At 35.2% G+C, this 115,343-nt stretch carries 94 protein-coding genes (1 of these 94 running past the window's edge); 43 read left to right on the top strand and 51 right to left on the bottom strand.

From position 1 onward, the window contains the following. The first annotated feature begins 156 nt into the window (after positions 1 to 156). The 5 genes from ACQ65V_RS13100 to ACQ65V_RS13080 all read left to right on the top strand — a co-directional run bounded on the left by ACQ65V_RS13100 (position 157) and on the right by ACQ65V_RS13080 (position 5,055). Positions 157 to 588, top strand: coding sequence for a hypothetical protein (locus ACQ65V_RS13100; protein WP_430468248.1), 432 nt, complete (start codon positions 157 to 159; stop codon positions 586 to 588). Positions 589 to 871: 283 nt separating this feature from the next. Continuing rightward, the gene (locus ACQ65V_RS13095; protein WP_430468247.1) at positions 872 to 1,528 is read left to right on the top strand and encodes a DinB family protein; all 657 of its coding nucleotides are present in this window, start codon (positions 872 to 874) and stop codon (positions 1,526 to 1,528) included. Positions 1,529 to 1,561: 33 nt separating this feature from the next. Next, positions 1,562 to 2,464 (top strand): nuclear transport factor 2 family protein, encoded by a 903-nt coding sequence (locus tag ACQ65V_RS13090; RefSeq protein WP_430468246.1) that lies wholly within the window; start codon positions 1,562 to 1,564, stop codon positions 2,462 to 2,464. Positions 2,465 to 2,742: 278 nt separating this feature from the next. Further along, positions 2,743 to 3,789: a proline iminopeptidase-family hydrolase gene (locus ACQ65V_RS13085; protein WP_430468245.1), complete on the top strand. Its 1,047-nt coding sequence runs from the start codon at positions 2,743 to 2,745 to the stop codon at positions 3,787 to 3,789. A gap of 294 nt (positions 3,790 to 4,083) precedes the next feature. Further along, positions 4,084 to 5,055 carry a hypothetical protein gene (locus tag ACQ65V_RS13080; protein ID WP_430468244.1) on the top strand — a complete coding sequence of 324 codons (972 nt, stop codon included), beginning with the start codon at positions 4,084 to 4,086 and terminating at the stop codon, positions 5,053 to 5,055. Positions 5,056 to 5,201: 146 nt separating this feature from the next. On the opposite strand, the gene ACQ65V_RS13075 is transcribed toward ACQ65V_RS13080, so the two are convergent. After that, positions 5,202 to 5,582 carry a RidA family protein gene (locus ACQ65V_RS13075; protein WP_155087603.1) on the bottom strand — a complete coding sequence of 127 codons (381 nt, stop codon included), beginning with the start codon at positions 5,580 to 5,582 and terminating at the stop codon, positions 5,202 to 5,204. A 225-nt stretch (positions 5,583 to 5,807) separates the two neighbouring features. Next, entirely contained in the window at positions 5,808 to 8,609 is a 2,802-nt protein-coding gene (locus ACQ65V_RS13070) for a putative LPS assembly protein LptD (protein ID WP_430468243.1), read from the bottom strand. A gap of 110 nt (positions 8,610 to 8,719) precedes the next feature. Here ACQ65V_RS13070 and ACQ65V_RS13065 point away from each other — a divergent pair, with 110 nt between their 5' ends. The 11 genes from ACQ65V_RS13065 to bshA all read left to right on the top strand — a co-directional run bounded on the left by ACQ65V_RS13065 (position 8,720) and on the right by bshA (position 21,402). Next, positions 8,720 to 9,838: an N-acetylmuramoyl-L-alanine amidase family protein gene (locus ACQ65V_RS13065; protein WP_430468242.1), complete on the top strand. Its 1,119-nt coding sequence runs from the start codon at positions 8,720 to 8,722 to the stop codon at positions 9,836 to 9,838. Between the two features lie 54 nt (positions 9,839 to 9,892). After that, the gene (locus ACQ65V_RS13060; protein WP_430468241.1) at positions 9,893 to 10,840 is read left to right on the top strand and encodes an MlaD family protein; all 948 of its coding nucleotides are present in this window, start codon (positions 9,893 to 9,895) and stop codon (positions 10,838 to 10,840) included. Positions 10,841 to 10,853: 13 nt separating this feature from the next. Continuing rightward, entirely contained in the window at positions 10,854 to 12,167 is a 1,314-nt protein-coding gene (locus ACQ65V_RS13055) for a 4Fe-4S dicluster domain-containing protein (protein WP_430468240.1), read from the top strand. After that, on the top strand, positions 12,160 to 12,330 hold the full coding sequence (locus ACQ65V_RS13050; RefSeq protein WP_430468239.1) for a hypothetical protein: 171 nt from the start codon (positions 12,160 to 12,162) through the stop codon (positions 12,328 to 12,330). The genes ACQ65V_RS13055 and ACQ65V_RS13050 overlap by 8 nt, the downstream gene beginning before the upstream one ends. A 5-nt stretch (positions 12,331 to 12,335) precedes the next feature. Then, positions 12,336 to 13,118, top strand: a complete 783-nt coding sequence (locus tag ACQ65V_RS13045) for a (Fe-S)-binding protein (RefSeq protein WP_155087597.1) — start codon at positions 12,336 to 12,338, stop codon at positions 13,116 to 13,118. A 9-nt stretch (positions 13,119 to 13,127) separates the two neighbouring features. Then, entirely contained in the window at positions 13,128 to 13,640 is a 513-nt protein-coding gene (locus ACQ65V_RS13040; RefSeq protein WP_430468238.1) for a PH domain-containing protein, read from the top strand. Then, a complete protein-coding gene (locus ACQ65V_RS13035; RefSeq protein WP_430468237.1) occupies positions 13,633 to 15,132 on the top strand; it encodes a PH domain-containing protein in 1,500 nt (499 codons plus the stop codon). The genes ACQ65V_RS13040 and ACQ65V_RS13035 overlap by 8 nt, the downstream gene beginning before the upstream one ends. A 35-nt stretch (positions 15,133 to 15,167) precedes the next feature. Next, complete coding sequence (locus tag ACQ65V_RS13030; RefSeq protein ID WP_430468236.1) at positions 15,168 to 15,653, top strand: ABC transporter ATPase; 486 nt, start codon at positions 15,168 to 15,170, stop codon at positions 15,651 to 15,653. A 124-nt stretch (positions 15,654 to 15,777) separates the two neighbouring features. Continuing rightward, complete coding sequence (gene serB / locus ACQ65V_RS13025) at positions 15,778 to 17,004, top strand: phosphoserine phosphatase SerB (RefSeq protein WP_273291697.1); 1,227 nt, start codon at positions 15,778 to 15,780, stop codon at positions 17,002 to 17,004. 117 nt (positions 17,005 to 17,121) lie between these two features. Next, complete coding sequence (locus ACQ65V_RS13020; RefSeq protein ID WP_430468235.1) at positions 17,122 to 20,079, top strand: glycoside hydrolase family 3 N-terminal domain-containing protein; 2,958 nt, start codon at positions 17,122 to 17,124, stop codon at positions 20,077 to 20,079. 183 nt (positions 20,080 to 20,262) lie between these two features. Next, on the top strand, positions 20,263 to 21,402 hold the full coding sequence (gene bshA / locus ACQ65V_RS13015; RefSeq protein WP_155087590.1) for an N-acetyl-alpha-D-glucosaminyl L-malate synthase BshA: 1,140 nt from the start codon (positions 20,263 to 20,265) through the stop codon (positions 21,400 to 21,402). Here bshA and ACQ65V_RS13010 read toward each other — a convergent pair. From ACQ65V_RS13010 to ACQ65V_RS12985, 6 genes are all read right to left on the bottom strand, one after another. After that, positions 21,395 to 21,745 (bottom strand): ribose-5-phosphate isomerase, encoded by a 351-nt coding sequence (locus ACQ65V_RS13010; protein WP_430468234.1) that lies wholly within the window; start codon positions 21,743 to 21,745, stop codon positions 21,395 to 21,397. The genes bshA and ACQ65V_RS13010 overlap by 8 nt on opposite strands. A 1-nt stretch (position 21,746) precedes the next feature. Then, entirely contained in the window at positions 21,747 to 22,526 is a 780-nt protein-coding gene (locus ACQ65V_RS13005; protein WP_430468233.1) for an alpha/beta hydrolase, read from the bottom strand. Between the two features lie 369 nt (positions 22,527 to 22,895). Then, positions 22,896 to 23,678 (bottom strand): DUF6090 family protein, encoded by a 783-nt coding sequence (locus ACQ65V_RS13000; protein WP_430468232.1) that lies wholly within the window; start codon positions 23,676 to 23,678, stop codon positions 22,896 to 22,898. A gap of 339 nt (positions 23,679 to 24,017) precedes the next feature. Next, entirely contained in the window at positions 24,018 to 24,509 is a 492-nt protein-coding gene (locus ACQ65V_RS12995) for a hypothetical protein (protein ID WP_430468231.1), read from the bottom strand. Between the two features lie 136 nt (positions 24,510 to 24,645). Then, positions 24,646 to 25,221, bottom strand: coding sequence for a hypothetical protein (locus tag ACQ65V_RS12990; protein ID WP_430468230.1), 576 nt, complete (start codon positions 25,219 to 25,221; stop codon positions 24,646 to 24,648). A 174-nt stretch (positions 25,222 to 25,395) separates the two neighbouring features. Next, entirely contained in the window at positions 25,396 to 26,019 is a 624-nt protein-coding gene (locus tag ACQ65V_RS12985) for a GIY-YIG nuclease family protein (protein ID WP_430468229.1), read from the bottom strand. Between the two features lie 359 nt (positions 26,020 to 26,378). Between ACQ65V_RS12985 and ACQ65V_RS12980 the strand changes: the two genes are divergently transcribed. Continuing rightward, positions 26,379 to 27,344, top strand: coding sequence for an IS110 family transposase (locus ACQ65V_RS12980; protein WP_430468228.1), 966 nt, complete (start codon positions 26,379 to 26,381; stop codon positions 27,342 to 27,344). Between the two features lie 44 nt (positions 27,345 to 27,388). Here the strand turns inward: ACQ65V_RS12980 and ACQ65V_RS12975 are convergent, their stop codons facing one another. The 5 genes from ACQ65V_RS12975 to ACQ65V_RS12955 form a co-directional block, all read right to left on the bottom strand. After that, positions 27,389 to 28,321 carry a hypothetical protein gene (locus ACQ65V_RS12975; protein ID WP_430468227.1) on the bottom strand — a complete coding sequence of 311 codons (933 nt, stop codon included), beginning with the start codon at positions 28,319 to 28,321 and terminating at the stop codon, positions 27,389 to 27,391. A gap of 233 nt (positions 28,322 to 28,554) precedes the next feature. Beyond that, positions 28,555 to 29,664: a hypothetical protein gene (locus tag ACQ65V_RS12970; RefSeq protein WP_430468226.1), complete on the bottom strand. Its 1,110-nt coding sequence runs from the start codon at positions 29,662 to 29,664 to the stop codon at positions 28,555 to 28,557. Positions 29,665 to 29,900: 236 nt separating this feature from the next. Further along, the gene (locus ACQ65V_RS12965; RefSeq protein WP_430468225.1) at positions 29,901 to 30,695 is read right to left on the bottom strand and encodes a cation transporter; all 795 of its coding nucleotides are present in this window, start codon (positions 30,693 to 30,695) and stop codon (positions 29,901 to 29,903) included. 165 nt (positions 30,696 to 30,860) lie between these two features. Then, positions 30,861 to 31,289, bottom strand: coding sequence for a hypothetical protein (locus tag ACQ65V_RS12960; RefSeq protein WP_430468224.1), 429 nt, complete (start codon positions 31,287 to 31,289; stop codon positions 30,861 to 30,863). Positions 31,290 to 31,292: 3 nt separating this feature from the next. Next, a complete protein-coding gene (locus tag ACQ65V_RS12955; RefSeq protein ID WP_430468223.1) occupies positions 31,293 to 32,078 on the bottom strand; it encodes an endonuclease/exonuclease/phosphatase family protein in 786 nt (261 codons plus the stop codon). A 183-nt stretch (positions 32,079 to 32,261) separates the two neighbouring features. On the opposite strand from ACQ65V_RS12955, the gene ACQ65V_RS12950 reads away from it, so the two are divergent. After that, on the top strand, positions 32,262 to 33,329 hold the full coding sequence (locus ACQ65V_RS12950; protein WP_430468222.1) for a tyrosine-type recombinase/integrase: 1,068 nt from the start codon (positions 32,262 to 32,264) through the stop codon (positions 33,327 to 33,329). A gap of 15 nt (positions 33,330 to 33,344) precedes the next feature. Here the strand turns inward: ACQ65V_RS12950 and ACQ65V_RS12945 are convergent, their stop codons facing one another. The 7 genes from ACQ65V_RS12945 to ACQ65V_RS12915 form a co-directional block, all read right to left on the bottom strand. Then, positions 33,345 to 33,734, bottom strand: coding sequence for a VOC family protein (locus ACQ65V_RS12945; protein ID WP_430468221.1), 390 nt, complete (start codon positions 33,732 to 33,734; stop codon positions 33,345 to 33,347). Between the two features lie 20 nt (positions 33,735 to 33,754). Continuing rightward, positions 33,755 to 34,498: a YebC/PmpR family DNA-binding transcriptional regulator gene (locus ACQ65V_RS12940; RefSeq protein WP_430468220.1), complete on the bottom strand. Its 744-nt coding sequence runs from the start codon at positions 34,496 to 34,498 to the stop codon at positions 33,755 to 33,757. 225 nt (positions 34,499 to 34,723) lie between these two features. Beyond that, complete coding sequence (locus ACQ65V_RS12935) at positions 34,724 to 35,011, bottom strand: 4a-hydroxytetrahydrobiopterin dehydratase (protein WP_155087571.1); 288 nt, start codon at positions 35,009 to 35,011, stop codon at positions 34,724 to 34,726. A 189-nt stretch (positions 35,012 to 35,200) separates the two neighbouring features. After that, a complete protein-coding gene (locus tag ACQ65V_RS12930; RefSeq protein ID WP_430468219.1) occupies positions 35,201 to 36,034 on the bottom strand; it encodes a sugar nucleotide-binding protein in 834 nt (277 codons plus the stop codon). A 27-nt stretch (positions 36,035 to 36,061) separates the two neighbouring features. Next, a complete protein-coding gene (gene gcvT / locus ACQ65V_RS12925) occupies positions 36,062 to 37,147 on the bottom strand; it encodes a glycine cleavage system aminomethyltransferase GcvT (RefSeq protein WP_430468218.1) in 1,086 nt (361 codons plus the stop codon). Between the two features lie 110 nt (positions 37,148 to 37,257). Continuing rightward, entirely contained in the window at positions 37,258 to 37,767 is a 510-nt protein-coding gene (locus tag ACQ65V_RS12920; protein ID WP_430468217.1) for a DUF421 domain-containing protein, read from the bottom strand. After that, the gene (locus tag ACQ65V_RS12915; RefSeq protein WP_430468216.1) at positions 37,764 to 38,825 is read right to left on the bottom strand and encodes an endonuclease/exonuclease/phosphatase family protein; all 1,062 of its coding nucleotides are present in this window, start codon (positions 38,823 to 38,825) and stop codon (positions 37,764 to 37,766) included. Before ACQ65V_RS12915 ends, ACQ65V_RS12920 begins: the two co-directional genes overlap by 4 nt. A 575-nt stretch (positions 38,826 to 39,400) precedes the next feature. Between ACQ65V_RS12915 and ACQ65V_RS12910 the strand changes: the two genes are divergently transcribed. Then, on the top strand, positions 39,401 to 40,927 hold the full coding sequence (locus ACQ65V_RS12910) for a GH3 family domain-containing protein (RefSeq protein WP_430468215.1): 1,527 nt from the start codon (positions 39,401 to 39,403) through the stop codon (positions 40,925 to 40,927). Here ACQ65V_RS12910 and ACQ65V_RS12905 read toward each other — a convergent pair. Continuing rightward, positions 40,924 to 41,487, bottom strand: a complete 564-nt coding sequence (locus ACQ65V_RS12905) for a hypothetical protein (protein ID WP_430468214.1) — start codon at positions 41,485 to 41,487, stop codon at positions 40,924 to 40,926. The genes ACQ65V_RS12910 and ACQ65V_RS12905 overlap by 4 nt on opposite strands. A gap of 189 nt (positions 41,488 to 41,676) precedes the next feature. On the opposite strand from ACQ65V_RS12905, the gene ACQ65V_RS12900 reads away from it, so the two are divergent. Both ACQ65V_RS12900 and ACQ65V_RS12895 read left to right on the top strand, forming a co-directional pair. Next, positions 41,677 to 42,939 carry a putative DNA modification/repair radical SAM protein gene (locus tag ACQ65V_RS12900; RefSeq protein WP_430468213.1) on the top strand — a complete coding sequence of 421 codons (1,263 nt, stop codon included), beginning with the start codon at positions 41,677 to 41,679 and terminating at the stop codon, positions 42,937 to 42,939. Beyond that, positions 42,940 to 43,713 (top strand): TIGR03915 family putative DNA repair protein, encoded by a 774-nt coding sequence (locus ACQ65V_RS12895; RefSeq protein ID WP_430468212.1) that lies wholly within the window; start codon positions 42,940 to 42,942, stop codon positions 43,711 to 43,713. 1 nt (position 43,714) lies between these two features. Here ACQ65V_RS12895 and ACQ65V_RS12890 read toward each other — a convergent pair whose 3' ends face one another. Both ACQ65V_RS12890 and ACQ65V_RS12885 read right to left on the bottom strand, forming a co-directional pair. Then, on the bottom strand, positions 43,715 to 45,427 hold the full coding sequence (locus ACQ65V_RS12890; RefSeq protein WP_430468211.1) for an FAD/NAD(P)-binding protein: 1,713 nt from the start codon (positions 45,425 to 45,427) through the stop codon (positions 43,715 to 43,717). A gap of 71 nt (positions 45,428 to 45,498) precedes the next feature. Then, on the bottom strand, positions 45,499 to 45,981 hold the full coding sequence (locus ACQ65V_RS12885; RefSeq protein WP_155087561.1) for a hypothetical protein: 483 nt from the start codon (positions 45,979 to 45,981) through the stop codon (positions 45,499 to 45,501). Positions 45,982 to 46,125: 144 nt separating this feature from the next. On the opposite strand from ACQ65V_RS12885, the gene ACQ65V_RS12880 reads away from it, so the two are divergent. After that, a complete protein-coding gene (locus tag ACQ65V_RS12880) occupies positions 46,126 to 49,047 on the top strand; it encodes an FAD-binding and (Fe-S)-binding domain-containing protein (RefSeq protein ID WP_430468637.1) in 2,922 nt (973 codons plus the stop codon). On the opposite strand, the gene ACQ65V_RS12875 is transcribed toward ACQ65V_RS12880, so the two are convergent. Beyond that, complete coding sequence (locus ACQ65V_RS12875; RefSeq protein WP_430468210.1) at positions 49,039 to 49,893, bottom strand: UDP-2,3-diacylglucosamine diphosphatase; 855 nt, start codon at positions 49,891 to 49,893, stop codon at positions 49,039 to 49,041. The genes ACQ65V_RS12880 and ACQ65V_RS12875 overlap by 9 nt on opposite strands. Positions 49,894 to 50,098: 205 nt before the next feature. Between ACQ65V_RS12875 and aroC the strand changes: the two genes are divergently transcribed. The 7 genes from aroC to ACQ65V_RS12840 all read left to right on the top strand — a co-directional run bounded on the left by aroC (position 50,099) and on the right by ACQ65V_RS12840 (position 57,915). After that, positions 50,099 to 51,169 carry a chorismate synthase gene (gene aroC / locus ACQ65V_RS12870; RefSeq protein WP_430468209.1) on the top strand — a complete coding sequence of 357 codons (1,071 nt, stop codon included), beginning with the start codon at positions 50,099 to 50,101 and terminating at the stop codon, positions 51,167 to 51,169. An 82-nt stretch (positions 51,170 to 51,251) separates the two neighbouring features. Then, positions 51,252 to 52,694: a dicarboxylate/amino acid:cation symporter gene (locus ACQ65V_RS12865; RefSeq protein WP_430468208.1), complete on the top strand. Its 1,443-nt coding sequence runs from the start codon at positions 51,252 to 51,254 to the stop codon at positions 52,692 to 52,694. A 66-nt stretch (positions 52,695 to 52,760) separates the two neighbouring features. Next, complete coding sequence (gshB, locus tag ACQ65V_RS12860; protein WP_155087557.1) at positions 52,761 to 53,798, top strand: glutathione synthase; 1,038 nt, start codon at positions 52,761 to 52,763, stop codon at positions 53,796 to 53,798. A 52-nt stretch (positions 53,799 to 53,850) separates the two neighbouring features. Next, positions 53,851 to 54,186: a hypothetical protein gene (locus tag ACQ65V_RS12855; RefSeq protein ID WP_155087556.1), complete on the top strand. Its 336-nt coding sequence runs from the start codon at positions 53,851 to 53,853 to the stop codon at positions 54,184 to 54,186. Continuing rightward, a complete protein-coding gene (locus ACQ65V_RS12850; protein ID WP_430468207.1) occupies positions 54,186 to 55,013 on the top strand; it encodes an N-formylglutamate amidohydrolase in 828 nt (275 codons plus the stop codon). The genes ACQ65V_RS12855 and ACQ65V_RS12850 overlap by 1 nt, the downstream gene beginning before the upstream one ends. 3 nt (positions 55,014 to 55,016) lie before the next feature. Further along, the gene (locus ACQ65V_RS12845) at positions 55,017 to 56,861 is read left to right on the top strand and encodes a flavohemoglobin expression-modulating QEGLA motif protein (protein ID WP_430468206.1); all 1,845 of its coding nucleotides are present in this window, start codon (positions 55,017 to 55,019) and stop codon (positions 56,859 to 56,861) included. A 13-nt stretch (positions 56,862 to 56,874) separates the two neighbouring features. Next, entirely contained in the window at positions 56,875 to 57,915 is a 1,041-nt protein-coding gene (locus ACQ65V_RS12840; RefSeq protein WP_430468205.1) for a glutathione synthetase, read from the top strand. A 267-nt stretch (positions 57,916 to 58,182) separates the two neighbouring features. Here ACQ65V_RS12840 and ACQ65V_RS12835 read toward each other — a convergent pair whose 3' ends face one another. The 3 genes from ACQ65V_RS12835 to ACQ65V_RS12825 form a co-directional block, all read right to left on the bottom strand. Then, complete coding sequence (locus ACQ65V_RS12835) at positions 58,183 to 60,297, bottom strand: mucoidy inhibitor MuiA family protein (protein ID WP_430468204.1); 2,115 nt, start codon at positions 60,295 to 60,297, stop codon at positions 58,183 to 58,185. Positions 60,298 to 60,671: 374 nt separating this feature from the next. Then, positions 60,672 to 61,094, bottom strand: a complete 423-nt coding sequence (locus ACQ65V_RS12830) for a thiol-disulfide oxidoreductase DCC family protein (protein ID WP_430468203.1) — start codon at positions 61,092 to 61,094, stop codon at positions 60,672 to 60,674. 21 nt (positions 61,095 to 61,115) lie between these two features. Then, the gene (locus tag ACQ65V_RS12825; protein WP_430468202.1) at positions 61,116 to 63,008 is read right to left on the bottom strand and encodes a tetratricopeptide repeat protein; all 1,893 of its coding nucleotides are present in this window, start codon (positions 63,006 to 63,008) and stop codon (positions 61,116 to 61,118) included. A 569-nt stretch (positions 63,009 to 63,577) separates the two neighbouring features. Between ACQ65V_RS12825 and ACQ65V_RS12820 the strand changes: the two genes are divergently transcribed. Continuing rightward, on the top strand, positions 63,578 to 64,111 hold the full coding sequence (locus tag ACQ65V_RS12820) for a hypothetical protein (protein ID WP_430468201.1): 534 nt from the start codon (positions 63,578 to 63,580) through the stop codon (positions 64,109 to 64,111). Positions 64,112 to 64,163: 52 nt separating this feature from the next. On the opposite strand, the gene ACQ65V_RS12815 is transcribed toward ACQ65V_RS12820, so the two are convergent. Beyond that, entirely contained in the window at positions 64,164 to 66,329 is a 2,166-nt protein-coding gene (locus ACQ65V_RS12815) for an endonuclease MutS2 (protein ID WP_430468200.1), read from the bottom strand. Positions 66,330 to 66,437: 108 nt separating this feature from the next. Here ACQ65V_RS12815 and ACQ65V_RS12810 point away from each other — a divergent pair, with 108 nt between their 5' ends. Then, positions 66,438 to 67,112: a uracil-DNA glycosylase gene (locus tag ACQ65V_RS12810; RefSeq protein WP_430468199.1), complete on the top strand. Its 675-nt coding sequence runs from the start codon at positions 66,438 to 66,440 to the stop codon at positions 67,110 to 67,112. Positions 67,113 to 67,485: 373 nt separating this feature from the next. Here the strand turns inward: ACQ65V_RS12810 and ACQ65V_RS12805 are convergent, their stop codons facing one another. From ACQ65V_RS12805 to ACQ65V_RS12780, 6 genes are all read right to left on the bottom strand, one after another. Next, a complete protein-coding gene (locus ACQ65V_RS12805; protein ID WP_430468198.1) occupies positions 67,486 to 68,340 on the bottom strand; it encodes a substrate-binding domain-containing protein in 855 nt (284 codons plus the stop codon). 86 nt (positions 68,341 to 68,426) lie between these two features. Then, entirely contained in the window at positions 68,427 to 68,948 is a 522-nt protein-coding gene (locus tag ACQ65V_RS12800; protein ID WP_430468197.1) for a hypothetical protein, read from the bottom strand. A 34-nt stretch (positions 68,949 to 68,982) separates the two neighbouring features. Next, positions 68,983 to 69,855, bottom strand: a complete 873-nt coding sequence (locus ACQ65V_RS12795) for a nucleoside phosphorylase (protein WP_430468196.1) — start codon at positions 69,853 to 69,855, stop codon at positions 68,983 to 68,985. After that, positions 69,845 to 70,786 (bottom strand): DUF1835 domain-containing protein, encoded by a 942-nt coding sequence (locus tag ACQ65V_RS12790; RefSeq protein ID WP_430468195.1) that lies wholly within the window; start codon positions 70,784 to 70,786, stop codon positions 69,845 to 69,847. Before ACQ65V_RS12790 ends, ACQ65V_RS12795 begins: the two co-directional genes overlap by 11 nt. Before the next feature lie 3 nt (positions 70,787 to 70,789). Next, complete coding sequence (locus tag ACQ65V_RS12785) at positions 70,790 to 71,116, bottom strand: translation initiation factor (RefSeq protein WP_430468194.1); 327 nt, start codon at positions 71,114 to 71,116, stop codon at positions 70,790 to 70,792. Between the two features lie 83 nt (positions 71,117 to 71,199). After that, the gene (locus ACQ65V_RS12780) at positions 71,200 to 72,150 is read right to left on the bottom strand and encodes an isopenicillin N synthase family dioxygenase (RefSeq protein WP_155087544.1); all 951 of its coding nucleotides are present in this window, start codon (positions 72,148 to 72,150) and stop codon (positions 71,200 to 71,202) included. Positions 72,151 to 72,297: 147 nt separating this feature from the next. Between ACQ65V_RS12780 and ACQ65V_RS12775 the strand changes: the two genes are divergently transcribed. After that, complete coding sequence (locus ACQ65V_RS12775; RefSeq protein ID WP_430468193.1) at positions 72,298 to 74,298, top strand: alpha-ketoacid dehydrogenase subunit alpha/beta; 2,001 nt, start codon at positions 72,298 to 72,300, stop codon at positions 74,296 to 74,298. Between the two features lie 141 nt (positions 74,299 to 74,439). Next, positions 74,440 to 74,919, top strand: a complete 480-nt coding sequence (locus tag ACQ65V_RS12770) for an Hsp20/alpha crystallin family protein (protein ID WP_430468192.1) — start codon at positions 74,440 to 74,442, stop codon at positions 74,917 to 74,919. A gap of 66 nt (positions 74,920 to 74,985) precedes the next feature. Here ACQ65V_RS12770 and ACQ65V_RS12765 read toward each other — a convergent pair whose 3' ends face one another. Beyond that, positions 74,986 to 76,284, bottom strand: coding sequence for a dipeptidase (locus tag ACQ65V_RS12765; protein ID WP_430468191.1), 1,299 nt, complete (start codon positions 76,282 to 76,284; stop codon positions 74,986 to 74,988). Between the two features lie 448 nt (positions 76,285 to 76,732). On the opposite strand from ACQ65V_RS12765, the gene ACQ65V_RS12760 reads away from it, so the two are divergent. Beyond that, positions 76,733 to 77,143, top strand: a complete 411-nt coding sequence (locus ACQ65V_RS12760; RefSeq protein WP_155087540.1) for a 3D domain-containing protein — start codon at positions 76,733 to 76,735, stop codon at positions 77,141 to 77,143. Here the strand turns inward: ACQ65V_RS12760 and ACQ65V_RS12755 are convergent. Further along, positions 77,140 to 77,706 (bottom strand): ExbD/TolR family protein, encoded by a 567-nt coding sequence (locus tag ACQ65V_RS12755; RefSeq protein ID WP_430468190.1) that lies wholly within the window; start codon positions 77,704 to 77,706, stop codon positions 77,140 to 77,142. The two genes, ACQ65V_RS12760 and ACQ65V_RS12755, sit on opposite strands and share 4 nt — an antisense overlap. A 139-nt stretch (positions 77,707 to 77,845) precedes the next feature. Between ACQ65V_RS12755 and ACQ65V_RS12750 the strand changes: the two genes are divergently transcribed. Continuing rightward, positions 77,846 to 79,354: a DEAD/DEAH box helicase gene (locus ACQ65V_RS12750; RefSeq protein WP_155087699.1), complete on the top strand. Its 1,509-nt coding sequence runs from the start codon at positions 77,846 to 77,848 to the stop codon at positions 79,352 to 79,354. Between the two features lie 149 nt (positions 79,355 to 79,503). Continuing rightward, positions 79,504 to 80,211, top strand: a complete 708-nt coding sequence (locus ACQ65V_RS12745; RefSeq protein WP_430468189.1) for a hypothetical protein — start codon at positions 79,504 to 79,506, stop codon at positions 80,209 to 80,211. Here ACQ65V_RS12745 and ACQ65V_RS12740 read toward each other — a convergent pair. The 5 genes from ACQ65V_RS12740 to ACQ65V_RS12720 form a co-directional block, all read right to left on the bottom strand. After that, complete coding sequence (locus ACQ65V_RS12740) at positions 80,201 to 80,761, bottom strand: pseudouridine synthase (RefSeq protein WP_430468188.1); 561 nt, start codon at positions 80,759 to 80,761, stop codon at positions 80,201 to 80,203. The genes ACQ65V_RS12745 and ACQ65V_RS12740 overlap by 11 nt on opposite strands. Then, positions 80,761 to 81,570: a DUF1853 family protein gene (locus ACQ65V_RS12735; protein WP_430468187.1), complete on the bottom strand. Its 810-nt coding sequence runs from the start codon at positions 81,568 to 81,570 to the stop codon at positions 80,761 to 80,763. The genes ACQ65V_RS12740 and ACQ65V_RS12735 overlap by 1 nt, the downstream gene beginning before the upstream one ends. A 23-nt stretch (positions 81,571 to 81,593) precedes the next feature. Beyond that, positions 81,594 to 82,040 carry a hypothetical protein gene (locus ACQ65V_RS12730; RefSeq protein WP_155087535.1) on the bottom strand — a complete coding sequence of 149 codons (447 nt, stop codon included), beginning with the start codon at positions 82,038 to 82,040 and terminating at the stop codon, positions 81,594 to 81,596. A gap of 3 nt (positions 82,041 to 82,043) precedes the next feature. Further along, entirely contained in the window at positions 82,044 to 82,346 is a 303-nt protein-coding gene (hpf, locus tag ACQ65V_RS12725) for a ribosome hibernation-promoting factor, HPF/YfiA family (protein WP_155087534.1), read from the bottom strand. Positions 82,347 to 82,501: 155 nt separating this feature from the next. Further along, positions 82,502 to 87,436, bottom strand: a complete 4,935-nt coding sequence (locus tag ACQ65V_RS12720) for a PQQ-dependent sugar dehydrogenase (RefSeq protein WP_430468186.1) — start codon at positions 87,434 to 87,436, stop codon at positions 82,502 to 82,504. 228 nt (positions 87,437 to 87,664) lie between these two features. On the opposite strand from ACQ65V_RS12720, the gene ACQ65V_RS12715 reads away from it, so the two are divergent. Together ACQ65V_RS12715 and ACQ65V_RS12710 are read left to right on the top strand one after the other, a co-directional pair. Further along, complete coding sequence (locus ACQ65V_RS12715; protein ID WP_430468185.1) at positions 87,665 to 88,267, top strand: M23 family metallopeptidase; 603 nt, start codon at positions 87,665 to 87,667, stop codon at positions 88,265 to 88,267. Positions 88,268 to 88,335: 68 nt separating this feature from the next. Continuing rightward, positions 88,336 to 88,785 carry a lipocalin-like domain-containing protein gene (locus ACQ65V_RS12710; protein ID WP_430468636.1) on the top strand — a complete coding sequence of 150 codons (450 nt, stop codon included), beginning with the start codon at positions 88,336 to 88,338 and terminating at the stop codon, positions 88,783 to 88,785. Between the two features lie 72 nt (positions 88,786 to 88,857). On the opposite strand, the gene ACQ65V_RS12705 is transcribed toward ACQ65V_RS12710, so the two are convergent. Then, the gene (locus ACQ65V_RS12705; RefSeq protein WP_430468184.1) at positions 88,858 to 93,240 is read right to left on the bottom strand and encodes a fibronectin type III domain-containing protein; all 4,383 of its coding nucleotides are present in this window, start codon (positions 93,238 to 93,240) and stop codon (positions 88,858 to 88,860) included. Continuing rightward, positions 93,230 to 94,102, bottom strand: a complete 873-nt coding sequence (locus ACQ65V_RS12700) for a hypothetical protein (protein ID WP_430468183.1) — start codon at positions 94,100 to 94,102, stop codon at positions 93,230 to 93,232. Before ACQ65V_RS12700 ends, ACQ65V_RS12705 begins: the two co-directional genes overlap by 11 nt. Before the next feature lie 244 nt (positions 94,103 to 94,346). On the opposite strand from ACQ65V_RS12700, the gene ACQ65V_RS12695 reads away from it, so the two are divergent. After that, complete coding sequence (locus ACQ65V_RS12695) at positions 94,347 to 94,898, top strand: DUF4251 domain-containing protein (protein ID WP_430468182.1); 552 nt, start codon at positions 94,347 to 94,349, stop codon at positions 94,896 to 94,898. An 83-nt stretch (positions 94,899 to 94,981) separates the two neighbouring features. Here ACQ65V_RS12695 and ACQ65V_RS12690 read toward each other — a convergent pair whose 3' ends face one another. The 8 genes from ACQ65V_RS12690 to ACQ65V_RS12655 form a co-directional block, all read right to left on the bottom strand. Next, a complete protein-coding gene (locus tag ACQ65V_RS12690; RefSeq protein ID WP_430468181.1) occupies positions 94,982 to 95,812 on the bottom strand; it encodes an alpha/beta fold hydrolase in 831 nt (276 codons plus the stop codon). A gap of 6 nt (positions 95,813 to 95,818) precedes the next feature. Further along, the gene (locus tag ACQ65V_RS12685; RefSeq protein WP_155087526.1) at positions 95,819 to 96,133 is read right to left on the bottom strand and encodes a hypothetical protein; all 315 of its coding nucleotides are present in this window, start codon (positions 96,131 to 96,133) and stop codon (positions 95,819 to 95,821) included. 178 nt (positions 96,134 to 96,311) lie between these two features. After that, entirely contained in the window at positions 96,312 to 97,301 is a 990-nt protein-coding gene (locus ACQ65V_RS12680) for a PorP/SprF family type IX secretion system membrane protein (RefSeq protein WP_155087525.1), read from the bottom strand. 22 nt (positions 97,302 to 97,323) lie between these two features. Next, a complete protein-coding gene (locus ACQ65V_RS12675) occupies positions 97,324 to 105,549 on the bottom strand; it encodes a T9SS type B sorting domain-containing protein (protein ID WP_430468180.1) in 8,226 nt (2,741 codons plus the stop codon). 66 nt (positions 105,550 to 105,615) lie between these two features. Further along, a complete protein-coding gene (locus ACQ65V_RS12670; RefSeq protein ID WP_430468179.1) occupies positions 105,616 to 108,234 on the bottom strand; it encodes a PorP/SprF family type IX secretion system membrane protein in 2,619 nt (872 codons plus the stop codon). A 1-nt stretch (position 108,235) separates the two neighbouring features. Then, the gene (locus tag ACQ65V_RS12665; RefSeq protein WP_430468178.1) at positions 108,236 to 109,702 is read right to left on the bottom strand and encodes a gliding motility-associated C-terminal domain-containing protein; all 1,467 of its coding nucleotides are present in this window, start codon (positions 109,700 to 109,702) and stop codon (positions 108,236 to 108,238) included. A gap of 123 nt (positions 109,703 to 109,825) precedes the next feature. Beyond that, positions 109,826 to 111,145 (bottom strand): hypothetical protein, encoded by a 1,320-nt coding sequence (locus ACQ65V_RS12660; RefSeq protein ID WP_273292285.1) that lies wholly within the window; start codon positions 111,143 to 111,145, stop codon positions 109,826 to 109,828. 264 nt (positions 111,146 to 111,409) lie between these two features. Next, positions 111,410 to 111,883: a hypothetical protein gene (locus ACQ65V_RS12655; RefSeq protein ID WP_155087520.1), complete on the bottom strand. Its 474-nt coding sequence runs from the start codon at positions 111,881 to 111,883 to the stop codon at positions 111,410 to 111,412. A gap of 438 nt (positions 111,884 to 112,321) precedes the next feature. Between ACQ65V_RS12655 and ACQ65V_RS12650 the strand changes: the two genes are divergently transcribed. The 4 genes from ACQ65V_RS12650 to ACQ65V_RS12635 all read left to right on the top strand — a co-directional run. Beyond that, on the top strand, positions 112,322 to 112,906 hold the full coding sequence (locus ACQ65V_RS12650; RefSeq protein WP_430468177.1) for a hypothetical protein: 585 nt from the start codon (positions 112,322 to 112,324) through the stop codon (positions 112,904 to 112,906). Between the two features lie 208 nt (positions 112,907 to 113,114). After that, the gene (locus ACQ65V_RS12645; protein ID WP_430468176.1) at positions 113,115 to 114,848 is read left to right on the top strand and encodes a patatin-like phospholipase family protein; all 1,734 of its coding nucleotides are present in this window, start codon (positions 113,115 to 113,117) and stop codon (positions 114,846 to 114,848) included. A gap of 120 nt (positions 114,849 to 114,968) precedes the next feature. Continuing rightward, a complete protein-coding gene (locus tag ACQ65V_RS12640) occupies positions 114,969 to 115,169 on the top strand; it encodes a CsbD family protein (RefSeq protein WP_155087517.1) in 201 nt (66 codons plus the stop codon). A gap of 142 nt (positions 115,170 to 115,311) precedes the next feature. After that, positions 115,312 to 115,343, top strand: partial view of a peroxiredoxin-like family protein gene (locus ACQ65V_RS12635; protein WP_273292291.1) — the 5' end (the start) only. 478 nt of this gene lie beyond the right edge of the window; 32 of the gene's 510 nt are visible here — the first part of the coding sequence; it begins with the start codon at positions 115,312 to 115,314; its stop codon lies beyond the right edge, outside the window.

Raw genomic sequence — 115,343 nt, 5'->3', positions numbered from 1 at the left:
AAGCTCAGTGCCCGTGTTCAGGGCAGGTTGAATGCACTCGGAATTGCTAAGGCTGGTGTTAACCCGAAAATAATCGCTAATTTGGCATTAACTGATGGTTATACGAGACCGTTGGCAGTACTTAGAACAGCATACTAACCTTTAAAAAAAATTACCATGACAAAAAACCGACAATTAAAAGCACCAATTAAATTATTACTGATTTTGGCTATTGCTATTCTTCCGATCTTTTCTTTTTCGCAAAATGATAAAGAATCCGATAAGAAAGAGCCGTTAAATATAGGTTTTGTACTATATACAGAAAGTGATACTCCTGGAACATTATTCGCAAGATGGAATTACGGCAACGCTTATAGTGGTCCTGGAATTGCAACTGGTGGACCAAAAGAAGACGGGTATGTTGGAAAGTATCATGTTCGCTATTTTTTTGAGAATGGAGATTTTTCAGATGAATATGACCTTGTTATAGAAAAAAAAGGAGATTTCTACGATGTTTCTTGGCTGATTGAAGGAAAGGTCGCTGCGAAAGGTGTTGGAATGGAAGTGGAAAACGGATTGGCAGTCGGATGGCGCAGAGTTACTGATTAGATTTTAGGCCATATACATGCTCGAGTTGAAAATGAGAAACTGATTGTAATAAAAGCTAATGGCAACAATGTATCACCATTTACTCACTACTGTTTAATTTTTAAGGAGTTTGTCAGTCGCTTTGCTCTAGTCGGCGGTTTCGACTACCCAAGTACTGCTTATATGGCATCACTACTGAAAAGGGTATATGTATTTTTAATCTGGGTTATATTCCTTATTTTAGTAACTAACCTTGCAACTACCAATAAATTAAACTGTTAGATGCAATTTAAATACATACCAAATGGAATTAAAGAAAACCTCTAGAAGGAAATTTATTGGCTCATCGGCTCTGCTTACTGCTGGAGCTTTATTACTTCCAAATGTTGGAGTGGCATCAAATGAATATCAATCCAATCCAGATGATTTATATCTCATTGGTCCCAAAGAAGGATTTACAACGCATATAGGAACCATGCTTTCTATGATGACAATGATGAGAGCTTGGGTAGTGCGGCAAGTGAAAAACCTCACTGTAGAAGAGTTAGATTTTCAAATAGACGCTACATCTAATTCCATTGGAGCCATGCTCTTTCATTTGGCAGCTACTGAAAAGTACTATCAATTAAATACTTTTGAAAATATTCCGTGGGGCGAATGGGATCAAGCCATTAAGGATGAATGGGATGTTGCATCCTCTCTTGGAGAACGTGCACGTGATATTATTAAAGGCAATGATATTTCTTTTTATTTAGAAAAACTCGAGTCTGTAAGAAGTTATACCATCGAAAAATTCAAGGAACTTGACGATAGTTGGCTAATGCAATCAGAGCCTTTTTTTCCTATAAAAAGAGGAACCTTGGGTGAAACTAACAATTATGCGAAGTGGTTTCATGTCTGCGAACATGAGTCCAATCATAACGGACAGATAAAATTTATTAAAAGTCGAATTTCTGACTAGAAACGATTAGCAAAACATATAAACCAACCCAATATGCACAAAATCATACTAATATCCATAAGCCTAATGTTTGCTTTCAACTCAGTTTTCGGGCAGACGAACGACGAAAAATATGGAGACGACGTAAAATCAATAGATGCCATAATACATGCCTATTACGATGTTGTTTCAGGTTCTAGTAGTGATCCTTGGGAATTTGAACGCGATAAGTACATACATTCAGAACATGCAGTAATCACAAGGTTGGACGACAATGGAAAAGCCGAATCCCATACTCTTGAATCGGAATATATACCAATGGGCTTATCACCAAAAACGGATTTTTACGAAAAGGAACTTAAAAGAGAAGTCAGCAAATTTGGGAATGTTGCACAAGTTTGGAGTGCCTTTGAAATACGAACGGACCCAAAAATTGAATCCGATATTAGAGGACTAAATAGTATTCAACTTCATTATGAAAATGGACGATGGTGGATAGATAGTTGGACTTGCGAAATGGCATCTGATAAAAATTCTGTAGTGACTGAGTTCATGGCTACTGACGACTTAAGTACTTCATCTGCAATAGACGACATAAAAGAAATGGAACAGCTACAAGTACAGGGAATTCTTGAAAAAGATTCAACCCTAATTAAAAAAATACTACACAAGGAATTAATTGTAAATGCACCGAGTAATACTGTGGTTGACTTAAATATGGCTATGGAAGCTCTTAAGCTAGGATATATTGATTATACCTCCTATGAGCAAAGCATTGACAACATAAAAATTGTTGAAAACATAGGCATAGTTATGGGTTTAGAAACTGTAATGCCTACAGGTTTAACTGGTAAAGCTGGGACTACGGAAAAAAGACGGTTTACAGATATTTGGATGTATAAAGATGGACAATGGATAATGATTGCGAGACAGGCCACAAATATCTCTAATGAATGATTAAGAAAAATCCAATAGTCCAATGCTGTACTCAAAACGGAATTTCAAAAACAATGAAATTAATCGGGATATAAAAACTTTGTATATTTACCTGTATATGAAGATGGTATGGACAGTTTTGCTTTATTACTACTTTGCTAAAGCTACGTTGTAGAAACTATGACCTTCCAGAAATGGAAACCATGTCAAATGGTGAAAGAACTATTCACATTGTGGATATTGACAGCAATAACATTCATATTATTGAACGAAAATACTAATCAAAAACTCACACAGTCATGAAACATTTCACATCTTTAACACTTATTATCCTACTTCTTATTATGAGTTGTACTGATAAGCAGGATAGTAATAAAGCAATAGAGAAGAGTAGTTACCTTGACTATTCCAATAGTGATGACCAGGTTACGGGTGGAATTAAAATGATTCCAATCGAAACTCCAAAAGGCACTTTTAATGTCTATACAAAACGTATGGGAAATAATCCTAAAATGCGTGTATTGTTGCTTCATGGTGGTCCTGGAGGAACTCATGAAGAATTTGGAAATTTTGACGGTTACTTACCAAGTGAAGGTATTGAATACATTTATTATGACCAGCTCGATTCCTACTATAGTGATAAACCCAATGACTCCACGCTTTGGACTACCGAACACTTTGTTGAAGAAGTAGAACAAGTAAGAAAAGCTTTAAATCTTAATAAAGACAACTTTTATTTGTTTGGGCAGTCTTGGGGTGGAATATTAGCCTTGGAATATGCATTGAAATATCAAGATAATTTAAAAGGGCTTATAGTCTCAAATATGGTGGCTAGTGTTCCTGAATACAATACCTATGCACAAGAAGTATTAGGGCCACAACTACCAAGTGATGTCCTGAAAGAAATAAAAGAAATAGAAGCCAATAAAGATTATGCCAATCCGAGATACGAAGAACTCTTAATGGAACATTTTTATACTGAGCATATTTTACGCAAACCTTTGGAAGAATGGCCAAAATCAGTACACCTCTTATTTGAACATCTCAACTCAGAAATTTATGTCTATATGCAAGGACCGAGTGAATTTGGCATTACCGATGAAGCCACATTGAGTGATTGGGACGTTTCTGACAGACTGCAAGACATTAAAGTTCCGACTTTAATGTTAGGTGCTAAACACGACACTATGGATCCAAAATATATGGAATGGATGGCATCTGAAGTGCAAAATGGTCGCAGTATTACCACCAATGGTAGCCATCTATCTCAATTTGATGATCCTGAAACTTTTTTCCCAGCGGTAATAAGATTTATTAAGGATGTAGATGAAGGGAAGTTTAATTAAAAACGAACCACAGATAAGGCAACAACTACTTTCCAAAGGTAAAACCAGAAAGCCTGCCTGCAAGAACATATAATTTATTGCTAATCAGAGTCTGCCTTTCCACAAGTTCAGGAGCTAACAGAGTTTATTCATGGCAACCAATTTTATCTAAATATTATGGCAAAAATTATGAAGATTATGACAACAAGGAAAATAAAATTAAGTAACACAGTACAACAATGCATTTAGCTTGCCGCGAGAAAGTTAATTATCTAAGCATTGGCAATAATAACAATTAACCAAATACATAAAATTATGAGAACTTTTAAAAATTATAATGCAAAAACTTCCTTAATAGGGCTGTTTATCATCGTTTTATCTACATTTTTGTCTTTACAGTCTTGTAAAAATGATAAAAAAGAAACAGAACAAGACACTATTGTTGAAGAACAAGAAAATGTTATAGAAATTATAACAGAGGAGATGGATTTTCAAATGCCAGATACAATTTCCTCGGGGTGGAATACCTTTAGATATAAAAACCTATCACCTCAAACACATTTTTTTCTCATAGATAAGTATCCTGAAGGAAAGACTTCAGATGATGCAGAAAACCTAGTCGCCCCAGTGTTTGATAGTGCCATGAAACTCATTATGGAAGGGAAAACTGAAGAAGGCTTTGCTGAGTTTTCAAAACTTCCAGAATGGTTTAGTGAGGTTGTGTTTGTTGGTGGTTCTGGATTACTTTCTCCAAATCAAACAGGAGAAACAACACTTAATGTAAAGCCTGGGAAATACATTATTGAATGTTATGTAAAAATGAGTAATGGTGTGTTCCACACTTCAATGGGTATGACAAAAGATATTGTGGTTACTGATGCAGATTCAGGGAATAAACCACTGACTTCTGATGTTGACATTAGTATTTCGAGTACGGATGGAATTGTTTTTAATGACTCAATTAGTCCGGGTGAGCACATCTTTTCGGTATTGTATAAAGACCAAATAACACATGAAAATTTTGTTGGACACGATATTAATCTTGTTAAGCTAGATGAAAATGCCAATCTTAAAGAGTTAGAAAATTGGATGAATTGGGCTGATCCAAAAGGATTAATAGAACCAGCTCCAAACGGTGTTACTTTTATTGGTGGCGTAAATGATATGCCAGAGGGTAGTATTGGATATTTCTCTGCAAATTTAGAGCCGGGTAATTATGCGCTAATATCTGAAGTACCTAATGCATCGAGTAAAAATATGCTTAAAACATTTGAAGTCGTTGAATAGTATAATTTAAAAAGTAATAACAAATCTAAATTTAGGATGGTTATAATTGCTTACGTCAGCCTGTCTGCTATACCTTTGGCGGATAGGTTTGTTCGTTTTGCTCGTGTCATAAAGAAACCATAACCGAGACCGTTTATTGCAATCGTCTATTTCACCGCAATCATACTAATCTCCACATTAACAAACTTCGGTAAATTAGCCACTTCAACAGTTTCTCTAGCTGGAGCTGTGGCTTCGTCAAAGTATTTGGCATAAACGGAGTTGATTTTTGAAAAGTTGTTCATGTCGCTAATAAAGATGGAGGTTTTAATAACGTTTTCAAAAGTCATATCAGCAGCTTCTAAAACCGCTTTCATATTTTCCATCACTTGGTGGGTTTCTACTTCAATGGAATCCATTACCAATTCCATGGTCACTGGATTTAAAGCGATTTGCCCTGAGGTATAGAGTGTGTTGCCTACCAATACGGCTTGGTTGTAAGGTCCGATTGGTGCTGGTGCTTTTGGTGTATTTATTATTTTTTTCATTCCGTCTGTGCCTTCGTTAGGGAAGGTGTTTTGTTTGTTTCAAATTTAATGAAATTATTTCTATGGTATGGTGGGATTGCTTTGTCCTTTGTCCTTGCAATGACGTTCCATTTTTTTAGAGGAATTGCTTCGTTCACTTCGACTGTTCTTACGCTAAAGCTTCAGCGACACGCGTGCGCTTAGTGTGACACCTCGCAATGACAGTTCATTTTTGTAAAAGGAGAGCTAGTTACCTAATCGTCGGTCTGGTTGGCGACGTTGATCGTATTTTAAATCCTTCAGTAAGTTAGACTTAATACCAATAAAGAAATTCCAAGAGCTTCGATCACTGAATGGTACCCAAGTAAAATTCATACGCCAGCTCAATAAGTCGCGCTCAAAACGCAATTGTGTAAAGGTAAATCCATTGTTCAAGAAATCGTAACCTGATGATGCACCTACAGACCATCGTGGCGAAAGTTCCACATCTCCAGAAAACATCAATGAGTGTGACGATACTCGGTCTTCGCGTCTTGTATTGGTGTAGTTGGCGGCATAAGCCAAACGTAAGTTCCAAGGCATTTTATAATTATAGAACTCATTGTTTTCTTCGTCATCACCTCCTTTGCTTCGGTCTTTATCTGTGAGGCGTCTATCGGCAAAATCCTGTGTTTTACCAAAGAGATCATCCGTTCTGCTATTAGAGGTTGCAGCTCGTCTTTCGGCTTCTTCATCTTCTTCGTCAGTCGTATCCTTGCCAGAAAAACTGTCGTTATTTAATGAGTAGCTTATATTTATATTGGCAGAGGTCAGCCTGAATAAACTCCCTCCATTATTGATATTAAATTTGTCGATGAGATTATTGTTGCTATCTAAGGCATAAGGGTTTAAGGTCATCCCAAAGTTAATGTTCATCTTTTTATTGAGAATCTGGGTTCCGCCATTTACACGAACCGGACTAATATTCAGCGAATCTGCTGCAAGGTCATAGGCCGTGGAAAAGTTAAGGTTATTGAGCAAGAAGATTTTTTCCGACTCGGTTTTGGTAGAATCCTTAGACCGCACCTTGGCTTCAATATTGTTACCAACCGAAAGACCTATATTACTGGAGTAGCGGTTGCCAGGTCTTCCGAATAACGAATTTTCGAAACGCGTGTATTCCACCTGATCTATTGTGGTACCATCGGCATCAATAACATCATAGGTTTCGTAATATTGGTCAAAAGCAGGACTTACGGAATAACTTAAAGACGGACGCACTACGTGCCGTATGGCCTGTATTTTTGGGTCTTTGCCTTTCTTTTCAAAATTATACATTCCGTATAAGGTGGTTCCGATACTTGCTCCAAAGTTGTAGGTTAAAAAACGATCATAGCCGTTAATGTTAATAGGTTCTGAAGTCTCACCAACAAAAATGTTGTTACGCCTAACTGTTTTTAAGGTCCAGGTCTCTTCAAAATTTGCGTTTGTACTCACACTAAAATGATTGAAGAGCTTAAAGTTAGTCGTCACGGGAATACTATAGCGCATACCAGCCACCGCATCTTCAAACATTTCACTTTTCCCAAATAGGGAATCCGTTGTATTAATGCGATATTCACCTCTCGCATTCACCTGAAAGTTGATATTTTGTATAATGCCTTTCTTGGTGCCCGATTTTGGTGCAAATGGATACACTCTCGTCATCGAAGCCTGCATGGTCGGCAAGGTTAAATTTATGGCTTCCGTATTGGTGTTTTGATTGTGTGTCGCCGTTAAACTTAAGTTCACCTGCGGTTCACCCTGAAAAGTTTTAGAATAAGACACCGAAGACGCCAAGGTATTATTTAAGAAATTAGCTTGGTTTAACTGGTTGATGGATTGTTGATAGTATTGACTACTACCCAGGTTTACCGAAGCCGAAAATCTGGAATTTGGATTTGCCTTAGCATCTTGGTTATGTGACCACCGAATATTATATATGGTGCTTTGACTAAAGTCCGGAAAACCACGCTCGCTATTTAAAAGGTTTTCGTATCTAAAGGCTACGTTGCCCCTAAACTTATACCTTACGGCATAATTACTTTCTAAACGAAGTCCATAACTTCCGTTGGTATAATAATCACCGAGTACTGCCAAATCCACATAATCGCTTATGGCAAAATAATACCCTCCATTCTGTAGAAAGTACCCTCTATCGTTACCTGTATCTTCACCAAAGGATGGAAAAATAATTCCTGAAGTTTGCTTTTTGGTCATTGGGAAATATGCGAAAGGAATGGCTATTGGTGTGGGTACATCGTAGATGTACATTTGGCTCATCCCAGTCACAATCTTCTTATTAGGTACGATCTTGGCTCTATTCATTAAAATGTAGTACTCTGGATCGTCTAGGTTTTCTGAAGTGGTGAATTTCCCTCTAGAAATAAAATATACCGAATCGTTTTCTCGTTTTGTGCGCTCAGCAATAACAGTTCCGCCACTTTGTTCGGTTACGGAATTATAAATCAAAGCTTTTCTCGAATCCGTATTAAAAATAATAGAGTCGGGTTCTATAACATTGGCTCCCTGTGTAAAAACAGGTTTTTGCGAATAGCCAGTGGAATCTTTTATACGCCCAGCATACACTAAGTTTTTACTATAATCTATCACTATAACACCAGCTTTAATCTCCATGTCTTCGTAGAGTACTTGGGCTTCGTTATAGAGACGAATTTGCTGTTTCCTTTGGTTTATAGCCACATAGTCTGTTGCCTTGTAAGTGACAATATCCTTTAAAAAGCCTTCTGGCTTTACGGAATCCTGTTCGGTGGAATCCGTCGCTTTAGTATTAATGGGTTTATTTAATAAGGAATCCAATTCTACTTTGGTAGTGTCCTTGGCGACTAGAGTAGAGTCCTTTTTTTGATTGGCAGGAATCGTAGTGTTCTTTTTTGGTAATTCTTGGGCAAAGCTAAAAGTGTTGATAAACACTGTAAAACTCAAGGCAAAAAGTATGTGTAGACTATTTGTACGCAATCCTTTTAGATGTATTTTTGTAAAAGTATGGCTCGGTTTTTGAAACGCCAAAAGTACAGTTATTTTTTTGTGATTAATTTATTAAAATAATAAAGTTTAAAAATACTGTTTCACAACTATACGTGTGTAATAATCAGAGTTTATAAACCGTTAGATTAAATATGCAAACGAAGCGAAAATATATAATAGTATCCTTAGTTCTCACATTTATCACTTCTTTAACATGCTTTGCTTCTTTACAGGCGCAAGAGGATAAGTTCGTAGTGGTTTTAGATGCTGGCCATGGTGGACATGATCCTGGTCGACCTACAAAAAATGGCTATAAGGAAAAGGATATTGCTTTAAAGATTGTACTTAAAATAGGTGAGGAACTCGAAAAGAATCCTGATTTTAAGGTGATATACACACGTAAGACAGATGTGTTTGTAACGTTGAGAAACCGTGCTAAAATAGCCAACAAAGCCGATGCAGACCTATTTGTTTCTGTACATTGTAATGCGCATCATTCGCAAGCCTATGGTACAGAAACTTTTGTATTGGGAGCTAAAAATTCTGAACGTAATATGGCTGTTGCCAAAGCAGAAAATGAAGTGATTTTTTTAGAGGATAACTACGAGGAACACTATGCTGGCTACGATCCAAGCTCGCCAGAATCTACCATTGCCATCGGTATTGAACAAGAAGTCTATGTTGAGCAGAGCATTAATTTGGCACGTAAGGTTGAAGATAACTTCTCTGGTAAACTTAAACGAAAGAGTAGAGGCATAAAGCAGGCCAGTCTTTGGGTAATGCACAATACCTATATGCCTAGTGTCCTTATTGAAACCGGATTTATAACCAATAAAAATGAAGGAGCCTATCTCAATAGTAGTAAAGGCCAAACAGCTATTGCCAATGCTATAAGAGACGCTATAATTGTTTACAAAAAGGAATTGGATCAGAACGTTGGTAGTAGTATTCTAGACGCCAGTCAAGAAACGGTAGAAGCCTTGGAAGACATTCCCTTAATTTATGAAGACATAACATTTAAGGTACAGATTGCAGCCAGCTCTAGGGATTTAGAACCAAAATCATACAATTTTAAAGGACTTTCGGACCTGAGCAAAGAAAAGGTTGGTAAACTCTACAAGTATTTTTATGGCAGTACCTCAGATTTTAACAAAGCCAAAAGACTACAGGAGGAAGCCAAGACTAAAGGCTATTCCTCTAGCTTTGTGGTTGCCTTTAAAGAGGGCAAACAAATAGATGTTTCCGAAGCTTTAAAATCTGCCACTAATTAGAAACATTATTAATATTTTTATTCCTAATTTTGTTTTGAATCAAAGCTTAGCCCATTGAAAATTTCAAGAGAAGTTAAAACAGCCATACTCGTATTATCTGGTATCGCACTTTTTATATATTTATTTTCATTCTTAATGGGTGAAGATATATTCGAAAACTCACAGACCTACTACACCGAATTTGAATATAATGCACTGAGTTCAGCCTCACCAGTTACCATTAAAGGTAATAAAATAGGTAAGATTGAGGATATCATTTATGATTTTGAAACCGGTAAAACACGAGTTTCTTTTTCGGTTAATCCTAAATTAAAGTTTTCTAAGAACAGTAAAATCAGACTTTACCAAACCGGATTGATGGGAGGCAATGCGCTAGCCATTATTGATGCCAATGATGGAGAATTGGCAAAGCCAGGAGATTTTATAGCATCTGAAGTGAAACCAGGAATCGTTTCTGCCTTGGAAAAGGATTTTTCTAAAGTCAGTAATGATCTAGATAGCACTATCCGTTCTGCAGATACCCTAATGACCAATCTTAATGCCTTGGTGATTGATGAATCTGAAGAAGGCCTAAAGAAGACCATTGCCGAACTGAATTCTACATTAAAGTCATTCAAAAATTTATCCTATTCCATACAAGGAGTTATAAAAGATAATGACGAAAGGATTGCTTCGGTACTCGAAAATTTTGAAAAAACAAGTAAGGATTTAAGCGAATTGTCAGCTGAGTTAAAAGAAGTTGATTTGACTAAAACCGTTGAGAACCTCAATAAGACCTTAACTGGTATTCAAGGTGTAATGGCGAGTATAGATAACAACAAGGGCACACTAGGTAAGCTTTTAAACGATGATGGATTATACAATAACCTTGAAGCTGCTTCAAAAGAAATGCAATTGCTGCTATTAGATATAAAACTGCATCCTGCCAGATACAGACGTATTTTGTCTAAACGGGAAATCCCTTACGAAGAACCAACAGAAGAGCAGTTAAATAACAATTAGACTCAATTTAAGTATGGAGTACATACCAAACATTATTTTTGCCGCCATCCTGGTTTTGGGTATTGGCTATTTTACTAGAAATATTAGGAAACTTATCCGTAACATTAAATTAGGTCGAGAAGTTGATGCCAGTGATAACAAAGGGGAGCGTTGGAAAAATATGGCGCGCATTGCCCTTGGTCAAAGTAAAATGGTAAAACGACCAATAGCCGGTTTTCTTCATATTATCGTTTACGTCGGTTTTATTATTATCAATATTGAAGTTCTTGAGATTATCATTGACGGCCTTTTCGGCACTCATCGTATCGGTTTAGAAGTGTTACCAGAATCTGTTTACGGTTTTTTAATTGGTGCCTTTGAAATACTTGCTGTTCTTGTTTTAGTTTCGGTGATTGCATTTTGGATTCGTAGAAACATCATAAAGCTAAGACGCTTTATGGCTAACGAACTTAAAGGTTGGCCAAAAAGTGATGCGGATATTATTCTTTATTTTGAAGTGGTGTTGATGTGCCTGTTTTTAATTATGAATGCTACCGATACACCTTTTCAGAATATGGGTCAAGGAAACATCATTTCGCAATTTATTACACCATGGTTTGAAGGCATGTCTGAAGGAACACTTCATATTATTGAGCGTACAGCTTGGTGGTTGCACATTGTTGGTATTTTGATTTTCTTGAATTATTTATATTTTTCCAAGCATTTACACATTCTTTTGGCTTTCCCGAACACCTATTACGGACGTGTAACACCAAAAGGGCAGTTTAACAATCTTGAAGCCGTTACCAACGAGGTAAAGCTTATGATGGATCCTAATGCAGATCCTTTTGCGGCATCAGCCGAAGGAGCGGAAGAGGAAGTGCCAGAGAAATTTGGAGCAAGTGATGCCACGGATTTAAACCAAATTCAATTGCTCAATGCTTACACTTGTACTGAATGTGGACGCTGTACTGCGGAATGTCCTGCAAATTTAACAGGTAAAAAATTATCTCCTCGTAAGATTATGATGGACACACGTGACCGTCTAGAAGATATAGGGAAAAATATTGATGCCAATAACGGTGAGTTTAAAGATGATGGCAAACAGCTGTTGGGTGATTATATTACAGCAGAAGAACTTTGGGCATGTACTACTTGTAATGCCTGTGTTGAGGCTTGTCCAGTAAGTATAGATCCATTATCCATTATCATGGACATGCGTCGTTATTTGGTTATGGAGCAGAGTGCCGCGCCAATGGAACTGAATACTATGATGACCAATATAGAGAACAACGGAGCGCCTTGGCCTTATAATCAGCAAGACCGTTTAAACTGGAAAGATGAATAAAAGACAAATAATTATGCTTGTCGCCATAGCATTGATAATTTCAGGAACGATATTAATGATAGCATTGAAAGATAACGCATACAACTATTTGATTGGAGGAGGATTAATAGGTGGAGGTTTCGGTTTAATACCAGCTTTGTATTCTACAAAAGGAAAAAAATAAATATCATGAGCGAAGAACTAAAAGTGCCAACCATGGCAGAGTATATGGCAGAAGGCAAACAACCTGAGATTTTATTTTGGGTGGGTTCTGCTGGTAGTTATGATGACAGAGCCAAAAAGATTACAAGAGCTTTCGTGAAAATATTAAACAAAGCCAATGTAGATTTTGCTGTTTTAGGTGCGGAAGAAAGTAATACTGGTGATGTTGCCAAACGTGCAGGAAATGAGTTTTTGTTCCAGATGCAGGCTATGATGAATATTGAAGTGCTCAATGCTTACGAAGTTAAGCGTATTGTGACTTGCGATCCGCATTCTTTTAATTGCCTAAAAAATGAGTATCCTGGTTTAGGTGGGCATTATGATGTTGTTCATCATACGCAATTCATTAAGCAACTGATCAGTGAAGGAAAATTGACCATAGAAGGCAATACCTATAAAGGCAAGCGCATTACGTTTCACGATCCTTGTTATTTGGGAAGGGGTAATGGTGAATATGAAGCTCCAAGGGATGTTCTAAAACATACCAATGGCAATATTTTGGAAATGAAACGTCATAAACGTACAGGAATGTGCTGTGGTGCTGGTGGAGCACAGATGTTTAAAGAACCTGAAAAAGGAGACATGGATGTAAATGTCTTGAGAACAGAACAGGCCTTAGAAACAAAACCTGATATTATAGCTACAGGTTGCCCTTATTGTAATACCATGATGACCGATGGTGTAAAAGCCAAAGAAAAGGAAAATGAAGTTACTGTATTAGATATAGCCGAATTGATTGCAAACTCATAGTTTTTAATTATGCAATTTTCTAATTCCCAAATATTTACTGACGATTTGCCAAAAATCGATACTGTAGATTTAAAACCCATCTCCAAACAGTATTTAAAAATCATTGCGTTTAACAAGCTGATTTTATTCGGTATCCTCTTTAGCGCCTTATTTGCTTTAAAACAATTAATTGAAGAAGATGGCTTTCAGGATAACTTTCAGTATGTCATACTATTCGCCATAGGATTTTGCATCTTGAATTTGATAGTGTCTTTATTGGCATTTAAAAAACGAAAATATGCAATTAGAGAACACGATGTCGTTTATGCTAAAGGCCTAATCATTAACTACCTTACAACAGTACCGATTATAAGAATTCAGCATGTAGAAGTCAGCCGAAGCTGGTTAGAAAGACGCCTTGCTCTTGCAAGCTTAAAAATCTATTCAGCTGGTGAGTCGGGAAGTGACATGAAAATCAGTGGTCTTTCTGTTGGTGAAGCCAAACAAATCAACGATTTTATTAGTGCAAAGATTAATGGATAACGTTGATTTTTCACAGCCTATGCGACAATCCTCAAAAGGGATTCTTGTTATATTTGGTTTTAATCTCTTTCAGTTTTTTAAAAAATTCTTTGTGGCTTTATTGGCCATAGGCTTCTCGCTTATGCGCAAGAAAACACTCATGGGAGTCACAACCACTACAATTTCACTTTTCTTTGTTGGGTTACTTATCATCATTTTGGTAGTGGCTATATTAAAGTATCTCAATTTTAAATTCCATCTGACCAAGAATGATTTTCATTTATCCAGAGGCATAATCAACAAGGACAATACCATTATCCCTAAGTCTAAAATCCAAAATGTTTATATAAAGCAGAATTTCTTACAACAGATCATCAACGTGGTATCGGTAAATATTGAAACTGCGGGAGACAAGAAATCTGAAATTGAAATTAGCGCATTGGATAGGCCGACGGCTCTTCTGCTCAAAGACAAATTATTTAATAAAGACAGCATCCATCTTCAACAAGTTGATGAACAGCCCATCCAACCATCACAAGTGTACTTTAAGATATCCATGAAACGCCTGTTGCTGGCAGGTTTATCGCAGAATCATCTGAGGAGTTTTGGTATCATAGCGGCATTTGTCATTGGACTTTACTACCAATTTCGGGACTTTATAGAAAATTTAAATTTAAGCGATCAAGTAGAGGACTTCATCACGCTTGATGAAGCTATGATTGCTAATTTGTTGCTAACAAACCTTATCATTCTATTTTTTGTATTGCTCATTTCCGTATTGTTTTCAATAGTAAAACTCATTATTGTCAATTTTAACCTTCAGGTCATTGAGCACCAAAAAACCGTAGAAATAAACAAAGGGCTTTTCAATAAAGTGTCCTTGATTTTAACACCAAGTCGCATTCAAAATTTAATTATTAAGACCAATCGTGTAAAACGCTATTTTGGTTTGCATACGTTGTATGTTAAGCAAACTATGGTAAACCAAAAACAACAAAAGAATTTCAATATTATCGCTTTAGAGCGACCGCAGGTGGATTACTTGATAGAAAAGCTTATTGATAACTATAGTTTTAACGGTGAACGTTACAAACCAAGACCGTATTATATGAGAATATTGGCATTGCGAATGTTAATTTTTACAAGTGCCATAAATCTATTGGCAACTCTGTTTTTTGGGTATGAAGCCCTATGGGCTAATTGTATTGTTATCCCAATCGCGACACTTTTTGTCTATATATCCTATAAGAAAGCATATTATATCATTTCTGAGGATTTTGTAACGCTAGGTAGTGGTTTTGTGGATACTGTAACCAATATTCTTGAAATCCATAAGATACAAGCGGTTAAATTAAGACAATCCATTTTTCAAAAACGTCGGAAAATTGCTTCTGTAATCATTTTTACAGCGTCAAAATCCGTGACGATTCCTTACGTCAATGAATCTGAAGCAAAAAGCATATACGATTATCTACTTTTTAGAGTAGAATCCCAAGCCAAGGATTGGATGTAAAATTGTACTTTTGCCATTAGAAAAAGACACCGATTATGTTAGTTGATTTTGATACATTACCAGAAGAATCCCGTGTTTGGATATACCAAGCCAACCGTTCATTTACTGAAGAAGAGATTGCAGAACTAGAATCTAAAATCGAAACTTTTATTACTGCATGGACAGCTCACGGTAAAGATTTACAAGCTGGTTATAAAATTGTATATAAGCGTTTTATAGTTATTGCATTAAACCAAAACTTGAATAATGCTACAGGCTGTTCTATTGATGCTTCCGTGCACTTTATTCAGCAATTGGAAAAGGAGTATAACGTAGATTTAATGGATAAAATGAACGTGTCCTTTAAGCAAGGTGAGTTTGTAGCTTATAAGCCTCTGGTTGACTTTAAAACCATGGCAAAGAACCGTTCAGTTTCTAAAAACACCATAGTCTTTAATAATCTGGTGACCAATATTGCAGAATTTAAAGACAATTGGGAAGTGCCTGCTAGCGAAAGTTGGCATAGTAGATTCATTAAGTAATTGGCCGATGTTGAGAAATTCTCAGCAAACAAAGACAATTATTATGCTTTTCGCATTTCGAAATATTTTTATTTTTCAGTTAGAATAGCCATTTTTACTACCAATAAATCACAAACACCATACTTTGGCAACAGATATTTTTCTTTTAAACATTTCAGGACAGGATAAACCAGGCTTAACTTCTGGTTTAACCAGTGTTTTAGCAGAATACGATGCTAAAATTTTAGATATTGGTCAGGCTAATATCCACGATACCCTGTCACTTGGGATGATGTTTGAAATAAAATCAGGGAAAAAATCTGCAGCCGTACTAAAAGACCTGTTATTTAAGGCCTACGAATTGGGCATAACCGCAAAGTTTACACCAATATCTCTTGAAAACTACGAGCATTGGGTGAGCATGCAAGGTAAAGATCGCTACATCGTTACAATTCTTGGTGAAAAGTTAAAGGCAGAGCAAATCTCTGAGGTCACGAAGATCATTTCAGAGAAAAATCTCAATATCGATTCCATTAAGCGCCTTACAGGTAGAACATCCTTGGTGAAAGAAGAGGAATATCCTAGGGCATCCATACAATTGTCCATTAGAGGACAGTTGAAGGATAAGTCTGAATTCACGTCTAGGTTTATGGAAATTTCAAAAGAGCTCGATGTGGATATTGCCTTTCAGGAAGATACTATGTTTAGGCGTAACCGACGATTGGTTTGCTTTGATATGGATTCTACCTTAATCCAAACAGAGGTTATAGATGAACTTGCCGAACGTGCAGGAGTGGGAGAAGAGGTGCGTGCTATTACGGAATCAGCGATGCAAGGCGAAATTGACTTCAACGAGAGTTTTGAAAAACGTATGAAGCTTTTAAAGGGCTTAAGCGAAGATGTATTAAAAGAGGTTGCCGAAAACCTTCCGATAACAAAAGGTGCTAAACGCCTGGTAGATACACTTCATAATTACGGTTATAAAACGGCTATCTTATCTGGTGGTTTCACCTATTTTGGGCATTATCTTCAAGAAAAATTAGACATTGATTTTGTATATGCCAATCAACTCGAAATTAAAGACGGCAAACTCACAGGACACTATCTCGGAGATATTGTCAATGGTACTAAAAAAGCGGAATATCTTCAAAAACTTGCCGATAATATGGGTATAGATATCGGGCAAACCATTGCTGTAGGTGATGGTGCCAATGATTTGGAAATGCTCAATTTGGCAGGACTTGGGATTGCATTTCATGCCAAGCCCAAAGTTAAGGACAATGCGCAAAATTCCATATCGAGCATTGGTCTAGACGGTGTGCTGTATCTATTGGGTTACCATGATAGGCATATTGATTTAATGGATAGTTAACCAAACTGTTAATTACACGGTTTATAAAACTATCCTAAAGTCTTTTTTACTTCTTGTTAATTATGCTATTTTGGCATAGTATTCGTTAATTAACCTAAAAACGATAAAAGAATTTTTATGCGCCATTTGTCCCTTATCCTTTTGTTTCTTTGTGCTCAAATTACTTTCGCGCAAGAGCTCACCAATAATCCATTACTTTCAGAAGATCCCATACAGCAACAAAAGTGGGTGGATAGTGTTTACAATTCCATGTCCATAAAGGAGCGTATTGGCCAGCTCTATATGGTGCAAGTGATGTCTAAAAACAGTGACCAAGTCAATAATGCTGTCATTGATTTAATTAAAGACGAACATATTGGTGGAGTGATCTATTCCAATGGTGGGCCTTACAGACAAGCACAGTTAAATAATAAGTTACAAGCTGTTTCTAAAATACCGCTTTTAGTTGGCATGGATGCAGAATGGGGATTGAGTATGCGTCTGGATTCAACGTATGCCTTTCCTTGGAATATGACCCTTGGTGCCATTTCAGATAATGAATTGGTAGAACAGACAGGACGACAAATCGGTGAGCACTGTAAACGCTTGGGTGTGCATTTTAATTTTGCACCAGTAGTGGATATCAATACCAATCCTAAAAACCCAATTATAGGCAATCGCTCTTTTGGAGAAGATAGGGATAACGTCACTGACAAAGGATTAGCATTTATGAAAGGCATGCAAAGTGCAGGTGTTTTGGCCAATGCAAAGCATTTTCCAGGTCATGGAGATACAGAAGACGATTCGCATAAAACGTTACCGACTGTATCATTTAGTGAGCAGCGTATAGATTCCATAGAATTATATCCTTATAGACAACTCATAAAACAAGGTTTGTCTAGCGTCATGGTGGCTCATCTTAATATTCCGAGTCTAGAATCTCGTAGAGGATTTCCGTCGTCATTATCTAAGCATATTGTTACCGATATTCTCAAAGAAGAGTTAGGCTTTAACGGACTAATATTTACAGATGCCCTTACCATGAAAGGCGCAGCAGATTATGTAGAAAAGGGTGTTGATGGATTGACTACAAAAACACTGTCAAAAGGCGGAGAGATTGATTTAATGGCTTTTTTAGCCGGAAATGATGTAATGTTGATGTCTGAAGATCCAAAGCGAGGTATCGCCAAGTTTGTTGAAGCTTATAATGAAGGCATTATAACAGAAGAGCGCTTATCACATTCGGTAAAGAAAATATTAATGGCTAAGTATAAGGTCGGATTGAATAATTATTCACCAGTCGGTATGTATAATCTTGGCTCTGATTTAAACCGAATTAAGGACGATGTGCTCTACGAAAACCTTATGGAAAATGCCATTACGGTGGTTAAGAATGAAAAGGCCTTATTACCGTTTCGTGATTTGCAAACCAAAAAGATAGCCTACGTGGAGTTGGGTGATGCCAGTGGTTCAATCTTCTTTAACGAGCTAAAAAAATACACTAAAGTACATCATGTTAAGGCGGATAAGCTAGATGGTGTTATCTCAAAATTACAGAATTACAATACCGTTGTAATTGGTTTTCATAAATCAAATGACAATCCTTGGAAGGATTATAAGTTCTCACAACAAGAATTAGCTTGGTTATATGAAATAGCAAGAACCAATACCGTTGTATTAGATGTTTTTGCAAGGCCTTATGCCTTGAATCAGTTACGATCCATAGAAAATATCAATGCTATTGTAATGAGTTATCAGAATAGCAGCATCGCGCAAGAGAAATCTGCGCAACTTATTTTTGGAGCTATTGGAGCCAAAGGGAAACTGCCTGTAAGTACAGGAGCATTTTTTCCGGTTGGTACTGGCGAATCTTATAATGCTTTAATGAGTTTAAGCTATGGTTTACCAGAACGCGTAGGTATGGATTCTGAAAAATTAAGCCGTATTGACTCGATTGCCAATTATGCCGTAAATAATCGAATGACTCCAGGTATTCAGCTGCTGGTAGCCAGAAGAGGAAAGGTGATTTACAATAAAAACTTTGGTTACCATACGTATTCAAAAAAGAACAAGGTAGATTTTGATGATGTTTATGATGTGGCTTCACTCACTAAAATATTGGCAACCTTACCTATATTAATGGAATTGGAAGGGCAAGGTTCCGTTTCACTAGATGCTAAATTGGGTGATTTGCTACCCGAGTTTAAGGACTCCAACAAAAAGAATATCACCTTAAGGAAAATGTTGTCGCATTATGCACAATTACGACCTTGGGTTCCATTTTATTACGCAACATTAGATTCTGTGACTAAAAAACCAGATCCAAAATATTATCGAAGTAAGCGTAGTAAGGAGTTTAATATCGAAGTTACCAATTCACTTTTTCTGCGTAGCGACTATAAAGATTCCATACAGGAAATCGTTAAGGAAAGCGATTTGCTTTCACGATTACGTTATCGCTATAGCGACTTACCGTATTACATTCTTAAAAATTATCTCGAAAGTTTTTATGACAAATCCTTACACGAGATTACCCAAGATCGTTATTACAAATCGTTGGGTGCTAATTACACCACTTACAACCCAAGAGAAGTTTTTAGTTTAAAGGACATTGTACCAAGCGAGGTTGACAACTATTATCGTTACAAAAAAGTACACGGTTACGTGCATGATATGGGAGCGGCAATGCAAGGAGGTATTGGTGGCCATGCTGGTATTTTTAGCAATGCCAATGATGTGGCTAAGATTATGCAAATGTATTTACAGAAGGGATTTTACGGCGGAAAGCGTTATCTAAAAGCCGAAACCATTGACAAGTTCAATACCTGCTATTATTGCGAACGAGATAATAGAAGAGGTATAGGTTTTGATAAACCACAATTAGGAGATGAAGGTCCAACTTGTGGCTGTTTATCGATGAAAAGTTTTGGACATTCTGGGTTTACTGGGACTTACGCTTGGGCAGATCCTGATGAAGAGCTTGTGTATGTGTTTTTGGCCAACAGAACTTATCCTGAAGCTGGTAAAAACTTATTGTTGAGAGAAAACATTAGAACCGAAATTCAGCGCTTGATATACGAAGCGATAATTGAGTGATTTAAAGGCAACCGTTATAAGTTAAAAAGTCCTTAAAGTAGAGGATAACATTTCTAAAACTTATAACTTTAGACTTTATATTGAATAGTACTGTCAGGTTGAGCGCAGTCGAAACCTAAATTGACCAAAACATAAAATAGACCTTTCGATTGCGCTCAAGGTGACATAAATTTAAACGTCTAGATGAAAATAGGAATTGTTTGTTACCCAACCTTTGGAGGTAGTGGAGTAGTAGCCACAGAATTAGGATTAGAGCTTTCTAAGCGTGGTCATGAAATTCATTTTATAACCTACAGTCAACCTGTACGGTTAGAACTACTGAGTAACAATGTTCATTTTCACGAAGTGCATGTACCAGAGTATCCCTTGTTTCTTTATCAACCTTATGAACTGGCACTATCCAGTAAATTAGTGGATATGGTAAAGCTACATGGTTTACAACTATTGCATGTGCATTATGCCATTCCGCATGCCTACGCAGCTTATATGGCTCAGCAAATGCTATATGATGAAGGCATTATTGTACCCATTGTAACCACATTGCACGGAACCGATATTACACTGGTAGGAAGTCATCCATTTTATAAGCCTGCAGTAGCATTCAGTATTAACAAATCAGATGCCGTAACTTCAGTTTCAGAGAGTCTTAAAAAGGATACCATGCGTTTGTTTGATATTAAAAAGGACATTCATGTGGTGCCTAATTTTATAGATTTAGAAAAGCACCTGCATAATTTTACGGATTGTCAGCGCGAAATGATGGCAGATGATGAGGAACGCATTGTCACTCACATTAGTAATATGCGCGAAGTGAAGCAAATCCCGGATGTGATTAAAATCTTTTACAACATTCAGAAAGAATTACCAGCCAAACTTATGATGGTGGGTGAAGGCCCAGAGAAAGAAGGAGCAGAGCGCATGGTGGAAGAACTAGGTATTAAGGATAAGGTGGTTTTCTTCGGAAACAGTCATGAGATTGATAGAATTTTATGTTTCAGTGATCTGTTCTTATTACCATCACAAACCGAGAGTTTTGGTTTAGCTGCTTTAGAGGCTATGGCAAGTAGTGTGCCTGTAATATCTTCAAATACGGGTGGATTGCCAGAAGTTAATGAAGATGGGTATTCAGGTTATCTAAGTGATGTAAATGATGTAAATGAAATGTCTGCCAATGCCATTCATATTTTAAAGGATCCTGAGGTTTTAAATACGTTTAAAGCGAATGCCAAGGCGCAGTCCCAAAAATTCGATTTGCATAGTGTAGTACCTATGTATGAGCGTATTTATGAAGAAACGTTAGAAAAATTATCGGTTATTAATTAGACCATACGGCATAGCGTGCTCTACGTAATTCCAATGTAATTTCCTTTTCCGCTTTAAGCGCTTCATCTCTAGTTAAAAAAGGATCAATATGATTGTATAGACTTGGTCTTAAGTACAGACCGTATTTCTCTACAATATTCGAAGAAATTTTATACCCTTTCTTATTTCTATAACCTGATGTATGTTGCTCAAAACGTTCTTTGGGAGTTTTACTGGTCATGCCCACATAGAGACATTCAAGCACACCATTATATTGTGGGTTCGCCACTCTAAACTTAGTGTTTTCAGTATATACACGCTTAGATAATTCTATAACATAAATACGGTAAAGCGTTTTGGGCATGTTATTTAAACTGAGATAAAAAGTCCATGACTACTTTCCAGGTTTCAGTAGCGCTGCCTTCAATTCGGTTTTCATCGAGCATTGAGGAACCATGAACACCATTTTCGGCTACATAAGTTTTATGGCCATTTTCGTTGGCAAGCTTCAATTGGGTTTGCGAACGCTCGCTTTCCATTTCAGAAGCTGGTTTCATTAACAATAAGGGTACTTTTATGGCTTCAATATGTGCATTAGGTTGACAACCTTCCATAGGATTACCAGATGCTGGTGAAAACGCCAAAACGCCATCAACGGCACTTTGGTTGTTATCGGCAAGCTTTAAAGCTAAAGTAGCACTATAACTACTTCCCCAAAGGATTGTCTTTCCGGTAAAACCAGAATCTTTTTTATAGTTTAACGCTGCGACCATATCTGGATAGGCATCACAATAGCCATATTCGTTTTTGGGAATCTCTGCAACGGTCCTGTTATAGCCACCATAATAATATTGTCCACCAACGCGCTGGTCTATAGTAAGAATATTAAATCCTTCTTTTCTGAGCTTAGGAATTATGGACTTATATTCAGCTCTGGTATTAGAACCTCCTTGATGAAATATGATAAGGGTAGGAGCGGACTTATCTTTTTCGTAGAGATCGCCATAGACTTTTATACTGTCACTGGCAAAAAAATGAATTTCGGTGGTGGCTTCGGGTTCAGACGTGGTTTTTACTTCGGTTTCTTTCTCTTTGCAAGACACTATGATTAAGAGCAGAAGAACAATAGAGCATAAGTTTTTCATAATATAACAAGTTAGAATCGGTAATAATTTTTAAGGTAAAAATCCTAAACGACAGTTAATTTATAGTAATTATTTATAAAAGTTGACTTAATTAACACTTTGTGTTAAAACCAGAATTTGCTATACTGATTCGCAATTTTATGTGCTACAGGGAAATTGTTGAGTTAGTAAAAAGCAAATCATAAGAATTTTTGATCGCTTATGTTTTTCAGAATTATGTTATTTAGAAGTCTAGAAAAAATCGTGAAAAAGAAGCTAGAATTTTTGCCACAGTGCTTCTTCGGACAAGCAAGACATTTGATTTTGAAAAGCAAAATGACGTTTCGATAATCTAAAGAATTTAATCATTGGTTAATGCTTTCATTTTTCTTATTCTTTAAGATCTAAGTTAGTATTGATAATTTCGAGAGTTTGAGTAAAAAATTCTTTCAAATCGTACTCATCTAGATTAACGAAGTCATTATTCACTTTGTGTATTGCAAATAAATTTTCAAACTGAAGTAAATCAATGTCCATATACTTCTGTTTAAAAGGTGAGTCATCTAATTTATTTGATTCATAAGATTCAGACCACCCTGAAAAATTCATGAATTTATCTTGGTTGATAATCGAAACATACTTGCTTAAGTATGGAATGATATGATTATAATAATAGTCATTACGAATTATATAATCTTCTTCAAGATTATCTAAAAGCCCTGAAACGCCAGTTAATCTACTCCGTAATTCTGTATCTTTTATAATGGATAATTTACCAGAACTGATGACTTCATTGACCAATCCTGTTTGCGCATCGAAGGACCCGAACATGTAAACTTCATTTAAAAGACTATCTAAATAGCGTTGATTCGCAAAAGGTTCATCGGTATGAATAAGTTGGATAAGAGCTATAGTCGATTCTCTTGTCGAAGTATTTAACTTAATGTTTCTGCTAACTTCAGCGAGATTGGTTTCGAATTCTTGCTTTAATCCTCCAAGTATTCTTGTTTCTTCTCCTTGGTCGGCAAGATCTTCCTTCCAGTTATTTAAACTTAGTGCTATTAAAATACCAATAACGACCAGCACAATTTCACCAACGGCATATTTAAGATATTTACCGGTTTTATTTTTTCCCAAAAGGTCGTATCTAATTCGTCTAAAAAACTTAATCATAGTTTCAGTCAGTGGTTTGGTTAAGCCCGCAAGCGGCTATCTCAACCAAAGGTCTACTAGACCTTTGATTTTGTATTGCAAAATGCCGTTTCGATAATCGAAAGAATTTGAACATTAGAGATTGGTTTCTCTAAAGGTATGCTATTTAATTTTGAAGTAGTTTTATAATGAAGGCTAGCGTGTTTGTGTATGGTTAGTTGCGTTGTTTGGCACTTAACTTTGCAAGTACACACCAGGCTGAAAATCCGCAAGACACGAGCACGAAGTGCGAACTGTGCGCAGCAAATTTTCAGAAGTAGGCGAGGACAAGCAATTATTTATAGCCATTGTTGTAAACAGTTATTTTTTTATTCGTTTCAATTCAGTTAGTCGGTTTTTATACATCTCAAAAATGACATCAGGATTCCATTCTTCGTCTTCCGTTTTTCCGTGTCCAAGTGACATTAGAGTAATTAATTCGCCGTTTTCAGCATAAAATTCACAATTCCAGCTCATTTGAGTGAAATGGTTTTTCGGCATATAATTTTCCGTTTCTTTTGCGTAAACCAACTCTCCATTTTTTTCAAAGTAGACTTCTTGATAATACGTTTCCTTTTCGTGTGACTCAATTTTTATTATTCGGTTTCCATTTTTCAGGTTGCATATATTCCAGAATTCCGTTTTGCTATTAAAGTCCGAAACAGCATCAATTCCTCCCGAACAATTCGATGAGTTTTGGTAAAATTCGGCGTTGATTTCAGAACGTATTTTTTCTTCCTTTTCACGTTGGCTTTGAGCGTTACAACTCAAAATTCCAAATGTCAATATTAAGGTCAGAAGTGCGTTTTTCATAATTGTTTACAACGTGTTTGTGTATGGTTTCGTTACGGAATGACACGCAGTGTTATTCCGACGTAAACCGAAAGATAGCAAAAGTGCAGGGAATTTCCGATAGGAAATTCCGCCGTAATGAATTATACATGGTGTTCTACGCAGTTTTTATTTCAGTTAATATTTTTCCATCAGCATTCAGTTCGTATTTATAACCTTCCCAATCTATTAATTCAATTCGGTTTTCGATAATTTTGAATTCAGTTTTTCCATCTGGATTTACAAAAATATCTCTCGCACTAAAATTCCATTTAGTTTCTCCATTTTTATCAATTCGGCTCACTTGAATTTCTCCGTGAACGATAAAATCTTTGTCAAATTCATAAATTCCGAAACAAGCTGCAACGTCATATTGATTTCTCCAATTAGCAGACAAATCCGATAAATTCAGAGAATATATTTGGTCAGAACAACAAATGTAAATTCGGTCGTTTTTAATTAGAAATGAATTTTCAGAAATTCCAGTTCCTCCTCCAGATTCCAATAATAATGCGCTACACTTTTCAATTCCGTTTTCTGTAATTCGAATTCCGTGTTTTGAGGAAGGTTCATATTCCAATTCAATTCCTAAATCGGCTGGATATTGTTTCTTAAATTTCTGACCAAATTCCGCTGAATCCAAATCAGATTCATTTGTTATTTCAATTACGGAATTTTTATATTTTACTATCATTTTATTGGTTTGGTCAAAATGTTGTACAACGGTCTCGTATAACCGTCAGTTACGGGTTAATATGCTTTAATTTTCGGTTAAGCACTGACGCTCGCAATTCCGAGTGGATTCGGACGTAGTCGAATCCGCCGTAATTGCGGTTATACATTGTTGTGGGTAGTACTTTTTCCAGTTTTATAATTTCTTTAAATTCCTAAATTCATATTTTTCAGTCGGACTATTTCTCTCAATTTCTACCTCATAATTTTCCGATTGAAAAGCTTTTTTTACAAATTCTTTTGCTTTTGAATATGCACAATGATAAGTTTCATATGAATCTTGCCAATGTCCGTCGTGTTCATAGTCAACAGAAAAAGCATATTTGTGCAGTAACGAATTCGCTTTAGTTTCTATTCGTCCAGCGTTTTTACTTTTCAGAGCATAAAGTATTTTCCAGTCATTAAATCCAGCATATTTAGTCCGATTAAGTGATTCCGCTCTTACTTCAACTGTTTTTGAAAATCCAATTTTCACAAGTTCTCCTGTCAAACTTCCAGCAATATAGACTATTCCGCCAGAGTCATTTCTTTTCTGAAATCCTAATTTCGCCGTATCGCATTGACAACAATGTCCACTTCTTGTTCGTAAAGTATGTCCCTCTTTTTGGCAAGGTGTAACATTATATGCAACCAATTTATTCAGTTCTTTCATAATCACGCGATATTCAGATTTTGAAAGTCCGTCAGCATCGAATACATATTTCGGCTCTACTTTTTGCTCTTTTAAAAATCTAATTTGTTCGCTTGTCAATCCTGCCATTTCGTTTTTCTCGTATTACCCACAACGGTTTTGTGTATGGTTAGTTGCGTGTTTAAGCAACTAATTTAGTAAACAAAAACGAACGCGAGAAAATTCCGAAGGAATTTTCCAAGTAGGCAACGACCAAAGCAATTAATTTTACACGTCTTAAGTTTACAATTGATTAAATTAGGTTAATAAACCAGAAAGAACAAAAGAGAGAATTAAGGTTACTATACACGGTGAGACTTAGATCTCGACAACATTGATAATCCTCTCTCTTTTTCTACTCTTATTTCGTTCAGTTCTGTGAGACTTTTAGATCTCGATTTTAAGTTGTTGAAACAGTAGTAGCTCGTTCTTTCCAAAAATCAGTTCTTATGAATAAAGATAAAGAAATTTACGGTATTGACATTAGCAAATCAGTGTTCGATGTTTACAGTGAGAGTGCTGGTCACCTTCAAATGGCAAATGACCAGAAAGGGTTTAAGTTGCTACTGAAAAGCTTACCTGAAAGAGCTTTGGTTGTTATGGAGGCAACCGGTTATTACCATTACAGGTTGGCTCAATATTTATACAAGAAAGGAGTTGAGGTATCAGTAGTTAATCCTTTATGTGTAAAACGTTTTATCCAGATGAAACTGGCCAAGGTAAAGACCGATAAGAGCGATGCTAAGTGGATCTGTGAATATGGTCAAAAGAACGAAGTTCCGCTCTATAATGCCTTAACAGATGTACAGGCAGAGTGCCTGCAACTCTTTAGATTATTGGATGTGTATGTAAAAAAGAGCACGGCGACCAAGAACAAGCTTCATGGTGAAACAACCTTGGATATTCCATCTAGAGTCGTTTATAAATCTTTACAGAGAAACTTAAAACATCTTAAGAAAGAGATTGAAGTATTAGAGCTTAGGTTGCTTGAATTAGTAAAACAAGATCAAGAGCAACAATTGACGTTATTGCAAACCATACCAGGTATCGGTATGAAGACGGCACTGTTTTTAATAGTGGTTACAGATGGATTCAAGAAGTTTGAGAGTGCCTCACAACTTTGCAGTTATGTAGGTATCACACCCACAATAAAAATATCGGGAAGTAGTGTAAGAGGCAGGAGCAAGATCAGTAAGGTTGGGAATAAAAAGCTGAGAAATTTATTATTCTTGGCAGCCTTTTCAGCCTGTAATTACAATAAGGCTTGCAAGGCATTGTTCGATAGGATTGTGGCCAAGGGAAAGAGTAAAAAACTGGCATTGATAGCAGTGGCGAATAAACTGTTGAAACAAGCTTTTGCTATTGCAAAAAGCGGATTGCCATACGATGAAAACTATGTTTCAAAATTAGCTTAAAATTGCTTGTTTTTTAACTCAGTTCTTTGTTGTGTGGCGTTTTTTTATTTCAGTTTATTGTCAATTCGTCTAATGAACTGAACATTTGTTAATTTTTCATCTTCTTCTTTACAAACCAATTGCATTCCAAAAGCGTAAAAGTCAGAACCATTGTAAAATTGAACTATTAAGTTGGTACAATGACTAATTATTGATTCTGGTTTTTTTATTTCGGATGAAAGATTGTTTTCTTCATAGAAGTTGATTAAATCATCCCAGTCAAATTTTTCAGACTCGGTTTGAGTCGGTTTATGTTTTTCGTTATTCTCAAAAATCTTTAAATGTCCTTGTCCATTTTCTTTCCATAAGACGTATTCCTTTTCGTAAGGTGAAGAACCATTATCTGAAATCCTTTTAACCAACATCAAAGTGTCAATTCCTTTCGTTTTCAGTTCACAAGCAAACAATTCCGACATTTTATCAATTTCCGCTATTCCAGCTCGATTCCAAGTTTCATTAATTCCAAATTTTTTGAAATTACAATCTCCTTTTCCATAATCAGTTATTTCATCCCACCTTTTTTGTTCAGCTTCTTTAACATCTAAAATTTCCGTGTTTACCAAATATGAACACTCGATTGGGACATAATAATCTTTGATTTTTAGGATGTAAATTATCTCTTTGTATTTTGATTTTGTAACGAAAATTATTTCGCCAATATCTCCAATTTGTGGTTCAAAGTCTTTCCAATATTCCTTTCCAGCTATTTTTTTAATTTCTGGATTAGGCCATTTAATATTATCACTTCCATTTAGTGTGCTATAAATTCCTCCATTGTGCCAAATTTTAGCAAAAGTTCCCTCAAGAGGTTTGACTTTCTTTAGTTTTCCACAGAAGTCGATTGGTTCTTCCGACTTTTCAAGATATGACAGTTTGTTTTGTCCAACTAAAGTTTGAAAAGTGAAAAGAAGTAATATGTAGACTATTTGTTTGTTCATTATTTTTTTTCTCAAATCTAACTGACTATCTCCAAATTCAAAATTCACAATGCGTGAACTGTACTTTTCAATTAGTTAATGTGTTTTTCTTGCGGTTGTCAAATGACACACAACGTGTTTGTATAAGATTAGTTGCGTGGTTTAAGCAACTAATTTAGCAAATACAAACCGAATAGAAAATCCGTGAGGATTTTCGTAAGTAGACTTGCACCAGCAATTAATTTTATACGGTGTTAGCTACCGTTATTTTCTTTCGTTTTTGATGTGTCTATGACTTCTTGAGCGTGAACTCTAATTCGTCCAGTTTCAGATGTAATTCCTTTTTCTTTATAAAATTGTTCCAATTCGTTAAATGTTAACCATCTCGAACCAATATGCTTGTCAATGAATAATTCCTCAAATATTCTATGTCCAACAGATTTTCCTTTTGAGTTTTTTACATCTACTTTTTTATCAGTTTCTCTAATTTTATTGACCATACAAACTGGTAAATGAATTCCAGATGAAATTAGAGATGCATCAGGTTTTGTTAAAAAAGAAGTTGGTCTTAAAAAAGCAGAACAATAAGGAAATCTATAATTACTTGAAAATTTAGAACCTTTCTCATTTTGACAGTATCCAGATTTACATATATTCTTATCTAATTTCTCTATTTGGTCAATCATATTCCCTTGTGAAAAATAAAGAGTTTTTGTGTTCCAAGTTTTATATTGAATATGGATAAATCTCACTTTTTGTGATTTTAAATCGAATTGTTCATAAACTAAATCAGAGCCTATTATTCTTTCAGCTTTGTCTGGATGAAGTAATCTTAATCTTAAAACTCTGTTTCCTGTCAATTCATAATCTTTTACTTTGGCAGAATCATAAATTTTCTTGTTAAAAAACTCGTGTTTGTGAGTTAATGAAAAATCGTGATTTAGTATGTAATTTTCGCTAATATCTTCTGGTTGAAAGTATTCTAAAGCCGATTCTAATTCAAAAACTTTTCGTTGGATTAGATTAGTGTTTTCTCCAGCATTTCTAATTCTAATTTCAGTATCTAAATCCTTTTGAATTAATTGTTCAGGCGAAATTGTATGTCCAGATTCTAATGAGAGTGCTTCCGCTTTTTGTTTGTAATATTTTACAATTTCACTTTCATTTGTCTTTGTTAATAGATTTTGAAAATCTTTAAAAAGTTCTGGGTCAAAATCATTAACGAGTTGTAGAGCTCTTTTGTATGGAATTGCTTGTCGTGTTCTTTTCGAAATAGTCAAAGCTTCTCGCATAGCAGAAAGCATCTGAAATGCTCTATTTCTACGTTCTTCTTCTTCGACTGAATTTAATCCAAAGTAACTCATATTGTTGGTTTTTCTTAATGGTAGCTAACGGCTCCGTATATGAAAAGTAGCGCTGAAAATAAGCGATAACTTTTCGGATGAACACAAGCCGAATTTTTAAATTTTACTATTTATCTTTTTATTGGAAATCGTCAAATTTAAAAATTTGGCGACTTTCCAAATATGCCCAAACCTTAGTGTTAGCAATGACTTGCGCTATTTTTTATATACAATGTTGTAAGTAGTGCTTTTTTCATTTACTTACTTAATTTCAAAATCCGAAATGCTCCTTGAATTACCAACACAAAAACTATTGTTCCGATAATCAAATCGGGTTTACTCGAACTTAACCAATTTACCAAAATTCCAGCAATTATTACTCCTAAATTGATAATCACGTCATTTGATGTAAAAATCATACTCGCTTTCATATGAGCCTCTTCTTTGCTTTTTGACTTTTGCAAAATGTAAAGACAAATTCCGTTTGCGATAAGTGCAAAAATCGAAACGATAATCATTGTCGAAAAATCGGGAAGTTTCTCGTCTCCAAAAAATCTTCTTAAAACTTCCACAAATCCAATAATCGCAAGTATTATTTGAAAATATCCAGCAAGTTTTGCAATTCGCTTTTTCTTAACTATAGTTCCTCCAACCGCAAACAAACTAATTCCGTACACGAAACTGTCGGCAAGCATATCCAAACTGTCTGCAACAAGTCCCATTGATTTTGAGATAATTCCTGTTGTCATTTCGATAATGAAAAAAGCAAAATTGATTGCAAGTACAGACCAAAGTAGCTTTTTTTGGTTTGTGTTTTCTTTAAATTCCGTTTGGTCGGTTTGTTCCGTTGAGATTTTTTTTCCGCCTAAATTCAGTTCGATAACTGATTTTTCGATTTGGTCAATTTCTCCGCTGTGAAAAACAGTCAGTTTTCGGTTTGGAATATCAAAGTCCAAATTCGCAATACTTGAAATTCCGTCTAATTTCATTCGGATTAGATTTTCCTCCGAAGGACAGTCCATTTTGGTTATTTCAAATATTGTTTTATTCATTCAGTTTCTGGGTTTTTCTGCATTACTTACAACGGTTTCGGCTATGAGTAGTTGCGTGGTTTAGCACTTAACTTTGCAAGTACACACAAAACTGAAAATCCGCGAGGATTTTCAGAAGTAAGCGAGAACAAGCGATTACTTATAGCCATTGTTGTATGCAGTTATTTATTCAGTTAAATGTTTTCTACTTATTTTCATAAGACCTGAAACAACTTCTTTAAATCTGCTCGTTCCAAATATTCCATTTAAGAATTCTTGAAACTCAATCTCATTCGATTGAATTGTTTTTTGTTTACGTTTCATTTTCTTTTTTGTTAACTCCTCAAAAATATTCTCATCTATTATTGAGAAAACAGGAAATAAGTCTACGTTGTAACCAAACCTGAAAACCTCGAATTTGTAAGATTTAATTGTATTACTTAATAAAAGAACTCTAAATTCAAAGTCAACGAATAAATCTCCAACAAAACTTTCCACTGGACTTATTTGAATTTCGCATAAATGTGATGTAGCCTTTGAAAAACCATCTATAGTTTTAGCTACAATGTCTTCTGGATATTCTTTTTCTGATTCTTTAAATTCATTCCATTCCATAATTTATACTGATATTTTATAGCTCAAAGGTAAATGGTCTGATTCAAGAATTACATTTGAGCCTTGGTTGTAATATTTATATTTTGATGATTTTTCAATTACCTTAATTTCTTCATCTTTAATTTCTCTACTTAATTTTGTACTAATAACTACTTGGTCTAAAAAGTGATGTTCTAAAATATCATAAGAAGAACCCGAAGGTCGTCTGAAATATTTTGTCCCTGGAAAACTAGAATTTGAAAATAATTTCCAAGTAGGGTTATAATATAATGCTTTATTCTTTCCTAAATGTGTGATTCTTTCTCGAGAGTTTATACTATTAGTAGCAGAAAAACCGTCAAAATCAATCATAGGTTTGTCAAATGGACTGACATTAAAATCCCCAATTAACAGAATTCTTTTCTCATCTGGAATTCCAATATTTAAGTCAATATCTTTTCTAAAATCTCGAATAAATTCTTTTAATGCATCAAAGTGCTGAAACATTTGTGATGGTAAATGCAAAGAAATTATATCTAGGTCAAAATCTGGTAATTTTACATTCGTGTAATATTTGTTCTGTAATCCAAGTTCAATATTAAGTTCTTTTTTTACTATTATTTGAACTCTTGAACTTCCAGGATTTAAAAAATGGACATAATCATTTTGTTCTAATAATTCCTTATCATCTTCTAAATTAGATTCGTCAATTTCTGACAAGAAAAATATATCCGGTTTTTCTGAATTACATATATCTACAATCTGTAATAATTCTTTAATGTTATTTGTATTCCAATAAATAAATTTCATTCATTTAGTCGTTTCTCGTAATTGCATACAACTCGTATATAACTCTGTATATACGTTTCTGTTACCGAATATAAGAATTATTTGCAAACACCCAGCACCAAAGACGTAAATAAAATTATGATATCGTGTGTATTGTATAACATATTTGTTATTTTTATACCACACATTATATAAAATACCTGTATGGATTTTAATAAGTATACCTTCGACGTCGCCGTCCATAATCAAAAAAAAGTGATCCTTGTAAAATTTGACTACGATATAGCCCTAAAAAATGCGCTACGTCAACGGTTTCCGTCAGCACGATGGAGTGCCTCAAAAAAATCATGGTACTTACCAGATTTACCTTCGGTAAGAAAAGCGCTAAACCTAAAACCACAAAACACGGTAGCGGAAAAGGCAAAGCGACTTCACATGGTTAATCAACAGGCTTATTTGGATTTAAATGAACAACTCACCTTAAAAAGGTATAGCCAAAGTACCAAGCGCATTTACCTCGCCGAATTTTATCACTTGCTCAATTTGCTCGACGATTATTATGTTGGCGATTTAAACCCTAAACGGTTAAAGGATTATTTTCTCTATTGTATTAAAGTAAAGAAAATGGGCGAACGAAAGATGAACGGAAAAATCAATGCCATTAAATTTTATTTTGAGCAGGTACTGCACCGACCAAAGATGTTTTTTGATATTCCGAGACCAAAAAAACCACAGACCTTGCCAAAAATGCTCAGTAAATCTGAAGTTAAGAAACTCTTTAGGGTCACCACAAACTTAAAGCATAGAATAGCATTGCAATTATCTTATGGTATGGGATTAAGGGTCTCAGAAGTAGTAGGTCTAAAAATAAATGACATAGATAGCAAACGTATGGTGGTGCATGTTAAGGGTGCAAAAGGCAAAAAGGATCGTTATGTACCATTGCCCAAAAGTATTTTGCCTGCACTAAGGGAATACTACAAAATGTACCGACCAAAACTATATCTTTTAGAAGGACAATATGGTGGTGCCTATGCTGTATCTAGTTTACAACAGGTTTTTAAAAACGCCATGAAAAAAGCGCGTATAAAAAAAGAAATCGGTATCCATGGGTTACGGCATTCCTACGCTACACATCTATTGGAATCTGGTGCAGATATGCGTTTTATTCAAGAATTATTGGGCCATAATTCTATAAAGACCACACAGGTTTATACTAAAGTGACTCCTCGTAGTAAATCTAAAATTACTAGTCCTTTGGATTCTCTTTAACGGTAGGGTAGAAGGTTATTGTTCATTAAAATCGTTGACTTCAATCCAGTAGCCATCAACATCTTGAAAATACACCTGAATTACTCCGTCTTTTCTGATGTAGTCCTTGTTTGGTGAGTTCACCCAATCCGAGTAGTCTATTTTTAAGGCTTCCAAACGTTCTGTAAAAGCAATGATATCGTCAGTGGATACAGCAAAATGTACCGCTTTATTGGTTTTAATGTCGGCATTGGGTCTTGGGATGAGATGCAATTGTATGTCATCATCAAAAGCTAACCAGCGCGTTTTAGAATCTGAAGCTGTATTTTCTATGTCCTTAAGTTGAAAGACCTTTTGGTAAAATTCAACAGCAGCAGTAACATCCTTTACCGATAGTGCTATATGATTGAATGAAAATTTAGACATCGATTAACTGCTACAGCATATTACGCTGATTCTTCCATAGTATGATACACGTTCTGCACATCATCATCTTCCTCCAGCTTTTCTAAAAGCTTTTCTACATCTTCCGCTTGTTCTGGCGTTAATTTTTTGGTCACTTGTGGAATACGTTCAAAACCAGAAGATATAATCTCAATATTGTTTTCCTCTAGGTAAGATTGAATGTTTCCAAAACTCTCAAAAGGTGCATAGATCATTACGCTTGTAATTTCTTCGCCATCTTCGTTTTCGTCGGTGTCCTCAAAAATTTCTTCAACACCATAATCAATGAGTTCCAGTTCCAATTCTTCGAAATCCAGGTCATCACCTTTAATCTTAAAATTACAGGTGTGGTCAAACATAAAAACAACTGAACCAGAGGTGCCTAAACTACCATCGGTTTTATTAAAGTAAGAGCGCACATTGGCCACCGTACGTGTATTGTTATCCGTTGCCGTTTCTATAAGCACAGCAATACCGTGTTGGGCGTAGCCTTCAAAAATTACTTCCTTATAATCCCCTTGATTTTTATCACTGGCACGTTTTATGGCACGCTCAATATTGTCCTTGGGCATGTTTACGGACTTGGCATTCTGAATCACTGCACGTAATCTCGAATTGCTATCAGGATCTGGTCCACCTTCCTTTACAGCCATTACAATGTCCTTTCCTATACGCGTAAAGGCCTTGCTCATGGCTGACCAACGTTTCATTTTTCTTGCTTTTCTAAATTCGAAAGCTCTTCCCATTGAAAATTATATTTTCATTTCCGTGAACCTGCCTGCCGGCAGGCAGGAACGGAAATCTAGTTATGTTATAAGTTATTTAAAATGCCTAAAGTTGTTTTGAAGGCAAAGCAAATTTAAAAAAATATTGAATGTATTAAGAACCTATTCTCAATTAAAGAACTGCATACTGCAAACTGAGCATTGTAACTTCCCCTTAGGGGAAAATGTCTACAAGACAAAAGGGGCTTACTCCTCAACTTCTACGATAGCCTCAATGGCTTCGGCAAGTTTAAAGTCCTTATTGGTAACACCATCAGCATCATGCGTAGAAAGCGATATTTTTAATACATTATAAACATTGCTCCAATCCGGATGGTGGTTTTGTGCTTCGCACTCAAAAGCAATTCGGCTCATGGCACTAAAGCAATCCTTGAAGTTATCAAATTCAAATTCGGCATGTATGGCATTGTTATGATATTCCCAATCTGGGAAGCGAAGTAATTTTTTTTCAATGGTGGATTCGTCTAATTTCATGTATTTGGATTTATGCTTAAAATTAATTAAATCCTGATAAGGTTACAACAATTAAAAAGTATTTATTTTACACGAAGCAGGAAGCAGGAAGCAGGAGGCAGGAAGCAGGAAGTGTGAAGCGTGACGAATAAGTATTGATTTTAAAATATTGTCTAACCATACTGCATACTGCCAACTGAAGACTGCAAACTATTTGCAAAGTTCTTCCAAAACAAAATCACTAGTCACCTGAAGGTGCTTAGGCAGTTTATTGAATTTCGGTAAAACCGCGAGATAACGATCTTCATTAGTGGTAAACACATGTTTTAACAATACTTTGGTACTTGAAATCTGCGCAATGATGCTTTTAATAAATTCATCATGATGTACTAAATCCGTACTTCCCAAATGAAACACACCATGTTTTTCCCTGTTAATGATGTAGTGTATTTGCTGTGTCACTTTTTTATCGAGAGTCACATTCATGATAAGATTCGGAAAAATTTCAACAGGTTCTTTTTCAGAAATATGCTGTTTTATTTCTTGAATTCTAGGACAATTAGTACCAAAAACCATAGGTAACCGTAATACGGCAACTTGTTTTTTTGGCAATCGCAGTAGCATATTTTCGATCTTAATTTTAAAATGACCGTATATACTATGGCTTAGGGTTTTATCTTGCTCGTAACTCGGATATTTACTGTAGGCATCAAAGGCATTGGCAGAAGAAAGAAATATGATTTTACTGCCAAATTCTAAAGCGTATTCTGCAATGTGCTGATGGGCTATGGTCTGTGCATTAAAATCGCCACGTAACGCTGAGATAATAACCGTAGGTTTGGTAACTTCTAGTATTTCATAGACATCGTCCTCTTCGACATTATAATGAAAGAATTGTTTGTTCTGCTCAAATTCCCTTCTCGGAGTGCGATAGGTGCCGAAGGTTTTAAAGTAAGGGCCCAATTCCTTATAAATAGCATGGCCTAGGTAACCACTTGCGCCAAGTATTAATATGCGATGTTTAGTATTTATTGTCTTCTTCATTAATCAATCTTCCTTCTAATACAATGGTTAAGCTTTTTTGTAAAACGGTAACTTTACAACGGTTGCAGGTATGGCTTTCTTACGTACTTGAATAAAAATTTTACTATCTGGTTTAGAAAATACGGTTGGCACATAGCCCAAACCAATACCAATGCCCAAACTTGGGCTCATAGTCCCAGAGGTGACGTTACCGATGACTTTACCATTACCATCAACGATATCATAACCTTGACGTGGAATACCACGCTCATCTAACTTAAACGCTACTAATTTGCGTTCTGGTGTACGCTCTTTTTCTGCTTTAAGCGCTTCGCTATTGGTAAAGTCCTTAGTGAATTTGCATACCCAGCCCAAACCGGCTTCAATAGGAGATGTGGTATCATCAATATCATTGCCGTAGAGGCAATAACCCATTTCTAATCTAAGTGTGTCTCTTGCTGCTAAACCTATGGGCTTAATGCCATAATCTGCACCAGCTTCCATAACCTTGTCCCAAACTTGTTTTACTTCAGCGTTTTTACAGTATATTTCAAATCCTCCACTACCAGTATAACCCGTTGCGGAAATAATAACATGCTCAATTCCTGCAAAATCACCAACAACGAAATTATAGAATTTTATTTCCGATAGATCGTGACTCGATAAGGATTGCATAGCTTCAACGGCTTTTGGACCTTGTATGGCCAATAAGGAATATTCATCACTTAAATCGCGCATCTCAGCACCAACATCATTTTTTGAGGAAATCCAGTTCCAGTCTTTTTCAATATTACTGGCATTAACGACCAGTAGGTAGGTTTCATCCTTAATTTTATAAATGATTAAATCGTCAACAATACCACCATCATCATTTGGTAGACAGCTGTATTGGGCTTTTCCGATGGTAAGTTTAGAAGCATCGTTACTAGACACTTTCTGAATCAGCTCTAAAGCATTTGGGCCTTCAATGAGAAATTCTCCCATGTGCGACACATCAAAAACACCAACAGCATTACGTACGGTTTCGTGTTCTATATTAACACCTTCGTATTGTACTGGCATGTTATAACCTGCAAAAGGTACCATCTTTGCACCAAGTGCTTTATGTGTTTCGGTTAATGCTGTGTTTTTCATGATAACGCTGTTTTATAGGATAATTTTCAACAGCGCAAAGCTACATAAATTTTAAGTTTTATATTTATTATATGGAGCTTAAAAGAGGTATTTAGAAGAATACTTTTTTGCTAAAAATCTAGCAACCACTCATCAATGGGTCTATCATCAGAGCCATGTAATACGGAAATATCTCCAGTAGATTCAAACACAACGGCTTTAGCTTCAGATAGCTGTATGACGTTGGCTTCACGCAATTTGGCCTTTAAATCGGAAATGGTAACCTTACATTTTTCTAAACTACCTTCTATGATTTCACCATCTTTCATTAAGAGTGTTGGTTTATTATCTATAAATTTTCTTATGACTTCCCATTTTCTGGCGTGTGCAACACCCATTTGTATGGCATAAATAGACATTAAACCAGCAATACCACTTTGAAGTGAAACTGATTTTGAGATAACCACTGTGGCCAATATGGAACCAATAGAAACAGTCATGGCAAAATCGAAACTAGACATTTTAGAGAAACTTCGCTTGCCACTTATGCGTGTTAATAGAACTAGCGCAATATAAGTGCCAAAAGCAGTTAGTAAAATAGCTAAGACATTATCATCTGCTGAGTAAAACCAATCTTTCATTGTGATTTAAAATTTTTAATTTGTTCGTTAACTCTATTTAAATCCTCTTGGCTAACATCTTCAGGTGCTTGTTCAGAAGCGCGTTCTGGTTCGAGAGAGAATTCGGCATACACAGGAAAATGATCTGAAGACGTCTCAGAATATACTTCATAAGACTTAAATCTAAATTCCTTAGTACAGTAAATATGATCTAACGGCCAGCGTAACAGAAACTTCTTGGCATTGTAAGTACTGTAAATTCCTCGGCCTATTCTAGGATCTAACGTTTTACTGACTGTTTTAAATAATTGATTGGTGCTAGACCAAGGTACATCGTTAAAATCACCAATGACAATTGTTGGATATGATGTGTTCATTACCTCTTTGGCAAGGATCATCATTTCAGCATCCCTATCCGTAGATCTTGGATTATGCTGTGGCATAGGTGGAGTAGGATGTATAGCGTGAATTTTAATCGTATCCCCAAACCTAGTAAGCGCCTTGGTATGTATAGACGGAATATCATCTTCGACTAAAAACTTCAATTGTGGGTCTACAAGCTCTAATTTAGAATAAAGTAACATACCATAGGTATTGTCTAAAGGGTATTCTAGTTTATAGTCATAATCGTTTTTAATCGCATTATATATCTCATTTCTCCAACGCTTGTTAGCTTCTGTAAACACCATTATATCTGCATTTGAAGACTTAATTGCATCGATAATAACTTGCATATCTTCGTTATCCTGGTAAACATTGGCAGTTAAAACACTTAATGAATTTTTGGCATTATCGGTAGCTTTTAACATATCCTCATCTGCGAAAGTAGTATAAGGGAAAAATTTGATGAACTGAAAAATAAAGCATGCCACTAAAATGGTTATAAAGGCATAATCCCCTTCATTCTTAAAATCAAATTTTATAAAATAAACAGTTAAAGCCAGTGCTGTCAAGAAGGTAAGCTGCACATGCGGAAAATCAAAAACCCTTATCCACCAATAATCCACCGCAAAAATCGGTGCTATGGTAATTAAAATAGCAATAATTCCAAATCCTTTCAAAAAATGTTTCAGTGTCATTGGTCGATGTATTGGTTAATACTTTTTAAAATATTGATTATTTACATAGTTTCCTAAGATTTATTGATTTGAGATAATCTATTTATGTATTGTGTTAAAATTTGCCTAGAAATGCATGCTGTTAAGCTTCGCTTCAATTTATGAAAGAAGTATTGCTTATGAGTTAATATTATTGGCTTTTGAAACATTAAAATTTAATTTGAATTCTGAATTTTACGTAAATCAATAAAAATAGTTCTAATATGGAAAGTATAGTTAAATCTTGTATTGAAGCATGTCAAAAATGCTTAGTGGATTGTCAGAACTGTCTTGTAGAAATGGCAGGTGTGGAAAGTATGAATGATTGTCCTAAATGTTGCGTACAATGTATCGATGCGTGTTATATTTGTATAAAAATGATGGCGGCCGATAGTGCTTATGCAAAACAGTACGCTTTGTTGTGTGCGGAAATTTGTGAGTATTGTGCGGACCATTGTGGTGCACATCATCATGAACACTGTAAAGTCTGCGAAAAGTCCTGTAGAGAATGTGCAGAGCTTTGTAGAAAATATGCAGCTTAAACCTTAATGAAATAAATGGCAATACTTGGTAATATTATAAAAGGTGTAATTCACCTAAAGGATGCTTTATCTTCTGAGGTCAATCACCAGGAAGCTCAAAGCGAAACATTAGTACATCTTCTAAAAGAAGCAAAAGATACCCAATTTGGAACCCATTATAACTTTGCGGATCTTTTAAAAAGTTCTGATATAGAGAAATCTTTTGCCGATAACATTCCTTATTTTGATTATAATAAAATCAATGAAGAATGGTGGCACAAGCTTCACGATGGTGAAACTGATGTCACATGGCCAGGTAGTCCTACATATTACGCATTAAGCTCAGGTACCACAGGAAAGACAAGCAAACGGATTCCGGTAACTGATGAAATGATTGAAGCTATTCGTCAAGCTGGGATTAAGCAGGTCTTTGCTTTAAAGAATTTTGATTTTCCAGCCGATTTTTTTGAAAAGGAAATTATGATGTTGGGAAGTTCAACCGATCTGGAAGAAAGAGACCAACATCTCGAAGGTGAAATTAGCGGCATTAGTGCCAGTAATATTCCTTCCTGGTTTAGAGGATATTATAAACCAGGTGAAGACATTGCCAAAATTGACGATTGGGATAAACGTGTACAGCGCATTTCTGAGCGTGCAAAAGATTGGGATATTGGTGCGTTAAGTGGCATTCCTTCCTGGATAGAGTTAATGCTCCAAGAGGTTATCAATTACCATAATCTTAATAACATCCACGAGATTTGGCCTAACTTACAGGTGTATACTTCTGGTGGTGTAGCTTTTGGACCGTACGAAAAAAGTTTCAATGCGCTAATGGGTAAACCTGTTACTGTTATTGATACTTACTTAGCTTCTGAAGGTTACATAGCAACACAAGTAAGACCAGAAACAGATGCCATGCAGCTAAACACCGATAATGGTATTTATTTTGAATTTGTGCCATTTCAACCAGAATACATCAATCAAGATGGTTCCCTTACTAAAGATGCTCCATCTATAACCTTAAAAGATGTAGAATTAGAACAAGATTATGTTTTAATCATTAGTACCGTAAGTGGTGCTTGGCGTTATCTTATAGGTGATACTATAGAATTCACCAATGTAGAACGTGCCGAAATTAAAATAACAGGTCGAACAAAATTCTTTTTAAATACAGTGGGCTCTCAGCTGTCCGTTAATAAAATGGATGCTGCCATGAGAGAATTGGAAGAACAATATGATACCACTATCCCAGAATATACTATTTGCGCCAAAAGAGGTGAGGATGATGAGTTTTATCACTTTTGGTATTTAGGCTCAGAATTAAAAAATCCTGATGAAAAAGCTATAGCAGAATCTCTGGATAACGCTCTAAAAAGTGCGAATAAAAACTATAAAGTGGCAAGGAGTAAAGCGTTACATGGAGTAAAGGTGAAAGTGGTGTCGCCAGAACGTTTCTATGATTGGAACGAACGAAACAAAAAGAAAGGTGGCCAAGTAAAAATGGAACGTGTAATGAGTGAAGAAAAGTTTAAGGAATGGGAAACATTTGTTAACGACGATTAATCGTCTTTAGCCTTTTCATCTCGCTGTTTTACCAACTCCATAATCTCTTCTGGGGATAAATAGTATTTCTGTATTCTATCTTTATAGGTTTGTGTAATTTCGGCATGGTTCAGTATGAAATCCTTAGTCTTTAGAATATAATCTTCCATACCAAAAGCTACGGCAAAACTATCTGCGGCACGTTCAGCTTCAACAATGTGATTATCTGACAGCAAATATTTTATTCCGAACCATATTAAGTTGAGTTTACTACGATTTTGGTAATCCATAATATGTCCAAGTTCATGGCCAATCCATCCAATAAAAATATCCTTAGGGATATGACGTGTCATAAATTCCTTATCCGAAATCTTAAAAGTTTCACTAATCAATATGACATACTTTCTATTTTTTCTACTTCTAAAAAAACTTCCAAATGTAGGTCTAGCCTGCATGGTTGATTTTTTGATGTTTTTTTTGAATCTAAATTCTATAGATGTATTTTCTAATGCTGGATAGTAGGATAATGCAGTATTAACTTCATTAATTATAGACTCGGGAATACGATGTTGGGCGCTCATAAAATTTAGCGATAATAAAAGTATTATTTGGATTGTTGTAATGTTTTTCAACATATGCAATAGTATAATAAAAATTTATGGCATCCCATAAAATTTTATTCTAAATATATTAGTGTAAAGCTACATATTGTAGCAGTTTAATACTATAAATATTGGTATATTTGTAAATATAATACGGAGGTCCTCAAATTGTCGTTTCAACGCGCCCAAGAAAAACTTAAAATACTAGCAGACGCAGCAAAATACGATGTATCGTGTTCATCGAGCGGAAGCAATAGATCTAACACCACCAAAGGATTGGGTGATGCCACAGGTATGGGTATTTGTCATTCTTACACCGAAGATGGTCGCTGTGTATCACTATTAAAAATACTGCTCACCAATTACTGTATATTCGATTGTGCTTACTGTGTCACCAGAAAAAGTAATGATATTAAACGTGCAGCCTTTAAGGTGCAAGAAGTTGTGGATCTTACTATTAATTTTTACAGGCGAAATTATATAGAAGGTCTCTTTTTAAGTTCAGGAATTTTTAAGAATGCAGATTATACCATGGAGCGTTTGGTTGCTGTAGCCAAAAAGCTTAGGCTAGAAGAAAACTTTAATGGTTATATCCATTTAAAATCCATTCCTGGTGCATCAGATGAATTGATGCGTGAAGCCGGATTGTATGCTGACAGACTTAGCGTTAATATTGAAATCCCTACCGAATCTGGACTTAAAAAATTGGCACCTGACAAAAAACGCGAAGACTTCATAAAGCCTATGGTAAAGGTGAAAAATGAAATCATTCAATACAAAGCTGAAAAGAAAATTATAAAAAGTACCCCAAAATATGCTCCAGCAGGTCAGAGCACACAGATGATTATTGGTGCTAGTGGTGAGAACGATTTTCAAATCATGCAAACTTCAAATCATTTTTATAAAAATTACAATCTAAAACGTGTCTATTATTCGGGCTATGTTCCTATAAGCTATGATGATAGATTGCCTAAGATTGGGAGTGATGTACCAATGCTAAGAGAAAACCGATTGTATCAAACCGATTGGTTGATGCGTTTCTACGGCTTTGATGTTAGTGAATTACTTAATGAACAGCATCAACATCTCGATTTGGATGTTGATCCTAAATTAGGCTGGGCGCTTCGTAATCTGCACGAATTTCCTGTAGATATTAATACAGCAGATAAGCGGATGCTGGCAAGGATACCTGGCCTAGGGATGAAATCTGTGCATAAAATTATTAATGCTAGACGATTTAGACGTTTAAATTGGGAACATCTCAAAAAAATTGGAGTGTCCTTAAATAGAGCGCAGTATTTTATTATTTGTGATAGCAATCAATTTGAAAAACGGGATTTGACTTCGGAAAAAATCAAAGGATTGATTTTACAAAATTCCACAAGCAAATACAGAAAAAGCTTGAGTAACCAGTTAAGTCTTTTTGGTTAGATGCAAGCAAAAAACCTCATATATGATGGTAGTTTTGATGGCTTTTTAAGTGCAGTGTTCCATGTTTTCGAATTAAAATTGAAACATGTCACCATTCAAAATCAATTTGAAAATCAAAATGTTTTATTTTCAGAAAACGAGAACATTGTTACAGAGGAGACAAAAGCCAATCGTGTATGGAAAGGTTTAAAATCTCGTTTGTCTTCTCGTGGCAGATACCAATTATATTATGCTTTTTTAAGCGAACAGCCAGGGATCGAGGATGTACTATTGGATTATATACAATATGCTTTTTCAAAAAGTAACCCTATTGATAAGGACTATTCGCATCCATCAGTGTTAAAAGTAGCGCAAACCGCCAAAATGGTAGGTAGAGAAAAGCATAGAATGGAAGCGTTTGTGCGATTTAGATTAACAAAAGACCATATTTTCTTTGCCAATATAGAGCCCGATTTTAATGTGTTACCTCTAATTCAAAAACATTTTAAACGGCGCTATGCGGATCAAAAATGGATGATCTATGACATAAAACGCCATTACGGATTATTTTATGATCTAGAAAAAGTAGAGATTATAGATATGGATTTCCCTACGAATTTTGATTTTACTAAAACCGATTCTGAATATTTTTCTGAGCAAGAGTTTGAATTTCAAAAACTATGGCAAGATTATTTTAAGGCTACCAATATTGGGTCTAGAAAAAACATGAAACTTCACATTCGTCATGTCCCAAAACGATATTGGAAATATCTAAGTGAAAAACAACCACAATAGCTTATAAATGTTTTACATAACCCGCTGCCCAATCCTTAATCCTTGGTCCAAAACATTCCAAAATAGCGTCCACTCCCAAAACGCTACCTTTAGCTAACCTTCCTAAAACAGATATGGTTAATGTTTTATCTTTAATTTTGGATTTTACATGACCATCGTTCTCAGTCGCAATACCTAAATCATTATGAATAGGTTTAATGAATTCATTTTTAAGCATATCTACCACAAGTGGTGAAGTAACATCTACTAATTTCGGTGAGTCTAGAACACTATTTATCATAACTGGGACGGAAATAGTTTTACCATTGGAATTCGTTAGTTTCCAACCATTCTCAATGGTTTCAATTGCTGGGTCGTTAACAAAATCTAGAGACAATACATCAGCATCTACCAAAGCTAAAATTTGCTGCATACTTTCAATGGGAGGACCATAGGTAAACCGTTTACTGCGCTCATCCAATGCAATGATATCTTCCATAAGTTCGTCATCTAAATTAGAATGGGACAGTGTTCTATAAAAAGTAGGCTGGCAATGGCGCCAAACTTGCCAAACACAAAAATCTAATGTAACGGGAGCTTTTCCCAAAGCCATATGGATATATTTTTGTATTAGGTTGTAGGTGTCGATGGAATCATTTTGTATCAACGGATGTTGATAGTCATCATTTTCGAGAAAATGTAGAATTAATGTCTCTACTTCCTTTTTGGTAGATTGATGCGTCACGCTTTTATCATATAAATCAAAAAACACTCTAGTCGCAATTTTGCTAAAAGGTTGCAGTAGAAAATTAATATTTGATGCCGTTGGATTAGATTGTGCGCTTGTTATAATAGCATTTTTAAGCGACTCTATTTCTTCATTTCTCGGACTATACCAATTGTCTGTAATTTCATTATATGGCTTAGGAGCCAGTGGCAATCCGTCTAATGAAAACGGTATCAGTTTTAAGTTTTGAGGTTTGACCTTATAATAACAGGTTTGTAAGGTGTCCTCATCCATAATTTTGAAATTCCCATAATTGTTTATGGTGAGGTATCTCATAGCATCAACCATGGTAAGTCCAAACCCTCTAATACCTACAAACATGTTTGTTTTGTTTTTAAGCGCTTTAAACTGTTGTACAGGATACGTATCCTCATAGACTTTCAATGCCGTTTTGTTTTTAGCGAATTGTTTCCATTGTTTAAGCTGGTCAGAGATATTAGTAGGTTGGTGGCCAATGGTTAAAAGTACATCGTGACATTGCAGGGTCTCACCGCCATAATTTAGTTCAAAGCCATCGTCCGCACAGTCAATTGTTTGCACCTTAGCCTTTATAAGTTCAAAAATTTGGTTGTCTTTTATGGCGCTATGCACGGATTCAAATCTTTGGTTAAGATATTCTCCAAGTTTGTTTCTGGGAGGAAAACGATCTTTTTCAAATGCTTTAAGAGAAAAATCACACCAATCATGGTATGAAGGAAAGGCTGAAACCGTAGTGCCAAATAGGTTAATTTCGGGTCGCTCTTTTATTTGATCCAACAGTCGCTCTGTGATATTTATCCAGTTAGAGTTAGGTTGCTTAGGATTCCAAACAGGTCCGGCTCCAGGAAAATCTGTAGATTCAAATCCAAAAATTTTAATTTTGGATTTAGTTTGGGCTAATTGCTTTAAAAGCTCTTCGAGAGCAAATAGACCTCTAGGACCTAATCCAATAATTGCTAGTTTCCTCATTGTGAAGCTAAAAGTAATAAAAAAACCACCTCAGTTATAAGGTGGTTAGATTTTATAAAATTATAATGGTTTTAAAACTGGTATCTTATACCTAAAGCTAAATCAATACCAACATCATCCCTAAAATCACCAAAACCGAGTTCTGGTCTAATATCTAGAGATAGCTGTAATGGGATATCAAAATTATATTCTATACCAACGTCTCCAGCTACAAAAAGAAAGGTGTCGTCAAAATCGTCATTACCAGGTACGTCTACGCTATAAGAGCCAACACCTCCACCAGCACCTGCATACCAATTAAAATTACCATCTAATTGCCATACCCATTGATAAAGCCCTGTTAATTTAAAACCATCATAGTTGTTACCGCTTCTTATACCCAAATCCAATTCAAGCCGATTGTTGTCACCAAGTGCTCTCTGGTAAGAAATTTCGGCACCAAAACCGTCATCATCGCCTAACCTAAGCCCTATGGCATTGTCAGCTATTTCTTGTGCATTCATAAAGGCACATCCTACAAAAACTGCGAATGTTGCTAAAAATAATTTTTTCATAATCATTGAGTTTTAAGTTTTTTTATCAATTGAGCATTAAAAAGTGCTCTATCTTAACATAACGACTAAATTATGTTAAAATTGAATAAGAAGACTTATTTTTATGACAATTTTATAACTCATTTAAAACTTATCTTAACACGTATGCCTAAGGTTGTTGATACTGAATATTTTAAATTAAAATCAAAGCTTAAGGGCGAACTACTTACTGACGATTTAATAAAAAATTTATACGCTACTGATGCTTCTGTTTATAGAATCTTGCCTGCTGCTGTAGCAGTTCCTAAAGATAAAGATGACCTTAAAGAACTTATTCGTTTTGCGAATGAAAATAACATTTCATTAATCCCTAGAACAGCTGGTACATCTTTAGCTGGGCAGGTCGTAGGCAATGGTATTGTTGTAGATGTTTCAAAACATTTTAATAAGGTTTTAGATATTAATGAAACCGAAAAAACAGCAACCGTTCAACCAGGTGTGGTTAGGGACGAATTGAACAATTATTTAAAACCCTTCGGCTTGTTTTTTGGACCAAACACATCAACATCTAATCGTTGTATGATTGGTGGTATGGTCGGTAACAATTCTTCAGGAACCACATCCATTCAATATGGTGTAACACGCGATAAGGTTGTAAGTTTAAAAACATTACTAAGTGATGGCAGTGAAGTCGAATTCTCTAATATCTCAAAAGCAGATTTTCAAGAAAAACTGAAGCTAAAGACACTTGAAGGACATATTTACAGTACTATTTATGATGCCTTAAAATCTGAGGCTGTTCAAAAACAGATAGAATATAATTTTCCTAAACCTGAGATCCATCGTAGAAATACAGGTTATGCCATAGATGCATTGATAGATTCTGAAGTACTATCAGACTCACGTACAGAATTCAACATGTGCAAACTCTTAACCGGAAGTGAGGGCACCTTAGCATTTACCACTGAAATTACGCTGCAGCTCGATGAATTACCTCCGTCTGAAAACGCTATGGTAGCCCTTCATTTTGATAGTGTTTCAAAATGTATGAAAAGTGTTGAAGCCCTAATGAAGCACAATCTGCATACTTGCGAGATGATGGACGACACCATTTTAAACCTTACAAAGCACAATAAGCAACAGCAGCAGAACCGAGCATTTATTCAGGGTGAGCCAAAGGCGATTTTGATGTGCGAACTAAAAGCAGCAACTAAAGACGCCTTAGATATTGCTTTGTATGAGTTTATCGCCAGTGCTGAAAAATTGGGTTTATCTTATACTTCGCCAGTCTTGGTGGGAAGGGAAATAGACAAAGCTTTGGAGCTACGGAAAGCAGGACTGGGTTTGCTGGGTAACATGATAGGAGATAAAAAAGCGGTGGCCTGTATTGAAGACACAGCAGTAGCTCTAAGTGATTTAGAAAATTACATTTCTGAGTTTACGGAACTAATGAATTCTTATAACCAAAGTCCAGTATATTATGCCCATGCAGGAGCAGGAGAGTTGCACCTTAGACCGATTTTAGATTTAAAACAATCTGAGGATGTAGAATTGTTTAGAAAAATTACGACTGATGTCGCCAGATTGGTCAAAAAATATAAAGGCTCAATGTCTGGTGAACATGGTGATGGTATTGTACGTGGAGAATTTATTCCATTTATGATTGGTGATGTTAATTATCAGATTTTAAAACGTATAAAATCTGTCTTTGATCCGAATACTATTTTTAATCCTGGTAAAATAGTGGATGCACTTCCCATGGATAAAAATCTTAGGTACGAAACAGATCGTCAAGAACCTAAAGTTGAAACCGTTTTGGATTTCTCTTCTTCGCAAGGTATTCTTCGTGAAGCTGAAAAGTGCAATGGATCTGGTGATTGTAGAAAGCTACCAGAGTTTGGCGGCACCATGTGTCCGAGCTACAGAGCCACACGAAACGAAAAAGACACCACAAGGGCTAGAGCCAATGCCTTACGCGAATATTTAACCAATTCAGAAAAGGCCAATAAATTTAACCATAACGAGCTTAAAGAAGTTTTTGATCTGTGTTTAAGTTGTAAAGCCTGTGCCAGTGAATGTCCCAGTAGTGTGGATGTGGCAAGTTTAAAAGCCGAATTTCAATATCAATATCAAAAAGAAAATAGCTTTAAGTTTAAGGATAAGTTCTTTGCAAATTCAACTAAATACAACAAAATAGCTTCAAAAGCGCCTGGTTTTTATAATGCACTTTTCCAAACAAAATTCGTTGCTGGTTTTATGAAAATAGCGCTTGGTATTCATCCAAAGCGTAGTTTTCCGAAGGTGTCAAAGCCGTTAATAAAACGACAACAAAATCGTGATGAAAGTACTTCAAAAAACGCTATTAAAACGGTCTATTTGTTTGTCGATGAGTTTACTAATTATCTAGAATCCCATATTGCTTTAGACGCTCAACTTTTACTTCAAAAATTAAACTACAACGTATTGTTTATTAATGATTTAGAAAGTGGAAGAAGTTTTATTTCTAAAGGCTTTTTAGAAGAAGCGAAAGCAATTGCCAATACCAATGTTGAGTACTTTAAAAACAAAGTAAGTGAAGAAAGAAATCTAATAGGAATCGAGCCCTCAGCCATACTTACTTTTAAGGATGAATATTTAAGATTGGCTGATGATATAGACGCTGCAAAATCCATTGCAAAACATACGTTTTTGATAGAGGAATTCATTCAGAAAGAAATAGAACTCGGTAACATTTCTTCAGAGCAATTTACAACAGAGTCTAAGACTGTGAAATTCCATGGGCACTGTCACCAAAAAGCCTTGGCCAATCAAAAGTCCAGTTTTGATGTGTTGAACTTACCAAAAAATTATAAGGTTACCATTATTCCTAGCGGTTGTTGTGGAATGGCAGGCAGTTTTGGGTACGAAAAAGAAAAATACGACATCAGTATGCAAATTGGAGAACAAACTTTGTTTCCTGCTGTCAGAAGAGTATCGGATAATACCATTTTGGTCGCTAATGGAACCAGTTGTAGGCACCAGATAAAGGATGGTACAGGGAGAACTGCCAAGCATCCCATAACAATTCTTAAAGAAGCTTTAATCTAGTTTCTTCTTTTTCTTCGGCTGTTCTACAATCGTAATGGCGGCAATTAAATCCTTAACATCCATGTCCTTTAATTCTTCATCAGCAAAAAAAGGAGAAAGCTTGTCCTTACTGTAATTGTAGATTTTCCAACGTTTAAATTGATACTCTAAAGCCGTGAAATTTTCTACCCAATCACCAGAATTTAAGTATGTTGTCTTACCGTATTTGTTTTCCTTAACAAGCATTTTTGGTTGATGGATATGTCCACAGACCACATAGTCGTAACCATTTTCTATGGCCAGATCTGTGGCCACATTTTCAAAATCATTGATGTATTTAACGGCACCTTTTACGCCGTTTTTAATTTTTTTTGAGAGTGAATAGCGTTCCTTTCCCATTTTCTCTAAGCACCAATTAACAAAACGGTTTATAAGAATAAGGAGGTCGTAACCCCAACCACCTAACTTAGCTAGCCATTTTGCATTCTGAATGGAAATGTCAAACACATCACCATGAAAAAACCAAGCTCTTTTCCCATCCAACTCTAAAACTACCTTATTGACAATGGAAATATTGCCAATTTCAGTATCAGCAAATTTTCTAAGCATTTCGTCATGATTACCAGTAATATAAATGACTTCTGTACCGTTTGCAGCAAAATCCATAATTTTTTTAATGACACTTAGATGTGATTTTGGGAAATAACGCTTCTTAAACTGCCAAATATCTATAATGTCTCCATTAAGAATCAACTTTTTGGGTTCAATACTATTTAGGTAGGTCAATAACTGTTTTGCATGACACCCAAATGTACCAAGGTGCACGTCAGAAATGACCGCTATTTCTACTTTTCGCTTTAGGTTCAAAATAAATTGTTAGTACTGCAAAGAACACACATAACTATTAATTAAGTGTAATTAGAGAATTAATATTCCGTGAGGAAAATGTTACGGGAATGTTACTAAACTTAACGTTGAATAATAAGAATAAATGTCAATGACAGCCTTAAAACAGCAATTGGTATTTTTGTTTCTGTAATATTAGATTTACTTTAGCGTAAAATAAGATTTAATGGCAGGAAATTCCTTCGGAAAATTATTTAAACTTACCACTTTTGGAGAGTCGCATGGAGCAGCCATTGGCGGAATTATAGATGGATGTCCTTCGGGCTTAAAATTAGATTTTGAAGCCATTCAGAATGAGTTAGATAGACGCAGACCAGGTCAGTCAAAAATTGTCACACAACGTAAAGAACCTGATACGGTCGAATTTCTTTCAGGACTATTTGAAGGTCAGACCACAGGAACTCCAATAGGTTTCATTATAAAAAACACCAATCAAAAATCTAAAGATTATTCACATATAAAGGACGTGTATCGTCCTAGCCATGCCGATTATACTTATGACCAAAAATATGGCGTAAGAGATTATAGAGGTGGTGGTAGAAGTTCTGCCAGGGAAACCGCATGTAGAGTAGTGGCTGGCGCCATTGCAAAGCAATTTTTAAGCAGTATAAAAATTGATGCTTTTACATCTTCAGTTGGTGATATTTTTATTGATAAACCTTATCAAGATTTAGATTTTTCTAAAATTGAATCCAATGTTATTCGTTGCCCTGATGAAGCCACTGCAGAGAAAATGATAGCTAAGGTACAAGAGGTGAAAAAACAGGGAGATACCATTGGTGGGACCATTACCTGTGTGTTGCAAAATGTACCAGCAGGATTGGGAGAACCTGTTTTTGATAAACTTCATGCCGAATTGGGTAAGGCTATGTTATCCATAAATGCTGTAAAAGGTTTTGAATATGGTAGTGGTTTTTGTGGAGCAAAAATGAAAGGCAGTGACCATAACGATAAGTTTAATGAAGATGGCAGTACGCAAACTAACTTATCTGGTGGAGTACAAGGTGGGATTAGCAATGGTATGGACATCTATTTTAGAGTTGCGTTTAAACCCGTAGCAACCACACTTCAAAAACAAAACACTATAAACAGCAAAGGTGAAACTGTAGAAATGCAGGGCAAGGGTAGACATGATCCTTGTGTTGTGCCAAGAGCAGTACCTATTGTTGAAGCTATGGCGGCTTTGGTTTTGGCGGATTATACGCTGTTAAGACGACAGGAAACAAAAGATTGGTAGAACTAATCTGAACGTTATAAGTTAAATATAAAAAGATTACCGCTGGAGTTTATCTTGAGCGCAGTCGAAAGACAACAATACTATGAAAAAACTAGCATTACATTGGAAAATTATAATAGGAATGGTACTCGGTATCATTTGGGCTTTATTATCGAGCTCAATGGGCTGGAGCGAATTTACCATTAATTGGATAGATCCTTTCGGAACCATTTTTATTAATCTTTTAAAGCTTATCGCTGTGCCTCTGGTGCTCTTCTCTATCATTAGTGGAGTTGCCAATATTGGTGACCCATCTAGCTTGGGTAGAATGGGAGGAAAAACTTTAGGTATCTATTTGCTTACCACTGTAATGGCCATATCATTGGGATTGTTGCTGGTTAATGTTGTAAAACCAGGTAAACTTATTGATGAACAAAGTAGAATTGATAACAGAATCAGTTATGAAATTTGGGCAGATTCCGAGGGTTATGAAATAAAGGATGGTGTAAACTACCTTAAAGATCCAGAGTTTATGGAGCGTGCACAGGAAATTTCAGAACTATCCAAAAGCGAACTTCAAGAAGCAGCCGTTGCAGATAAGATGGAAACTGTTGAAAAACGAAAAGAGACAACACCATTGCAACCACTGGTAGATATTGTGCCAAGTAACTTTTTCTATTCACTGTCTAACAATGGTTTAATGCTTCAAATTATATTCTTTGCCATATTCTTTGGTGTGTGTCTATTATTTATTCCAACAGATAAATCTGCACCAGTATTAAAATTAGTCGACGGTGTTAATGAGGTATTTCTAAAAATGGTAGATATCGTCATGCAAGCCGCTCCATTTTTTGTATTTGCGTTATTAGCTGGTGTTGTGAGTAAAATGGCAGGAGATGATATAGGCAAAGTTGTTGAAATATTTAAAGGATTGAGTTGGTATTCATTGACAGTGTTAGCTGGTCTATTACTGATGATATTTATTATCTATCCTATGATTCTTAAACTCTTTGTAAAGAAAATTCCTTATACAGGCTTCTTTAAATCCATGAGTCCTGCGCAAACCTTAGCATTCTCAACATCGAGCAGTGCTGCAACACTTCCGGTGACTATGGAATGTGTGGAGCAAAATCTTGGAGTCAATAAAAAGATAAGCAGTTTTGTATTGCCGATTGGAGCAACAGTCAATATGGACGGAACAAGTTTGTACCAAGCGGTTGCGGTTATTTTCTTGGCACAAATGCACATGATTGATTTAACCTTAGGACAACAAGTAACAGTAGTCTTAACAGCTACGTTGGCATCTATTGGCTCTGCAGCTGTGCCAAGTGCTGGTTTGGTAATGCTCATCATAGTTTTGAGTTCTGTTGGATTGAATCCTGCTTGGATTGCCATTATTTTTCCTGTAGATCGTATTCTGGATATGTTTAGAACAGTCGTAAATGTTACTGGTGACGCTACGGTATGTTCTATCATTGCTGATGGCGAAAATATGTTAGAATATTCTGAAAAGGATCCAACCGAAACATTTGATTTAGATTCATAAGGTTTTCAAATTCAGTAAAAGTCCTTAACTTTAAACAAGTCATTAAAACAACCAAAAACTTTTGAAATGAACATTTGCTTTATAATGTATCCATGGGAAAACATTGATCCAGAGAACGATACAAGCTTAGCCTTAATTAAAGAATGTGCAAAAAGAGGTCATGGTGTGGCCATGTGTACTCCAGCAAACCTTACGATTAGAGACAGTGTTACAAACGCTTTTTGTAATGTTATTGGTCGTATGGAAAAGGTGCCATCGACGCTAAAGTCATTCTATAATAAGGCAAAGCTAAGAGAAGAGATGTTGCCTTTGGCAGGTTTTGATGCTATTTTCTTTAGGGCAAATCCGCCATTGGATCCTATAATGCTCAATTTTTTGGATTCCGTTAAGGACGATGTGTTTATTGTGAATTCTTTACAAGGCATGCGTGAAGCGAACAATAAACTTTACACTGCGGCTTTTGGTGACGCACACAGTAATATTATTCCGAATACACATGTATCTAAGAACAAAAATTATCTGATTAAGCAGATTAAAGAGTCTAAGGCAGATAAGATGATATTAAAACCGTTGAATGGCTTTGGTGGCTCTGGTGTGATTTTAATTGAAAAATCAGCGATGAATAATATTAACTCTTTGCTTGATTTCTATATTTCATCTGGTGATGGTGAATCTAACTATGTGATTCTTCAAGATTATATAGAAGGTGCTGACCAAGGTGATGTTAGAATCTTATTGCTAAACGGAGAACCTGTTGGCGCAATGAAACGCGTACCAGGCTCAGACGACCACAGGTCTAATGTATCTGCAGGCGGAAGTGTACAAAGGCATAGCTTATCAAAAGATGAAAAAGCGTTGTGCAGGCAAATAGGCCCAAAACTGGTAAAAGACGGTTTGTATTTTGTTGGTATAGATGTTATTGGCGGCAAACTGGTTGAAGTTAATGTAATGTCGCCAGGTGGTATTACCTATATTAATAAAGTCTATAAGAACAAGCGAAAAGTAGAAGAGAAGGTTATAGACTTTTTGGAAAGCAAGGTCTTGGATAAGCTTCAAGCTTTTGACAGACGTACAAGATTGCGTAAAACGGTTGATGAAGCGTAACATTGCAGTCTTCAGTTACACTTAGCAGTAAATTTTAATTTTTGACTTATAAATGAAAACAATCGACTGGACAAGAGATGAACTTGTAGCTTACATTTTGTTGTTTGCCGCAAACTCAGATTTTAAGGAAGACAACAATGAACGAAACGTTATTCTATCTAAAGTAGATAGAGAAACATTTCAGGAAATCCATGATGAATTTGATGCAGACAACGATTATCAGGGCATTAAAAAAATTATGGTCAGTCTAGAGCAACATAATTACAGTAAAGATGATATAGATATGCTTTTGGCAGATATCAAAATATTGTTTTTCTCAGATGGTGAGTTTAATATTTTAGAGCGTAATATGATGAAATCATTAAAGCGCTTATTTAAAACGGTGTGATGCAACGATTACCGATAGATAAGATTATTTCAAAAATTGAAGCCGAAGAAACCTTTAGTGCCGTTTCCGAGGACTATTCATTCACATTAAAAATTGATGAATATGTTCCTTATGTCTGTGGCGCGGTGCATGATGGCCATCAATTTAGAAAAGAACTTTGGGAGAATTGTCTCCATACCGAATATGAGCGTTGGTACGAGGAGGATCCTGAAACCAAAAACATGGTGATTTCGCATCCTATTCTCATTGCTGGTTGCGATTCGCGTTTCGAATATGATCTCAACCGTGACCCTGAAAATGCAGTTTTTGAAACCGCTTGGGGAAAGCAACTATGGAAACAGCCTTTGCCAGAAGCACAAAAAGAAAAAAGTTTAAAGAAACACGCCAGTTTCTATAAAGTGGTACATGCTCTAATTTCAAAAATAGAAGAGAAATATGGTATTTGTATAGTGTACGATATGCACAGCTATAACTGGAAACGTTGGGATAGGGAAGTGCCAACTTGGAATTTAGGCACCTCTAATATTGACAATGAGCGCTTTGGTGACCAGGTAGAAGCTTGGAGACAAGCCCTATCAACTATAGAACTTTCTCATAATATCAAACAAACCGCTAAAATTAACGACACGTTTCAAGGTAATGGCTATTTTTTAAAATATATTACTACAAACTTTAAAAACACCCTAGTTTTGGCTACCGAAATTGCCAAGGTGTATTGCGATGAGTACAATCAGGTTATTTATCCAGAAGTCGTTAGTGCTGTAGAAGAACAGTTAAAATTTCTTTTAAAAGAGCATGCCCTAAATTTTTATAATTCGTATTCTTAATTAATGGAAACCACAAAATTGCATAATATAGATTCCTCAATCATAGAGGATATATGTAACCATATATCAGAAGGAAAACCCGTGAATGCAACTTTACCAGAAAACGGTCTTCTTCATATAGACAAATTATTACCTTTTATCTGTGTATATAGATACAGTGAATTGGATGTTTACTTCTCCCGAATCATTAAAACACAAGCCTCATATCTAATTGTTAGTGATGATGTGGATATTACCCATTTACTCGAAGCCATTAGAATTATTGTATCAAATAAATTTGAAACGTTCTTGATTTTGGAGTTTTGGCCAGAAAAAGACGATAAAAGTAATACTTTCCATATCTCTTGCCCTAAAGAGAAAGCTCCGGCTACTGTAGCAGCTTTAAAGGATGGGTTTGAATCCTTACAGGACTTCTACCCAAATATAGATGTAGAAATTGATGATACGCACAAACGGCACCCTAAACACCTAGTGCCTATTTTCGATATAGATGAATCTAAGAAAAAAGGAACCTTGGTAATCGGAGTGACCATGCCCATTTTATATAAAAATACTGAAAGCAACGAACTCTATTCCTTGTTTTTTAGAGAATACTATTCGGTATTCTCTGAAACCGTTAAACGTGCTGTTTTTGAATTTATAAGAGTGCAGACTACAGATGATTTTGAGCACTTTTTAATGCTTGGCAAAACAAATATTGACGAGGTTACTTTAAGATCCGACAGAGAACTAGCTGAAGTAAGTGAAGGCATGTCCTTTTTATTGCGAACAACTCCTGTAAACAGTAATGAAGAATGGAAAAACTTTAAGAAAAACAAGTTTGATAAAATACCTTCTTTCAAATATCGATTGATTGCATTAGATCCTGAGTTGCAAAAACGAAAACTTTACAATATACCAATCGATGAAGTAGATGATCCGACCATAGCCTTTATTCTACGTGGAAAACGACTTGAAATTGAAAAGCAATTAACGATGCTCGAAGAGCGTGGCACAAAGAATTTTAGGTTTGTTGGTGAGAGTTTATATGGAGTCATCAAGAAGAAAGTTTTAGAGCAGGCCAAGCATATTTTAGCGGTCTATCCAAAACGTGAAGAACAGAAGAGTAAAAAGCGCTATAGTTGCTATGAATTTGCCGAGCATGCCCAAAAAGAATTGGATTACTATAACGACAAATTCCCAGATCTAGATTTATCCTTAGAAATACGAAATGATGTTGCTGGTATTATGGTGTCTAAAACAAAACTTCTTATTAATGACGAGATAAGTTTTGATGCCAACAGATGTGATGCTTTAATTCAACATGAAGTAGGCACACATATCTTAACTTACTGTAATGGAAGACGCCAACCGCTTAGGCAAATGTATGAAGGTTTTGAAGGTTATGACCAGTTGCAGGAAGGGTTAGCGGTAATTGCTGAATATCTGGTTGGAGGATTAACAGTAAACCGTTTACGACTATTGGCAGGCCGCGTTATTGCGGTGGAATCTATGGTTAATGGTGCAAATTTCATTAAAACATTCAACCTATTGCGTGATAAATATTCATTTAGCGAACGTATTTCTTATTATATCTCAATGCGTGTTTATAGAGGAGGCGGTCTTACAAAAGATGCGGTTTACCTTGCAGGACTCATTGATTTAATGGACTATATAAAGAAAGGAGGTGCCTTAGAGCATCTTTATACTGGTAAATTCAACATAACACATATTGACCTTATAGAAGAATTACTATACAGAAAAGTTTTGGTTAAAGCTGAACTGCCAAGATTTTTAGAGCGCAAAAGTGTACAAAAACGGTTAAAGAAATTGCGAAAAGGTATGGATATTACAGACTTGGTAAATTAACACAACAAAAGCTATGAAACTTGCATTTATAATAAATGACCACACCACCGAAAAACCAAATTATACCACACCTGGTTTGGGTTATGCCGCATACAAACGCGGTCACGATGTCTATTTTATTGGTGTTGGCGAATTGGCTTATGCCTCTAAAGGGCACTTATCTGTGCGCTGTAAAACCATAAGTGAATCAAAATTCAACTCACAGGAAACCTATTTTAAAGCCGTTCAGAAAGAAAAGTTTACACGCATAAGTTCAGAAGAGTTGGATGTTTTGTTTTTAAGAAACAATCCTGCGGATGAAATTGGTGTACGTGATTGGGCACAGAATGCAGCTTTTATATTTGGTGAAATTGCCATGCGTAATGGTGTGTTGGTACTCAACCATCCATTGAGTTTGGCAGGAGCTGTAAACAAAATGTATTTTCAGCATTTCCCTGAAGTTGTAAGACCAAAAACTATTATATCTAGAGACCACGATGAGATTAAGGAGTTCTTTAAGGAGCAAAAGCAAAAAATGATTCTTAAGCCCCTTCAAGGTTCTGGCGGAACCAATGTGTTTTTGATGGATAAAAAAAATGAGCATAATCTCACACAAACTATAGATGCCATAGCTAGGGACGGTTTTGTAATTGCTCAAGAATATTTAAAGGAAGCAACTAATGGTGATACTCGTGTATTTTTAATGAATGGTGAACCATTAGAGGTCAATGGAAAATATGCCATGATGCAACGTGTGAATACCTCAAAAGATATTCGAAGTAATGTCCATGCTGGCGGAAGACCAGAATCTGCGAAGATGACAGATCAAATTAAGGAACTTGCCGAGATTGTAAGACCTAAATTGGTTCAGGATGGAATGTTTCTAGTAGGTTTGGATATTGTGGGTAACAAACTCATGGAGATCAATGTTTTTAGTCCTGGTGGATTGAATATTTCCAATCAAATGTATGATGAGGATTTCTGTACTCCGGTAATTGAGTCCATTGAAAAGAAGGTGTATTACAAAGAAATGTATGACGACTATTTGTTTAACAGCAGATTAGGAACCTTATAAAAAAACCTCAAAGCTAAATGTTTCTGTCTATCATTTTCATTGACACTATCAAGAAGTTAGACTTAATTCTTAATAGAGTCCGACTCATTCCTAACTAACAGAAGCTAGGGTCGAACCAACATCATCTCGCTTTGAGGCTTAAAATTACTAAGCTTAAAACCATTAACTTAAAATAAGCTATATCTAAAGTAGTCTAGATGTAGGCATTAAAAAACCAATACTGAGTGTATTGGCTTTTTTGATAAGTTAAGTCTTTATCCTAATGAGTTAAAGATTAACACGTTTTCCTTTTGGGTATTTTACAGAATAAGAATGCTCAACCTTCTTTATTTCACCAGATGCTAAATCAATAATCCACTTTAATAATCCTTTTTCTTTATCATACTCAGATGTGCCAGTTTCAATATCATCTAGTTTTATGGACTTGTTTTGTGTAATAGGAATTCTATCTATAAGTGTTAACTGAATATTGGCTTGCTTATTATTTTTAACTTCAATTTCAAAACCCTTATAAACAACTTTATTATTCCCTATAAATGTGGTCTTCTTAAAGTCTTTTTTCTGAGTACGCTTTACAACAATATTTGGATCAACTCCTAACGAAATAGTTAAACTGTCTGTTGTGGCACCAGGATTAATATTTGTTTTACCTGAGTAGCTGCCTTCAAAATAGACATTAGCCTCTGCTGGTAGTAAGTTGTACTGCTCCCAGTTGCCAACTTTTGCAGTTAAAAACACATTCTCATTTAAAACTGGTGCAGCAAAGTAATTGTATTTTGCAGGTACACTGAATTTATCGATTTCTATAACAGTTACATCACCATCTGATGGAATACTATATGCTTTGTCAATTTCAAAGCGTGTATTGGTTATTCCTGTGTCTATAACAACACCTAACTCATTAGTTCTTCTTTGTGAAGTATTCCCAGTGGTAATAATTATTACACCATTTGCGGCTCTGCTACCATAAATTGCAGTGGCTTGATTGTCTTTTAAAACTTCAATTGACTCTATACTATCTGGATTAATTTTACTTGCTGCGCTAGCTTTTACAGGAACACCGTCAACAACATATAGGATATTGCTTTTACTTTCCAAAGTACTAGCACCTCTTATATTTATTCCTGATGCTGCACCATATAAGCCATTTACAATTTCTTCAGATTTTACTACAGATGTTGTGCCTGCATAAGCTCTACTGGTAGTTGTACCATAACCAATAACAACGACTTCATCTAAAGTATTATCAGAATCTAATGCCACATTCATAATACTGGAATGTATAGGGAGTTCTTCGGTTTTCATACCTACATAAGAATATTGCAAGGTGTTTCCGTTGGTAGTATTTAATGCGTATCTGCCATCAAAATCAGTTTGGGCACCAGTAGTTGTTCCTTTTACTAAAACACTTGCTCCAGGCAATGGCAAACCGTCATCTGCAGAAGTAACTACACCCGAAACTGTTTTTACCAAAGGGTTGTATTTGTAATTATAGCTTCTTGTGGCACGTTGCGATTGGTAATTACTGTAAGCGCTGATAAAGTTTAAGTATTTTGGATTTACTATTGGTTTTTCATTGTTTGTATTAGGATCACTCGTAGATAATACCAGTTTTACATCGGTCCAATCACATTCTGAGTTTTGAAACACATGTGCTTTGTATTCTAGATTTATGGGACTATTGATTTTTTCCGCTTTTAAATCATATATAGGAAACCAGCCAGCATTTTTAATATTATAAGATATTTTTAAATCTAGGTCTAATGGTTTGTCACTGTTTAGTTTTAAGGTTATCTCGCCAGTCTGTACTTTTTCATCAACATTTAACTCTGCTAATTGTTGTCTTATGTCATTTTGCTTCTCCTTATATTCTTCAATTATTTTATTCGATTTATGGATTGCCATTTTCAGTTCGGTCGTTCTTGTTCTGTAATATTTAGCAAAAGATTTTAGCTGTTCTATACTTACAACTTCTGTCTCATTACCTAGACTTTTATTATTTTGAATTAAGCTCATTTCTTCATTAAATCCAGATATTAAATCAAATTCGTTTTGAATACTATCATCTAGTGACTTTAGTTCTGTTTTTAATGCTTCAATAGAGTCATTTGGCTTTTGTTTAGATAAATAGTTAATCCCATAGTTAATGGATAAAATAGAAGCACCTTTGAGACCGGATACTTGAATACTACTTTCTTCTATCTGTGGTGATAATTTGTTAAAAGTAAACTCAGTAGTACCAGGTTTGAGATTTATTTTGGCGTTTCTATTTATTTCTGCACCATCTAAATAGACTGTAACATCAGTGATTTTACTAGATTTTTGTGCATATAAAAATGTGGTACACAATAGAATGAATAAAAATTGGGATAAGGTTTTCATAATGGTTTTGTATTTGTTTCTCTCAAAACTAGGGCTAACCAAAACTTAATTAAATCTGAAATGAGTGAGTGCACAATTGTATAAAGTGAAAGATATATTTCAATTAGTTAGCAAGGTTTTCTTGAATGCACCTCATAGATATTATCTGCACTTTTAACTTTTTAATCAATTATTATTGGGCTTATATCGAGTTTTTTCCTCTGTGGTTTTATAATGAAATATCTTTATGGTAACAAAAAATGTGCTATTAACTCAATTCGTTATTTTCCCTCAAACCCATAGAATTGAAATTAAATTTTTTGTTTAGATTAAATTAATTTTAAGTAAGTTGTTAATTTAAAAAAGCCTTTTAGAATGGATGCTAAAAGGCTTTTTTATGAGATGAATTTAGATTTCAGTTCTGGTGTCGGTATCATGCAATCGTCTTTTTTTCCATACCATTTGTAACGATTTTTGGCTATATAATTATAAACCCAATTTCTTATAAAGGATGGTATAATATAAAATACCACCAATAAATTTGAAGGGAAACCTAAGTGCCTGGCTATACCTAATGCCGCAGAAGATTTTTGCTTAATTGAATTGGTCTTTGGGTTATAAAGTAAAATGGAATCCGTCTTATTAGTGTCTATATTAAAAGTATCTATTATAGATTCACCTATTTCACTTTGCAAAGGTGCAAACAAAAACATATTTTTATCATCCCGCTTTATAACATATTGTACGCTATTATTACATAGGTTACATACACCATCAAACAGTATCAGTTGCTTATTTTGAGGTACTTTTTCTATCACAATGCAAAGATAAGCCTAAAGTTACAAAGTATTTAAAAACTGCGTTAAATCGTCTTCTTTGCCTAAAGAAAGTTTGTTCTTTAATCGGTATTTGGATTTTTTAACACTATCTGGAAGTACGTTGAGCATTGAAGCAATTTCCTTGGTAGATAAATTCATTCTTATAAATGCGGACAGCCTAATTTCTTTCTCCGTGATATCATTAGAAATGGATTTAATCTTTTCATCAAAATCATTATGTACTTCAGCAAAATAGGATTTAAAAACCTCCCAGTCTTTGTCTTCAGCACTTTCTTTTTTTAGCAACATTACGAGACGTCTAAACTCTACTTTAAACAGTTCTGGAGATGCCTTGATTTTTTCTAGATTCTCTTTTAACTCTTGAATAAACGTATTTTTCTGTACTAAATGAAGTGTTTGTGAGGCTAGTTCTTTCTTTTTGAATTCTATTTCTTGTTTGTAGATTTCTTCTTGTTTTTCGCGAGCAATCCTATTCTTTTTTATACGTTGTCTAAATCCAAAAAACAGTAAACCAGATATGGCAACAAAGGCAAACATACCACCAGAATAAAGCCCTTTTCGCAGATTACTAATTTCTACTTCTTGACTTAAACTTTTTATTTCCTCTTTCTGTAGTGCAATTTCGGTTTCTTTCTTTTCAGTTTCGTAAATGGTTTTTAACTCTTCTATTTGTTGTGATTTTTTAGAATTAAATAAGCTATCATTTAGTTTTTGAGATTCTTTTAAGTAATGGACAGCCCTTTCCGCTCTATTGGTTTTTAATAGTATCTCTGAGCGGAAATTATAAAGATCTTTTAAATGTGGTAATGCACCTATGGACTTGCTGAGTGCTATGGCCTTATCATTATTATTTAGAGCATCAGAAAAATTATTGGTATGGTAATCGATTTTAGACAATCCACTATAAATATTGACCAAACTTAACTGCAGCTTTTCTTTTTCAGATATTTGCTTAGCATTCACCAAGAGCGTTTTAGCCTCTGCATAATTTTTGTTGATTATCTCTAACTCAGCTAAATTATGCATACTATTTGAAAGCGAAAGTTTGTCTTCCACCGTTTTAGAATACTGTATAGCTATGTCAAAGTGTTTTTTTGCTTCTTCATAGTTTTTTAGATTTTGATAGGAGATCCCTAAAGAATTATGAGCGTAAGCAGCGTACATCTTATCATCAATCCGCTCGTAAATTTCTATAGCTTCCTTAAAGTAATCAATTGAAGCTTTGTGATTTTCTAAAGCAGATTCAATATCACCAATCTGTTTTAAGACATCTGCTTTTCTTGATTCGTGATTTATCACTTCAAAACATTTTAAGGCTTTAAGAGCTTCAGTTAATGCAATTCTATAGCTTCCTTTTTCAATATAGATATTAGCTAACGCACTATGTTGTGCCCCAATAAATTTGGTTTTAGATTCACCATCTTCCTCATTATCTTGTATGGATTTTAGAGTTTCCTTTGTAAGAGCAATGGCCTCATCTAGTTCACCATTAATTTGTTTTATACTAGATATTGAATGATTTGTAAAGATAATTCCCCTTGTACTTTTTATCTCTTTAAAATATGCCTTCCCCTTATTGTAGTAGTATAAAGCAGAGTCATTTTCGCTTCTATTGGAGTGGTAGTTCCCCAAGTGCAAATTGCCAACACCTAGTCCTCGTTTGTAGTTTATTTTTTTTGAAATTCTTAGTTCTTCCAGAGCATATTGTTTCGCTTCTTCTGGCTTAGAAAACATTAACTTTTCATGAAGCCTAGTTAAAATAGAGACTTTAATGGAATCGTCAGTGGTCCTTTTTTTTAATTCAAGTTTTAAACTGTCTATTAATTTTTTGTGCTGGGAAAACCCTAATTGCGTTAATAAAGCGAATATTAAAATGAAAATTGTTCTTTTCATGAGATGGTTATTTAGCTTTAACTAAGGTAGTTATAAAATTTTAACTAAATGTTGAGTTGTAAAGTACATTAGACAAGCTAGAAGGTCTGTCTATATAAATGACCTGATTAAAATAGTTTCTGAGTTTTTTAAATTTTATCATTAAGTAATTTATGTGCGATTTAAAATGAACCAAACTACTGTCTAAAACATCAATAAATTCATAATTACAGAATTATATAACCAAATAACAATGGTAAAAAGTCACTTTTTTTATATTTTTTTCTAGAGCATTATGTCCACCAAATGTCCACAAAAATTATTTTAATCGAAAAATTAAATAATTGATTATCAAAGCATTAAAAATCAAGAATTTGTTTGTTTTGATTAAGGGCATATATTTTGTTGATAATAGTGTCCACTGTTTGTCCGTATCAAAAATTAGTTTTCATATCGTTTCGTGGCTAGCTTTGAACTGTCGCTAATGTCGACAAGAACACATTTTGTGGGGTCTTATTTTGGATAAGGCTGCAGACTTTCCAAATTAAGATATCTACAAATTAATTAAGAACCACAAAAAATCTTTAAAAATGAAAACAACACACACTATTTCAAGGACATTTTTAATCACAATTATGACATTTGCATTATTATCAATTTTCAGTTGTAGTACCGATGATGATAATGGTGGAGGACAAGCGCAAGTAGATTCTTTTAGGGTTGAATTGGTGAAAATTAGAGCTGCCGCTATAGCTAATTCAAGTGAAAATAATACTTTGGAAGTTTATGGTACAATAGCATCAAGATTAGTTATTGGTAATAATACTAATGTACAGACCTTATGGTCTTTAGCAGAAGCAGAAGCCATATCTGTTACGCCTAGTGAAAGCCAATTGACTGGAACTGCATCATTTAGCATTGATAGAAGTAAAATGTCTAGCAGTATGTTTTTTATGGAAGGTCAACTCAGAGAAAGAGATAATTCAAATCCAGATGATAACTTAGGCAGTGCAAGCACAACTATAGATCTTAATAACATCGGAAACACTCAGGAGTTTGAGATTTTATTCAACTCAGATCCAGATCAACAGGTTGCTATTACTTATAGCATCACTAAGCTATAGTGTTTTTTCGGTTGATACCATGGTTATAAATAAACAACTCTGGTAGTAGGTATTATTTTTTAGCCTCAACCAATTCTAATAAATCTAAGCCAACGTTAGTTGTAAACATACCATAATTAACGTTGGCTTTTCCTTTTTCAATAGAATCGATACTTCCCACAGCTCTGCCATCATGCATGCGTACACGGTCACCAACTTTTAGGATAGGTTTTGGTTTTTCTACTTTAACCTCTTTTTTCTTGGCAGCCTTTTTCTTTTTTCTAATAACTTCAACTTTCTTTTCAGCTTCTTGTTTTATCTGTTTTTCCTTTGCTTTTTCAGCACGTTTTTGTTTTGTGGATAGTTTCTTTCGTTTAGAATTTTCAATTTGAACCAATCTGAATAACTCAGCCATCAGCTCTCGCTTTTTCTTGTTATTCTGAAATTTTTCTGCTAAGTCGTTAACCTTTTGGCCTAAGTAGATTAAGCGTTGGTTACTGTCATATAACTCTTGAAAGCTCTCTAATTTCTTTTGGATCTTAGTATTTGTTTCCTCCAGTTTCTCCGCTTCAGAAAGTTTTTTCTTTTCGTTGGCTTTTAAGGATTGCTCGGTTTTTTCTAATCGACTTCGTTGTTTCTGAAGCTTAGCTATAGTAGCATCAAAACGTACTTTTCCACGCTCTATCTTTTTCTTGGACTTATTTATTAAGCTATAAGGAATGCCGTTTTTTTGAGCGACTTCAAACGTAAAGGAGCTACCAGCTTGGCCAGTTGCCAATTTGTACATAGGCTCTAGGCTTTTTTCATTAAACAGCATATTGGCATTTTGCATATTGGGTAATTCATTTGCCAAAAGCTTTAGATTAGAGTAGTGTGTAGTGATGATGCCAAAAGCTTTTCTATCGTAAAATACTTCTAAAAAGGTTTCTGCCAAAGCTCCACCAAGTTCAGGATCACTTCCAGTACCAAACTCATCAATTAAAAACAGCGTCTTTTTGTTTACCTTTTTGAGAAAGTAATTCATCTGTTTTAAGCGATAACTATACGTGCTCAAATGATTTTCTATGGATTGGTTATCTCCTATATCACTAAGTACTCTGTCAAACAAACAAGTTCTACTGCGCTCGTGAACAGGAATCAACATTCCACTTTGTAGCATTACCTGTAACAGTCCAACCGTTTTTAAAGTGATACTTTTTCCACCTGCGTTTGGCCCAGAGATGACGATTATTCGATTGTTCTCACTTAAATCAATAGTTTGAGGAAATGTTTTTTCACCTTTTTCTTTGTTGGTTAAATAGAGTAGAGGATGGTAGGCATCTCGCAGATGGATATTACGCTCGTTTGTAATTTCTGGTAAAATGGCATTAATACGCTTTGCATATTTTGCCTTGGCAGAAATCACATCGACTTTAGTTAAAAAGGACTGATAATCATTTAAAAGTGGAAGAAACTGTCTGATATAATCTGTTAACTCCTTGAGAATTTTAATGACTTCCTCCTTTTCTTCATATTGTAAATTATTGAGTTCTCTGGTATGTTGCAGCGTTGTCTCTGGTTCAATATAAACTATGCTACCCGTTTTACTACCTCCCATTATGGCACCTTTAACTTTTCTACGGTACATGGCTTTAACCGCTAAAACACGTCTATTTTCAACTACAGATTCACGGATATCATCTAGGTAATCAAGCCCGTGATATCTGCTCAAGGCAGAAGAAAAACTGCTGTTTATTTTCCCTTTAAGTTTATTAATATCTTGTCGCAGTGCCGCTAATTGTGGAGAGGCATCGTCTTTGATATCTCCAAAACGGTCAACAACATTATCTACCTGTTCTATGATTGTTGTGGTTACTTCTATATGTTGACTGTATTGATGAAGTTTTGGGTAATATTCTTTAAATTTTTCTAGAAACTTAACAATGCTATTTACGGTAAGAGATATGCTTACCAATTTCTGTAAGCTAGGAACTTCAAGGTAGGTGTTTTCAATGCCAAGAAGTTTGAGTTCCTTAGATATGGTCTCAAAGCCGTGATTGGGAATGCGATTATCGTTATCGAAAGAAGACAAGTACTCATTCACATAGTCCAACTCACGTATAAGCTGAGACTCTGCTTCAACAGGTAGCAAAGCCAGGACAGCCTCTTTTCCTAAAGCTGTAATAGAATGTTCACTAATTTGTTCTAAAACCGTAAAAAACTCAAGATCCTTTAAGGTCTTTTCATGAATACGTATCATGGACTGTACTTCGTTTCTAAAGATGCAAATTTAGTTTAAATGTAACGATATGCCTAACGTGTAATTTTAGTATTGTAATCCTTATTTTTGAATAAACTTTTATTGTTTATGAATGTTGATATCCATCAAAGTTGGAAACCCTATTTAAAACCAGAATTTGAAAAACCATACTTTAAAAATTTAGTCGAATTTGTGAAAAGTGAATATCGCAACCATACATGTTATCCAAAAGGCTCAGAGATTTTTAATGCATTTAACCATTGTACTTTTGATGATGTTAAGGTTGTCGTTATTGGTCAAGATCCATACCATGGAATAGGACAGGCCAATGGATTGTGTTTTTCTGTTAATGATGGTATCCCTCATCCTCCTTCACTGATTAATATCTTTAAAGAAATTGAACAAGATTTGGGCATTACATATCCAAAAAGTGGTAACCTTATACCTTGGGCAGACCAAGGAGTCTTATTGTTAAATGCTACGTTAACGGTTAGAGCACACCAAGCTGGTAGCCATCAAAAAAAGGGTTGGGAGCAATTTACAGATGCAGTTATAGAGCTTATTAGCCAAGAAAAGCAAAATGTGGTTTTTCTTCTTTGGGGAGGATTTGCCAAAAAGAAAAAGAAATTAATCAATACGGCGTTACATTCAGTTTTAGAAACAGGTCATCCCTCTCCATTAAGTGCAAATAGAGGCTATTGGTTTGGCAATAAGCATTTTAGTAAAACTAACTCCCTGTTGCAGCGAGCTGGCGAGTCTGTAATTGACTGGAAACTAGAGTAGTGGTAGGCTTTTGAGTTCTTATAACACGTGGCTTTTTGCTCTCCACCTGTTTAGACGTCTTGTTGCAACTAAAAATCAATAATAAAAAATTAACAGCAACTAAAAATGATAAGATCAGCGTAATGGTTAGAATCATATTAGGCTCATTATATTGTTAATAGCTTCGATTTGGTTAAAACAAATGTAACTAAAAATTTGAAATACTGAAAGTTATGAACAAAAACTGTAAGATTTGACTTTAAAACCTTTAACAGAAATTAACACATTTAAGCGGTATTTACTGGTGTTTTGGCGATTTAGAATATTTTACAAATATTTTGAAAAAACTTACAAAATTGTTGAAAACTAGCTGCTTTTTTAGCTTAATTTAAGTTTAGAGTTTATGAATCAACTCGGAATATCCGACTTTTTTAGGAATGATATCTAGGTTAAAAAGTTGGTCTTGTACATTGTTTAGGGTCTTTTTGTCAATAAGTTCTTGGGACCATTCTGTGAGCGATAACCATTCTTGTACATCCTCTAATTCTTGCTCGTAGCGATTGGCAATAGTTCTGTCAATACTGGGAATGGATTTAAACTCTAGAGTAGTTTGGTTAATAATGTCTAAAATGGTCTTTAAATGGTCTTCATTGTTTTCAATAAATTCATCCCTTACCGCTATGACAAAACAAGGCCAAGGAGAAGGACATTCTCCAATTCTTCTAAAAATGCCATCATCTACCAAAGGTTTTGTGGTAAATTTTTCCCACATAAAATAATCAGCATCTCCATTGGTAAGACCTTCTACTGCACCATCTAGGTTTTTAATAACTTCAAAATTAAGATCTTGGTCTAAATTCCAGTCATTTTTTTGGGCATTGATATAAGCCATTAAGTGAGAACCTGACCCGTAACGGCTAATTGCAGCTTTTGTGCCTCTAATGTCTTCAGTGGTTTTGAACTTTGAATGTTCTGCCACATGAATACCCCAAATTAATGGAGTTTCTACAAAAGTCTGTACTATTTTAGAAGGATTCCCGGCAATGATATCTTTTATGATGCCTTCCGTTAGGATAACGGCAATATCAATATCACCATTGCGTAAACCTTTGCACATATCGCCCGTACCACCATAATAGTCGTGCCATCTTAGATTAATGTCCTCGGTTTTGTATTCGCCGTTTTTTAAAGTGAGGTACCATGCTAAATTAAAATGCTCTGGTACGCCTCCTATATTTACTTTTTTCATGTTTACTTCCTACTAGGGTAGGAGTCTTTTATGTTATATACTAATTACTTTGGTATAATTATGGTTTAATAATTTACTCAAAGCTTTTATATTTTTTTCATAATCCAATTTGATATGTTTTCAATTCGGAAAATTATAATTAATGTCAAAATAGTTTTAAGAATATAATTTGGCATTGCAAAATCAGTTAGCTCAACGTCTTCATTTCCATTTAGCCTCGAAAATAATTTACCAATGTAATCAATAAAGTCAGGAAATAGATACATTAATTTAGCTAGCCAAATAATTCCAACGGTCAATAAAATAACTTTAGCTAATGATTTAGGATTCAAATCTACAGCAATTTCATTTTCTGATTTTACTAGTTTTTTAGAAATCCATTCTGCTTTTACGAATAGAAATATTGAAACAATAATATTTGCTATAGTCAAAAAGGTTCCGGTAAAGTAGAATTTGTCTATCGGTTCAGCCAATAACTCATCAAATCGTGCCATTGTTGCGGCTCCATAAATTGAAAAAAAGTAAGAACCAAAATGGTCAAAAATCTTAGTGAATAAATAAATTCCTGCAATTCTTATAACTAGTGATGTTAAACTTTGATGGGTCATTTCTTTTCCGTTTACTTTATCGATTTCCTAACCATCAAATATTAACAATCCTCTCCAAAGCATATAAAATCAGCTTTTCAACCGTCTTCTTTGGGTCTTTACTAAAATCTCCTGTGGCTCTATTGGCAATTATGGCATTAAGCGATAAGGCTTCGTGACCCAATAATTTTGAAAGCCCATAGATTACAGAGGTTTCCATTTCAAAATTTGTGATTCTAAAATCCCTATAACTGAAATTATCGAGTTTTGAGTTTAAATCAGGATCGTGCAATGGTAATCGCAGTACACGTCCTTGTGGTCCATAAAAACCACCTGCAGTACCTGTCATGCCTTTAAAAACAATATCGCTTGCAAAGTATTTTTCGAGATATTTGCTGTTGTTGATGATGATTGGTCTGGCTTTGTTTTTATCCCATCCTGTATGTGCAATAAAAGCATCTTCAATTTCAGGATTGCTAATGCCATCAATTTGGTAAAAATGCAACATGCCATTAACATCCAAAGCATGTGTACTAATTAAAAAGGCATCCACTGGAATATCTGCTTGCAAGGAACCAGAGGTGCCAATTCTAATAATATTTAGGCTAGAGAGTTCAGTCTTTGGTTGGCGTGAATTTAAATCAATATTAACCAGAGCATCGAGTTCATTTAAAACTATATCGATGTTGTCTGGCCCAATACCAGTAGAAATAACGGTAATCCTACGATCTTTATAATATCCCGTTTGTGTTTTGAATTCGCGCTTTTGGGTGCTGAACTCAATACTGTCAAAGTGCTTGGTAATCTTCTCTACACGATCTTGGTCACCGACAAAAATGATGGTATCAGAAATATCTTCTGGTTTAAGATTTAAATGATAGACACTGCCATCTGGATTTAAAATTAATTCTGAGTCTTTAATTGGCATGCAATATGGTTTTAACTAGCTTATTTTGATCTACATTGAATTGAAATTCTAATCGCTTTACACCTCCGTAGGTCATGTTGTTATTCATTTCTGAAGCAAAATTATAACGCCTCAGTAAAGCTTCATGACCTTTTCGATTGAGTTTAATACTGGTTTCTGTTTCGTCAAAAAATATAGAAAGCTTATCAATCATTCTTTTGTGTTGTAAATCACCAAACCCATAGTAGCCTTGGTAATTTAAACTGTAGCCCAATAAATGGTGTCTGGATTTTATATCATTATCCCTTACAAGTCTAAGAATATTGTCTTCTAATACACTGAGTCCACTTTTTTGGTGTGGAAAACGTTTTAAATGCGCCTTTAAGCAATTGGTCATGTACTTAAAGTTAGAGTTGGTAACTATATAGGGCTTTAAAATATTATGATCTGTGCCGCAATAGGTTCTCCAGAGGGCTTTAGCCAAATCAATATCTTCTTGGGTGAGCAATACCTTGTTATCGTAATGTTCTTTTATCTGATCTGCATCTAACTCGCTTAGACCTTTTAGGTTTTTTTCGCCATCCACACGTCCGCTACAAACAAGGTAGAGCGGTTTATTTATTTCTTTTTGATGCAGAAGGTTAATGACTCCAATCATATTAATATGGCAAAATAAATCATATTCAAACCATAGATTAATTTCTGAGTAGTCATCAACATTATCTAGTTTAGACAACTCTTTTTTAAGCTCGTTTGTATCTACTTCAATATCATAGAACTCTTTTAGGAATTTTGATCTTAAGTCAAAAAATTCTTCCGAATCGATAGCGGGAATCGTAGGTCCTTCACATAACATTTCTTGCCACGTTAAAATATCATCGGTAAAATCTAATTCCCTTAAATAGTCTGTGAGCGTATTGCCATTGGTGATATGAAGTACTTTTTTAGACATATATCAACCACCAACACGTTTAACCTTAAACCCTTTATCTTTTAGAATATCCATGATTTTATCTCGATAATCACCCTGAATAATAATCTTATCATCCTTAAAACTACCACCAACACTAAGATTGGTCTTTAATTCTTTTGCAAGTTTTTTAAAATCGTCTGTAGCACCAGTGTATCCTTCTAATATAGTGATTGGTTTACCTTTTCGCTTTTCATATTTGCAGATAATAGGCTCATCTTGTAACCAAATATCACTCTTAGCATCTTCTTCTGTTGAGGGGTCCGGTACATGGTCTGGAAATAAATTCTTTAACTGGTCTTGTAGATCCATTCTGTTATAGTGTCGAGTTACTAAGTGTAAAGTGTAAAGTCAAAAAAATCCTATGGACTATTTTACTTTACACTATATACTGCTTACTTCTTTATCAGTCCAAGCTCAACCAAACGTTGATTTAAGAATTCGCCAGCCGTGATATCTTCAAATTGTTTAGGATTGTCTTCATCGATGCAACTATCTAAAACATCCAATTTCATTTCACTTATTGGATGCATAAAGAAAGGAATGGAGTATCTCGAAGTTCCCCAAAGTTCTCTTGGTGGGTTAACCACTCTGTGTATTGTAGATTTTAACTTATTGTTAGTGTGCCTAGATAGCATATCTCCAACATTGATCATTAATTCATCCGGCTCTGCGATAGCATCTAACCATTCACCATCATGACGTTGTACTTGCAGTCCGCGTCCTTGGGCACCCATTAAAAGGGTAATTAAATTAATGTCTCCGTGCGCAGCAGCTCTTACCGCATTTTTAGGTTCTTGTGTAATTGGCGGATAATGAATTGGTCTTAGGATAGAGTTGCCGTTATGGATATAGTTATCAAAATAAGTTTCCTCTAAATCTAAATGTAGGGCCAATGCACGCAACACATATTTTGCAGTTTTCTCAAGCATCTGGTAAGCTTCCTTACCTACTTTATTAAATTCTGGAAGTTCTTTTACTTCAACATTTTCCGGATATTCTTTTCTGCGTTCTTCGTCATCTTCTACATATTGTCCAAAATGCCAGAATTCCTTTAAGTCACCTTCCTTTTTACCCTTAGCACTTTCTTTACCGAACGACACATAGCCACGTTGACCACCAATGCCTGGTATTTCATAGCTTTCTTTTACCTCTAATGGTAAGTCGAAAAAGTTCTTAACTTCTCCATATAATCTATCCACCAATTCGTCATCCAAAAAATGACCTTTTAATGCTACAAAGCCAATATCTTGATAGGCTTTGCCAATTTCATCAATAAATTTTTGTTTTCTATTTGGGTCTTCAGACAAGAAGTCTTTTAAATCTACGCTAGGTATTCTATCCATTGCTATGTGGTTTTAATTTTCGTCAATATACAAAGGTAAGGAAAATAGTACCAAAAAATCAGAAATGAAATATTCAGAAATTAAATACTAATACAGCAATTTTGACGCATTTTATTTACATTTGATGCAATACTTGAACTAACAATTATGCCCACAATAACCAAAAGCAATATAGACTACGATAAACGTAATTTGAGCGATAAAGCACTCTTGAAGCTTTATTACAATATGCTTAAACCTCGATTAATAGAGGAAAAAATGTTGATCCTATTGCGTCAGGGGAAAATTTCTAAATGGTTTTCGGGTATTGGGCAAGAGGCGATTTCTGTAGGTGTAACCATGGCTTTAAAACCCAGCGAGTACATTTTACCGATGCACAGAAATCTTGGTGTTTTTACAACACGTGAGATTCCGTTGCATCGTTTGTTTTGCCAGTGGCAAGGCAAAGCGAGTGGCTTTACCAAGGGAAGGGATCGATCGTTCCATTTTGGGACACAAGACTATAATATCGTTGGAATGATTTCACATTTAGGCCCACAACTTGGTGTTGCAGATGGCATAGCTTTAGCAAATCTTTTAAAGAAAAATGGACAAGTAACAGCTGTATTTACTGGTGAAGGTGGTACAAGTGAAGGGGATTTTCATGAAGCGTTGAACGTAGCATCAGTCTGGCAATTACCAGTCATTTTCTGCATTGAGAACAATGGTTATGGACTTTCTACACCAACAAACGAACAATACCACTGTAAGCATTTAGCCGATAGAGGTAAGGCTTATGGGATGGAATCTTTCATTCTAGATGGCAATAATATCATCGAAACTTATTCTAAGGTTAAAAAACTAGCTGAAAGCATAAGAAAACGACCTAGGCCAATCTTAATTGAATTCAAAACTTTTAGGCGTCGTGGACATGAAGAGGCTAGTGGTACAAAGTATGTGCCGCAAGAATTGATGAGCGAATGGGAAGCTAAAGATCCTATTGAAAATTTCAGAAGCTATCTATTCAGTAAAAAGATTTTGTCTGCTGAGATCGAAGACCAATATACTTCAGAAATTAAAGTAGAAATAGATGCTGCCTTAGACTCTGCTTATGCTGAAGAGAACATTATTCCGAATGAAACCATTGAATTAAATGACGTATATAAACAATTTGAATATCAAGATATTAAATCTAATTCAAATGTAAAGGAATTACGTTTAATTGATGCCATTTCAGAAGGGTTGAGACAGTCCATGGAAAAGTATAATGACTTGGTCATTATGGGACAGGACATTGCCGAATATGGTGGTGTTTTTAAGATTACTGAAGGCTTTGTAGAGCAATTTGGAAAAGACCGTGTTCGCAATACTCCCATTTGCGAATCTGCCATTGTAGAAGTCGGTATGGGATTATCCATTGCTGGAATAAAATCAGTTGTTGAAATGCAATTTTCGGATTTTGTAACCTCTGGATTTAACCCAATTGTGAATTATTTGGCAAAATCACATTATAGATGGGAACAAAATGCGGATGTTGTTGTACGAATGCCATGTGGAGCAGGAGTAGCTGCAGGACCATTCCATTCACAAACCAACGAAGCTTGGTTTACCAAAACACCAGGTTTAAAAGTGGTGTATCCAGCGTTTCCTTATGACGCCAAAGGATTATTGGCTACGGCTATAAATGATCCAAATCCTGTGTTATTCTTTGAGCACAAGGCTTTATACAGAAGTATAAGGCAAGATGTACCAACGGATTACTTCACTTTGCCATTTGGACAAGCAGCATTATTAACGGAAGGAGAATCCGTTTCTATTATAACTTATGGTGCTGGTGTACATTGGGCTTTAGAAGTTTTAGAAAATAATTCTGATATCTCTGCAGATTTAATCGATTTAAGAACACTGCAACCTTTAGATAAGGACGCTATAATAAATTCCGTAAAAAAGACAGGCAAAGCCATTATACTGCAAGAAGACTCCTTATTTGGCGGTATTGCCAGTGATATTTCTGCCATGCTTATGGAAGAATGCTTTGAACACCTGGATGCTCCTGTAAAACGAGTAGCGAGTATGGAAACACCGATTCCTTTTATTGGGCAGTTGGAAGATCAGTACTTAGCCAAAGGAAAGTTTGAGAGCGTTTTGAGAGAGTTGTTGAGTTATTAAAACCATCACTTATTCATCTGTTTACAAGTAAGTTAACTGAAAAAATGTCAGTTTTTATGAAATTTTTTCAGTCATTTTTGATTGGCATTTATTTTGCATTTAAATAAGCGAAATAAATGTTTAATTTAAATTTTAAAACTTATGAGTAATTTAGTTAAAACTTCTAACAATGGTAGTGACTCAAATACAAGTTTAGGTTTTAGATCCCTACCGAGCTTATCATCTTGGATGGATGATATTTTCAACAAGAGTTTTGGGAACGAGTTTGTTTCAAATTTTAATACTGGTATTACATTACCAGCGGTTAATGTGCTAGATAAAGATGAGGAATATATAGTGGAAATGGCCGTGCCAGGCTTAAAAAAGTCTGATTTTGATGTCAATATAGACAATCAATTGTTATCCATTTCTGCTGAGTCAAATACGGAAAATGAAGATACCGATGAAAACTACACGAGACGTGAGTTTGGTTACTCATCATTTAAGCGTACATTCTCATTGCCAGAAACTGTTGAAACAGATAAGATTGAAGCCAAATACGAAGAAGGTATTTTAAAGGTAATGTTACCAAAACGAGAAGAAGCCAAAAAGAAACCTTTAAAACAAATAAAGATTTCTTAATTTTTGAGATTACTGTTAATAAAAAAAGCCAGCTACTGCTGGCTTTTTTTTATGAGTTGTAATAAATTATCCCTTTGCTTGAATTTTTTTAGCCACAGCCTCACACTTATCCAAAACTCGCAATAGATTACCACTCCACAATTGTTCTATTTGGTCTTCTGTATAACCACGTTTTACCAGTTCTAAAGTTACATTAAAGGTTTCTGAAGCATCGCTCCAACCTTCAATGCCGCCACCACCATCAAAATCACTACTGATACCTACATGGTCAATCCCAATTTTCTCTACTAAATAATCAATATGATCTACAAAATCTCCGACATCAACTGCAGGAGGGAGGTTAGGCATGGATTTAGCTTTCTCTCTTACAATACTTCTCATGCTTACATAATTGTTATAATAAGCCTCTCGCTCAGCTTCAGGTAATTTTCTTGCTTCGCTACGTTCTATCATTGGTGTGCCTAAAGAATCCATCACTTTTGCTTCAACTGCTTTTAAGGCTTCATTACGCGTTTCATACTTTTCGGTATTGAGGTAAGATTTAAAAGCTACTGTTTGTACAACTCCACCATTTTCTTTTAACCAGCCCAATTGCTCATCATCCAAGTTTCTGCTGTGATTGCACAATGCTCTCGCGGAAGAGTGGGAGGCAATTATTGGAGCTTTACTTAATTCCACCATTTGTCGCATCGCCTCTTTTGAAGGATGCGATACATCTATCATCATACCCAAACGATTCATTTCTGCCACGACTCTTTTTCCCATATCGCTTAGCCCGTTGTGCAACCATTCATCATCCTTTTCACCAGTGTTGCTGTCACAAAGTTGGCTATGACCATTATGTGACAAGGACATATAACGTGCACCAAGATTGTAGAATTTTTCAACGTTATTAATGTCTAAACCAACAGGGTAGCCGTTTTCAATACCAATCATGGCTACTTTTTTACCTTTGGCATTAATACGCCTAACCTCATCAGAAGTCAAGGCCAATTCAATTTCATTGGGCGCAATCTCATCAACGAGTTTGTGAATCGCATTAAATTTAGACATGGCGTTATTATAAGCTTTTTCAAAACCAGCTTTGGTAAGAGAATCTTGACCAGTATAAACAATAAACCAAGCGACATCCAATCCACCTTCTTTCATCTTTGGGAGATTTACCTGATTATCTAATCGTTGGGAATAGTTTAAAGAGTCCGTGAAGTTTTTTACGTTGATATCGCAGTGTGTATCTAGTGCTATCACACGTTCATGTATCTCTTTAGCATTAGCAATGAGTTGTTCTTTTTCTGAGACTTCAGACTTGCAGTTGGTAAAGCAAATTGATAGTATAAAAATAAAAGGGAGTAGTTTGGTTTTCATATGAGTTAGTTTTCAATAAAAATAGCCAAAAACAAAGAAACCAATACATTTACTGTATTGGTTTCTTATTTAAACTCAATTGGGCGATTAATCCAATTCATAATTTAATAGTTTCTAAGTCATCATCTAAACTGTTAGATGTATTGACAATTTTAGATAAACTTCTCATAATTGATTTGATTTAGATGCTGAAACAAGTTCAGCGCTGATTGATGAATTACGTTATTATCTATAACGTCTTTTACTGTTCCAATTGAAACTTTTAGTTTCCGTTGATGTACTTGATAATTGATTGCTGTTTAAAGTTCTCATGATTTCTCGTTTTTTAATTGATTTTAATTTAATTGATTTCTACTTAATAGACGACCAATAAATTAAAATGTTACAGTACTTTGTATAACAAGGTAATGATTTAACAAATTTTAACTATAAAGCGTATATTTATTGAATGGGAAAGCGATTGTACCCTTTACTATTAATTGTGTTTTTAGTTTGTTGTAAAAACGAAGTAGAGGAGAAGTGCGTTTTTAATTCGTTTGAAGTTACTGCAACAGCCTATAATTCCTTGGCATACCAAACCAATTCCAATCCTAATATTACCGCGTTTGGTGACAGCCTTAAGCCAGGTCTTAGATATATTGCTGTGTCTAGAGATTTATTGGATTCTGGTCTGGTGCATAACACCGTTGTAAAAATTGAAGGCTTCGATAGTTTGTTTCTTGTAAAAGATAAAATGAACAGACGTTGGCGAAAACGCATCGATATTTATATGGGAGTGGATGTAAAAAAAGCAAGAAATTGGGGCAAAAGAAAGGTAAACATAGAATATTGCATTCCCATACAAGATTCAATCCATTAATCGCGTTTTAACATCACTTCAGAAACAATAAACGGATAGGCTTTTTTCACCATTTTAAATTCGGCATCGGTAATCTTCTCAGGTGTTTTATTAAACGTTTCCTTAATGTACCGTTTTCTTAAATCGTAAAAAGCTTTGCTTATTTCGTCCTGTACAGAGATAAACAAATGGTACTTTGTTAAGGCATCATGACTCAAGGAAATTACAGCTTCAGTCGGATGTTCTGATGACTCGGCTAATTTGTTTCCTTCGCAATAATCACAATTTGATAAACCATTATTATCTACAAATGCTTTTACCAATTCTTGAATTTCATCAAGATCAACAACATTCTCATTGATAAAAATTTCCTGATTACTGTTTAGGTAGATCCTAAGCAAATTTCTCTCGCGGATAACGTCCGAGCAATCACCAGTTGGGCAGTCATCTGGAGGCAATTGTCTTAAAATGCCCTTGTCTGCTGAGATGGTCGTGGTTACCAAAAAGAAAATGAGTAACAAAAAGGCAATGTCTGCCATGGATCCTGCGTTGACCGTCGCAGAATGTCTTCGAAATGATTTCATAATATAAAATATTTAAAATGTTAATGTTTTCTTAAGCACAATAACAGTACCAATCTTGTTAAAGGTTATTAACAATTCATTCCAAAAACCCTTACAATATGCTATTTTTGCAAAATTAACCTCGGAGGGAAATATTTTTATGTCAACAGAAACGATAAACGAAACTATAACAGAAAAGCGACTTTACGATTACCAAATCAAAGACCTCAATCGCATCTTTGATGTGATGGAAGAAGAGTCCGATGATTTTAATCTACTCTACCAATTACCAACTGGTGGTGGTAAGACGGTTATTTTTTCTGAAATCGTTAGACGTTATATAGAGACGCATAAAAAGAAGGTGGTTATCCTTACCCATAGAATTGAACTGTGCAAACAAACTTCTAATGTGCTATCCGGCTTCAAGGTTAAGAATAAAGTGATTAACAGCAAGGTTAAGACCTTACCGGACCAAGACGAGTACCAATGCTTTGTCGCCATGGTCGAGACCTTAAACAATCGACTTTCAGACAAGGATTTTGAATTAAAGAATGTAGGTTTAGTTATTATTGATGAAGCCCATTACAATTCATTCAGAAAACTATTTAAGTTCTTTGAAAACTGTTTTATTCTTGGAGTTACAGCTACACCTCTGAGTAGTAATATAAAGTTACCAATGAAAGACAATTACGATAAGCTAATTGTTGGTGACGATATTTCTACATTAATAAAAAACGGGTTTTTGGCGAATGCAGATGTTTATCATTACGATGTGGGCTTAACCACATTAAAGATTGGCATTAATGGTGATTATACCGTAAAATCTTCGGAGGCATTATACACCAATAGTTTAATGCAGACCAAACTACTTGCGGCTTATGAGGAATTGGCCAAAGGAAAGAAAACCTTAATTTTTAACAATGGTATTTACACTTCTAAGGAAGTTTACTACACGTTTAAAAAAGCGGGATATAATGTTCGCCATTTAGATAACACAGCTGGTAAGCAAGAGCGAAAAGATATTTTAAAATGGTTTAAGCATACACCTGATGCTGTGTTGACTTCCGTTAGTATTTTAACCACAGGTTTTGATGAGCCTTCTGTTGAGTCCATTATCCTAAATAGAGCGACACGTTCATTGACCTTGTATTTTCAGATGATTGGTCGTGGAAGTAGAATTTATAAGGATAGAACGACGTTTCAGGTTATAGATTTAGGAAATAACATAGCTCGTTTTGGACCTTGGAGCCAACCCGTGGATTGGAAACATATTTTTAAATATCCTGATTTATATTTAGAGAATATTGTTGATGATGAAGACTTAGAGCGTGATTTTGTTTACGTAATGCCAGACAGTCTAAAAGAGAAGTTTAAAAACTCAGAATCCCTGGATTTTGATGTAAAAGCTGAATATAAAGAGGTCATAGGTTCTGGTAAAAAGTCCTTTACGGTTATAGAACGCTCTATTGAGCAGCACTCAAAAATATGTATTGAGAACAGTGAAGATGTCTTTGATGCTAGGGATTTAACCAAACATCTTCAGGATGAAATAGCATACCGTATAAAGCAATACTGTTACTGTATAATGAACAGTACTCAGAATTATAAAGATTGGTTGTTTGAGGAGTATAACCGTAAACTCCGTATAAGTTTCAACGGTAAGTTTTAACGTTTTTTTGTAAGGAATTACAGTTTTATACGTTTATTTTGAAGTAGGTATGGTTTTTGTACCACAAGTTTACAAACATAAACTCGTCTAATATACAAGTGAAACCAATTAAACTCATATTACTCTTTTTCTGCATATTATGCGGCAGTATGTCTTTTTCTCAAGAAAAGGAAAAGGCAAAAGAAGTTAAGGATAAGGAAAACAAATCTATTCGTATTCCGGCTGAACCTTCTAAGATAAAGAAAGATTCTATACCAGTTAAGATAAAGGTTGCTCCAAAACTCGACAAGGAAGAAGACACGTCTAGCAGTAAGTCTGAAGAAAAAAAGAAATTCATTTTTAAGGAGTCTGAAAAGCCTTTTTCAATGACCGAACAAGATGGGCTTAAGGATCCAGGTGAGATTTTTGAAAAGCGCTGGAGTAAGGACTTAGAAAAGGGTGGCGTCATAAAAACTATGTCTGATCAGTTTCTTGGTGAGCATCGTGTAGATACCAAATTTGTGAATATTGTTTGTAGAGATCACGAATATCCTGATGGTGACCGTGTAAGAATATATATTAATGGCTACATTGTTCAAAATAATTTATTATTGAGAAGTGACTACAGACGCGTAGAGGTTAATTTGTCTGAAGGTAAAAACACCATTGAAATTGAAGCTTTAAACCAAGGAGAATCCGGTCCTAACACTGCTGAATTTATTGTTTATGATGATAAAGGAAAAGTCATTTCTTCCAAAGAATGGAACTTACTCACAGGCGTTAAGGCCATTATTGTTTTTCACAACGAAAAGGTAACTATTGAAGAAAAAACTTCTGAAGAGGACAAGAGTAGTGGAGACCAAGCTTCTAACAACTAATGTCTATAACTTCGGCTGGTTTCATAGTCTCTAATTTATAATCACCTATACGTACTCGTACTAAACGTAGCGTAGGGTATCCCAGTTTTGCAGTCATTTTCCTTATTTGTCTAAACTTTCCTTCTGTCAACGTAATACTCAACCAAGATGTAGGTCCATGTTTACTGTCTCTAACAAAACGCTCAACGATATGTGAGGTGTCATTCAATAATTTGGCTTTGCAATTTTTTGTGAGATACGGTTTCCCATTCACTGAAATTTCTACACCTTTTGTCAACTCTTCTATTATGTTTTGAGTGATGACACCATCAACCAGAACATGGTATTCTTTTTCAATTTTAGAGCTTGTGATATGGTTGCTGAATTTACCATCTGTGGTAAGCAGCAATAAGCCTTCCGATTTTTCGTCTAATCTGCCAACAGCCATAATACCTTCGGGAAACTCATGCAGTTCGTTCAGTAGCTTTTTATTTCTTCTTTTGTTCTGATTGTTTACAAATTGGCTTAAATAGCCATAAGGTTTATATATTTTGAAGTAACTATGTTTCACTACCACCAAGTTATAAAACATTTATGGATTTCATCTTTGTTATGTCGTATCCAAACCATCGGAGAACGCTTTTGGTTGATGTGTTTTTCAATTTCTATTTGAGCTTGTTCGTAATTCAACCAATCCACATCTTTATGAGGAACAACTAACCAATCCAACTTTTCAGGAATATAAAATGTTAATCTTGAAAAACTTCTTAATGTGTTGTATGGAAAATAATATCCATTAACGCAATTAGTATTCAGTGGTTTTATAGGAATGCTTCTTTTATTGTATGGTAAAAAGAGCTGTGCTTTAAAATATATAAGTTGGGTGAGCTCATCAACATTAAGCCCATAATCCTCTATATAAGCTTTTGTATTTGGATTATGGAGCAATGGAAATTGTTTATTCTTTAGCTTGTTCAATTTATAAACTAGTGAATCTTTTCGGTTTGGACCAATCCAATAGGAGAGCGTTTTATCATAATCACTCAATGTATCATACAGATAAAATTTATAGGCAATTTCTAAATGTATGGGTTGGTTGTTAAAATGAAACAAGGCGTCTATTTCTCCAACAGTTGCCTTACCATTTTGTATTTGAATGTTCTCGGCAATCCAATTGACATTAGGATGCTGTTTTAACTGGGCAAAAGTAAATTCCTCTACCAGTTTACCTAAACGTATATTTTCCTTAAATAGAGATTTACCAAGAGTGGTGTGCTCTAAGTTAAAGTCAAGTTGCTTAAATGGAAAAGGAAAAGACTCTTTCCATAGGAGAGGAGTCTTGCTAAATCCTTGATAACGCAATAATGCTTCTTGTTTCATTATGCGCTAAATATAATATTAAATCAAACGAATTTATCGTCATCTGTTGTTTTACTAATTGTAGGATCTTCTGTATGGAAGGTTTTTTCCAATCCTGCACTATCTACATCAAAATATTTTAGGACTTCTGTTACGGTTTTCATGTAACTGGTTTTGTCTCCATTAACTATAAAGGCACCGCTAAGTGCTTTTGGATTGTTTTCTATAACATTAACGTAGCCAGATTGATCTAGATCCGACTGTTCTGATATATTTTCAACTTGCGAAAAATCTACAATATCTTTTGCATCAATACTGGCATTCTCTATCAATTCGTGCCATTGTGTAGTGCTTGGCATTGTTTTAGAAATATCCTTAAGAAGTATGTCTTTATCGCTAGACTTTAGATAACCTGGTATTTGTTTACCAAAGTCAGATACACTAGCATAAATGCAATTAATTTGATTTTTATCTCTACTTATCACTCCCATAATTTAATAGGTTTTCATTTTTTCTTTTCTCTTTTTCAATTGTCTAATGAGTTCATCCACAGTTTCTGATATGGCATCAGTAAAATTGTCATGAGATGATTCTGCGAATAGGCGAGGACCTGGTGCGCTTAGCCTTATACTGCATTTTTTTCCGGTTTCATCACTGCTTGTGTTCTCTGTTCTAAAAAACACATCTGCTCTAATGACAAAATCATAACGTTCTTTAATGACGTCCAATTTTTCCTTTGTAAATGCTTCTAATCTATCACTAGACTCTACATCATGATATTCATATATAATTTCCATCTTATCTTTTTTGAGGTTTACTCAAATTTAAATATTTAAATAAAATGCTTTTAGCTTATTTAAAAAGATGATTAACTTATATGAATTTAAAGTGATACCAAATAGAAAAGCACGACCATAGTGTCGTGCTTTTGGAATTAAAATATTCTATTACATTAGTTAACAACCAGTTTCTGTACTCTTTTTCTGTTTTTATTTGATGTAATTTCAATAATATATACTCCACTTGTTAGATGTTCTACATTAATCACTTGCTTAGTACTTGCAGAATTTAAAGAGTTATTTAATATCATACGGCCATTAATATCATACAGTCTAAAATCAGTTTTTGGCTCTAACAGACCATTAATAACAATGCTTCTATCATTCTGATTGGTAAATATCTTTAAAGCATCTAGATGAGTCTCATTAATATTTAAAGCGTCTCCTTCAAACCTTAGATAAAACCTACCAATACCATTTAAAGCTGTATCTGTAGTGAAACTATAACTACTGTCATTTAACAAAGTATAGGTGTTATTAACGGTGTCTTCTAAATATACATTGATGGAAGGGTCTAAATCAGTTTCTCCAATATTAATGGTTATATTCTGTCCCTGACTAGCGTTAAAACCAAGTGGAATAGTAACATCATTTATTGCATTACTTTCTAATGCCTGAATTGCTAAAGCAACACCTGAATCTCCTTCAACCAAATGAGAGTAAATTGACAATGCAGGTATACTATTATTAAAGAATGATGCATCATAACCTGGATCTAGCCCAAGGGACGCATTGTCATTAAAATAGAAATCTGTACTATAATGTGACGATGTATTAAAATTTGCTGTTAACCTTAAATAACCATGATGAGCGGATGAAGACTCTCGTCCTTGTATAAAATCGTCAGTATTTCCAGACGTTCTCATTGCAGGTGTAAAAGTAATTGTGCCTCCACCAGATTTACTTTTTATAAAGAACCCTTGTCCTGGAGCTATCAAATTACCTGTGGTAGCATTATTTAATATGGTCCAACCATCTGATGCATTACCGTCATATCCATAAATAGCTTTATACGAAGCGACATCTAATTCATCACCATTAAGTGCAAAGAAGATATCAAAATCTATATACGAAGGATATGGGTTTCCAACTAAATTCCAGCCGTCAAATGAAGCTCCAGATGCTGTTAGAGGCACATTGACATTTCCTGTTTCTATTTCTCCAGTAAAGGTGAATGTATTACCATAAGTTCCATCCTCAGTACTATCCCTTGCTGCTCTATAACCAACACCAGATGTTAGATCTGTACTAGAATTGACCGAAACTGAATATATCTCATAATTACCAGCTGCTTCATTAAATGGACCATATAATTTCTGGTCAGGATCGCCTGGGTTTTCAAAAATATTTGGATTGTCCGCAGCGAAATTACCAAAGTTTTCATTTTTCAATGGAGGCGATATTAAATCGTTTCCTGTTGATCCGTTAAAGGCATTGACATATCTCTTATAATTGATAGTTCCAGTTGTTGTTCCTGTAACTATTAAACTAGAATATTTGGTAGATATAGAATTTAAAGTCACATCTCCGTCGATAGTTAAATTTCCATTAACTGTTAAACTGCCACCTTCTAAAATCTGAATGCTTCCTGTAGAAGAGACGGTATAATCACCATTGATAGTCATACTTTCATCAACACCTACAATTAGATTACTGCAATCATCAGGAGCTGTAAACAATACACCATTACTTCTATAAAGTGTGTTATAACCATCCGTGAATTCTGCCGTAACCTCTACACCATTGCTATCAGAATCCAACCCTGTCAATGTTATAGTCTGTGGACTTGCAGATATTGGAAAAGATTGGCCATTTACAATTAAAGACCCTGTTGCCGGTGGATTGGTATAGGTTACGATTAATTCTTGAGAATATGAATTATCAGCGGCATCACAAGGTGTTTGTTGACCAACGACTATATTATCTATTGAAGTAGGGTTATTAAACGGTTTAAATTGAACCAAAGATGCTTTTGGTTCTGTGTTTATGTCTGCATCATCACTTGACTGTGTACTGCCACCTCTTCCCCTTAAGTGAATACGATACAAATCATGAATTCCATCACTATATAATTGTAGCCGTATTGCTTCAGCATATATTGGGATTTGGTTTTCATCTCCCCATTCATAAATAGCTGTGTTGATGAAATTCTGACCAGTATCATTATTTATCCAACCTCCTTGACCTTCTTCAATTGTAATCCAATCACCATCTCTCAAGTAACTTACTCTCCACATAGTATAGGGTTGTGGTTGATTTGTATAAGAACCGCCAAATGTTATGTAATTAACAAATTTTGGCTCTGGCCAGTCAACCTGCCAATAAAATCCATTTTCAGCATCTACTGTTCCTAGATTATTACCTGACCCATTATATGGAATTCCATATTCAGCAAAACTTGAGGTAACTTTGTATTCCATAGCCAGTGGATCGTAAAGGATATCCAACGGTGTGCCTCGGCCTTCACCGGGAGCAACATATCCACTTAACTCTGCAGAAGGCAGTAGCGCTAAATTAATTAACGGATTTGGATTATTAACTGTATCCATGCTGTCTCCATCAAGCTGGTTAATCCATTGCTCTATAAGATCTACGGCTGGTTGGTCTATAATAGTTTTTGATATTGGTGGCATCATTACGGCCACATCTACACTATTCATTCTGTGATGTAATATAGATTTAGAGGCATCACCAGGAAATACTATTTCTTCGTTAGGATCTATACCTAAGGGCGTTAAAATACCGCTTGTTAATAACTCAGTAGACTCGAGGTTATTAAAAGATCTTAGATCGAAATTTGTTCTAATACTGTTATCGCGTCTATGGCAATAGGCACAGTTTAAGTCCATATAAGACCTTGCTTTCTCATCTAAAGTAGCGTTTGAATCTTGTAGGGATTTGTTTGTGAAAATATTTGGTGTGTCAGAATCTACAATGGATTCATCAATAACACCTATATGACTCAATGTTACCAATTGATTTGCGGTAAGACCAGTTTCATCATAAGTATAATCGGTATTTAAGTATCTTGATTTTAGACCAAGTACACCGTTATTCGCATGATTATGACAATTGATGCAGTCTGAGTTTGAAGGAAAATGCCAAGTTTGTGTTCTTGTTCCTCCAGTAGTAGTTGCAATGTCAACAGGCTCATCTAAACTTGAGGCTTGTAGATAAGCTTCGGTTTCATCATCATTCCAATTGTAAGTTAAAAAGTATAGTTCACCAACTTCATCAACAACAGACACCCTTGTTTCTATTTTCCTTGTGACTGAAGGATCGTTATCATCTATTTGTAAATCGAAATGCTTAACTATTACAGTACCTGGTGGGAATTCCCAGTCACTATATTCAGAATACTTGATTTGTTCGTTAGGCCCACTATGTATTCCGTCATTATTAGGAACAGCAATCCATCGTTTTTTTAAAGCTCCGTCAGACCAGAAAGATTCATAGAGTTCGTAAGGCACATAACCATCAATGACATCTAGTGTTGCTAAATCAGAAAAAATACCTGTTTGCGAAAGTGTTTGTGGCGGTGGGCCATAATCTAAATCATCATCAATAAGTTTATAGATATTTGTGGCAAAGCCTAGTCTTAATATAAAAAGTTCACCTTCGTCATCTTCACCAAAAGAAATAATATCTTCGGGTAAGAATGTTCCAATTTGCTCATAATCACCAGAACCTACATCTACAGAAAATATTTCATCACCTCCTCCGTAATCAGCACAAATATATTTTCCAAATAATTCAGGGATGCCAGTTCCTCTGTAAACATATCCGCCAGTTATTGAGTTTACTATATCATGACCAAAATCAACTAATGGTCCTTGATGATCCATTCCATTGAACAGGTCTGAATAACAGCCAGGCCCAGTAATATCACCTTCATAGAGTGGCCATCCAAAATTTGAGTTTACACCAAGTACATTTATTTCTTCACGATTATTTAAACCTACATCGCCAATATAAAAAGTACCAGTTTGACTATCTTTTGTCATCCTAAAAGGATTTCTTAGGCCAATACTATAGTACTCTTCAAAGAAATCACCAGGTGCATAAACATCATTTGGGTTTGAAGTCGTTAAATTAGGTTGCCCATATATATTGCTTGTAGAACCAGGTGTAGTATCAGAGAAAGGATTTGTATTTGGTATCCAATATTCAACACCAGTTATTTCACCAGGGTAACCAGCATCATTAGGCTTAGTTCTTATTGGTGGGTGGCTTTTTGTTGGGTCTTTATCTACATCTAGTCTCAAAACTCCACCAGCGAGATTATTTATAATATCCTGGGATCTTTTCCATGAAGCCATATCACCAGTAGTGAGATATAGGAATCCGTCATCACCAAAATCCATGCCGCCACCATAGTGTGTTGTGCCATACATTCTGTTTTTTAATAGTGTGGTTCTGGAGTTATTGACAAAAGTCATCGTAGTAGGATTTACTTCGAATCGTTCTAGAATTAAATAGTTGCCTTCATATTCATTATCACTGTAAGAACAACCTTGACTGGTGTATCCACCAAAAGGTGGGGAATCCTGACCATTTCCATTCTTAGTTGCATAATAGATATAAAAATAGTTTTGAGGATTTACAGCCGCATCAAAATCTGGATGTATGGTCAACCCTAAAAATCCACCATCTGACACTAAACCAACTTCAGCAGAAAGATCGAGCAACAGATTTTTGTTCATTGTACTTTCATCATTCTCAAACCAATATATGATACCATTGAGTTGTCCTAATACAATTTTGTCTTGATTAGGGACCATTCTAAAGGTTATTGGGTAGAAAAACGTAAGGTTGGGAAATGCAACTCTATAGGTTGCATCTAAGTCTGTATCTATTGCTTGCGGAAACACTCCATTAGAGTATGGCGCAATAGCTTTTGCTGATGATAAACCTGAGCCAGTAAAATAAGGCAGGTAACCAAACAGCAAAAGAGAAAAAAAGATTACAAAAGTTAATTTTAATCGTTTTGATTTGGGTTTTATAAAAAAGCTTATAACTCCAATAGGTTTTTTGGAAAAGTAATTCATTAGATGTATTAATTAATAGCAGTACTAAAGTAATCTTATTATGAATAACTAATCAAACAAATCGATAAAGGTTAATTAAAAACGTTGACTGTAATCAAATGGGAATCAGTAAAATAGGATTAAGAGTGAAAGCTATATGTAAAATATAATTATTGTTAACGGTTACCAATCAAAGTGCTTGCGCTAGTAAGCCATATTATACTGATATTGAGTCAATATTTTAAGATTATGAAGAAAGTACTTTGCATTTTTATATACCTAACTTTTATTAATTGTGTAGCAAATGATAGCATGCAAGATGATTTTGGTTCTTTAGCTTGTCCAAGTTCATTATTTCCAGATTGGGCAGCATCAAATTTTGTGCTTCCTTTTCCTGTCGGAAAAACCTATGATACTGGTTTAAGCGCCTGCAGCTCTTCATATCATGGTGTTGGAAGACCAGACCAGTATGCTGTTGATTTTAATATGCCTATTGGTTCTGAAATTACTGCTAGTATAGGAGGCGAAGTTATCTATGTTGTTGAAAATGGTGTTGATTATAACTTTCCCAATAATCTGATTGTGATAAAAACAGGTGATATCTATGTGCAGTATATGCATATAACGAATGACGGTTCAGAAGTGGAAGTTGGCGACGTTGTAAACAAAGGTCAACTTATTGGTTATAGCGGTGCTGCAGGTTTGGCAGGCTATCCTCATTTACATTTTGTGGTTACTTCTTCTAATGGATGGGAGTATCCTTATCAGTCTATACCTGTTACTTTTAATAATACTTACCCTAATCCCAATAGTCTAGAATCTTATACACCTTATGAAGCTATGCCTTATTAAAATTAATGCTATGAAAATACTAAATAAGTCTATCCTGTTGCTTTTGTTTCTAATACCATGTTGTATTAATATCTCAAGAAGACTTAGTCGATAAGATTAAAGGATCTTGGAAACTATATGAAATTCATTATGAGTATAAAGACACCACATATATTATGAAAGAAAATTATCATGGACGCTTTATATTCACTGATGAAAATTATGCTTTAATGTATAACCCCAGAATGCAGCAACGAAAGCCTTTCAAAGACTTATCAAAACCAGAAAATGAAGAAATAATCAATGCCTTTAGGAGTATTGTTTTTAATACAGGAAGCTACACTATCGAAGACAACATTATTAGTGCAACAGCAGATATAGCAAAAGTTCCCGGGTTTGAGGGAGGCCAACAATTTTACAAAATGAGGCTAGAGGATAATACTCTAGAATTGGTGATGTATGATGAAACTTATCCCAATGGAAAAAAGCCTGAATGGTATAAAGAATTAAAAATAAAATTCAGACTTAAAAGAGAATAACAATAATGATTGGATTGATGATGATTTGATTGGTTTTGCAAAAAAAGCGTACTGTTTAAGTACGCTTTTTAATTAGTGTATTATAAGTTTTTGCATTCGCTTTTCATTTGTAGTTGACAACAGTTCTACTATATATATACCAGAGCTTAACTTTGAAACATCTATTGATTGCATATTAGTATTTATATCTAATTCAGTAGAGCCAACAATCCTTCCATTAATATCATAAAGCTTAAAATCTGTTTCACTTAACAATTGCCCACTAATTACAATGGTATTTTCAATAGAGTTAGTGTAGATTTTCAGTTGCTCTAATAGTTGATCTGTAGTTCCTAGAACATTTGAGTTGAAGCGTAGGTAAAAACGCCCAGTACCAGATATATTGGTTGACGGTGTAAATACATAATCTCCAGAATTCAATAATACAATAGTATTGGTTTCAGAATCTTCAAGATAAACTTCTACAGTACTAGAAAGTGTAGATTCTAGAATACTAAAAGTTAAAGTCTCGTTGGCATTAGCATTAACACCTAATGGAATAACAACGTCAGATAAGTCATTAGTATTTAATGCTTGCAAGGCCATTGGTACACCTGTGTTCTCTTGCACCAAATTTGAATACAGTGCAAAACTTGGTGGAGTCTCATTCCAAACAGCTGCATCATAACCAGGATCTAAACCTAAGCTTGCATTAGCATTGAAATAAAAATCTGTATGATAAGAATTATTATTAGTACTTGCTTTGAGCTTAAAGTAGGTGAGTGGGCTTGCATTTCGACCAGCTATAAAATCATCATCAGATCCTTTACTTCTCATACTAGGAGTAAAAGAAATATTACCTGAAGCTTCAGCGTCTATAAAAAATCCTTGACCAGGTGCAATGACTGTTGTGGCGTTTGTGGTTGCCAAATTATAAATTGTCCAGCCGTCAGCAGCGGTGCCGTCATAACCATAAATTCCAACAGCATTTTCATCAATTAACCCAGAATTAGCAACGTTGTTTAAAAATTCTTGGACTTTTAAATAACTTGGGTATGGATTTCCTATAAGATTCCAATTACTTGCACCTCCAGCCACTACAGGTACATCAACAGAAGCTGTTTCAACAACTCCATTGAACGTATAAGTGCCACCATCAGTCGATCCTGACCTGTAGCCTCTGCCACCAGCTAGGACACTACTGTCATCTGCTGAAGAGTAATTTACAAAGCTTACGGTTGATGTATCAAAAGGACCAAATAAAAATGCTGGATTACCACCAATAGTACCGGATAGTATATTAGGATTAGCAGCTCTAAATGCTCCAAAGGTCTCACCAGTTACAGGTGCACTAATTAAGTCGTTAGCAGCGGTTGTTGTACCTGCACCAGCTGCATTATTAACATGTCGCATATAAAACACGTTGCCAGTACTAGTGCCGTCTACTATTAAACTAGAATATTTACTAGAAATGGATTCTAATTGGAGCGTTCCGTTGTTAGTAAGGTTACCTTTTACTATTAGACTGGCTCCTTCTTTTACAATTACGGTTGCACCACTATATATTTCAAGATTGTTTACTTCAACTTCCTTGTCGGCATCAACAGTATATGTACCGTCTGCAATAATTGTATTTAAACTTCCCGAAGTCTCATCTGGACCGTCACTGTATATCCAATCACCACCACAATACAAAATAGAACCAGAAGGAACTGTAACTCCACAGCTATTGCCAGGAGCTAAATATTGTATTAACGTCGCTTTGGGTGTAGTAGAACTGTCATTGACACTATTAGATACACCACCTCTTGCTCTTAGGTGAATACTTATAACATCATTTAATCCATCACTATATAATTGAACTCTCAGTGCATCAGCTTCTATAGGATTGACATTTGCGCCACCCCATTCAAAAATTCCAGAGTCAATCCAGCCACCTTGTCCCTCATCTAAAGTAGTCCACAGACCATCCCTACGATAACTAATTCTCCAATTTGTATTTGGCTGAGGCTGATTAGGGTAGGTACCACCAAAGGTAATATAATTGATATATTTAACATTGGGCCAATTAACCTGCCATTTCATACCTTCATCTACATCTGGAGTACCAATATTTTGATTGTTATTTACACCATATTCATTATAATTCGTTGCAGTACGATAATCGTCAATAACAGGGTCATATAATATCTCGGTTGGAACACCTCGTCCTCCAGAAACTGAGCCAGAAACTATTGCTTCAGTCAGTAAAGCAAGGTTTGAATTATCGTCTGGTATATTATCTGGTATACCTCCATTACTACAAGCGCTAGGTGCTTCAAATAAGTTATCTTCAGAAACTATACAAGTTGGTAGATCACTGAAAAAAGCGCTAACATCTACATCCAAACCATCGGCATTTAACCCTGTTAGTGTTACAGTTTGAGGACTTGTTCCTATAGTAAAGGACTGACCGTTAACTTCTAAAGTTCCTGTTAAAGGCGGGTTTACATAGGTAACAATAATATCTTGCGAATAAGTATCGTCCAATTCGTTACATGCGTTAGTAGCACCTTTTTCAATTTTTTTAAGTGGACAATTAGAATCGTATAATACAATTAACTTTGGAGGCTTACCACTGCTATTAACGGAATTAGCAAAACGCTGTCCTGTACCAGATATGATGAAAGTCACAGGATTTCCAAATTCCCAGCCCGTTTGAGTAATAATTTCGGTTAATTCGTCACTCAGATCGGGAGTTCTTTGATGAAACCCATCATTTTCGAGTGTACCCCATGCTGGGATATCATTCCAATCTGTAGAGTTTATTGTTGTTGTGCGTGATGAAATGTCATAAGCAGTAGACGAAAAAGTGCTACTATTAGGTGCTAGTTCTCCATGTATAGTTAAACTTGTTGCTGGTTGAGTAACTGGGTTTACCGGATCATCAATGATTTCATCGACAGAAAACTGAATAAAGGTTCTTAAGATTGTGGCTCCTTCAGGGATTTCAATCTCATTAAAACGAAGTCCTACTATCTGATCTCCACCATCATTTATTAATTCTAAATCACTACTAGTAAGACTCATTGCACCAGAAGAAACATTTTCTTCAGCGTCATCAGTTGAGGAAGCTATTTCCTTAATATATTCTGTAGTTGTAAGGCTATCAAAACCTGCACAATTACATGAACCATCTTCTTCATCATAAATTGTATCTGCGTCATAATCATCGCATGGGCTATACAGTTCTGGGCAGCTTACATCATTAGAATTACTTATTGTAACTACTGCTCCAGTTGGAGGAGAAAACACGTCTAACAAACTAGGTAATGTAAATGGATCTGTATTGCTCACTTCACCAACTGAATCGGCATTATCAACTTTTATTGTTCGAATTTCAATTTTTGAAGACTCAACAAATATCAGTTTAAACTGATTGAATCTACCAGAATTTCTTGTCCAACTTTTCTCATCGTTATTGTTTCTTAATGGTGCTCCCCAACAACCTTCTCCGGTGTAAACAGTACCATTTATTTGGTCTATAACAAAGCCTTCATCATTATTAGCTGCTGAAGATGGCATTACTGGCCATGTAGTTTTAGCAACATGAGAATCACAATCTACAACCAACCGTACTCCCTGGTCATAAAATAATTGAGCCCAAGCATTATAAATCATATTATTTTCTACTTTAGAACCGGTATGCGGTCGCATTGGCCTATGATATTGTGCTGCTTTCCATGTTACTCCAGAAGATGCAATTAAATCATTCTCTAGCCAAGTACGCTGGCTACCAAGCACCGATATTTCAGAATTTAAGGTATATGTTCTAAAAAGATTATTTCCAAATGTTATAGCGTAGTAAGAATCTAATGGTGTATCAAACAAATCATAAATTTCTGAGCCATCTTCATGATTACCACGTGCTGGTATGATAGGGAACATTCTACCATCGTTTGCTATAGTATCTTGCCAATCATCAAACCACTTTATCCATTCAACATCCGTGCTATCGTCTGTCATATCGCCAGCAAATAGTACTCCATGTGGTTTTAATTTACTAACCAGCAAATTGGCAGCTCTCCTTGGTGTTCTGTTGTTTCTTGAATCACCTCCTGCAATAAATGATAACCTACTATTGTCATTAGGTGCAGTTCTAAACCAAAAGCGGTCACTCGTTCCTTCACTATCATTTATAACAAAATAATAATTTGTATTTGGTGTTAACCCAGTTAAACGCACAAATCGGTTATCCATACCTTTTGCAACAATTACTCTATCAACGGCTTGCGAATTTGCATAAGACAAATAATTGACACCATAATCTGTGGTATCATAATGTACCATGGGATTTGTTCCTGAGGTTTGATCCCAAGCAATGGTTATAGTTGTTGCAGGATCATCTACTAAAATGATACGATATCTGTCATTGTTGGCAAAAGCACAACAAAAAACTAGAAAGAATATCTTGGCTAATAGTAATTTAGTTTTCATTTGTAGGTATTTTTTCTTTTTTCAATTTTTTTTCCATTAGCAAGACTACTAAAGGCAAAAGGCCATGTGATAGTCTGTAAACAACTAAATAAACACTGCCGTGCAATGATGATTCTACAAAGTTTGAACTAAAACCTGCAAACAATCTCGCAAATGCTGTAGTCAATCCCCAAAACACCATATACCACAGTGCATATTTTGATAGTTTAGGTATAAAAATTAAAACTGACATCACTAAATCTAAAACACCAGCTACATATAAAAATGTAGTAGCTTGAGGTTCACTTAGTCCTAATATCATTATGGTCATATCCACAAAATATCCAGGCAGATAAATCAGTCCCATTGCAAAAAGACCATGTGCTATAAACGTACATGCAATGGCAATTTTTAAGCCATTGACAATCTTTTTGTTTTCAATTATATCTAATCTAATATTCAGTAACAATAAAACTGGTGCTGCAAATTGTATGAACAATTCAAAAAACAACAAATACTCGTAGTTTTTATCTTTTACCATGCAAATACCAATAAGTAACAAAATTGCCAATGCAATCCAAACTATTGTTTTTTTAAGCTTATTGTAACTTATTTTATCCCAGAATAAACTAAATATTGCAGACAATAAAAATATAATACTAGAAAACTTTGTAAATCCATCAATCCACTTATTTACTCTAGAACTGGTTGCATATTCTTGCCAAGAATAATTAGTCAATCCTTCTACGACAGGAGTCAATAAACTTTCGTCCCATAGTATTGCTCTAAAAGGAGCTCCAAAAAAATATAACTGATAAGCCCTTCCCAAGAAAACGGTGAAGGCACATATTTTAACGAGCCATATTAATTTAAGTTTATTCATTTAGAGCATTGAAATTTAACCATTAATTGATGATTTACTGACATTAATCGACTAATTGAAGATAAATCCTATGAATTGGAATAATAGTGAATCTATATACGATTAAACGACAATCTTAAAGCATTTAAAATGAATTGAAGTTTGATTTTATTGTTCTTAAAGGCCATAAGTAAAATTTTGAAAGGTCTAAAGAATTAACAGATTTTTGGTAGAATAAAATACTATTAAATAGTATCTTTAAATTATGAGAACTAGATTTTTAATAGGTGTTATTGCCTTATTGATTTTTAACTGTGGAAGTTCTAAAAGTGAAGCCGAACTTGCCACTGAAGCCAGAGCTTTTAGTGATTTAAAAACCATGGTGGCTACAAAAACAATTAGGTTTGATGCACAAACGGCTTATCCCTTTCAAACTAATGATGTTATTACGGTCACTAATGCTTTAATGCGTCAAACAGAAAATGCTAATGGTCGATTTTCCCTTAGTGCTAATAACGATTTTCTTGAAATACGTCAAGATTCCGCAAAAGCTAAACTATCCTATTTTGGCGAATTAAGAACAGCGTCTTATGCAGATGCCAATGATACTAGTATTAAATTTGATAATATTATAGAAGCATACAGTGTGTCTGAAAATGACAAAAAGAAAACTATTACTATAAGTTTTAAGGTTAGAAATGCTACAGAACAATTTAACATAAAAATGCTTCTATATCCTAGTAAAAAGGCTAATGTGGCAATTTACGGATCTAACAGAACCACTATACAATACAATGGAGACATTGAAAAGATTTAATTTACTGACGTAGTTAAACGGACATTTTAGAATAAAAAAAAGGAGATACGATTCGTATCTCCTTTTTACTTTTCGCTAATAGTTTATGATTTTAAAAATTTCAGTAGGGTCTCATTCAACTCATCTTTGTGGGTAATATTAAGACCGTGAGGTCCATTTTTTATGATTTCGTAAGTATTGTTAAAAATGCTTTCCGCAGCTTGGTCTCCCGAAGTTTCTTTCGGAACTATATTGTCTTCATCTCCATGAACAATTAACGTTGGTACATCGACATTTTTTAACTCAGGTCTAAAATCCGTTTCAGCCCAAGCTTTTGCTGCTTGTATGGTTGCGATTGGTGAAGCGTGCGATGCTATGGTCCAATCGTAATGCAAATGTGCTTTGCTCACTGTTTCATTATCTTCAGAATAGTTGTAGAAATTTTTATGGAAATCTTCAAGAAAACCTACGCGGTCATCTTGCAAAGCTTTCATAATTCCATTTAAATCTTCTTTAGGCACACCATTTGGGTTGTCATCTTTTTTTGCTACCAATGGAATAATTGAACTTATCAAAGCCGCTTTTGCTATGTTATCAGTACCGTAATCTGTACAGTACCTCACAACTTCACCGCCTCCCATGGAGAAGCCTACCAACACAACATCTTTGAGCTCTAATTGTGTAATAATGGCATTTAAGTCTGAAGCAAGACTAGAATAATCATAACTCCTAAACGGAGCTGATGAATTTCCAAATCCCCTTCGATCATAAGCGATACATCTAAAGCCAGCTTCTGCGATCGCCCATATTTGCTGTTCCCAAGCCCTATGGCTCAATGGCCAGCCGTGTATGAGTATTACGGGTTGTCCATGACCGTAGTCTTCGAAAAATATATCTATGTTCTGTGTTTCTGTTTCGTTTGTTAAAAATGGCATATTAAATTATTTTTGTTTGTTTTCTGCGTCTTCAAGGTGATCGTTATGTCCACTACCTTGACTATACAGTTGATTTTCTTCGTCTTTAAGGTTCGTTTTGTTTCTGTCTTTAGGAAGGTCTCTTCCTGGCACATCTAAATCTTTGCCAGTGAAATCTACATCACGTTTCCTGCTTTCTAATTGAGCATCGTCGCCTTGTTTATCATTACGTTGTTCGCTGACGCGCTCTCCTAAATGAATAACGTCATCCATGGTTACTTCAGGATTATAATCTTCATTGTTTTCCTTTTTATCACTGTTTTTCTTTTTATCGCTTTTCATGGTTTGAATGTTTTATTTTAACGATAAAATATAACTCTGAAATAGAAATCTGTTTGACTGAAATGATAATAATGGTTGCTGATTTGATTTGTTTAGAGGTAAATCAAACGAAAAAAGCAGATGCCTTTAAAACATCTGCTTTTTGAATTAAATTGTTTATGGCAAAAAACAATTCACTTTATAATCTATAATAACTCTGGCTAGTACCTTTTGTACAAGGACAATTACTTGCACTTTGCAATAGGTTCAGCCCAATTGTAATAACGTGTGTACCTGAATTAAAACCAGATAAGTCATTAAACGTTAATTGGTATGAATAGGCAAAGTAAAGCTTGTTATTTAAGATACCTGCCATAGGGCCAAAGTTTAAAGGATTAAAGAATTGGTCATTAAGAAAACGGTATGAGGCACCTATCCAATAATAATCTCCATCTCTATTGAACTTTCTGTACTTAAAGTTGATGTCTGTAGAAGATCTATTATCACTATCAAAAAACTGAAAGAAAACTGAAGGTTCAAATTCTACATACTTATTATGTTTTGGTGTGTAAACATAACCTGAATAAAGTTGATAGTTTAATAAAAGTCTTGGTTCAATGCCACCAGTAAAATCCTCAGTATCCTTGGATATTAGGTTGTTAGCGTTGGCACTGAAATAGAAATTATCCCATCTATATAGAAATCCAGCATCAAAATTATTATTGCTTATGGCTCTGTCTCCATTAATTGCCGGATCCAATATTGGAATTTCATAAGTGGTATTAAAATTTTCTACATCTATTCTAAAGTTGTTGATGTTATAAGATAGTCCTAGGGACAAATATTGTTTAGATTTCCAGTCTAAAATCAAATGATGCGCAAATGATAGTTTAAGTCCTTTTTGACGTGTATTTCCGTTCTTATCATTATATGCCGAAACACCCACACCTGAGCGATTAGAAATTCTAAAATCAGCATAGATAGATTGGTTATCAGGTGCATTTTTAATACCTACCCATTGTGTTAACCCATTGGCTCTAATCTTTAGGTTATCACCAATACCGGCATAAGTAGGGGAAATAACAAAATCGTTATCTGCCAAATATTGTGTCCAAACAGGTAAATTCAACTCCTGACTATAACCGTAAGATATTGTTAGAAATATGATATATAAAATTATTTTTTTCATCTTAAGTAGGTTTAATTAAGGATTACCTGTAAAGTGTAAAGTGTCCAACAAATTCTTTATCAATATTTGGGTCGTTTGTTTTTACTACAAACCAGTAATCACCTGTTGGCAACTCGTGTCCGTTGTATCTACCATCCCAAACTTGTCCAACATGGTATGTTGCGACTTTACGTCCATAGCGATCAAAAATATCAAAGGTTAGATTCGGGTAATTTTCTGTACAGCCAGGTGCCCAAGTATCGTATTCTCCATCACCATTTGGTGTAAACCAGTTTGGGATACAGATTTCGACAAATTCTAATTCAATTTGCGCTTCAGCACTACAGCCATTACTGTCGGTTACAACGATGGTGTAAACCCCAGTTTCTGAAATTAAGAAGGTGTTGTCACTACCATAATCTTCACCGTTCATGGTAAAAGTATAGTCACCAGTTCCACCTGAAGCATTAGCAATAATCTCGTTGATTTCACCTTCAGACAACGCCAAAGCAACATCATCGTAAGCTACTATATCAAAGAATTCCGTAGTTTGAATACAACCATTGGTATGTCTTACATTTATATAATGATCCGTTCCTACTGGTACATCTGTAAATACATTACTCAATTGGTATGGGCCACCATTTAATGAATAATCCAGGTCTGATAAATCTGTAATAGAATCATCCACGGTTACAGTAATCATATTGCTCTGAATGTTATCCTCGCATATCGCTTCAACTACAATTTCTGGGTTGATGGTTACGGATTCTGGAAACGTAATATTCCATTCGGATTCACAACCTTCGGCATCACGTATGTAAACGATATGATCGCCGCCTACAAGATCTGTAAAGTCGAAAACAGTCTGCGTTGCACCTCCAGTAGTGTAAGGACCATCGTAGTTATCTAAGCTCACATTGTAAGGAAGATTTCCACCCGAAATATCAATACTGAATTCACCATTGGCATCTCCTTCACAGACTTCTGGGAATAATGAATCTGCCACAATGGTAATGATAACAGGTTCTGGACTTGAAATCGTAAAGTTGAATGTTAAGTAACAACCTAATTCATCCTGAACAATTAAATCGTAATCACCAGGTGCTAAATCCTCAAAAATGTTAGTTTCAAAAAATTGGTTCAATTGAGGTGAAATGGCATATTTAATTATTCCTGTTCCTCCAGTAGCTGTGATCTCAACAGAACCGTTTTCGTTTCCTGCACAGGTAACATCACTGACTTCAATCGTAGCTTCTAACTGAGTTGAAGGTTCTGTAATGCTTATTGGAGCAGAAGTAGTGTTACAATCACCGCTTTCTACCATAACGATATAATCTCCGGCTACAAGTTCAGTAAAATGACCAGGACTATTCTGAGTTGCAGAAATTGGGTTTCCTGAACCATCTTGTAACGTATAACTATAATCTCCTAATCCACCTTGAGCAGTGGCTATAATTGATCCATTGTTATCACCAGCACAATTAATGGTTGGATTAGAAGATTCTAGATTAATCACTAACTCAGGTAGTGGATCAACTGTAATTTCGTTTGATGCATTAGAAATACAACCATTGGTATCTCTAACATAGTATGTGTAAGTTCCTTCCGAAACCGAGAATGTCGTTGACGAAGCAAAACTGCCTAAAGTCGTTGCAAAGTTACTTGTATCACTATACTCATAAGGCCCTGTTCCTCCAGAAGCACTTAATGTCAATGTCGATTCTGTTAAACATGTTTGAGTTGATGCTCTAACTAAGTCAAGATCGAGCGGAGTAGGATTAACAATAACAATATCCAAAGATGTCATTTCACAATCAAAACCATCAGTAATGGTTACCGAATACGTTCCTGCACCTAAATCATTAAATACATTCGACGTTTGTGGACCAGAAGAACTAACCACAGGTGAAATAGTGTTAAGTGTATATGTATAATTACTGCCTTGTCCGCCTGATACCGTTGTAATTGTAATGCTTGCATCTTGGTTGCCAAAACACGCAAGCTCTGTTGTACTAGGTGTAAAGGTTGCTGTAATAGGATTTGGCTCGGCTAAAGTTATGGTCTCTGAGTCAATACAACCTTCTGCATCTCTAACGTTTACAGTATATGTTCCTGCAGATAAATCCGTAAATGTATTATTTGAAGAGTAGGCAGCAGTAGTATTTCCTGTTAGTTCGTATTCATAATCTCCCCAACCACCATCTGCAATAGCAGTAATGGTTCCTTGGTTGTTATTACAGGTTACGTTAGAGGTTTCAGAAAGATTTAGCGTTAAAGCTTCTTGTGGAGATGAAATCACAATATTCGCTGTATTAGAACAGAACGGTATATCTGTTTCTGTAATGACTACTGAAAACGTACCAGCTTGCATTCCTGTAACCGTTAATGGATTGGTAGAAGTGTTAGCATTCACCACACCAGTAACCGAAGTACCTAAACTATCGAAAACTTCATAGGTGTAAGCACCTGTATAGTTTGTAACATTAATATCAAAAGTTCCTGTATTATCACCGAAACATGTTACACTTGAGGATGTTAAGGTAAACATCGGAAGTATAGCTTCAGGTACTGAAACCGTTGTTTCTGAAGTACAAGATAAAACTGTGTCGGTTATTGTGATAGTGTAAATTCCTGATGGTACACCATTGAACGTGTTTCCACTTAAACTGATTGAAGCAGGATTAGGAGAAATACTATAAGTATAAGAACCTGAACCACCAGAACCTGTTATCGTAATTTCACCATCATCATTATTACATGACGGTAATGCCGTAACATCTGCAGCAATATCAATAGGTTCGTCAATATCAACAGAAATTAAATTACCACAACCGTTCGCATCTTGTATTTCAATAGTATGTGTGCCTGCAAATAAATTTGAAATGGTAAATGGTGCTGTTTGTGTTTGAAATGCTCCACCATCAATACTATAGCTATAAGGCGCAGTACCTGCTGTATCTAAAGTAACTTCAATTTCGTAGTTACCATCTGTAATTTCACACGGATTATTCACTGTTGCAGAAATCACAGGTGAGTCGTCCATATCCACTATTGTCACTGGGCTCGAAACTATACAACCGTAGGCATCTAAAACATGTACATAATAACTACTAGCATCAACGTTAAACGTGCTTGCTGAATCCCAACCTGTATCTGAAGCGAGTGGAGGAGTAGCTGTTGTTGTAATTTGATATTGATAAGGAGGAGTACCATTTTGACCTATAGCGCTTATAACTCCTGAATTTGGATTACAATTCGCATTTTGATCTACTGAAACTGTTAAATCCAATGGCTCAGCAGATTCTAAAATCTCAAAGATTTGAGAAGCTGAGTTACAACCGTTAAACGATCCTGTACCATTTTCAGTAAACACAATATAATATTGTCCAGGTGTTAATGTTCCAGGATTTGGTGTTGTTACGGTTTCCGGCACACCAAAAGTTACTGGTAAGTTTGTTGGACCATCAACCAATTGATTGTCGTAAGCGGTATATATAGAATAATCTACAGAAGTTGTGGTACTGTCAAAGTTATCAATAGTGAAAGTAACACTTCCATCATCAGCACCTAGACAACTTACGTTATGTGGTTCTACTGTAGATGTTAATGGTGAGGCGGGATCTATGGCTGAATCCGCAGACTCGACATAATAACAATTTGTTACTAAGTCATGAACTACAAACGTATATACCACGCCAGGTATAAGATTAGTAAATGTTCTCACATTACCACCTGGTGTATCAGGTGGGAAATATGTTGACGTATAAGGTATAGTGTTGAATTCCAATATCCCGAATTCATAACTACCACTACCAACGGCAGATATTGCTGTGACCTCGGCTGTACCACCTACAGTACAATCTGGCACAGCAACATTGACATTGATATCTAAATCTGATGGAGGAGAAGCTATCGTAATTTGTTGTGACAAACTACAGCCATTAGCATCTACAACATTGATGGTATATATCCCAAAGTTAATGATGTTAAACGTATGATCTTCATTTGATGCTGCATTATATGGATTACCTGCAATAACATCATTAAAATTATTTGAAATATAATAAGTGAATGGCGTTGTACCACCACTTACATTTTCAACTGTAATAGAACCTAATGATGAACCACCTGGATTATTACAGGTAATATCTACTTTGCTAAGATCAAAGTCTATAGCATCTGGTTCGTTAATTGAAATAGTTTCTGTTGCGGTACAAGAATTGGCATCAGTAATCGTAATGGTATAAGTGCCAGCTGGCAAACTTGATGTTTGTGTACCATAATCCGTACCAGTAGTATCATTATTGACATTAATAGCAAATGGTGGTGTACCAGTTGTATTATCTATTGTAATATCTATGGCACCATTGCTATCTCCATTACAAAGAATAGGCTGACTCTGTACTACAGCGCTAAAGGCTGGAGGAGTAATAGGGTTAACCGTTATTACAGACGATTCAGCACTACAACCATTGGCATCAGTTATTAAAAATTGATATGTTCCGGCTGATGCTGTATTGTAAGTAAATGTAGTACCTGTAGATCCTAATGATGTATAAGGCGCACCATCAATAGAAACTTCATAGGTGTATGGTGCGGTACCTGTTATAGTTCCTGTTAGCTCTGCATCTGGTGTTGCGGTACAATCCAATCCTTCAGTTAAAACAACATTCACCGTTGGAGAAGGGATTGGGTCTATGGTAAAAGATTCGCTATAAATACAATCATTTTCATCTCGTACTTGAAATGTATATGTATCTGGAGCTAATCCGGCAAATACATTGGATGTTTGATAAGGAGTTGTTGCTGAAGCCGGAGCAATAATTTGATACTCCAATACACCTGTTCCTCCAGTTACACTTGTGATTGTAACATCACTTGTCATTGCAGGACATGTCACAGGTGTGCTTGAGAATTCTAAATCTGTCGGTGGATTAAGAGCATCAAGAGTAATTTCATTGGTAATCGCTGTACAATCATTATCATCTCTAATTGTGATAGTATAAGTACCTTGAGTTAAATCATTGAATACATTACTTGTTTGAAATGTAGTTCCATCGATACTATATTCATAAGGTGGAGTTCCTCCTGAAACACTTGTAACTGTTATTGTTCCATTGCTTAAACATGTGTATGGTGCAGAGAGTTCTGCCGTACCTGATATAGCTATGTTTTCGATTATGGTTACAGTTTGTGAAGTCGTTGTACATACGGCAGGTCCTGAAGTGTATTGTAATACCACATCATAATTCCCTGCTGTCAATCCTGTAAATACGGATGAATTTGAAAACGTCGTTCCACCATCAATACTGTATTCAATACTATTACCATTAGGGTTTGTTACATCTATAGTAATAGTTCCTGTATCGCCTGTGCCACCACATAAAATATCAGTGGTTAGGATAGTAAATTCAGGAGCTGGTATTTCATCAACCGTAATCGTTGTACTGGCACTACAGTTATTGGAATCCACTACTGTAATGTCATAAATACCAGCAGAAGTCACTACATATTCTGGTACCGTTTGAAAATCCGTAGTACTGTTTATGTAGTAAAAATATGGAGGCGTTCCACCTTCAGGATATATGGTTATTTCACCTTCTGTACAGCTTAAAGGCACTGTTAATGCCGCAGTAACTGTAAGTAAAGGAGGCTCAACTATTGTAATATCTTCAGAATGTAAACATCCGTTTTCAGTTTCAACTGTTGCTGTATAAGTACCAGGATTTAAGTTTTCGAAAGTGTAAGTGTTATCTATGATTGGACCGACAGTATTAACAATGGTTCCATTTTCTTCCAATGTAAACGTGTATTGAGGATCAACATCATTTGCAGCCAATTGAATACTTCCTTTCTCACCAAAACACAATGGTTGAGAAACCGTAGAGGTCACCGTAAAATCTCTATCCCTAATTTGAACATCTGGAACAGTGAAAATACAAGGGTTGGTTGGCACGCCAATCTGTCTCACATATACTGAATATGTTCCAGCAACTGTAACTGTAAATACGTTACTTGTTTGATAGTTGATACCATCGATACTGTATTCATATCCAGAAGGGACGTCGTTTACAGTAATACTTCCATCGGTAGTACAAATAATATCGGTTGCAACTACAGTTGGCACCAATAAGTTTTGATATACATTGAAATAAAATTGATTAAAACATCCACCAGGATAGTTAATCGTTAATCTGAATTGCCCTGATGTATCCGCTAAGAAATTTGGGCCAGTAGCAACTTCGTTCCAAGTACAGCCTGGATCTTCGTTGGCACAATCCGTGTCTGAAACTGCGGCACAGCTAGATTCGTCTAACTGCTCCCATATGATAGATGTGGAATCTGAAATATTGGTTTCTATAAATCTTGAATCATCTGCACCACATAAAAAGATAAGCGGTAATTCTTTACCATCATTAGGACAGATAACAACTTCATCAGCATAAGGAATAACAGGATTTTCTACATCTCCACCAAAAAGCTGTACTTCGTAAACCTGCTCTATAGACTGGCATGGTGCAATAGCATTATTAAATGAATAATATGTTCCTGTAGAAGTTACTGTAATCGTTTGAGTATTGCCTATTACTGGTGTACCAGATGGACTTGTTGACCATGAGTAAGAGTCATAGCCATTAGCAGCCGTTAATTCTACACTATCACCGCAAAGTATAACCTCTTCAAGAAATTCACAGTCTAAATCTGCCAAGAAATTAGTGGCTTGTGGAGATATTAAACAACCTGTATTGCTATTTAAACTTGGATCGTCTGTAATCTGAAAAGTAGGATTGTAAAATCCATTATATGTAGCATAGGCCTGATTGTTAATAATATTAGAACAAGCATCAGCTAATTCACCACAAGTATCAACAACTTGTACTTCTATTCTAATTTCATATACTGGATCGTTTTCTTCGACTAGTGAATTGTCAATATCAAAAATAAGTTCTCGTGTAACTGGATTATAACTATTAACAGTTACACCAGGAGGTAATACTAAATCCGTAGGATGATTGTAAATAATATTTATCGGAAGTATATCCCTAATTTGAAAATTAGTTGCGTGATCATTTCCTACATTTTGAAAACCTATTACATAATTTAATGAGGAGCCAAGACCAACTAGTTGACCTCCAATATCGTTTCCTGCATCGTCTTCTACAAGTTTTGTGAGTACAATATCTGGTTCAATAATTTCAACCGCAAAGGCAAAGAAGTAAGGGAAATAAGTATCACCGCTGGTTTCCAAACGAATGGTTCCCGAAGTTGCATCATTGGCAATTACGGAATTGCCTGGATTAGGTATAGCTATTGTACCTGTGTCAAACCCTAAAGTATTGGTACTGTTTGGCACACGGTTATTTACTGGAGTAGCATCTAATCGTGTTACAGAACTATTGAAAAAGTTAGCCACAGGACGGTCTGCTGTAGATAAGCTTACACCATTTAATCGTAATCTATCTCCTAAAATAGGACTGTCACCTTCTAAGGTTGCAAAAGCAAAGTTTGCTCTAACCGGAGCAGGAGCAGGAACAGTTCTAAATCCATCAACAGGAATATCTAGTGTTGGATTGTTTCCTGGAACACTAATAGCACTAAAACCATCAAAACTTGTAATGGATTTTCCAGGAAGCGTTGGGTCTTCGTAAACTATAAAAAGTGACCAACCAGCAGACTGGCCAGTACCGTTGTAAGGATTGAAATTGGCTGTTTCTCCTAAACCAGAAGAAACGTTTGCCACAGTATAAGTTCCTAAATCTACACCAGGACCATAACTTGTTACAATATCGGTAACATCTGCAAAGCAGGCATACGAAAAACTATCACCACCATCAATAGTAGTACCATTGGCATCAAAAATAAGAGTACCTGTAATGTCATTATATCCACCAACAGGGCCTTTAAATCTTACTTCTGTTATAGGTTCATCGCCTGGGTTTACAGCTCCCCAATATAAGCCTGCGTAAATAATCCTATAACAATTTGGGTTGGGAATTTCTAAATCTGCACTGGAGGAACTGAACGTTGAAGGGTCTCCATCTATATCGATATACTGCATATCGACATTGTGATTATAAACAGTTCCGTCGTTAAAAGGATCATTATTTGGTCCCAAAATATTGTTACCAATTAATACAATGTCTCCCTTTAGATCTTGGTTGAACCTTGGCGTAAAAGGCACATAGTTTTGCGCAAAAGACGCCATACCAAAGCACATAACCATTAGTGCTATAATAATAGTTCTTGAAAAAGTAGGTTTTTTCATGATACTTAATTTTACTTCCTCACTTTTTCTTGGGGCAATAAAAAAGTGAAGAACAGCTTAACTTATTTAATTTTCTATTTTCACGAGGGTCATGTTTACATTATACGGTCTATTTCCTTTAGTTTCCATAACTTTATTGGCAGCATTAATGCTGTCAAACTTGTTATAGTATATGTAGTAGTTACTAGTATTGACATCATAGAAGAAATCTACATCTACACGCCCTGAAGCTACTACCTTGGTTAAAAATTCATTTCGTTTTTTAATATCGCTATGTACTGCTATAATAAGATAGTATCCATTATCAGCATTTTTAACATTCTTTAATATCTTGATATTATCACTTTGCGGTTCACCAAAATCAAAATCTTCAGAAGTATAAGGAACCTGTGCAGGCTTAGTTGTACGCTTTATATTCTGTAACATAGCTCTATCTTGAGCGTACCTATCTGCTTCATTATCATAAGCAGCACGCTTAATTCTTCTTCTTTTTTCAAATTCAGTTGCGATTCTAATTGTCTCTAGTCTTGTGTCTAACTCTTGTCTAAGTTCAACAGCTTTCAATTGGTCTTTAGCCAATCCTTCAATTTTTCTCTTGTAGAAGAGATTGACTTCATCTAACTGAGTTGTCTTATATCTTTCTTCATAAAGTGTTTGTAACGAATCTATCTTTTTGTTTCTTGATTCTATAATTGCATCAAGATCAGATTTAATAGCATTTAGCTTGTTATTTTCTGCCGTAACACTTTTAAAAGGTTTTGGTTGTACTGTTATACCTTGGTCACTTAAATCGTTTTCTTCTTTTAAATCTTTTAAGTCTTCGTTTTTAATTTCCACTATTTCTTCAAACTCATCCAATAATTTAGATTGTTGTTCTTTAGTCGTTTCTGTTTGTTCAGCTAAAGCAACCATTGCTTTACCAATCTCATCTGTTGGCTTAGTAGTTAATGCTTCTTTAGCTTTAGCATCCGTTTCTTCTTTTAACTGCTGTTGTTCTGCCAATTCTTTAGCCTTAGCATCAGCCTCTTCCTTAGCTGTTTGTTCGGCCAATAGCCTTGCTTGTTCAGCAGCAGCTTCTCTTGCTTTTTGCTCTTCTAACTGTTTTGCTATAGCTTCTGCTTCCTCCTTAGCTTTTTCTTCGGCTAACTGCTTAGCCTTAGCTTCAGCTTCTTCTTTTGCCTTTTGCTCTGCCAGTAATCTTGCTTGTTCTGCAGCTTCTTCCTTAGCTTTCTGCTCTTCAAGCAATTTCGCTCTGGCCTCGGCTTCTGCTTTAGCTTGTTCTTCTGCTTCTTTTGCCAGTTGCTCTTCTAATAGTTTAGCTTCCTTCGCAGCTTCTTCTCTTGCTTTTTGTTCTGCTAATTGTTTGGCTTTTTCCTCAGCTTCTTGCTTAGCCTTTTGCTCTGCTAAAACTTTAGCTCTGGCCTCTGCACGCTCTCTCTCTTTTTTTTCAGCCTCAATTTTCGCTTTTGCTTCGGCTTCCTCCTTAGCTTTTTGCTCTTCTATCTGCTTAGCTTTAGCTTCTGCTTTAGCTTCAGCTTCTCTTTTGGCCTTTTCCTCTGCCTCTTGTTGTGCTTTTGCTTCTGCAAGAGCGTTAGCCTCAGCTTCTTTTTTAGCTTTTAGTTCTGTTTCCTTATCCAATTCTGCCTGAGCTCTTCGTTCAGCAGCACGTTCTCTTATTCCTGCAAGTTCTTCTTCTGAGGCCTCAACGATTGGTTTGTTACGTTTTTTAGAGAATAATCCGCTTACTTTTTCATCTCCACTATAATCATATTTCTTCTTGGTTATAAATCTATAAGCTAGAGTAAATTCATGTGAAGGTCCAAAATCTACAAATTCGCCAATTGCTTTTTCAATATTATATTCTAGAGCAATATTCTTAGTAACATTCAAACCTAAACCACCAGAAACTCCAAAGCGACTGTTATAACCTACTTGAAACCAAATTCCTTTAGGAACATTAAGTGAGGCTAAACCAGAAATGATCGTTTCATCTTTTCTGAACTCTGACATTAAAATTCCCGAAAATTTAGCTTTCTCAAAAAATCCTTGGCCATCAAAAAAACCTGTGTGCATTACGTGAGCTTGAATCCCTTGTTTTGGATCATCTTTAATCATTTCTGATGATTCAAAATTATAAAGCACTAAGTTATTTACTGAAATCCCAAAGTCTAGGAGTCTTGTTCCATAATTAATTCCTGGGTTAACCGTAAGCAAAAAGTTTTCAGGTACATTTTGTAGCGATGGGTCATCAAAATTTGTAACCACATTACCTGTGTTGATACCACTTTTATAAGCTCCAACATTAAGTCCAAAAGTTAGATTGCTGTCTGTATTTAATTTAACGTTGTATGCAAAATTCAATAAACCTCCAAAGGTGGTTAATACACCATAGTTTTGTTGAAATGCTGCAATACCAGCGCCAATATTTTCAGAGAAACGACCTGAGTAACTACCAACAAATGTTTCAGGGGCATTATCAAACTGTATCCATTCGCGTTTGTTATTAAAACTTATGTATTTGTTTTGTTCTCTAACAAAAGAAAAGGTAGGGTTTATGGCATAACGATTAAAAACCAAAGAGTTTCTTATTGGTAAATCAAAAGAAACTACGCCATCATCTTGTTGGGAGAACAGTATCTGCATAGAGCAGAATAACAGGAACAATATGGTGAGATGTGTCTTCATTTTATTTCACTACTGTTATTGATCCTTTTTTTACTTCTCCGTCTGTTGTTGTAATAATATAGTAGAACACCTGATTTATACTGGTTAAGTTTAAATCGTTTTCTGGCCAATTATTCTGGTAGTCTATGGTTTGAAAAACCACTTTGCCTTGTTCGTTTAAAATCACGACTTCCGTGTTGGTTCCCGTAGTGTATTCTAAGGGTAGAACCCAAGTATCGTTTGTAAAATCACCGTTTGGGCTAATTACATTTGGTATTTTTTCTACATCTGGAAATGGATCTATACCTTCCACAACGGTAAATTCGTATATCCTTGAGCCTTCACAACCTGAAGTTTCAGATATGACTACTGTATAATCTCCAAATTCTGTAATATCATAAGTGTTATCATTAGCGTCTGCAATGATTTGGGTATTGAAATACCATTGAAACTCTGGACTTATGGCTGTATTTGTTATTTCTACTGAAAGCGTTTCTCCATCAATTAAATGGTTGACTTCATCCACATTGATTTCACTTTCAAAAAGTTCACTTTCTAAATCTATAGAACCTGAAGCTGAGCAATCTCCTAAATCTACCTGAACCGAAAACGTACCAGACTCATCAGTTTGGTACATTTGATTTGTTGCATCAGGAATTTCCACTCCGTCTTTAAACCATTGATAGCTATTACCACCAATTGTGCTAAGTGTAGTAAGCCCTTGCTCTGGGCAATAAGGATTACCCAAACTAGAAGCTATAGTTGCTTCAGCCTCTCCCGAAGAATTGGCTTCACTGATGGTTACTCGGTTAGAAAATGAATCTGAAGTGCAGCTACCATAATTTGTTTCTACAAAATAAGTACCTTCTTCACTTACCGATAGGGAAGGACCTTCAGCTACAAATACTGATGTAGTAGAACTTGTTTCTTTATACCAATTAAATGTTAAAGATGGGTAGTTAAGTGGTGAATCGTTATTTCCGGTTCCTGGGTTATCGATAGTAAGAAGGTAGCTATTACCAGTACAATAAGCTCCCGTTGATACCAAGTTGTTGATTGAAAAAGGTGAATCCTGTAATTTGTAATATGCTGCAAAAGCTGCAGAAGAAGAACTTGTTGCGACTGGCGACGTACTTTTAACACGAATCCTATAATTCTCTCCTGCCGTAGTTTCCGGTATAGAAAAATTTAAGGTAGCAGGTGAGTCAGTAACCGATCCAGGTGAGGATGTGTAAACTGTAGTAGAATTAGAAAAGTCACCATCTGCATCAGACATTTCAATAATAAACTGATTTGAAGCATTGACAGCAGACTCTGGTGAGAAAACAAATGTTACATCATAAGAATTGAAGGATTCGCTTGCACAAGCCTGGCTAAAACCTAAATTAGGTTGGCCAATTACCAATTGCGCATTCGCCTGTCCTTGAAATAAAAGAACAGTAAAGCAAAGTCCAATAATTAATCCGTTAACATTAGTAATTTTAAGCATTCCGTCTTCTCGTATTTTTCTAATCTATAAGCTGTTATAATTTGTTGTTTGAAAATTTTATTGAGGGTTTGTTCAATAAAAATCAATCACTAGAATAAAATTGAATTACTCTAGCGGTTTTGATTAATCTTCATCGTCGTCGTCAATAAAATCATTTGAAGCAATAATTCTATTTACTTGTAATCTAAAATCAGGATTTCTGCTGTCTTTGGCATCGATGAATGTTTCGTCATCAGAGCCTTTAGCGTAAAGGTTATCAAAAGCTCTACTACCATACCAGCTCTCTAAATCGTCATTATTTGTATATCCTTTTCTATAGATATTTCCTTTACAGTTATTAAAGTAAGTTCTTGTAAACTGTATTTTTTCAAGGTTTTGATTATTAAGTTGAATTTGGTCATCAAAAATTACTGCTGGATAAAATCCAGAAATAACACTCTTGTTAATGGCGAATGATGCATCAGCACCTATGTAAATGGCTTCTTGCACCAATCCAACTTTAATATCAGATCTTAGATCATTGGAAATATTCACCAACGTTAAGTTTTCTGCATTTACAAAAGTTTGCCTTTTAGAAGTGTCTGCATCTTCTTTATTATCGTAAGATTTTACAACCATACAACGTGATCCATCAGCACTAGAGATGTAAGGTGATCTAATTGCTAAAGAGTTAATTAGCTGGCATTGTGTACCGTAATTAAATTCATAATCGTTTCTGCTAGATCTGTATGATACTAATTGTTCTAAAATTGCTGAGCCACCAAGGATGTTAAATGAATTGCCAGCACTATAACTGACCATTACATTTTCTATAACGGTTTTGTTACCTACACCAGCTAATGTCAATGCATTAAAGTACCCATATTGCTTGGTTCTTTTTCCTGCAAATTCAATTCTCACATATCTTAAGATACCTGAATTGCTTTCAGAATTATAGCCACCAAAGCCTATGTCTTCAGTTGATGATGGACGAAGTCCGTAATTAAGTGAAGATAGTTTCCCATAAGTGTTTAATGGTGCATCGCCTAGAATAAAAAGTCCGCCCCAATCACCTGGCTTTTTATTGCTTCTACTTGATGTAAAAATAATAGGATCGGTTTGGGTTCCATTAGCGATTATTTTAGAACCATTACTTATTGTTAGAGAACCTTTAGACTCAAAATCACCAATGATTACAGTTCCTGGTTCAATTGTTAATGTTGTACTATCGGTAACAAATACATCACCTAATAGTAAATACACATCTCTCTTAACAAGCTTGGTGTCTTTTGTAATGTTACCACTCAAAATCTGAGTAGGTTCACCATAGTCTGGTTGACTAGGTTTAAATTCTGTCCATGAATTTAGCCAATTACTATAGCCAATTATTCCTTTTTCCTGCTGTGCAAAAGCAGTGCTAAACACTAGTAGAAAAATAAGCGCGGTTTGAATAAAATTTTTCATAGTCGTTTAATTCGTTATGTTAGATATTTTTGGGTTTTTCAACTAATTGCCTCAAACATAGGAATAAAACCTATGAAATACAAGAAAATATCGATGAAATACACATATTTTATATTACTTTAATCTTTTTCCTACAAAAAATTAGGTTTTTAAGACAAGAACAGGGTAAGTTTAATTCACTGTTTATCAGTATTTTGAAAATATAATAAAGAATAAAAAAAACCTCACAAAATTTGCGAGGTTTAATTATAAAATTCTAGTGACTTAATCTTCCTTAAAATCGTTGTATGTATGTAACGCCTTTAATGTTGATTCATAGAACAAAATTGCGGCTATTAAGTCATTAGTATCAGAATAGGGGAGTATTTTGGTCTGATATTCGACAGTACTTTCAAAGTAGTTGTCAGAAGCTTCCATATTATCTTCTAATGCTTTCTTATTTTCTTTGGTTTCAGGAATCCCTAAAGACGCCATGGTAACGCCAGGTTTGGTAGCAAATGCAATATTAGGTAGAATATTTACAATGACTTCTATACGTTCTATATATAGAGTCAATAGTTCACCTTTAGACATTTCATCTAATTGCTCGCGGCTATGGTACTTAGAAATATTAACCTTGCCACTTATAATACTTTGTGACTGGTCTTTTTTCTTTTTAGATTCTTCATTTTTTTGAGCATGACCTAGACCTATCATAAGGAAAAAGATTGCACTAAATAAAGTAAGTTTTGCTTTCATATTTATAGTTTTGATTTGGACTAACGGAGACAAATCTATACAAAATATTAAGAAAAACAACTAAAATTCATGTTTTTTCATGAAATTTTTTTAACACTTTAAATACATATTTCATGGATAAACTGCGTATTTAGTGGATTAAGTGCATATTTTACCGATGAAATACTTAGCGGTTTTTTTCGAAAATTAAAGTATAATTCACTATAGAAAAATCAAAAAAACAAGCATATTTTTCTTCAGATTTTATTGCTTTTGGAGAACTTTCATAATTATTTTTTAAATCACAATTCATAATTTTTTATTGATTCAACTATAGTATTTCATCGTTGATTTTTGCATTTATTTTCATTTTATCGCAAAAATTTGGCATTTATATGATTTTTAGGGAATTAGAGATTTTTTGAAGCAATTTTGGTGCAACCCAAATCTTAAACACCCATGAAAAATCTTATTGTAGCATTTTGCCTCATCTGTTTTTATAGTGCTGTTAATCCAATATCTGCACAAGAAAGTCCTATTTACGATAGAGCAGAAGACCTGCTGAGTAACACAGATACAATTCCAGATTTTAGATCTAAAACCAATAAACTAAAACTAACTGGTGTCATTTACCAAAGTGACGGTGTAACTCCCGCTAAGGATGTCATTATATTTATTGAACAACCAGATGAAAACGGTGATTTTGATTTAAGACAATCTGGTGATAATCGTTATGTATTTCATAGAAGTTGGGTAAAGACAGATGAAGATGGTAGGTATACGTTCTACACATTTGTTCCTGGTAATGATAGACGCTATAATCAAATGCAACAAATCTTTCCGATTATAAAAGAGGCTTCTAAACCAGAAGTACAATTAGAATCTTTACTATTTGATGAAGATCCTTTATTGACAAAAAGATGTAGAAAGCGTTTGGTTAAAAAGGGACAAGAAGCAAGAATTTTAAACATAGAGAAAGAAGATGGCATGTTGGTTGCCAGTAAAGATATTGTATTGCCTGAGCATACTGAACCGAACTCATAAGTCAGCATACATTAATTAACCGTAAAAGCTCTGAATTACTATTCAGGGCTTTTTTTATATATAAACATTACGCTTTGAGAAAAAATAAAACTAAAAAATTTTATCTTTAGCTATCCCTTAATAATTCCCTGTTATTAATTCTATTGACACATTTCATATCTAATTTGCAGATATGCTTGTATTGTTATAAACTAAAAGGTAAACAACTATGTCTCAATCAAACACATTTCATTTAGGTTTAACTATGGCTGGTGCTGTTTCAGCCGGAGCTTACACAGCGGGTTTCATGGATTATATCCTGGAGGCTTTATCAGAATGGGAAAAGGCAAAACAATTAAAAAAAGAGCATATTCCTAATCACAATGTTGTCATCGATGCCATCGGAGGAGCATCAGCTGGAGGTATGGTAACTATGATTACTGCTCTGGCACTTTGTGATGGCAACCTTAAACCTGTTAAGAAAAAGTCGAGTACCAAAACAGGAAATATCCTTTACGACAGTTGGGTGTTTTTAGATGATGATGAAAGTCTCTACGATGGAAGTGGAGGTGGTGAAACCACTTTTAAAAAAATGCTCTCTAACTCTGATATTAAAGATAATAAAGGTGCACCATCATTACTGAACTCAAAACCTATAGACAGAATTGCCGAGAAGGTTTTTGAGCAACTACCACAAGATGCGAGTAAAGATAATTTCCCAAGTTATATTTCTAAGGACTTAAGAATATTGCTGACGGTAACGAGCTTACGCCCTGTGGATTACAAAATTAAGTTGAGTAGGATAAAATCTAAGTTTCTAGATTCAACTCCAGGACATCGCATCAGCAATCATGATATTGTTGCTCATTTTAAGGTGAATTATGATGAAATTAAGGACAAGAATCAATTTCTGCCCTTTAGACCATTATCCCCAACTTCAGATTCTAAATCTAACAGGGACTTCTTAGTTAAGGTGACAAAAGCTACAGGAGCATTCCCTGTCGGATTGGCACCTCGTTATTTTGATACTGAATTTCCCACCGAGTACATACAGAACAGTTTAAAGAAACGAAAGGCTTTTACGGCGAGCATGGATTTAGAGTTTGAAAAAGACTTGAAAAAGGACTTTCAGTTCACTGCAGTAGATGGTGGTGCCATAAATAATGAACCTTTCGATGAAGTGCTACGCTGTCTTGAAGAAAACCACGGCCCTGAGGATGCCAAAAACCCAAAATACGGAACAGTGTTGATTGATCCCTTTCCAAATTTTGAAGATGAGATCATTAATTCAACACCAGATTATAAAAAGACTAGTATTATGGATATAGTGGGTTATTTGGTGCCTACAATTTTAAATCAGGCTCGAAACAAACAGAGTGACACTTTCGCCTCAGGAATTTTTAAGATTATGGCTTTTCCAAGGAAATTAAAATTGGGCCAGGTTGATGAAGAAGTGGACCATCCACCTTTGGCAACAGGAGGTATCGGAGGTTTTGGAGGTTTTTTGGATATTGAATTTAGGAAGCACGATTTTTTTCTTGGCCGCAAAAATGCCAGAAACTTTTTAAGAGGTGTATTCTTTACAGAATGTAAGCCTACTGATCCTAATAATTTATTTCATGGTATCAGCGCATCGGCTATTGAGGAATTCAGTAGAGTAGTGGACGGCAAGACCTATATGCCCATTATACCAGATGTGAGTAAGTTAGATCCAAATGATGATCCTAATCCTACAAAATATGAAATTCAGGATTTTCCAAAGTTTAATGCAAAAGCCTTTAGAGCATTAGAGAAACCAATTAAAAATAGAGTCAAAGCTATTCTCAAAGCTGAACTCAATACGAAATTTTCAGGATTCTTCTGGTGGCTATCTCGTGGCATCGTTATTGGTAAAGTCTCGAGAAAACTTACCAAATGGGTTATGGAAACCATTGAAAAGGACTTTAAAAAGCGTGGAATGTAAACCTCTATTTCATTTGCAACAATTTTTAATTTGATAGCGATAATCGAAGCTAACGATTCATTTTAAATTTAAGGTAGATAAATCATATTGGTTTATCACAACTTTAAAAACTAATTGATTATGAGCAAACCATGGCAAGATAAAGCAAAAGGCAATTGGAACATTGCTAAAGGAAAATTAAAACAAGAATGGGGCGAACTTACCGATGATGATTTAGACTATGAAGAAGGTAAGGAAGACGAGCTTCTAGGACGAATTCAAAAGCGTACTGGTGAAACCAAAGACCGTATTAATGACTTTTTGGATAATTTAAAGTACTAATTTCCTAAAAAATGCAAGATTAACAATCCTACTTCGGTGGGATTTTTTTGTTTATTATTCATATCAATTAAAATCTAAATCTATTGCGTTAAATGTAATGCTACTATATAGCTATTTTAAGTCTTAATATAAAATATAAAGTATGATAAAACCTAGAGAAACATCTCCTGAAAT

Source organism: Winogradskyella ouciana, assembly GCF_965284585.1.
In the GTDB taxonomy this organism is placed as follows: Bacteria; Bacteroidota; Bacteroidia; order Flavobacteriales; family Flavobacteriaceae; genus Winogradskyella; species Winogradskyella ouciana.
The sequence above is the reverse complement of the archived record's forward strand: the minus strand, read 5'-3'. Positions and strand labels throughout refer to the sequence as shown.

What these genes read in the sequence shown, in the direction of transcription:
- ACQ65V_RS13100 (WP_430468248.1), top strand. Translation starts at nt 157, where the DNA reads ATGACAAAAAACCGACAATTAAAAGCACCAATTAAATTATTACTGATT.
- ACQ65V_RS13095 (WP_430468247.1), top strand. Translation starts at nt 872, where the DNA reads ATGGAATTAAAGAAAACCTCTAGAAGGAAATTTATTGGCTCATCGGCT.
- ACQ65V_RS13090 (WP_430468246.1), top strand. Translation starts at nt 1,562, where the DNA reads ATGCACAAAATCATACTAATATCCATAAGCCTAATGTTTGCTTTCAAC.
- ACQ65V_RS13085 (WP_430468245.1), top strand. Translation starts at nt 2,743, where the DNA reads ATGAAACATTTCACATCTTTAACACTTATTATCCTACTTCTTATTATG.
- ACQ65V_RS13080 (WP_430468244.1), top strand. Translation starts at nt 4,084, where the DNA reads ATGAGAACTTTTAAAAATTATAATGCAAAAACTTCCTTAATAGGGCTG.
- ACQ65V_RS13075 (WP_155087603.1), bottom strand. Translation starts at nt 5,582, where the DNA reads ATGAAAAAAATAATAAATACACCAAAAGCACCAGCACCAATCGGACCT.
- ACQ65V_RS13065 (WP_430468242.1), top strand. Translation starts at nt 8,720, where the DNA reads ATGCAAACGAAGCGAAAATATATAATAGTATCCTTAGTTCTCACATTT.
- ACQ65V_RS13055 (WP_430468240.1), top strand. Translation starts at nt 10,854, where the DNA reads ATGGAGTACATACCAAACATTATTTTTGCCGCCATCCTGGTTTTGGGT.
- ACQ65V_RS13050 (WP_430468239.1), top strand. Translation starts at nt 12,160, where the DNA reads ATGAATAAAAGACAAATAATTATGCTTGTCGCCATAGCATTGATAATT.
- ACQ65V_RS13045 (WP_155087597.1), top strand. Translation starts at nt 12,336, where the DNA reads ATGAGCGAAGAACTAAAAGTGCCAACCATGGCAGAGTATATGGCAGAA.
- ACQ65V_RS13040 (WP_430468238.1), top strand. Translation starts at nt 13,128, where the DNA reads ATGCAATTTTCTAATTCCCAAATATTTACTGACGATTTGCCAAAAATC.
- ACQ65V_RS13035 (WP_430468237.1), top strand. Translation starts at nt 13,633, where the DNA reads ATGGATAACGTTGATTTTTCACAGCCTATGCGACAATCCTCAAAAGGG.
- ACQ65V_RS13030 (WP_430468236.1), top strand. Translation starts at nt 15,168, where the DNA reads ATGTTAGTTGATTTTGATACATTACCAGAAGAATCCCGTGTTTGGATA.
- ACQ65V_RS13020 (WP_430468235.1), top strand. Translation starts at nt 17,122, where the DNA reads ATGCGCCATTTGTCCCTTATCCTTTTGTTTCTTTGTGCTCAAATTACT.
- bshA (WP_155087590.1), top strand. Translation starts at nt 20,263, where the DNA reads ATGAAAATAGGAATTGTTTGTTACCCAACCTTTGGAGGTAGTGGAGTA.
- ACQ65V_RS13010 (WP_430468234.1), bottom strand. Translation starts at nt 21,745, where the DNA reads ATGCCCAAAACGCTTTACCGTATTTATGTTATAGAATTATCTAAGCGT.
- ACQ65V_RS13005 (WP_430468233.1), bottom strand. Translation starts at nt 22,526, where the DNA reads ATGAAAAACTTATGCTCTATTGTTCTTCTGCTCTTAATCATAGTGTCT.
- ACQ65V_RS13000 (WP_430468232.1), bottom strand. Translation starts at nt 23,678, where the DNA reads ATGATTAAGTTTTTTAGACGAATTAGATACGACCTTTTGGGAAAAAAT.
- ACQ65V_RS12995 (WP_430468231.1), bottom strand. Translation starts at nt 24,509, where the DNA reads ATGAAAAACGCACTTCTGACCTTAATATTGACATTTGGAATTTTGAGT.
- ACQ65V_RS12990 (WP_430468230.1), bottom strand. Translation starts at nt 25,221, where the DNA reads ATGATAGTAAAATATAAAAATTCCGTAATTGAAATAACAAATGAATCT.
- ACQ65V_RS12985 (WP_430468229.1), bottom strand. Translation starts at nt 26,019, where the DNA reads ATGGCAGGATTGACAAGCGAACAAATTAGATTTTTAAAAGAGCAAAAA.
- ACQ65V_RS12980 (WP_430468228.1), top strand. Translation starts at nt 26,379, where the DNA reads ATGAATAAAGATAAAGAAATTTACGGTATTGACATTAGCAAATCAGTG.
- ACQ65V_RS12975 (WP_430468227.1), bottom strand. Translation starts at nt 28,321, where the DNA reads ATGAACAAACAAATAGTCTACATATTACTTCTTTTCACTTTTCAAACT.
- ACQ65V_RS12970 (WP_430468226.1), bottom strand. Translation starts at nt 29,664, where the DNA reads ATGAGTTACTTTGGATTAAATTCAGTCGAAGAAGAAGAACGTAGAAAT.
- ACQ65V_RS12965 (WP_430468225.1), bottom strand. Translation starts at nt 30,695, where the DNA reads ATGAATAAAACAATATTTGAAATAACCAAAATGGACTGTCCTTCGGAG.
- ACQ65V_RS12960 (WP_430468224.1), bottom strand. Translation starts at nt 31,289, where the DNA reads ATGGAATGGAATGAATTTAAAGAATCAGAAAAAGAATATCCAGAAGAC.
- ACQ65V_RS12955 (WP_430468223.1), bottom strand. Translation starts at nt 32,078, where the DNA reads ATGAAATTTATTTATTGGAATACAAATAACATTAAAGAATTATTACAG.
- ACQ65V_RS12950 (WP_430468222.1), top strand. Translation starts at nt 32,262, where the DNA reads ATGGATTTTAATAAGTATACCTTCGACGTCGCCGTCCATAATCAAAAA.
- ACQ65V_RS12945 (WP_430468221.1), bottom strand. Translation starts at nt 33,734, where the DNA reads ATGTCTAAATTTTCATTCAATCATATAGCACTATCGGTAAAGGATGTT.
- ACQ65V_RS12940 (WP_430468220.1), bottom strand. Translation starts at nt 34,498, where the DNA reads ATGGGAAGAGCTTTCGAATTTAGAAAAGCAAGAAAAATGAAACGTTGG.
- ACQ65V_RS12935 (WP_155087571.1), bottom strand. Translation starts at nt 35,011, where the DNA reads ATGAAATTAGACGAATCCACCATTGAAAAAAAATTACTTCGCTTCCCA.
- ACQ65V_RS12930 (WP_430468219.1), bottom strand. Translation starts at nt 36,034, where the DNA reads ATGAAGAAGACAATAAATACTAAACATCGCATATTAATACTTGGCGCA.
- gcvT (WP_430468218.1), bottom strand. Translation starts at nt 37,147, where the DNA reads ATGAAAAACACAGCATTAACCGAAACACATAAAGCACTTGGTGCAAAG.
- ACQ65V_RS12920 (WP_430468217.1), bottom strand. Translation starts at nt 37,767, where the DNA reads ATGAAAGATTGGTTTTACTCAGCAGATGATAATGTCTTAGCTATTTTA.
- ACQ65V_RS12915 (WP_430468216.1), bottom strand. Translation starts at nt 38,825, where the DNA reads ATGACACTGAAACATTTTTTGAAAGGATTTGGAATTATTGCTATTTTA.
- ACQ65V_RS12910 (WP_430468215.1), top strand. Translation starts at nt 39,401, where the DNA reads ATGGCAATACTTGGTAATATTATAAAAGGTGTAATTCACCTAAAGGAT.
- ACQ65V_RS12905 (WP_430468214.1), bottom strand. Translation starts at nt 41,487, where the DNA reads ATGAGCGCCCAACATCGTATTCCCGAGTCTATAATTAATGAAGTTAAT.
- ACQ65V_RS12895 (WP_430468212.1), top strand. Translation starts at nt 42,940, where the DNA reads ATGCAAGCAAAAAACCTCATATATGATGGTAGTTTTGATGGCTTTTTA.
- ACQ65V_RS12890 (WP_430468211.1), bottom strand. Translation starts at nt 45,427, where the DNA reads ATGAGGAAACTAGCAATTATTGGATTAGGTCCTAGAGGTCTATTTGCT.
- ACQ65V_RS12885 (WP_155087561.1), bottom strand. Translation starts at nt 45,981, where the DNA reads ATGAAAAAATTATTTTTAGCAACATTCGCAGTTTTTGTAGGATGTGCC.
- ACQ65V_RS12880 (WP_430468637.1), top strand. Translation starts at nt 46,126, where the DNA reads ATGCCTAAGGTTGTTGATACTGAATATTTTAAATTAAAATCAAAGCTT.
- aroC (WP_430468209.1), top strand. Translation starts at nt 50,099, where the DNA reads ATGGCAGGAAATTCCTTCGGAAAATTATTTAAACTTACCACTTTTGGA.
- ACQ65V_RS12865 (WP_430468208.1), top strand. Translation starts at nt 51,252, where the DNA reads ATGAAAAAACTAGCATTACATTGGAAAATTATAATAGGAATGGTACTC.
- gshB (WP_155087557.1), top strand. Translation starts at nt 52,761, where the DNA reads ATGAACATTTGCTTTATAATGTATCCATGGGAAAACATTGATCCAGAG.
- ACQ65V_RS12855 (WP_155087556.1), top strand. Translation starts at nt 53,851, where the DNA reads ATGAAAACAATCGACTGGACAAGAGATGAACTTGTAGCTTACATTTTG.
- ACQ65V_RS12850 (WP_430468207.1), top strand. Translation starts at nt 54,186, where the DNA reads ATGCAACGATTACCGATAGATAAGATTATTTCAAAAATTGAAGCCGAA.
- ACQ65V_RS12845 (WP_430468206.1), top strand. Translation starts at nt 55,017, where the DNA reads ATGGAAACCACAAAATTGCATAATATAGATTCCTCAATCATAGAGGAT.
- ACQ65V_RS12840 (WP_430468205.1), top strand. Translation starts at nt 56,875, where the DNA reads ATGAAACTTGCATTTATAATAAATGACCACACCACCGAAAAACCAAAT.
- ACQ65V_RS12835 (WP_430468204.1), bottom strand. Translation starts at nt 60,297, where the DNA reads ATGAAAACCTTATCCCAATTTTTATTCATTCTATTGTGTACCACATTT.
- ACQ65V_RS12825 (WP_430468202.1), bottom strand. Translation starts at nt 63,008, where the DNA reads ATGAAAAGAACAATTTTCATTTTAATATTCGCTTTATTAACGCAATTA.
- ACQ65V_RS12820 (WP_430468201.1), top strand. Translation starts at nt 63,578, where the DNA reads ATGAAAACAACACACACTATTTCAAGGACATTTTTAATCACAATTATG.
- ACQ65V_RS12815 (WP_430468200.1), bottom strand. Translation starts at nt 66,329, where the DNA reads ATGATACGTATTCATGAAAAGACCTTAAAGGATCTTGAGTTTTTTACG.
- ACQ65V_RS12810 (WP_430468199.1), top strand. Translation starts at nt 66,438, where the DNA reads ATGAATGTTGATATCCATCAAAGTTGGAAACCCTATTTAAAACCAGAA.
- ACQ65V_RS12805 (WP_430468198.1), bottom strand. Translation starts at nt 68,340, where the DNA reads ATGAAAAAAGTAAATATAGGAGGCGTACCAGAGCATTTTAATTTAGCA.
- ACQ65V_RS12800 (WP_430468197.1), bottom strand. Translation starts at nt 68,948, where the DNA reads ATGACCCATCAAAGTTTAACATCACTAGTTATAAGAATTGCAGGAATT.
- ACQ65V_RS12795 (WP_430468196.1), bottom strand. Translation starts at nt 69,855, where the DNA reads ATGCCAATTAAAGACTCAGAATTAATTTTAAATCCAGATGGCAGTGTC.
- ACQ65V_RS12790 (WP_430468195.1), bottom strand. Translation starts at nt 70,786, where the DNA reads ATGTCTAAAAAAGTACTTCATATCACCAATGGCAATACGCTCACAGAC.
- ACQ65V_RS12785 (WP_430468194.1), bottom strand. Translation starts at nt 71,116, where the DNA reads ATGGATCTACAAGACCAGTTAAAGAATTTATTTCCAGACCATGTACCG.
- ACQ65V_RS12780 (WP_155087544.1), bottom strand. Translation starts at nt 72,150, where the DNA reads ATGGATAGAATACCTAGCGTAGATTTAAAAGACTTCTTGTCTGAAGAC.
- ACQ65V_RS12775 (WP_430468193.1), top strand. Translation starts at nt 72,298, where the DNA reads ATGCCCACAATAACCAAAAGCAATATAGACTACGATAAACGTAATTTG.
- ACQ65V_RS12770 (WP_430468192.1), top strand. Translation starts at nt 74,440, where the DNA reads ATGAGTAATTTAGTTAAAACTTCTAACAATGGTAGTGACTCAAATACA.
- ACQ65V_RS12765 (WP_430468191.1), bottom strand. Translation starts at nt 76,284, where the DNA reads ATGAAAACCAAACTACTCCCTTTTATTTTTATACTATCAATTTGCTTT.
- ACQ65V_RS12760 (WP_155087540.1), top strand. Translation starts at nt 76,733, where the DNA reads ATGGGAAAGCGATTGTACCCTTTACTATTAATTGTGTTTTTAGTTTGT.
- ACQ65V_RS12755 (WP_430468190.1), bottom strand. Translation starts at nt 77,706, where the DNA reads ATGAAATCATTTCGAAGACATTCTGCGACGGTCAACGCAGGATCCATG.
- ACQ65V_RS12750 (WP_155087699.1), top strand. Translation starts at nt 77,846, where the DNA reads ATGTCAACAGAAACGATAAACGAAACTATAACAGAAAAGCGACTTTAC.
- ACQ65V_RS12745 (WP_430468189.1), top strand. Translation starts at nt 79,504, where the DNA reads ATGTCTTTTTCTCAAGAAAAGGAAAAGGCAAAAGAAGTTAAGGATAAG.
- ACQ65V_RS12735 (WP_430468187.1), bottom strand. Translation starts at nt 81,570, where the DNA reads ATGAAACAAGAAGCATTATTGCGTTATCAAGGATTTAGCAAGACTCCT.
- ACQ65V_RS12730 (WP_155087535.1), bottom strand. Translation starts at nt 82,040, where the DNA reads ATGGGAGTGATAAGTAGAGATAAAAATCAAATTAATTGCATTTATGCT.
- hpf (WP_155087534.1), bottom strand. Translation starts at nt 82,346, where the DNA reads ATGGAAATTATATATGAATATCATGATGTAGAGTCTAGTGATAGATTA.
- ACQ65V_RS12720 (WP_430468186.1), bottom strand. Translation starts at nt 87,436, where the DNA reads ATGAATTACTTTTCCAAAAAACCTATTGGAGTTATAAGCTTTTTTATA.
- ACQ65V_RS12715 (WP_430468185.1), top strand. Translation starts at nt 87,665, where the DNA reads ATGAAGAAAGTACTTTGCATTTTTATATACCTAACTTTTATTAATTGT.
- ACQ65V_RS12705 (WP_430468184.1), bottom strand. Translation starts at nt 93,240, where the DNA reads ATGAAAACTAAATTACTATTAGCCAAGATATTCTTTCTAGTTTTTTGT.
- ACQ65V_RS12700 (WP_430468183.1), bottom strand. Translation starts at nt 94,102, where the DNA reads ATGAATAAACTTAAATTAATATGGCTCGTTAAAATATGTGCCTTCACC.
- ACQ65V_RS12695 (WP_430468182.1), top strand. Translation starts at nt 94,347, where the DNA reads ATGAGAACTAGATTTTTAATAGGTGTTATTGCCTTATTGATTTTTAAC.
- ACQ65V_RS12690 (WP_430468181.1), bottom strand. Translation starts at nt 95,812, where the DNA reads ATGCCATTTTTAACAAACGAAACAGAAACACAGAACATAGATATATTT.
- ACQ65V_RS12685 (WP_155087526.1), bottom strand. Translation starts at nt 96,133, where the DNA reads ATGAAAAGCGATAAAAAGAAAAACAGTGATAAAAAGGAAAACAATGAA.
- ACQ65V_RS12680 (WP_155087525.1), bottom strand. Translation starts at nt 97,301, where the DNA reads ATGAAAAAAATAATTTTATATATCATATTTCTAACAATATCTTACGGT.
- ACQ65V_RS12675 (WP_430468180.1), bottom strand. Translation starts at nt 105,549, where the DNA reads ATGAAAAAACCTACTTTTTCAAGAACTATTATTATAGCACTAATGGTT.
- ACQ65V_RS12670 (WP_430468179.1), bottom strand. Translation starts at nt 108,234, where the DNA reads ATGAAGACACATCTCACCATATTGTTCCTGTTATTCTGCTCTATGCAG.
- ACQ65V_RS12665 (WP_430468178.1), bottom strand. Translation starts at nt 109,702, where the DNA reads ATGCTTAAAATTACTAATGTTAACGGATTAATTATTGGACTTTGCTTT.
- ACQ65V_RS12660 (WP_273292285.1), bottom strand. Translation starts at nt 111,145, where the DNA reads ATGAAAAATTTTATTCAAACCGCGCTTATTTTTCTACTAGTGTTTAGC.
- ACQ65V_RS12655 (WP_155087520.1), bottom strand. Translation starts at nt 111,883, where the DNA reads ATGAAAGCAAAACTTACTTTATTTAGTGCAATCTTTTTCCTTATGATA.
- ACQ65V_RS12650 (WP_430468177.1), top strand. Translation starts at nt 112,322, where the DNA reads ATGAAAAATCTTATTGTAGCATTTTGCCTCATCTGTTTTTATAGTGCT.
- ACQ65V_RS12645 (WP_430468176.1), top strand. Translation starts at nt 113,115, where the DNA reads ATGTCTCAATCAAACACATTTCATTTAGGTTTAACTATGGCTGGTGCT.
- ACQ65V_RS12640 (WP_155087517.1), top strand. Translation starts at nt 114,969, where the DNA reads ATGAGCAAACCATGGCAAGATAAAGCAAAAGGCAATTGGAACATTGCT.